This window comes from Streptomyces sp. NPDC002564, from assembly GCF_042889645.1.
Classification (GTDB): Bacteria; Actinomycetota; Actinomycetes; order Streptomycetales; family Streptomycetaceae; genus Streptomyces.
Window position 1 is genome coordinate 1 of record NZ_JBIARE010000006.1, and the last position, 110,131, is coordinate 110,131.

Below are 110,131 nucleotides of genomic sequence, written 5' to 3' on the forward strand. Positions count from 1 at the left end.
GGACCCTGTGGGAGAGTAGGACGCCGCCGAACTCCTTTTAGTCGGGAAACCCCCGCACCTTATGGTGCGGGGGTTTTCTGCGTTCCGGGGCATTTATCGGAACCCCGTCTCCGCGCAGGGCGCCGCGGTGCTACGACGGGCTCACCAATTTCGTGTCGTAGGCCAGGATCACCGCCTGCACCCGGTCCCGCGCCCCCGTCTTCGCGAGGATGCGGCCCACGTGCGTCTTCACCGTGGATTCCGCGAGGTGCAGCCGGTCCGCGATCTCCGCGTTCGTCCAGCCCTGGCCCATGACCGTCAGGATCTCGCGCTCCCGCTGGGTGAGCGGGGCGAGCCGCGGGTGGTCCGCCGGGTCGGCGGGCGCCGCACCGGGGGCCGGCAAGTGGTCGGCGTACGCGTCGAGGAGACGGCGGGTCAGGCTCGGGGCCACCACCGCGTCGCCCGAGGCGACCGCGCGGATGCCGGCGAGGAGTTCCTCGGGCAGGGCGTCCTTGATGAGGAACCCGGAGGCTCCCGCGCGCAGACCCGCGTACGCGTATGCGTCGAGGTCGAACGTCGTGAGGATCAGGACGCGGGTGCGGGCGCCCGACGCGACGATGCGGCGGGTGGCCTCGATGCCGTCGAGGCCGGGCATGCGGATGTCCATCAGGACGACATCCGGGCGGAGTTCGCCGGTGAGGCGGACCGCCTCGCTGCCGTTCCCGGCCTCGCCCGCCACCGTCATGTCGTCCTGGCTCTCCAGGAGCATGCGGAAGCCGAAGCGCTGCATGGGCTGGTCATCGACGATGAGTACGGTCGTCACGTGGTTCCGTCGTCCTCGGGAAGGTGGAGGTGCACCCGCCAGCCGCCCGGCGGGTGGGGGCGGGGCCCCGCGGCAAGTGTGCCCCCGTACAGGGAAGTTCGCTCGCGCATTCCGCTCAGCCCGCGTCCGCCGCCCGGGCCGGGACGGGTGCCGGGGTGCGTGCCGCCCGCTCCCGTGTCCGTGACCTCCACCGTCACGCCGTCGGCGGCGCAGTAGATGTCCACCGCGGCGGTGGCGTCCGGGCCGCCGTGCTTGAGGGTGTTGGTCAGGGCCTCCTGCACCACCCGGTAGACGGTGAGCTGGCGGCCGGCGGGGACCGCGTCGGCGCGGCCCCGCACGGTGTGGCGCACCGGCAGGCCCGCGGCCCGTACCCCGTCGATGAGCCGGTCCAGGTCGGTGAGGGCGGGCTGCGGGGCGAGGTCGGCCGGGGCGGGGGCGTCGTCGCGCAGGACGTCCAGGAGGCGGCGGAGTTCGCCGAGGGCCTGGCGGCTGGTGGTGCCGATCGCGGTGAGCGCCTGGGCGGCGCGTTCGGGGGACTTGGCGGCGGCGTACGAACCGCCGTCCGCGAGGCCGGTGATGACGGACAGGTTGTGGCCGATGATGTCGTGCATCTCGCGGGCGATGCGGGTGCGTTCGGCGGCGGCGGCGAGACGGGCCTGCTGGTCGCGTTCGACCTCCAGGCGGCGGGCGCGCTCGACGAGCGCCTCGGTGTAGTCCTGGCGCGAGCGCACCGCGATGCCGAAGAGGGCGACGAGCGAGTACGCCCACAGGTTGGGGACGATCTGCTGGTCCCAACTCCCTTTGGGATGGCGGATCGCGCCGACGGCGAGCGGCGCCGTCATCAGGAGACCGGCCAGGCCGAGCGTCCTGAGGGGCAGGCGCATCGCGATGCCGAAGAGGACGAGCATCTGGATCAGCGACGCTTGGAGCATGGCGCCGGTCCAGCTGCTGACCAGGCCGGTCGCGACCATGGCGGTGAGGGCCGGCATGGGGTGGCGGCGGCGCCACAGCACCGGGACCGAGAGCCCCACGCTCATCAGAACGACCAGCCAGACCGGCACTTCGGGGTCGGGGGCGACGTTGCGCCAGCCGCCCGCCGCGTCGACGAGGGCGGCCGCCACGCAGCACACGGTGACCAGCAGGTCCCAGACGAGCGGGCGGCGCCGGTCGAAGGCGCGCACCCGCTGCGTCACACGCTGGAGGAGCTGGGTGAGGGGGTGTGGCTCGGTCACGGCCTCATCCTCGTACAGGAGTTCGCGCAGTGGTGACGTTCGTGCTCATACGTCGCGGCGCTTGAGGAGGAGGGCCGCCCCGCCGATGACCGCGGCGGCCCACAGCGTCAGGGTGAGCAGGGCCGTGCCCGGGGCGAGGGCGTCCTCCACCCGGGCGATCGAGCCGAGGGAGCTCGCGGCTTGGGCGGGGAAGTGGTCGAGGACGGTGTCCACGGCGGCGAAGGGCAGCATGGACAGGACCTCGGGGAGGACCAGGACGGCCCCGACGAACGCGCCGATGGCGCCGGGTACCGAGCGGAACAGGGCGCCGAGGCCGAGCGCGATGAGGCTGAGCAGGGTGAGGGAGGCCGCGCTGCTCGCCAGGGCGCCGAGGACGCCCCGGTCGGTGAGGACGAGGGCCTTGTCGCTGTCCGCGAGCCAGATCTGGGCGAGCAGGAACGTGCCGACGTTCGTCGCGAGGGACACCGTGAAGGCGACCGCCGCGAAGATGCCCGCCTTGGACAGGAGCACGGGCAGCCGGGTGGGGACGGCCGCGAGGGAGGCCCGGATCATGCCCGTCGAGTACTCGCCCGCGGTGACGAGGATGCCGAGCACGGCGAGGCAGATCTGCGCGAGCTGGTTGCCGAGGAGGGTGAAGACGACGGTGTCCACCTCGGCGTCGTCGCCGTCGTAGGTGACGCCCATGGTGATGCCCACGGAGATGACCAGGGCGCACGCGGTGAACAGGGTGATCCAGGTGGAGCGGAGCGTCCACAGCTTGTGCCATTCGGAGCGGACGACGCCCGCGGTGCTCAGCCGGTACGCGGGGGCGGCTCCCGGTGCGGGCGCGGTGACGGGTGCGGGGGCGGTGGTGCTGGGGGCGGGGTGCGCGGTGCTCATGCCGCGGCTCCTTCGGGTCGGCGGGCGGCGGCGACGTCGGGGGAGGCGACGTACTCGACGGAGTCCCGGGTGAGGTCCATGAACGCCTGCTCCAGGGAGGCGGCGTTGGGGGTGAGTTCGTGGAGGGGGATGCCGTGGGCGGCGGCGGTGGTCCCGATGTGCCGGGCGTCCGTTCCGCGTACGTCCAGGACGCCGGGGGCCTCCGCGGTGATCCGGACGGCGGGGCCCGCGAGCAGCTCGGTGAGCAGGCCGGCCTCGGGGGTGACGACCTTGACGGAGCCGGTGCCCGACTCGCGCACGAAGCGTTCGACGGTGGTGTCGGCGAGCAGCTTGCCGCGGCCGATGATGATCAGGTGGTCGGCGGTCAGCGCCATCTCGCTCATGAGGTGGGAGGAGACGAGGACCGTACGGCCCTCCGCGGCAAGGGACTTGAGGAGGTTGCGGATCCACAGGACGCCCTCGGGGTCGAGGCCGTTGACCGGCTCGTCGAGGATGACCGTGGCCGGGTCGGCGAGCAGGGCGGCGGCGATGCCCAGGCGCTGGCCCATGCCGAGGGAGAAGCCCTTGACGCGCCTGCGGGCGACGTCGTGGAGGCCGGCCAGGTCGAGGACGGCGTCGACGCGGCTCTTCGGGACGGAGTGGGTGTGGGCGAGCGCCATGAGGTGGTGGTACGCGGAGCGGCCCGGGTGGACCGAGCGGGCCTCCAGGAGGGCGCCCACCTCGTGCAGGGGCGCCGGGTGGGCCGCGTAGGCGCGGCCCCCGACGGTGGCGTGGCCGCGGGTGGGGGCGTCGAGGCCGAGGAGCATCCGCAGGGTCGTCGACTTGCCCGCGCCGTTGGGGCCGAGGAAGCCGGTGACGGCGCCCGGGGCGACCTCGAAGCCGAGGTCGTCGACGACGGTCTTGTGGCCGTAGCGTTTGGTCAGTCCGTATGCGCTGATCATGTCTTCGATGCTGGCGTGCGGGGCGGCGCGGATCGTCCGACCGGGGGCGGGACGTGGGCGCCGGGAGTAGTACCCGGGTACGACCGCGACCCCGAGACGGGGGTGGGGTGCGGCGCCGGGCGGGGGCGGGGAAAGTCGGGGGCGGACCCCGGATCGTGGAATCTAGGATCGCGGCATGGACCACGAATACACGGTGCGTGCCGTCCGCGCCGACGAATGGGCGCAGGTCAAGGAGCTACGGCTGGCCGCGCTGCGGGATCCGGCGGCGCCGGTGGCCTTCCTGGAGACGTACGGGGCTGCCGTGGCGCGGCCCGACTCGTTCTGGCGGGAGCGGGCGGAGGGCGCGGCGCGGGGGCCGGTCGTGCGGCAGTTCGTCGCGGAGGATCCGCGGGGCGCGTGGGTCGGCTCGGTGACGGTGCTGGTGGAGGAGGCCGGGGCGGACGACGCCTTCGGCGGGGTGATCGAGCAGCGGCAGGCGCATCTGGTGGGGGTCTTCGTGCGGCCCGCGCACCGGGGGCGCGGGGCGACGGACGCGCTGTTCGGGGCGGCCGTCGCGTGGGCGTGGTCCCGCGACGGGCTCGACCGGGTGCGGCTGTACGTGCACGAGAACAATCCGCGGGCCCAGGCGTTCTACCGGCGGTTCGGGTTCGAGGGCAGCGGCGCGACCGTGCCGGTGCCGGGCGATCCCTCCGCGCGGGAGCTGGAGATGGTGCTGAAGCGGCCGTAGCGGGGCGGGGTCTCAGGGGACGAGGTCGGGCCGGGTGCGGGCGATCAGGTAGCCGAGCTGGGCGCGGGACCGCGACCCCAGGTCGGCGGAGAGCGCGGCCGCATGGGCGGCGACGGTGCGCCGGGACACCCCGAGGCGGCGGGCGACGGCGTCGTCCGTCAGGCCCGACACGAGCAGGCGTGCGACCTCGCGCCGGACCTCGTCGACGATCAGCGGCTCACGGGTGCGGGCGGCGGCCGGTCCGGCGACGGGTGCGGCCCGTTCCCACGCGTCGTCGAAGGCCGCGGCGAGGTGCGCGACGACGGCCGGGTGCCGGATCTCGACGGCGCCCCGGCCGACCAGGTACGCGGTGGTGCGGTCGCACACGAGCAGGTGGCCGGTGGGGCGGTGCAGGGTGCGGACGCGGCCGCCGGCCCGCTCGACGTCCTGGACGTCCCGCCACCGCGCCGCGTGGGTGCGGGCCGCGTGCGGGTACAGGGCCCGGTGCGTGACGCCCGGCGGGACGAGGGCCGGGTCCGTGCGGGGTCCGGGCCCGTCCGCGGGCCGCATCGTGAGCAGTTCGGTGCGGCAGCCGCGTACGGCCTGGTCCAGGAGTACGGGGACGGCGTCCGCGCCGTCGACGGCGGTCAGCCAGTCCTGGGACTCGCGCCGGGCGGCCCGGTAGATGGCGTGGACCGGTGAGAAGCCCGAGCTGATCGACCGCAGCCGGTCCTGCTGGGCGTCGAGCAACTCCCGTACCGGCTGCAGTAGTTCCGACTCGGCGCTCTGCGGTGACACGGGGACGAGGACGTCCGGGTCGTCCGGCGGCGGGGTGAGCAGGCCCAGGCGGACGAGGCAGTGGGGTGCCGTCGCGCGGGGCAGGCAGCCCTTGACGACGGCGGCGCGGTAGCGGGCGAGGCCGTCGGCGCAGGGCGTCCCGGCTCCGTCGGTGCAGTGGCAGCCGGTGGCGGGGGCCTGCGCGTTGCCCTGTGCGTCATCGTGCATCGCACGATTATGCACCGGGATTTCCAAGGTCAAGGGTGCTTGCAGCTGTGAGACTCGAACCCGAGAAGCTGAATCACTTGGGAATCGAAGGGGTGTGATCCTTGTGGATCTCTCCGGCAGCACCGTCGTCATCACCGGGGCGGGCGGCGGTATCGGGCTCGCCACCGCCGAGCTCGTCGCGCGGCGCGGCGCCCGCGTCGTCCTCACCGACCGCAGCGCGGACGTGGTGCGCCCGCACGCCGAGCGGATCCGCGAACGGACCGGCGCCGAGACCGCGTTCCGCGCGCTGGACGTCACCGACGGCGCCGCCGTCGAGGAGGTCATGGGGTCGGTCGGCACCATCGACCACCTCCTCACCTGCGCGTCCGGCAACGTGATCGCGCCGTTCGGCGAGCTCACCGAGGAGCGGGTGCGGCAGTTCTTCGAGATCAAGTGGTGGGGGCAGTACCGGTGCCTGCGCGCCGCGCTGCCGTACATGCCGAAGGACACCGGGTCGGTGACGCTCGTCTCCGGATACCTCTACCGCAAGGCCGACCCGGGCTACTTCGCCTTCGCCGCGGTCAACGGCGCCGTCGAGGCCGCCGTGACGTCCCTCGCCATGGAGCTCGCCCCGCTGCGGGTCAACGCGCTCGCGCCGGGCCCCACCGACACGCACGCGCATCTGATGAGCGCCGAGCGGCACCGCGCCTACCGCGAGGAGATCGCGGGGCGGCTGCCCGTGGGGCGTCCCGGCGCGGCGGCGGAGGTCGCGCACGCGGCGGCCTATCTGATGGAGAACACGTTCACGACGGGCACGACGCTGGACGTGGACGGCGGGAAGCGGTGAGTCCGGGCCGGTGAAGCGGCGGCGACGGGCCTCACTGCGCGGGGAGTTCGCTGTCCGGCCAGCGCGCCCTGCCCTGTTCGCGGGAGCGCAGCAGGGCCAGGGTCGGCATGCCCCGGTCCGCGCCGGTGGCGAGGAGGTCGGGCAGCTGGGGCAGCGGGGCCACCGCGGCGACGTCGTCCAGGACGAGCGTCATTGGTGGGTCGAGCCGACCGGAGGATGACCGTTCGGCCATGCGCCGGCCGTGCTCGACCACGCTGGAGGCGAGTGCCGTCAGCAGTGGCATGGCACCCGGGCCCTGGCGGGACTTGGGATCCTCGATCGCCTCACCCACCACAAAAAGCGTGCCCCCTTCGGCGACGAAGGAATCCAACGAGAGCGCATCAGTTCGGTTCGGCGTACAGGATTCGCGGACGTGCACCGTGAAGAGCGCGGACAGCGCGCGGGCCGTCAACTCCTGTGCCATGTCCCGGCGTTCGGGATACGCGGTGAGGGCGGCCTCCAGCTCGCCCGCGGCGCCGGACGACGCCTTGGGGTGCGTACGGAGGATGCGTACCGCCTCCTGGACCTGGGTGCCCTGCGACCAGCGGTGGACGAGCTTCATCGGCTTGTCCGCCACCGCGGCGGCGTGCAGGAAGCTGCGCAGCAGGATCCGGGCCGTGTCGGACACGGCGGTGTCCAGCTTCGCGGTGGGCCTTATCGGCGCGAGGAGGGCGGCGGCACGGTGGTCGGCCGTCGTCCGGTCCTGGCAGCCGGACGTGGGGGACCAGTGCAGGCGGGCCGGGGTGTCGCACAGGTGGGAGGGGTCGTAGAGCAGGACGGGGCCGAGCTTGGCGCGGGCGTCCTTCGTCTCGGCCCACAGGGTGGGGTCGGAGGTCAGGACCAGGGCGGCGGCCTCGGCGTCCTGGACGGCCTGCACGGCGAGCGGACGGCGGGTCGTGGGGCTGCCCAGGACCAGGGGGGTGCGGGGCGCCGGGAGCGGGGAGTGGGGCGGGGCGCCGAGGGGGATTACGGGGCCGGGGCCGGTGCCTGGGGCTGCGGGGATTCCGTGTCCTGTGTCCGGGCCCGTGGGGGTGCCGTGGCCGGCTGGGAATCCGGGGCCGGTACCTGGGCTGGCGGGGGTGCCGTGGTCGGCTGGGAATCCGTGTCCGGTGCCTGGGGCTGCGGGGGCGCCCGGGGCGGCTGGGAATCCGTGGCCGGCGCCTCGGCTCGCGGGGGCCGTGTGTTCGGGGTCCGGCCCGGACGGGTGCGGGTGCTCGGCGCCCGGGCCCGCGGAGGCCGCGTGGTCGGTGCCCCGGCCCGCGGGGGCCGTGTGTTCCACGCCCGTGCCGCCGGTCGCTCCGGGCGCCGGGACCGGTGCCGTGTGCTCCATGCCCGGAGCGCCGGGCCTGCTCCGGCCGTTCGGCGGCGCGGGCACGTGCTCCGTGGGCGGGGTGCCCGCACCCGGTGCCGGGCCCGACGCGACGGCGTTCTCGCCCGCGCCCCTCCGCCCCGCCCCGGCAGGTCCGCGCTTCTCCCGGCCGTACTCGTCCCAGCCGCTCTCCCACCGCTCCGCGCGCGCCCGTCTGCGCACCGCACGCCACCGCGCGACCGTCCCCGTCACGAAGACGGTCAGCACGGTCAGGATCAGCAACTGGCCGATGAACAGGCCCCAGAACAGCCCGTACCCCGACAGCTGGTCCGCCGGGGTCCGGGGCCACGCGCCCGCCACGTCCTGCGGGCTGCCCACCAGGTGGCGCACCGCAGGGGGCGTGTGGCCGAACGACACGTTCTCCGGCCACGCGCCGTGCGCGAAGCGGCCCGCGAGGTTCGTCGCCGACCAGACGAGGACCGTCGCGCCGATCAGGAAGGCCAGGAACCCCACCAACAGGCCGTCCGGCACACCGCGTTCGGGACGGCCGCCCCGGTCGGAGCCGCCCCGGCCGTGCGGGGGACGGCCCGCGTCGGACCGGCCCCGCTCCCACTCATCCCGCATGCTGCTCCATGTACGCCGCCCGCTCCTCGGCCTCCAGCTCGGCCGCCCGCAGCGCCTCGTCGGCCGGTCCGTCGTCCGGCAGGTCCGCCGACGACTCGGTCATGGCGCGGTCGGTGAAGACCAGCGGCCGTTCCGTCTCGGTGATCAAATGCTTGACCACCTGCACATTGCCGTTGACGTCCCAGACCGCGATGCCCGGCGTGAGCGTGGGGATGATCTCCACCGCCCACCGGGGCAGCCCGAGCACCCGGCCCGTCGCCCTCGCCTCGTCCGCCTTCTGGGCGTAGATGGTCCGCGTCGACGCCATCTTCAGGATCGCCGCGGCCTCCTTGGCCGCCGCGCCGTCCACGACGTCGCTCAGGTGGTGCACCACCGCCACGAAGGACAGACCGAGCCGTCGGCCGAACTTCAGCAGCCGCTGGAACAACTGCGCCACGAAGGGGGAGTTGATGATGTGCCACGCCTCCTCCACCAGGAAGATGCGCTTCTTGCGGTCGGGCCGGATCCACGTGTGCTCCAGCCACACGCCCACGATCGCCATCAGGATCGGCATCGCGATGGAGTTGCGGTCGATGTGCGAGAGGTCGAAGACGATGAGCGGGGCGTCGAGGTCGATGCCGACCGTCGTCGGGCCGTCGAACATGCCCCGCAGGTCGCCGTCGACCAGCCGGTCGAGGACCAGCGCCACGTCCAGACCCCACGCCCGGACGTCGTCTATGGCCACGTTCATCGCCTCGGCCGACTCCGGCTCGGGGTGGCGCAGCTGCTCGACGATGTCGGTCAGGACCGGCTGGCGCTCCACGATCGTCTCGTTCACGTACGCGTGCGCGACCTTCAGGGCGAAGCCCGAGCGCTCGTCGAGGCCGTGGCCCATCGCGACCTCGATGATCGTGCGGAGCAGCGCGAGCTGGCCCGTCGTCGTGATCGCGGGGTCGAGCGGGTTGAGCCGGATGCCCATGTCCAGGGCGGCCGTCGGGTCCAGGCGGATGGGAGTTATCCCCAGCTCCTGGGCGATGAGGTTCCACTCGCCGACGCCGTCCTCGCCCTGCGCGTCCAGGACGACCACCTGGCGGTCCTTGAAGCGCAGCTGCCGCAGGACGTACGTCTTCTCCAGGGCCGACTTGCCGTTGCCGGACTCGCCGAGCACCAGCCAGTGCGGAGCCGGCAGCTGCTGCCCGTACAGCTGGAAGGGGTCGTAGATGTAGCCCTTGCCGGAGTAGACCTCGCGGCCGATGATCACGCCCGAGTCGCCGAGGCCGGGCGCGGCCGTCGGGAGGTAGACCGCCTGGGCCTGCCCCGTCGACGTGCGCACCGGCAGCCTGGTCGTCTCGACCTTCCCGAACAGGAAGGCGGTGAAGGCGTCCGTGAGGACGGTCAGCGGATCCCGCATCGTGGCAGCCTGCCTCTACGTCTAGCGTCGGATGCCGGTCGCGAACGGCAGCGTGTTGACGAAGGCCCTGTGGTGCTCGCGGTCGCACCACTCCAGCTTCAGATACGACTTGCCGGCGGAGGCGCGGATGGTGCGCTTGTCGCGCGCGAGCGCCTCCGGGGAGCGGGAGGAGACCGTGATGTAGCCGACCAGGTTCACGCCCGCCGCGCCGCTCGCCAGGTCCTCGCCGCGCTGGTCGAGGCGGGAGTGCGAGGCGATGTCGCGGGGGTCGACCGTGCGGTTCATCTTGGCCTGGCGGCTGGCCTCCGCCTCGTCGTTCGTCTTCTCGGTCAGCATGCGCTCGATGGCGACCTCGGTGGGTTCGAGGTCCATCGTCACGGCCACCGTCCGGATCACGTCCGGGGTGTGCACGAGCAGCGGCGCGAGGAAGTTGACGCCCACGGGCGTCATCGGCCACTCCTTCACCCAGGCCGTCGCGTGGCACCACGGGGCGCGGGTGGAGGACTCGCGGGTCTTGGCCTGGAGGTAGGTGGCCTCCATGGCGTCGAGCTCGGCCGGCCAGGCGTTGCGCTTCGTCATCGCCTGGATGTGGTCGATCGGGTGGTCCGGGTCGTACATGGAGTGCACGAGCGAGGCGAGGCGGCCCTGGCCGAGCGGCTGGCGCACCCGGATGTCGGCCTCCTGCAGGCGCGAGCAGATGTCGGTGAGCTCGCGCGCCATGACGACGGCGAGACCGGCGTCCTTGTCGAGCTTCCGGCCGCCCTGCGGACGGGCCGCGCGGGCCATCGCCTGCGCCTCGGCGGCCAGGTCGCGGGAGTAGTGCATGCAGGCCACGAGGTAGGCGCGGTGCTGCTCGCTGCTGGTCGACACCATCGACTGCAGCTGGTCGTAGGACTGCTGGAGCCAGGGCAGGGCCCGGTCGTCGCCGCGCTGGGTGACGTCCTTGGCGTGCGCGTCCGGGTCGGCGGGCAGCGTACGGGCGAGCATCTGCAGGCGGGTCACGAAGCCGTCGCCGTTCGCCACGTGCTTGAGGAGCGTGCCGAACCGGTCGACGAGCGCCTCCTGGTCCTCCGAGTCGCGCAGCCCCACGCCGGGGCCCTCGATCTCGATGGCGGCGGTGACGGTGCGCCGGTCGGCGTGCAGCAGCACGGCGATCTCGTCCGGGCCGAAGGGCGCGGCGAGCCAGCTGATGCGGCCGATGCCGGGCGGCGGGCCGACCTCCACCTCACGGCCGTCCAGCCGCACGCCCGCCTCGGGCACGGCGGAGCGGTAGGCGGTGCCGCGCTTCAGGGAGCGCTTGTAACTCCGGTTGATCTCGAACCACTTGTAGAACGTCCGGCCCTTGTACGGGACGTACACCGCCGCGATGGCGATCATCGGCAGGCCGGTGAGCAGCACGATGCGCAGGGAGAGGACGGGGACGAGGAGCCCGCACATCATGCCGAGGAACGCCCCCGCGATGATCAGGGCGATCTCGCCCGTCTCGCGGTTCTTGCCGACGATCGCGTTCGGCCGCGCGCGGCCGATCAGATATGTGCGGCGGGGCGCGACCGGCTGGGACACGTGGGACTGGGTCGTCAACGCCCTTCACCTCCCGTGCTGTTGGTACTGCTGTTGCGGGACCCGCCGCGGTTGCCCGCGTGCGGTGTGCTCGTCGCGCTGCCGCGCGGCGGGGGTGCGGCGGAGGGGACAGATCCGCCGCCGTTCGACGAGCCGCCGCCCCCGGCGGGACGGCTGCTGTGTGCGGCGACACCGCCGCTGGCGGGGTTGGCGGGCCGCGGCTGGCTGCTGCCTCCGCCACCGCCTCCGCCGTTGCCCCGGGCGCTGTGGGTCTTGATGCCCTGGGAGACGAGGGAGGCGGGGGAGCTGATCACGGCGGCGGCCTTGTTCTCGGCGCCGCGCATGATCCGGTTGTTGCGGGAGCCGGCGATCTCGTCGCCGAAGCCGGGCACGAAGCGGTAGATCATGGCGCTCGCGAAGATGGCGAGCAGGATGATCGAGAGGCCGGAGACGACGGCCGAGAAGGAGTCGGGGCCGTCGTCGGCGGACAGCGCTCCGGCGAGGCCGAGCACGATGACGATGATCGGTTTCACCAGGACCACCGCGATCATGATCCCGGCCCAGCGGCGGACGTGGCCCCACAGGTTCTTGTCGACGAGGCCCGCGTAGACGACGGTGCCGAGGAGCGCTCCTACGTACAGGAGCGCCGCCCTGATGACGAGCTCCAGCCAGAGCACGCCGGCGGCGAGGATCGACACGAGCGAGACGACGATCAGCATGATCGGGCCGCCGCCGATGTCGTCGCCCTTCTTCAGGGCGCCGGAGAACGTCCCGAAGAACGTGTCCGTCTGACCGCCCGTCGCCTTCGCGATGACGTCGGTGACGCCGTCGGTCGCCGAGACGACGGTGTAGAGGATCAGCGGGGTGAAGGCGGAGGCGAGGACGGTGAGCCACAGGAACCCGATGGCCTCGGAGATCGCCGTGGTCAGCGGCACGCCGCGGACGGCCCGCTTGGCGACGGCCATCAGCCACAGGAGCAGCGTCAGGACGGTCGAGGCGGCGAAGACGACGGCGTACTGCTGGAGGAACTTGGGGTTCGTGAAGTCGACGTTCGCGGTGTCCTTCACGGCGTCCGAGAGCTTGTCGACGGTCCAGGACGCGGCGTCGGCGCAGCCCTTGGCCAGGGAGCTCAGGGGGTCGAGGGAGTCGGGGAGGGGGTTGTCGGTGGGGTATTTGCCGTCCCCGCCGGTGCGGCCGCCGCCTTCGCCTTTTTCGCAGTATTTTTTGGCGGGGCCGACAATGAGGTCGCAGTTTCCCTTGGGGTCCGGCGCGGCGTAGGCGCGCGAGGCCAGCAGGACCGCCGTCGCCTGCACGGCGGAGGCAGCGGCGACGAGCTTGAGTGCGCGACGGTTACCGGGCATACGTGAACCCTCCGTACTCCTGCACGGCCTTGGCGATCTCGTCGGCCGTGGAGACCTTGTTGTCGCCGTTCACGGGAGCGGGACCGTCCTTCGACTGGAAGCTCTCGACCTTCCAGTCCCCGTCGGCCCACCGAAGTTTGAGGGTCAGCGTGAACCAGTCGTTGCTGACCGGGTTCGTCGTGTCCTGGCCTGCTGTGCCGAAGGCACCCGTGCACCAGACCTCGACGCTGGCGCCGCCGTCCGAGTACGCCGTGGTCTTGGTGCCCACGGGTACGGTGCGCGAGACATAGGTCTGCCCGGGAGCGGCGTTCCCCTTCTCGTCCAGACCGATCTTCTCCAGGAAGTCCTTGGAGTACGTCTTGTCGAACTTGCCCTCCAGCTCGCTCACCTTGTCGGCGACGAAGAGCTGTCTGACGATCTCGGTCCTGCGGTCGGGCTTGAGGATGTCGGCAGAGACCAGCGACACCGCGTAATTGGACGCCGCGCTCTGCGCCCCCTGCGCATCATGGGCGAACCCCGAGGGGATCCCCCCGTTCTTGCCGCCCACCGGCTTCGTGCCGGACGCCGCCGTCGGGGACGTCGTCGTCTTCTTGTCGTCGCCGCCCCCGCCGGAGCCCTCGTCCCCGCCCCGGTTGGCGAAGGCGATCGCCGCGATCAGCAGGACCACGACGCCGACCACCGTCACCAGGCTGCGCGAGGAGGACCGGCCACCGCGGCCGGATCTGCGCGTGCCGCCGTAGACGTCGTCGCCGCCCTCCCCCTCGGGGAGCCGCGTCCGGGTCTCCCCCGAGCCGCCGAAGAGGCCGTCGTTCCGGTCGTCGTCGAGACTCATTACGCGTACGCCCCCTCAACCTCTCGCTGAACCGCCACGTACGACGGTAGCCCTGCTGGTTCCCGCGCGGGCGCGGTGTGGTGACTCGACATCAGGGAGACGCAACCTCAGCCGGTGGGCACGACGGACGGGTGGGGGAGGGAGGACAGGAGGAGGGGACGTGGGGGACGTGGGGACGAGAGGGACGCGGGGAGGGGACTCCCCGGTGTTCGCTGGAGCGCGGGGTGGGGCCCGCGCCGGCTAGACCGCCATGCCGTACACGATGGTGAACAGCGTGCCGAGCGAGCCGATGATGAAGACGCCGGTCAGCCCCGCGATGATCAGGCCCTTGCCCTGTTCCGCGCTGAAGGTGTCGCGCAGCGCCGTCGCGCCGATGCGTTGCTTCGCCGCGCCCCAGATCGCAATGCCGAGACAGAGGAGGATGGCGATCGCCATCACGACCTCGATCATCACGCGTGCCTCGTTGCCCAGGCTCCCGAAGGGACCCCAGTCGGGGGCGATCCCGCCGATGATGGTGGTGATGTCGCCCTTTTCGGCTGCCATAAGCATGTGTAACTCACCGCCCCTAGTGGGTTGTTCTGCCACCTCTGCCCACCTCGGTGCAGAGGACAGCTCATTCTCGCCGACAATCGGGCCCGCGGATGTCGCCTTGGCGCCATTCGTTGGCTGACTTCGTACGTTTCCTCGTACGACAGGTCCGGTGACTCTGTGTATCACGCGGTACGACGCCGGGCAATGACGGTCCGGCGTGCCTCTGACCAGGTGTTAAGTGAGGCCGAGCCCGGCGGTGCCGCGAGTCACGAAGGAGCAGTCGGTGTAGCGGTAGCTGGTGCTGAGCTTCGCACCGTCGGCTCGATTGCGCACGGTGGCCCGCTTGTAGAGGAAGTGGTACTCGCCCGCGGGCAGCCGCAGCGTGGTCCTCGGGTACGCCGTGACGCCCGCCTTGCAGGCCGCGTCGCCCTGCGCCTTGGTCGCGTAGATCCGGCACGACGCGCAGGCCCTGAGCTTGACGGTGCCGGTCCTGGGGCCGGTGTAGAGGACCTCCAGGTCGCCGGGGCCGAGGTTGGCGACGACGAAATCGACCGTCCCGCCGCCGGAGGAGCGGGCCGGGGGCAGGCGGCGGCCCGCGCCGGGGCGTTCCGCGGCGATCTCCGCGGCGACGGCGATGTCCCGGGCGCGGGCGCGTCTGCCGTTGTCCGGGTAGTCCCTGACGAAGCCCTTCAGGGTCGTGGCGGCCTTCGTGAAGTCGGCGTCCTCGAACTGGTCCACCCCGCAGGCGTAGACGCCGCGCTCCACGGCGCTGTCGGTGGCGCCGCGCAGCGCCTGCGCGTCGACCCGCTCGCCGGGCAGCGCGGCGGCGGTGCGCCCGAGGGCGCGCAGCTCCTCCACCCCGGCGCAGGGCTCGGCGCCGCCGAGCGCCGCCGAACGGGCGTCGACGGCGGCGCGCAGCGCGGGCCCGACCTTCGCCGCCTGGTCCGACTCGGGGAACGACTTCAGGAGTTCGCCGAGCGGGGCGTCGGCGCCGGACCGGCCGAGGGCGGCGGTCCCGCACTCGTACAGGGAGGTGGCGAGGCGGTCGTCGGGCCAGCGGGCGAGCCTGCCGAGGTGTTCCTCGCCCCGCGGGCCCAGGGTGCGGGGGACGGTCCGCAGGTGTTCGAGCGGGCCGACCGCGTCGCAGTACTTCTTGGCGGCGTAGGGCGCGGCGAGCGAGGTGTAGTACGCGTCGAGGCTGGTCGGCAGGCGGTCGGCGGCCCGGGAACCGGCGTGGTCCTCGGCGAGGCCGCGGTAGATGCCGAGGGCCTGCCGGTACTGACGCTCCGTCGTATTCCCGAACGGCTGCCCGTCGAGGCCCGCGACGATCCGGTCGGCCCGGTCGAGGCGGTCCAGGAGCATCTGCTCGACGGCCTCGTCGTGCGCGCCCTCGTACGCGTAGGAGCCACCGGCGGGCACCGCCAGCAGGACCACGCCGAGCGCCACGGCGAGGGGCGCCCGCAGCGGCCAGCGCCTGGGGTCGCGGCGCGCGCGGTACGCGCCGTGCGCGGCGGCCAGCAGCAGGACGGCGGCGTATCCGACGAGCAGGGCGGTCGGGGCGCGGTCGACGCCTGCGGGCAGGGCGACGGCGAGCAGCGTGGCGGTGGCGGCGCAGCAGAGGGCGGTGAGGAGCCAGTGCCGGATGAGGAGGTAGCCGAGCCCCAGCCCGCTGAGGTTGAGGAGGGCGACGGCGGTGGGGCGTAGGGGAGAGGTGGGGTTCGGGTCCGGGGCGTACGTGGGTGGGTGGCCGTCTGGGGGTGCGGCTGGTGGGGGTGAAGGGGGCAGAGGTGGTGGCGGGGGTGCTGGGGTGCCTGTGCCTGTGCCTGCGGCTGTGGCTGAGGCTGTGGTGGGGGGACTGGCTGACGGTGTGTCCGGTGTGTATGTGGGGCGGGTCGGGGGTGGTGTCCGGGGTGGGTGCTGGGGTTCCGGTGGTGGGCCGAACCCCTCCGGGCGGCGGTCCTCCGGTTCGCCCGCCTGGTGCGCGGCGCGGTCGTCCCTGGCATCCATCGGCGGCTCCCCCCAGCCGCGGCCGCGCGCCCGTGGCGGCACGCTGCGGTCGCAAGACGGCGAATCCACCCACCATCGGGGATCGCTGAGTGCGCGTCAATCTGCGGCGGGGAGCCGTGCGAACCCCTGTGACCAGGGGGTTTCACTGGTCACAGGGGTCACTCGGGTACCCCGCGGGCGGGGCGCTCGGTGGGGGCCGTCTGCGCTTCGGGTCTCGTCGTGGGGCGGGGCCGCGGGGGTATGTGCGTACTCGCTATCCCTGCGCCCCGCTGCACGAACAAAGGCGCCATTGTTTCCTCGGTGCTCCGTGCGCACATACCCCCACGTCCCCTCCGGCCGGTTCGGCGGGTGCGGGCCGGTGGGGCGTCGGTCGCGGGTGCGGGCCGGGGGAGTGGTCCGTGGCTCCTCCGGGCGGTCGGGCGGGTGGGGGGCCGTGGGGCGTCCTGCGATCGGCCATCGTTTCTCGGGGGAGGGACCCTGGTGCTGTCGGCTGCGGGCTCTACACTGAGCGCCGGTGGACTACCGGCGGGTGAGGGGTGGTTGACGGTGCGTAAGGCGTGGCTGGTCGCGTCCGTCGGGATCGGCGGGGCCCTCAGCTTCATCGCGCTGCTCGTCGTCGGGACGTACATGGTCGCGGGCAATCTCTCGAACGGGGTCGGCGGCGGGTCCGTCGGTCTGGCCAAGGGAGCCGTGCCGGCCACCTATCAGCCCCTCGTGCAGAAGTGGGGCAATCTCTGCAAGGCCATCAACCCCGCGCTGCTCGCCGCCCAGCTCTACCAGGAGAGCGGGTTCAACCCGCGCGCGAAGAGCCCGGCCAAGGCGTTGGGGATAGCGCAGTTCATCCCGGGCACCTGGGCCGCGCACGGCGTCGACGGCGACGGGGACGGCGACCGGGACATCTGGGACCCCGAGGACGCCATCCCGTCCGCCGCCTCGTACGACTGCAAGCTCGCCGGGTACGTGAAGGACGCGCCCGGCAACCCGACGAAGAACATGCTCGCCGCGTACAACGCGGGCGCGTACGCCGTCATCAAGTACGGCGGCGTCCCGCCGTACCGCGAGACGCAGAACTACGTGCAGACCATCACCAACCTCTCCAAGAGCTTCGCGCGGCCCGTCGGCCGGGTGGAGCCCTCGCGGCAGGCGGCCGGTGCCATCTACTACGCGCAGAAGAAGCTCGGCACCGAGTACCTGTGGGGCGGCAACGGCACCGCCGCGCAGAACGGCCGCTTCGACTGTTCCGGCCTCACCCTGGCCGCGTACCGCTCCGTCGGCATCACCCTGCCGCGCGTCGCCAACGACCAGTACAACGCGGGGCCGCACCCCAAGAGGGACGAGCTGCTCCCCGGCGACCTGGTCTTCTTCTCGGACGACCTGACCAACTCGCGGACCATCCGGCACGTCGGGATCTACGTCGGCGGGGGCTACATGATCGACGCGCCCCGGACCGGCGCCGTGATCCGCTTCGACCCCGTCGACACCCCGGATTATTTTGGCGCGACTCGTGTCACGGCGGACGGTGCCAAAGCCGCGCCGCCCAAGCCGTCAGCGGTCTGAGGGGTCGCGCGCGGTGGCGTGAAAGGGTGGACGCGAGGTGTGAGGTGGCTTGAACTCTCCGTTAAAACCCTCCCCCTGAGCTGCGGCGATGTATCTCTCTTCGATAACGTCTGAGTGATCTTTCGGTGGAGGGTGGAACGTATGACGGGGGACAGGGCGTTCCCTTGACTGGACCGACCACGGGGGTTGATGGACAGGGCGCACAGAAAGGTGCGCCCGTGAGCTAGGAGACAAGGGGCCGCTGCGCCATGGCTGGACTCGATGAATCCGGGTCGAACCCCGATGTCAGCCTGCTCTACGACATCAACGGACTGGCGAAGGACTCCCCGTCCTGGTTCGACGACGCCATGGCGTTCGTCGGGGAGTACGGCCTGCTGATCGCCCTCGTGCTCCTGGTCGTGTGGTGCTGGTGGGGCCAGCGCAGGCGCGGCACCCTCGACGACGCGGCCTCCTCGGTCGCCGCCGTCGTCTGGGCGCCCCTCGCGGCCGGCATCGCCGTCCTGGTCAACGTCCCCATCCGCGGCTTCGTCGAGCGGCCCCGCCCCTTCCGCGACCACCCGGGCGTCGAGCTCCTGGTCGACGGCAAGACCGACTACTCCTTCGTCAGCGACCACGCCACCCTCGCCATGGCCGTCGGCGCCGGACTCTTCGTGGCCAACCGGAAGTTCGGCCTCGTCGGCCTCGCGCTCGCCGCCGTCGAGGGCTTCTGCCGGGTCTTCATGGGCGTGCACTACCCGACGGACGTCGTCGGCGGGTTCGCGCTCGGCACCGCCGTCGTCCTGCTCCTGTCGCCGCTCGCGATGGCGCTGCTCACGCCGCTCACCAAGATGATCGGCCGGTCCGCCCGCGCCGGATGGCTGGTGTGGGACCGGAAAGTCGCCCCCGTCGCGGCGCCGCTGAGCGGTCCCGGCACGTCGTCGGGTGCCACCGCCGACCCGGACGAGCGGGATCTCGCCGCATAGGGCCACCGATTGGTTGTGCGGTGCCGGTCGCGGGGTGCGTGAGGTGTTGATCGTGCGGTGTGCCGGTCGAGTGGTGCCGGTCGTGCGGTGCTCGTCGTGGGGGCGGCAGTCGTAGTGCCTCAGTTGTGGTCCGTGCCCGTGTCCCTGGGCTTGCGGCGGCGCAGCAGCCAGACGCCCACGCCCGCCGCCGCGCCGGTCACCCCCGCGGAGGCGAACGTCAGCGGGCCCGCCTCGGGGTGTTCCGCCGCGGCGGCCGCGGTGCGGCCCTCCGGGGCGCTGCGGGTGTCCTGGGCCGTCGCGGGGGCCGCCAGGGCGAGCGCGAGGGCCGCGCCCGCCGTCGTGGTGGCGGCGGCTATTCGAGGGGTGCTGCGGCGTGCTGTCATGGCCTCAGGGCACTCCTGTCCAGCGGAGTGGGCCACCCGAGGGCATGTCGGCAGGGCCGAACGGGTGCGACTGTCCGCCGCTCGGCCCAGCGGTCCCGCGGCGGCTACAGCGCCTGCGGGAAGTCGAAGAAGCGGTTCGGGTCGTACTGCTTCTTGAGCTGCTTCAGACGCGGCGCGGCATCCCCGTAGTACGCGGTACGCCAGTTGGTCAGGGTGGCGTCGGTGTAGTTCTGGTACGCCGCACCCGACGCGTACCGCCCCATCGCCCCGTGCGCCTTTTTCAGCCACGCCTGGGCCGGTGTGCCGGAGGCGCCCGCGCGCCACGACGCGATGTACTGCGCCAGCATCCGCGAGCGGCGGTGCACGAACGCCGTCGCCGTCGGGTCGACGCGGTTGATCGCGCCGCCGAGCGCGGTGAGCGCGATGCTGCCCGCGCTCGCGCCCGTCACGTTCTCGATCTGCGACAGCAGCGCGCGGATGCCCGCCGCCGACAGCGAGCGGTCGAAGAAGTCCGAAGCGGCCGCGTACGTCTCGCGGTTGAGGGCGCCCTGCGGGGTGCGGCCCGGCGTCGCGCCCGGCAGGTGGCACTGGGCGTCCGCCGCGAAGGACGAGCAGCCCGCGTACACCTCCATCGCCGCCTCGTACGTACGCCGCTTGAGGGAGACGCTGCGGGCCGGGGCACCGATCCGGTCCGCCAGGCGGTCGACGGCGTTCTGCAGCTCGCCGTACGTGCCGAGCGAGAAGCAGGAGACGGAGACCGTGGGCGTGCCGCCCGGGGTGTTGGCCAGATGCGCGGACGACCAGATCTCGTCCGGCTGGTCGGGGCCCCACTCCTGCCACGCCTTGATGACCGCGGCCGCCTTCGACCAGGGCCAGGTCATGTACGCGGAGACGCCCTGCGGCGCGGCGTGCGTGCGGTAGCCGAGCTCGGTGACGACGCCGAAGTTGCCGTTGCCCGCGCCGCGCAGCGCCCAGAACAGGTCCTTGTGCTCGGACTTGGAGACGGTGAGCTGCTTGCCGTCCGCCGTGATCAGCGTCGCCGAGGTGAGGCTGTCGCAGGTCAGGCCGTACGCCCGGGAGACCACGCCGTGGCCGCCGCCGAGGGTGAGCCCGGAGATCCCGACGGTCGGACACGAGCCCGCGGGGAGCGTCACGCCCTTCGCGGCGAGCGAGCGGTAGACGTCGATGAGCTTGGCGCCGCCGCCTATGGTCGCGCTGTTCCCGCTCGTGCGTATCTTGTTCAGCTTCGACACGTCGATGATCAGCCGGCCGTTGCCGGATGACCAACCCGCGTACGAATGGCCGCCGTTGCGGATCGAGACCGGGGTGCGGTGGGAGCGGGCGTACGCGAGGGCCGTGCGGATGTCGTCCGGGTGCGCGACGTACGCGACGGCGGTGGGCTTCAGGTCGTCGAAGCGGGTGTTGTAGAGCTGGCGCGCCGCCGCCCACTTCGTCTCGCCGGGCCGCACGAGCGTGCCGTCCAGGTCGCGGGCCAGGGCCTTGAGCGTGGCCGGGGAGGAGGCGGCGGCACTCGCCGTCCGCAGGGGCGTTCCGCCGCTGCTCGCGGTGCCGGTGCCGGTACTGCGCGATGCGGTGCCGGCGCCGCTTCCCCGCGCGTCGCCGCCGCTGCAGCCCGCGACCGTGGCCGCGGCCAGCGTGGCCGCCGTCGTGCCGATGAACCTACGTCGTTCCATGACGCCTCCCGTTGCTTCCCGGAGAACGAGACGGTGTGCGGTGCGCGGGGGTTCCGTACGGGGCCCTTCGCGTGGCTCAGGGCGACGCCTCGTGCTCGGCCGCGTCCGTGCGGGCCTTGCTGCGGGCCCGGCGGGCGGGGCCGCGCCAGCCGCAGGTGCAGTGCGCGGCGATGAACCGGCCCTTCTCGACCGTCGTGGTGCGGTGGGGTGCGGGGTCTTGCTGATCGGCCACGCGGCCACGGTACCGACCCCGGGTGAACGGGCGTCGGCGGATCGGGGGCCGTGGCCCGTCCGCGTGACGGGTCAACGTACCGGTCGTTAGGGGAAACGACGGGGGAACCGGACAGGCGCGGAACGCTTGGGGGTAGACAGGCGATGGTGCAGCGGCACAGGCGCACGGGCGGATCGGTGGCCGCCGTGGTCGTGGCGGCGGGACTCCTGGCCGGCACCACCGGGTGTTCGTCCACCGGGGCCGCCGCGGACGGCAGTCACGTCGAGGACCCCGCCGATGTGGTGCGGCGCTCCGCGGACTCCCTGGTCGGGGCGGGCAGTTCGAAGGTGTCGACGTCCATGGAGATGGCCAGCGGCGGTACGCGCGTCACCATCCGCGGCAAGGGCGTGTACGACTTCCGGCGGCAGGCCGGGCGGTTCGACGTGATGCTGCCGCGGGACGCGGCGGGCGTCGACGGGCACCGGCCGATCACCGAGCTGATGGCCGCGGGCGCGCTCTACATGAAGAACCGCGGGGCCGGGGTGCCGTCCGACAAGTGGGTGCGGATCGAGACACGTTCGCTGTCCGACGGGAACCTCGTCACCGGCGGCGCCACGGATCCCCTCGCGGCGGCGGAACTGCTGCGCGGGGCGAGGAAGGTGGGGTTCGTGGGGGAGGAGCGGGTCGGTGGGGCGGAGGTCCGCCACTACCGCGGGGTCGCGGATCTGCGGGCCGCCGCGCGGGGCGCCTCCGCAGGTCAGCGCGGTGCGCTGGGGGTCGCGGCGGCGAAAGGGTTCAGCAGGGGCGCGGTGCCCTTCGACGTGTACCTCGACGAGCGGGGGCGGGTGCGGAAGGTGCGCCAGCAGTTCTCCGTGGCCGACGCGAACGTGGCGTCGACCACGTTGCTCTACGACTTCGGGACGCCGGCGAAGGTGCGGCTTCCGGCCGGAAAGGACATCTTCGCCGGGAAGATTGCCGAGCCGTAGTCGCGTACTACTGGTGGAAATGGTCCGTCCGTGCCATGCGCGGCGTGCGGCCCGCTCCCTACCCTGGGAAGTCGGTGTCGATCGGGCGCGTACGGGTTCGCGTACGCGGGTCAGTCAGGGAGAGGTGATGAACGTGGCTCCGATGCGTGGCGGTACGGCGGTTCAGGACCACGTCGCCCTCGCCGAGATCGAACTGTGCGGGGAGCTCATCATCGCGGCGAGCGCGGCGGCGGAGCGGTTGAGCTTCGACCGCATCGACGAGGTGCTCAAGGTCGCGGATGCGCGGGACGAGCGGGCGGAGTCCTAGCGGGGGCGGTGGCCCTGGGCCTGGGCGTCCTCGCGGCGCTTGGGGACCCGGGAGCACCAGAGAGGGCGGGTGGGTGGGGAAGAGCCCGCGGAGCGGGCACGCGGTGCGGGACGGCGCAGGAGGAGCCGCCGCTCCCCAGGCCCGTAGCGAGGCGGCCACCCGCGCCCCGCCACTTCCCGGCGAAGCCGAAGCGGCGCGTACGGGTCGCAGGCCCCCTGTCCCGGGGCGGAGGCGGAGCCGCGCGTACGGGTCGCAGGCCCCCGGGCGGGCGCGTGGTGGTTCCAGGGGACGGAGGCGCCGCTACGGCGCGGAGACGGGGCGGTGCGGGGCGCCGGGGGGTGCCGTGGAGCCGCGCGGCAGCGTCACGTACGCATCATCCGCGCGATCGCCTTCGTCGCCTCCTCGACCTTCGCGTCGATCTCCTCGCCGCCCTTGACCGCCGCGTCGGCCACGCAGTGGCGCAGGTGCTCCTCCAGGAGCTGGAGCGCGAAGGACTGCAGGGCCTTCGTGCTCGCCGAGACCTGCGTGAGTATGTCGATGCAGTAGACGTCCTCCTCGACCATGCGCTGCAGGCCGCGGATCTGGCCCTCGATGCGCCGCAGGCGCTTGAGGTGCTCGTCCTTCTGCTTGTGGTAGCCGTGCACCCCGTGGTCGTGGTCGGTGGGCGCCGCGGGCGCCTGAGGGGTCGGCACGGCCGCGTCGGCCGCCTCGGTGGTCGTCATCGCGTCCTCCTCCTGGACTTCCTGCGGGGCTCCCCGTCGGACGTACCCGCATTTCTGCAGATCCATATACCCCTGGCGGGTATATGGTAGCCGATATCTCGGGGGGTGTGCTGATCACTGTGCCTGATGGGCGACACTGGGGGGCGGCCGGTTAGCCGTGGCCGGATGATGCGCCTAGCATCAGCCTGACCGCATCCAAAGCACCCCGAGGACCCCACGTGCGCTTTCGTCTGACCCCCAGGGAGACGAGCTTCTACGACATGTTCGCCGCATCCGCGGACAACATCGTCACGGGCTCGAAGCTCCTGATGGAACTGCTCGGAGCGGACTCTTCCGCACGGGCCGAGATCGCAGAGCGTATGCGGGCCGCGGAACACGCGGGAGACGACGCCACGCATGCGATCTTCCACCAGCTGAACTCCTCCTTCATCACGCCGTTCGACCGCGAGGACATCTACAACCTCGCGTCGTCCCTCGACGACATCATGGACTTCATGGAGGAGGCCGTCGACCTGGTCGTCCTGTACCAGGTCGAGGAACTCCCCAAGGGCGTCGAGCAGCAGATCGAGGTCCTCGCGCGAGCCGCCGAGCTCACCGCGGAGGCCATGCCGAACCTGCGGACGATGGCCAACCTCACCGAGTACTGGATCGAGGTCAACCGTCTGGAGAACCAGGCCGACCAGATCCACCGCAAGCTCCTCGCGCAGCTGTTCAACGGCAAGTACGACGCCATCGAGGTGCTGAAGCTCAAGCAGATCGTGGATGTGCTGGAAGAGGCCGCCGACGCCTTCGAGCACGTGGCGAACACTGTGGAGACCATCGCGGTAAAGGAGTCCTGAGGCCTCGCCATGGACACCTTTGCTTTGATCGTGACGATCGGCGTCGCGCTCGGATTCACGTACACGAACGGCTTTCACGACTCCGCGAACGCCATCGCCACCTCCGTCTCCACCCGTGCGCTGACGCCCCGCGCGGCGCTCGCCATGGCCGCGGTGATGAACCTCGCCGGTGCCTTCATGGGCAGCGGGGTCGCCAAGACCGTGAGCGAGGGGATCATCGAGACCCCGCACGGCGACAAGGGGATGTGGATCCTCTTCGCCGCGCTCATCGGCGCGATCGTGTGGAACCTGATCACCTGGTACTTCGGCCTGCCGTCGTCGTCCTCGCACGCGCTGTTCGGCGGCATGGTCGGCGCCGCGCTCGCGGGCGGCATCGGGGTCATCTGGTCCGGGGTCGTCGACAAGATCGTCATCCCGATGTTCCTGTCCCCGGTGGTCGGCCTCGTCGCCGGTTACCTGGTGATGTGCGCGATCATGTGGATGTTCCGCAGGTCCAACCCGCACAAGGCCAAGCGCGGCTTCCGCATCGCGCAGACGGTGTCCGCGGCCGGCATGGCGCTCGGGCACGGCCTGCAGGACGCGCAGAAGACGATGGGCATCGTGGTGATGGCGCTCGTCATCTCCGACGTGCAGAGCGCGGACGCGCCCATCCCGATCTGGGTCAAGATCGCCTGTGCGCTGATGCTCTCCGCCGGTACGTACGCGGGCGGCTGGCGCATCATGCGGACCCTCGGCCGCAAGATCATCGAGCTGGACCCGCCGCAGGGCTTCGCCGCCGAGACGACCGGCGCGGGCATCATGTTCACCACGGCGTTCATGTTCCACGCGCCGATCTCGACGACGCACGTCATCACGTCCGCGATCATGGGTGTGGGTGCGACGAAGCGGGTGAACGCGGTGCGCTGGGGCGTCGCCAAGAACATCATCCTCGGCTGGTTCATCACGATGCCGGCGGCGGCACTGGTCGCCGCGGTGAGCTTCTGGATCGTGAATCTCGCGTTCCTGTAGCCGCATCCGCAGCCGCCGCCCGTAGCCGTCGGCGGCCCGTACGCAACAGGAAAGGCCCGCCCCCGGGAGCCCGGGGCGGGCCTTTCTTGTTGCCCCTGCGGTGGCACCGCCATGCAGCACCGCGGGGAGTCGTGCCGGGCGGCTCAGCCGAAGCGGCCCGAGATGTAGTCCTCGGTCGCCTGCACCGACGGGTTGGAGAAGATCCGCTCCGTGTCGTCGATCTCGACGAGCTTGCCGGGCTGGCCGACCGCGGCGAGGTTGAAGAAGGCGGTGCGGTCCGAGACGCGGGCCGCCTGCTGCATGTTGTGCGTCACGATGACGATCGTGAAGCGCTCCTTCAGCTCGCCGATCAGGTCCTCGATGGCGAGCGTCGAGATCGGGTCCAGGGCCGAGCAGGGCTCGTCCATGAGCAGGACCTGCGGCTCGACCGCGATCGCCCGCGCGATGCACAGACGCTGCTGCTGGCCGCCGGAGAGGCCCGAGCCGGGCTTGTTCAGCCGGTCCTTGACCTCGTTCCAGAGGTTCGCGCCCTTGAGGGACTTCTCGACGACGTCGTTGAGCTCGCTCTTCTTGTACGAGCCGTTGAGCTTCAGGCCCGCCGCCACGTTGTCGAAGATCGACATCGTGGGGAACGGGTTCGGGCGCTGGAAGACCATGCCGATCGTGCGGCGCACGGCCACCGGGTCCACGCCGTGCCCGTACAGGTCCTCGTCGTCCAGGAGGACCTTGCCCTCGACCCGGCCGCCGGGGGTGACCTCGTGCATGCGGTTCAGGGTGCGCAGGAACGTGGACTTGCCGCAGCCGGACGGGCCGATGAAGGCGGTCACGGAGCGCGGCTCCACGGTCATGGAGATGTCGTCGATCGCCTTGTGGGAGCCGTAGAAGGCGGTCAGGCCCGATACGTCGATTCGCTTGGCCATGGGGATCACTGCTTTCGGAAAGGGAAGTACAGAGGGGTCGCTGTGGCCGCGTCAGCGGCCCGTCTTGGGGGCCTTCCAGCGGGCTACGCCGCGGGCCGCCAGGTTGAGGATCATGATGAAGCCGATGAGGGTGAGGGCCGCCGCCCAGGCACGGTCGTACGAGGCGTCGTTGCCGGCCGCGTACTGCTGGTAGATGTACAGCGGCAGCGAGGCCTGCGAGCCCTCGAAGGGGTTCGTGTTGATCAGGGGGTTCACCCAGACCAGGAGCAGGACCGGCGCGGTCTCGCCGGCGATGCGGGCGACCGCGAGCATGACGCCCGTGGTGATGCCGCCGATCGCGGTGGGCAGCACGACCTTGAGGATGGTCCGCCACTTCGGCACGCCGAGGGCGAGGGAGGCCTCGCGCAGTTCGTTCGGGACGAGCTTGAGCATCTCCTCGGTGGAGCGCACGACGACCGGCATCATCAGGATGGCGAGCGCCATGGCGCCGGCCCAGCCGGAGAAGTCGAAGCCGAGGATCAGGATCCAGAAGCTGAGGACGAACAGGCCCGCGACGATCGAGGGGATGCCGGTCATGACGTCCACGAAGAACGTGACGACCTTGGAGAGCTTCCCGCGCCCGTACTCCACCAGGTAGACGGCGGTGAGCAGGCCGATCGGCACGGCGATGACGGAGGCCAGGAGCACCTGCTCCAGGGTGCCGATGAGCGCGTGGTAGACACCGCCGCCCACCTCGTCGTCGGCGATGACGCCCATCGAGTGGGTCAGGAAGTAGAGGTCGAAGACCTCGATGCCGCGCTGCACGGTCTCGTAGATCAGGGAGGCCAGCGGGACGACGGCCAGCAGGAACATGACCCACACCAGCGAGGTGGCGAGGCGGTCCTTGGCCTGGCGGGCGCCCTCGACGGCCACCGCGAGGGCGTACGAGCCGACGATGAACAGGAGCGCGGCCATCAGGCCCCACTGGATGCGGCTGTCCAGGCCGGCCCCGGCGCCGATGCCGATGGCGACGGCGGCCGAGCCGAGCGCGACGGCGGCGGGCGACCAGCGCGGCAGGGTGGCCGCCTTGAGGGTCGACGGCGGCTTGACGAGCGGGTCGGGCTGGATGGGTGTCGTGGTGCTCATGCGTTGGCCCCCGAGTACTCCTTGCGGCGCGCGATGATCAGCCGGGCTGCGCCGTTGACCAGCAGCGTGATGACGAACAGGACCAGGCCGGAGGCGATCAGCGCGTCCTGGCCGTACTCGGTGGCCTCGTTGAACTTGCTGGCGATGTTCTGGGCGAACGTGCCGCCGCCGTAGTCCAGGACGGAGGCGTTGATGAGGAAGTTCGGGGAGAGCACGGTGGCGACGGCGATCGTCTCGCCGAGCGCGCGGCCGAGGCCCAGCATCGAGGCGGAGATGATGCCGGAGCGGCCGAAGGGGAGCACCGACATGCGGATGACCTCCCAGCGCGTGGCGCCGAGGGCCAGCGCGGCCTCCTCGTGCATCTTCGGGACCTGGAGGAAGACCTCGCGGCTGACGTTCGTGATGATCGGCAGGATCATGATCGCGAGGAGGATGCCGACGGTCATCAGGGAGCGCGGGGCGCCGCCCTCGTACTCGAAGATGCCGGTCCAGCCGAAGTAGTCGTCGAGCCAGCTGTAGAGGCCGGTCAGGTTGGGCGCGACCACGAGGGCGCCCCACAGGCCGTAGACGATCGACGGCACGGCGGCCAGCAGGTCGATCACGTACGCGATGGGGGCGGCCAGCTTGCGCGGCGCGTAGTGCGAGATGAACAGCGCGATGCCGATGGCGACGGGGACCGCGATCACGAGGGCGATCAGCGAGCTCACCACGGTGCCGAAGACCAGGACCGCGATGCCGAAGTACGGCTTGCCGCCGGTGGAGGCACCGGCCGGGTCCCATTCGAAGGTGGTGAGGAAGTTGCCCGTGTTGTCGGAGAGGGCGAGCGCCGTGCGGTACGTGAGGAAGGCGGCGATGGCGCCCATGATCACGAGGAGCGCGATGCCGGATCCGCGGGAGAGGCCGAGGAAGATCCGGTCGCCGGGGCGGGTGGCGCCGCGGGCGGCGGCCTTGTCCACCGGGGCGGTCGGCCCGGCGTCGTCGAGGGGTGGAGGTGCGGTGGTGCTACTGGGTATGTCCATGGGGTTCTCCGGTCTGCGGAGCTGCCGTGCGCGTCGCGCGGGCGCTCCGTGGCGGCGGTGCACCGGACGGTGCGGCCGGCCCGGTGCTGCGGGGCCGGCCGCACTCGGTTCAGCTAGCTCAGGCTCGCGACGGTGGAGCGGACCTTGGTGATGATCTCGGCCGGGATCGGCGCGTAGTCGTTGTCCTTGAGGACGTTCTGGCCGTCCTCGCTGGCGATGTAGCCGAGGAAGGACTTGGTGGCGGCGAGGGTGTCGGCCTTGTTGCCCTTCTCGCAGACGACCTCGTAGGTCACCAGGGTGATCGGGTAGGCGCCCTCGGCGGTGGGCTTGTAGTTCAGCTCCAGCGCGAGGTCCTTGCCCTTGCCGACGACCTTGGCCTCGGAGATGGCCTTGGAGGCGTTGTCGACGGTGGCCTTCACCGGCTCCTTGGCCTCGGTCTTCAGGTTGACGGTGTTGATGCCCTCACCGGCGTAGGAGAGCTCGAAGTACGAGATGGCGCCCGCGGTCTGCTTGACCTGGCCCGCGACACCGGCGGAGCCGTTCGCGGACTGGCCGCCCTTGGGCTCCCACGACTTGCCCGGCTCGTAGGGCCAGGCGTCGGGGGCGGCGCCCTTCAGGTACTTGGTGAAGTTGTCCGTGGTGCCGGACTCGTCGGAGCGGTGGAAGGCCTGGATCTTGGTGCTGGGGAGCTTGGCGTCGGGGTTGAGCTTCTCGATCGCCTTGTCGTTCCAGCTCTTGATCTTGTTGTTGAAGATGTCGGCGAGGGTCTTGGCGTCCAGCGTCAGGTCGTCGACGCCCGGGACGTTGTAGCCGAGCGCGATCGGGCCGCCCACCATGGGCAGGTCGATGGCCTGGCTGTCCTTGCAGACCTTCTTGGACTTCTCGATCTCCTCGGGCTTCAGCGCCGAGTCGGAACCGGCGAACGCGGTCTGGCCCTGGAGGAACGCGGTGATGCCGGCGCCGGAACCCGTCGGGTTGTAGTTCAGCTGCACGTCCTTGCAGTTGGTCGTGTAGACCTTCCGCCAGGCGTCGATCGCGTTCTTCTGCGCGGACGAGCCGGAGGCCGCGAGCTGGCCCTTGGCGTCGTCGCACTTGATGTTGGCGTTGGCGTTGGTCTCCTTGCCGCCGCTGCCCGAGCTGCTCGTGTCGTCGGAGCCGCACGCCGTGAGGGCCAGGGCGCCGGAGACGGCGATGGCGCCGAGGGAGAGGGCGCGGAGCCGGTTCTTGCGCTGAAGCTTCACTTTTCGGGTTTTCCTTCCGGGAGCCGCCGGCCCTTTGCTGGCGGCGTGCGATGACTTGCGTCGTGTTGTAGGGCCGAAATTAGGCAGGGCAGGTGAAGCGACCGATGGGCACGAGTGAACGGCGGGTGAACCTCGGCGGTCGGCCCGGTTAGGCGATGCGCTACAAAAAGTAGCGGGTCGGCTACCCCTGGTGAGCGATGCTGCGTGCGGCGCCGTGCGGCCGGTTCTCGCGGGCCCCGCGGCCCGTCCCGCCGCCCGCCCCGGACGCCCGGCCGACCGCACGGGCTACGCTCGGCGCATGGTCATCCCTTTTGTCGTCGGCGTATCCGTCCTGGTCGCGGTCGCGTCCGCAGGGCTCTGGGTGGGCCTGGAGTTCCGCAAGGAGTGCCGGGCGCGGGCGCGCGGCCGCCTGCGCACGCCGGCCCACGACTGAGGGCCGCACCAGACGGTTTCGGCCGGGTGCGGCCCTCGGTCGTGGGCCGGTGCGCGGTGCGGCGCTACTGATCGCCCTCCGCCGGGTGCAGTACGGCGAGGAGTTCGTCGAGCAGGTCCACGTCTCTGGGGTGGGTCAGGCGGTGGCGGGCCGCCTGCGGGGTGAGCCAGTCGAGGTGGGAGACCTCGGAGTTGGGGGCGAAGGCGCCGGAGACCGCCTCGGCGGCCCAGTACCTGACCTCCTTGGGGTGGCCGTGGGCGTCCCGGTAGTACGCGGTGGACAGCGGGGGCCCGAGCACGCACCGCATGCCGGTCTCCTCCAGGACTTCCCGCCGGGCCGCGTCGGCGGCGGACTCGGCCCGCTTGAGCTTGCCCTTGGGGTGGGACCAGTCCGACCACTTGGGCCGGTGGACCAGCGCGAGCTCGATGCCGCCCCGGCCCGCGGGGGCCGGGCGCCACAGGACGCAGCCCGCCGCCCGGACGGTCGTCTTCCCGTCGTGGTCGTGCTCCCGGCAGGTCACCGTGTCCTCGCCTCCTCCTGCAGCCAGGCCCGGTGGAACGCGAACCGGGCGGCCTCGACCTCGTGGCGCTGGTCGGCGTGCAGCACGCCGAGCGCGTACGCGGTGGCCGGGGCGATCCGCGGGGTCCTCGCCGCCTGCGCCGCCGCGGCCGCCGCGGCGGCGGCCTCCCGGTGGACGTTCAGGGCGTGGCTCGCGTCCGCGATGCGCGGCTCCGGGTGCGCGGGGCCGAGCAGGACCTCCTGGGCGTACCGGTGCAGGCGCAGCAGGGAGCGGACCTGCAGCCAGGGGGCGTCCTGGAGGTCGGGGGCGGTCTCCGCGGCCAGGCCGTGGACGAGGGCGCCCGCGTTGTAGGGGTGGCCCGCCTGGCCCAGGGGGAGCGTGGTGATGGCCTCGGCGAGGGCCGCATCCGCCTGCTCCGCGCAGGGTTTGAGGTCGTCGGCGGTGCCGCTCAGGGGGACGTCGCTGGCCAGCACGGCGACCTGGTCGGCCACGGCGTGGAAGCGGGAGGAGCCGAAGGCCTGGAGGGCGGCGGAGTGCGCCCGCGTGCGGGCGAGGGTCAGCTGGCGCTCCAGGAGCGCGGCGGCCTTGGCGGCCCCGACCGTCAGGCCGCGCGGGGCGCCGTCGGCACCCGGCGCCGGGGCGGCCGCCCGCACCTGCCGCCCCGCGGCGGCGCCGACCGGCTCGGGTGCGGGGCCGGGCACCGGCACGGAGCCCGAGAGCCGGTGCAGGGCCTCCAGGAGGCGGTGCAGCCGGCTCGCGTACGCGTGCTCCTGGGCCAGCGTGCCCGAGAGCCAGGCCAGTTCGGGGCGCAGCGACGCGGCCCAGTCGGCGTCCAGGAGCGGACGGAACGTGTGCAGGGTGCCGCCGATGCGGCGGGCCGCGCGCCGCAGCGAACCGGCCGCCGCCACCGACTCCTGCGCGCCCTGCGCGTCCGTCGTGGACTCGCGGTGCAGACGCAGCGAGCGGAGGAACTCCGTGGCCTGGTCCTGCAGATAGGCGGTGAGGGCCTCGCCCGCGCCACCCGTGCCCGTACCCGTCATCTCATGGTGTTGCTGTGCCACGCCGGCGCCTCCGGGCGTCTATGAGCATCTCCTGCACGTTGCGCAGGGGCTGGCCTTCCGGGTCCACCGAGTGGCGGGTCCAGTTGCCGTCCGCGCCCAGGTGCCAGGAGGCGGTGGTGTCCGACATGCCGGTCTCCAGGAGCCGGCTCAGGGCCGCCCGGTGCGCCGGGTCCTGGACCCTGACCAGCGCCTCGATACGGCGGTCGAGATTGCGGTGCATCATGTCGGCGCTGCCGATCCACACCTCCGGCTCGCCGCCGTTGCCGAAGGCGAAGACGCGGGAGTGCTCCAGGAAGCGGCCGAGGACCGAGCGCACGCGGATGTTCTCCGAGAGCCCGGCGACGCCGGGGCGCACCGCGCAGATGCCGCGCACCCACACGTCCACCTCGACGCCCGCCTGCGAGGCGCGGTACAGCGCGTCGACGACCGCCTCGTCCACCATCGAGTTGACCTTGATGCGGACGTGGGCGGGGCGGCCCGCGCGGTGGTGCTGCATCTCCTTGTTGATGCGCGAGACGAGGCCGTCGCGCAGCGACTTGGGCGCCACCAGGAGGCGGCGGTAGGTCTCCCTGCGGGAGTAGCCGGAGAGCCGGTTGAAGAGGTCGGAGAGGTCCGCGCCGACCTCCGCGTTCGAGGTGAGCAGGCCCAGGTCCTCGTAGAGGCGGGCGGTCTTGGGGTGGTAGTTGCCGGTGCCCACGTGCGAGTAGCGGACCAGGGAATCGCCCTCCTGGCGGACGACCAGGGAGAGCTTGCAGTGGGTCTTGAGGCCGACCAGGCCGTAGACCACGTGACAGCCGGACTCCTCCAGCTTGCGGGCCCACTTGATGTTGGCCTGCTCGTCGAAGCGCGCCTTGATCTCCACCAGGACGAGTACCTGCTTGCCGGACTCGGCGGCGTCGATCAGGGCGTCGACTATGGGGGAGTCGCCCGAGGTGCGGTACAGGGTCTGCTTGATGGCGAGCACGTCCGGGTCGGCCGCGGCCTGCTCCAGGAAGGCCTGCACGGACGTGGAGAACGAGTCGTAGGGGTGGTGCAGGAGCACGTCGCGCTCGCGCAGGGCGGCGAAGATGTCGGGCGCGGACGCCGACTCGACCTCGGCGAGGTCGCGGTGGGTGCCCGCGACGAACTTGGGGTACTTCAGCTCGGGCCGGTCCAGCTTGGCGATGCTGAAGAGCCCGGTCAGGTCGAGCGGACCCGGCAGCGGGTACACCTCGGCCTCGCTGATCTTCAGCTCGCGCACCAGCAGGCTCAGCACGTTCGGCGCGATGGACTCCTCGACCTCCAGGCGCACCGGCGGGCCGAAGCGGCGCCGCATGAGCTCCTTCTCCAGGGCCTGGAGCAGGTTCTCCGCGTCGTCCTCCTCGACCTCCAGGTCCTCGTTCCTGGTGAGCCGGAACATGTGGTGCTCCTGGATCTCCATGCCGGGGAAGAGCTCCTGGAGGTGCGCGGGCGCGGCGATGACGTCCTCGATGGGGACGTAGCGCTGCGGGGAGGCCTCCAGGAAGCGGGAGAGCAGCGGCGGGACCTTCACGCGGGCGAAGTGCTGGTGCCCGGAGACCGGGTTGCGCACGACCACGGCGAGGTTCAGGGAGAGCCCCGAGATGTACGGGAAGGGGTGCGCGGGGTCCACGGCCAGCGGGGTCAGGACGGGGAAGATCTGCTGCCGGAAGAGCGTGAAGAGCCGGGACTGCTCCTTCTCGGTCAGCTCGTGCCAGCGCACCAGGTGGATGCCCTCGTCGGCGAGGCCGGGCGCGACGTCGTCCTGGTAGCAGGCGGCGTGCCGGGCCATGAGCTCGCGGGAGCGGTTCCAGATCAGCTCCAGGACCTCGCGGGGCTGCAGGCCCGAGGCCGAACGGGTGGCGACGCCGGTCGCGATGCGCCGCTTGAGGCCGGCCACCCGGACCATGAAGAACTCGTCCAGGTTCGAGGCGAAGATCGCCAGGAAGTTCGCCCGTTCGAGCAGCGGGGTGTGGGGGTCCTCGGCCAGCTCGAGGACCCGTTCGTTGAAGGCGAGCCAGCTGCGCTCCCGGTCCAGGAACCGGCCCTGCGGCAGCTCGGCCCCGTCGTGCCCGACCTGGGCGTCCTCGTCGTACGCGTCGAGGTCGGCGTCGATGTCCGGGTCGAGGTCGGAGACCGTGGCGGCGATGGTGTGGGGCCGGTGTGCGGCGATCGAGCCGACGGAGGGCTGCGCGTGCCGCACGTTTCCTTGCGTGTTCTGCTGGCTCATGGACCCATTCTTCCGCGCGGGTACGACGATGGGCGCGTCGGAGAGCGCGGGAGCGAGGTGGAGCTTCCCGTCGGCCGGGGAAGCGCTGCCGTTCTCCGGGGACGGGTCGGGCGCGGCGGGCTGCATTCAGCGAGCGTCGCAAGGCTGTCTGAATCAGCGGTTACGGCGACATGACGTGCGGGACATCGGCCGAAGGCCCCCGGGCGTCCACGCGGCGGGGGCCTTGGGCCGGTCGTACGGTTTCGGCCGTGGTGGGGGCGGGTTCAGGCCGCGCGGCGGCGCAGCAGGCGGAAGGCGAGCCACACGGCGACGGCCGCGAGGGCCAGGACGAGTGCCGTCTCGACGAGCTGGAGGGGCCAGAAGTGCGACGGGGGGTGGAACTCGCCGTAGCGGCCCGTGACGTGGTGGTCGGCGAAGCACTGCTCGGTGTCCTCCACCCAGCACCGCGACTCCGGGATCCGCCGGCCGTCGGAGGTGAGCAGGCCCCATTCCACCTCCTGGGCGTGGCGGGGAGCCGTGATCGGCCCGTTCACGGCCCAGCGGCCCGTCTCGGTCGGCCACAGGTGGGGCCTGAGCTGCGGCATCGTGACGACCGCGGTCGCGGTGAGGGCCACCGCCGCGCCGATCGCGGGCAGGGTGCGGCGCAGGAGGATCCCGGCGAGCGCGCCGACGGCGAGGCCGAGCAGGGCGTATGCCGGGGCGACCGGGCCCACCGAGCCGTACATCGCCCGCTCGTACCAGGGGGCCCTGGTGTCCGCGTGCTCCGGCCCGGTCGTCCAGGCCCAGCGCTGGAGGGCGACGACCAGGGTCGTCCCGACGGTCACGAGCGCGGTGCACACCAGGAGGCGGTCGGCGAGCCAGCGGGCCGGGGAGACGGACTGGGTCCAGCCCAGTTTGTACGTGCCGGTCTCCAGCTCCCGCCCGATGAGCGGCCCCGCGACGAACGCCCCGATCAGGCAGGGCAGCGCGAGCAGGCCCATGCCCAGGTAGTCGAGGTTCCGGTCGAACTGCTGCTCGGCGTCGAGATAGCCGCGGACCGAGGCGCCGCACTCCCGTGCGGTGTGCCGGATCGAGCAGTCGGACGCGGCGAAGACGTCGGCCGCGTGGGAGACCCACAGCCGGTCGGCGATCAGGGCCGCGGCGGCGAGCGCGAACAGCGCGACCGTGATCCACAGGGCCGTGCGGTGCTGGCGCAGGACGGCACGGCAGGGGCCGGGCAGGGAGAGGGCGGTGCGGCGGCCCGGCGTCTCGGCGGGCGTGGGCGCGGGTGCGCTCGTCACGGTGGTCACGCGGTCACCGCCGGGGCGGCCGGGGCGGTGCCCGGGGTCAGCAGCGGCGCGGTGTCCGGAGTGCGCAGATGGGCGAGCAACAGCTCCTCCAGGGAAGGTTCTTGGACGTCCCAGCCGTCGCCGACCGGGCCCTCGGGGCGGATCAGGGCCGACAGGCCGCGCCCGGTGGGCCGGGACTCGACGACCGTGTGCGGGTGCAGGCGGTCGGCGGGGCCGGGCCCGGTGACCAGGCGGTGGGCGCCGATCAGGTCGTCGATGCCGCCGCCGAGGCGGACCCGCCCCTCGGTGAGCAGCAGCAAGTGGTCGCAGGCGTCGGCGAGTTCGCCCACGATGTGCGACGACATCACCACGGTCGTGCCGTGCTCGGCGGCCTCGGCCATGAGCGTGCCCATCAGCTGGTGGCGGGCGAGCGGGTCGAGGTCGGCCATCGGCTCGTCCAGGAGCAGCAGGTCGGCGCGCTTGCCGAGCGCGAGGGCGAGGGCCACGCGGGTGTGCTGGCCGCCGGAGAGCGTACGGACGCGGGACTTCGGGTCGAGCCCGTCGCCGGTCGCGACGCGCTCGGCGACGGTCATGTCCCAGCGGCCCGGGTTGAGTTCGGCGCCGAGCCGCAGCGTGTCCGCGATGGTCAGGTGCGGGTGGAGCGGCTTGTCCTGGGACACGTGGGCGACCCGGGCGCGGGCCAGGGCGGGGGTGGTGCCGAGGACGGCGAGGGTGCCCGCGGTGGGGCGGTCGAGGCCCGCGGCCAGCGCGAGCAGGGTCGACTTGCCCGCGCCGTTGGGGCCCACGACCGCGCAGACGCGGCCGGCGGGCAGCCGGAACGAGCAGTCCTCCAGGGCGAGTCCCCGCCGTCCGTAGCGTTTGGTCAGTGCGGTCGCCTCGATGGCGGTTTCGGTCATACGGAGTCCCCCTCGGTCCCCTGTGCGTGGCTGCGCCCGGTGTGCCCGGCGCCGAACTGCTCTTCCAGTACGGCGTGGAACAGTGCCGCGACGTCGTCCTTCTCCAGGCCCGTCCGCCGGGCGCGTGCGGCCCAGTCGGCGAGCTCCCCCCGCAGCGGCGATTCGGCCGCCGCGCTGCCCAGCGTCCTGCGGACGAACGTGCCGAGGCCGCGGCGGGCCTCGACCAGGCCTTCGCGTTCCAGCTCGCGGTAGGCCTTCAGGACGGTGTTGGGGTTGATGGCCGTGGCCTCGACCACCTCACGCGCCGTGGGCAGCTTGTCGCCGGGCTCCAGCAGGCCGAGGCGCAGGGCCTGCCGGGTCTGCTGGACGATCTGGAGATAGGTGGAGACGCCGCTGCGCCGGTCGATGCGGTACTCGACCACTGCCTTCCACCACCCTTTCACTAATTGAGTAGTGAAAGGGTGGTGCAAGGGTGGGTGCGCAGTCAAGGGGGATGTGCGAGGGGGTCGCGGTGTACGGCGAAGGGCGTGACGTTCCCGCGGGAACGTCACGCCCTTCGTCGTGCCGTGTCGTGCAGTGCCGTGCAGTGCCGTGCCCTGCCGTGGAGGGGGCGGCGGTGGTGCTCAGGACTCCGTGCGGTACATCAGGTCCGTCTCGTGCGTGACGAAGCCGAGGCGTTCGTAGACGCTCACGGCCGCCTTGTTGTCCGCGTCCACGTACAGCATCGCGGTCGGCAGGCCCGCCGCCGCGAGGTGGCGCAGGCCGGTCGTGGTCAGGGCCTTGCCGAGGCCGCCGCCCTGGGAGCCGGGGCGTACGCCCACCACGTACACCTCGCCGAGCCCCTCCTCCGCGTGCACCTTCGTCCAGTGGAAGCCGACGAGCGCGCCGTCCTGCTCCGCGAGGAAGAAGCCCGCCGGGTCGAACCACGGCTCCGCCTTGCGGTCGTCCAGGTCGCGCTGGGTGAGTGAGCCCTGCTCGGGGTGGTGCGCGAAGGCCTCGGCGTTCACCGCGAGCCAGGCCGCGTCGTCCTGGCCCGGCACGAAGGTGCGCAGGGTGACGCCCTCCGGCAGGACCGGGTCGGGCAGGTCCAGGTCGGCCAGCGGGCGCCGCATCTGGCGCAGTTCGCGGAAGAGGGCGAGGCCGAGCACCTGCGCGAGGTGCCGGGCCGCCGAGTGGCCGCCGTGCGCCCAGATGCGCAGGCGGCGGCCCGACTCGGCGAGCAGTGCGGTGCCGAGCGCCCTGCCGTGTCCGTGGCCGCGGCGGGACGGGTGGACGACCAGCTCGGCGGCGGGCGCCTCCACGGGGTCGGTGTCCTCCAGCTGCGCGTACCCGACGAGCTCGTCGCCGACGGAGAGCAGCAGGTGCCGGACGCCGTCGCGGGCGCCGCCGCGCAGCTGCAGCCGGCCCTGCTCGGACACCGCCTGCTGGCCGTCCGTGCGGGCGGCGTCGGCGAGCAGCGCGAGGACGGCGTCGGCCTGCGCGGGGGTGAGCGCGGCGAGGGTCTCGATGGTCCGGAGGGGGGTGGCGGGGGCGGAGGGTGCCTCGGCAGGCCGGTCGTCTGTCATGCCCCCGAGCGTAGTCTGGCGGGGTGCCTTGAGGGGTGGGGGGATTGGGGGGTTTGGGGGGTTCGTCGGGTGCGGGTCGTGGGGGGTTGTCGCGCTGCGCGCTCGTCCTCAAGCGCCGGACGGGCTGGATCGGTGCCGTGGTGGTTGGTCGGGTGCGGGTTGTGGTGGGTTGTCGCGCTGTGCGCTCGTCCTCAAGCGTCGGACGGGCTGGATGGGTGTTGTGGTCGTTCGTCGGGTGCGGGTTGTGGGGGGTGTCGCGCTGTGCGCTTGTCCTCAGGCGCCGGACGGGCTGGGAGTCGTGGGGCTCTCAATGGCAACCAGGATGTAACCGGCAACCCACTGTTGCGCTACGCGCGTTGACTCTAGGCTGCGGGCGGCGGTTTGCCGAAGAAGTCTTCTCACACCATCCCCAGGGGGACACGTGTCAGCCACACCCCAGCCACGCCGGACCGGACGCCGTGCCCAGCGCGTGCTCGTCGCGGTCGCCTCGCTCGCCACCGTCGGCGCGCTGGCCGCCGCGCTTCCCGCCGACGCGGGGCAGGACCACGCGGGCGGGGGCAAGGGCGGCAAGAAGCGCACGGTGGACGTGCAGTTGCTGTCGTTCAACGACTTCCACGGCAATCTGCAGCCGCCCGCGGGCTCCTCGGGGCAGGTCACGGAGAAGCAGGCCGACGGGACCGAGAAGAAGATCGACGCGGGCGGGGCGGAGTACCTGGCCACGTCGCTGCGTACCGCACGCAAGGGGCACCCGTACAGCGTCACCGCCGCCGCGGGCGACCTGATCGGCGCCAGCCCGCTGCTGTCCGGGCTCTTCCACGACGAGCCCACCGTCGAGGCGATGAACAAGCTCGGCCTGGACGTGACCAGCGTCGGCAACCACGAGTTCGACGAGGGCGCCACGGAACTGGCCCGCATGCAGAACGGCGGCTGTCACCCCAAGGACGGCTGCTTCGAGAAGGACGCGCGCGGCAAGGGCAAGAAGTTCGCGGGCGCGGACTACCCCTACCTCACGGCGAACGTGACGAGCGAGAAGACCGGCAAGCCGCTGCTGCGGCCCTACTGGGTGTGGAAGCACAAGGGCGTCAAGGTCGGCTTCATCGGCGTGACGCTCGAAGGCACCCCCGACATCGTCTCCGCGGACGGCGTGAAGGGCCTGAAGTTCCACGACGAGATAGAGACCGTCAACAAGTACGCGAAGATCCTCGACAAGCAGGGCGTGAAGTCCATCGTCACGCTCATCCACGAGGGCGGCGTGCCCGCGAGCCAGACGTACAACTACGACTGCGACTCCCCGGGCGCGGGCGACGGCATCTCCGGCCCCATCACCACCATCGCCAAGGGCATCACGCCCAAGGTCGACGCCCTGGTCACCGGGCACACGCACAACGCGTACGTCTGCACGATCCCCGACCCGGCGGGCAAGCCCCGCATGGTCACCTCGGCGTCCTCCTTCGGGAAGCTCTACACGGACACCACGCTCACGTACGACCGCAGGACCAAGGACATCGTGCGCACGAGCGTGCGGTCCGCGAACCACGTGGTCAGCCGCGAGCAGGCCAAGGCGCCGGACATGACCTCGCTCATCTCGCGCTGGGACAAGCTGGCCGCGCCGGTCGCCAACAGGCCCGTCGGCTACATCTCGGCGGACGTCCCCGGCCGCGGCGCCACCACGCCCGAGTCCCCGCTCGGCGACCTCATCGCCGACGCGCAGCTCGCGCACGCCAAGTCCCTGGACCCCGAGGCCGATCTGGCGCTGATGAACCCGGGCGGCATCCGCTCCGACCTCGTCCACAAGGCGAGCGGCAGCGAGGGCGACGGGGTCGTCACGTACGGCGAGGCGTTCACCGTGCAGCCGTTCAGCAACACCGTCAATCTGGTCGACCTGACCGGGGCGCAGCTCGTCACCGGTCTGCAGCAGCAGGTCAGCGGTTCGAACCAGGCCTCGCCGAAGATCTTGCAGGTCTCCGCCGGGCTCACGTACACGCTGGACATGACCAGGACCGGCGCGGACCGCGTCGTCGCCGACTCGATCCGGCTGAACGGCACGGCGATCGACCCGGCGGCCACCTACCGCGTCGCGATGAACTCCTTCCTCGCGGGCGGCGGCGACGGCTTCGCCGAGCTCGGCAAGGGGACGAAGCCGCTGGTCGGCGCGGACGACCTGAAGGCGTTCGGCGACTACCTGACCGCCAACTCCTCGGCGGACGAGCCGATCGCGCCGCCGAAGGCCGACCGGATCACCGTCGTGAAGTAGCGGGCCACCGCCCGGCCCCCGGGTGACGCCCGGTGGACGCCGATCACGCGCGCAGGGAAACGGGAAGTGAAGCCCGAAGTGAAAACAGCGCGTTAAAGAACCGGCCGAAACCGGGTGTTACCGGGTGTAAGGCTTGGGGTGGGGTGTGAACGTATGGTGGGATCACCTGATGCGTTCCCCCCACCGCATAGCCACGCATCCTCCGGATGCCCCACGCGACGCCCACGACGACCACCAGAACGACACCGCTCGACTGCCCGTCACCTCGTACACCAACCCGTACGACGAACTGGGCGCGCTCGCGCCGAACCCGCTGGAGGAGTTCCTCCACGAGGAGAAGGACGAGCCGGCCGCCGAGGCCCCCTGGACGCCGCCCAACCACCGCCGCGGCAGCCGCCGCCGCAGCAACCGCTTCGCGGGCCTGCCGCTCGCCGTGAAGGCCCTGGTCGCCGTCCTCGTCGCCGCCGCCTTCCTCGCCCTGGGCGACCGCTGGGCGCTGCTCTACGCCGAGCACGAGGCCGCGGACAAGCTCAAGGACCAGCTGAACCTGAGCGCGGCCCCCGAGGTCGACATCGAAGGCTTCCCGTTCCTCACCCAGGTCCTGGACAAGCGCGTCGACAAGGTCAAGGTGACGGTCCCCGACGTCGCCGCCGACCGCGTCTCGCTCGCCAAGGTCTCCGCGACCGCCACGGACGTCACGATCAACGGCGACGGGCCCACCTCGATCAAGGGCGCCGACATCGGCGCGATGAACGGCGAGGTGCTGCTCTCCTTCGACGACCTCAACCGCGAGCTGGGCGCCTCCCAGGTCACCTTCACCGGCCGCGGCCGCGACCAGGTCCTCGCGCGCGGCACGCTGCCCGTCGCGGGCCACGACCTGAAGGTGCGCGCCGACGCCCGCATCCAGCGCAACGGCGACCGCGGCATCTCCACGGACATCGGCGGCATGCGCCTCCAGCTCGGCGACCTGGCGACCTACCGCCCGGGTACGCGCGAGAAGGAGGGCCTGCACCTGTCGAAGAGCTCCGCCGACCGCGTCGCCGAGGAGACCGCGAAGGCGAAGGCGCTGCTGTCCGTCCCGGCGATCACGCAGCGGCTCGGCGTGCCCGACCACGTGGTGCGCGACGCCCTCCGCAGTGACACCAAGCTGAACGAACTCACCGGCTCCGCGCGGTTCGTGAACGACGTGATGGGCCTCAACCTCATCGACGTCGCCATGGGCCACCCCGAGCTCCTCAAGAAGCTGGGCCTGGACCCGGCCCTGCTGAACGGCCTCTCCCAGCTCACCCGGCCCGTCCTCGCCGACCGCCTCACCCTCGCCTTCCAGCTGCCGAAGCTGCCCGGCGAGGGGACGATGTCGCTCAAGGACGTGTCGGTGGAGAAGGAGGGGATCCGGGTACGGATCGTCGGCTCCGGGATCGGGATCGGCCACTAGGAGCCGCAGGCCCGGGGCCGTCCCGCAAGGCGGTTCCTCCCGCTCAGGGTGCGGGTGTGTCCGGCGGCGGGGTGGGCGCGCCCGGCAGCCGTACCGATGCCTCCGTGCCGCCGCCCTCCGCGGCCCGCAGCGCGACCTCGCCGCCGCACTGCTGGACCGTGCGCGCCACGATGGACAGGCCGAGGCCCGACCCCGGCAGGGAACGCGCGGTCGGCGAGCGCCAGAACCGGTCGAAGACGTGCGGGAGTTCGTCCGCGGGGATGCCCGGACCGTGGTCGCGCACCGTCAGGTGCCCCCGGTCGAGCCGGACCTCGACCGTGCCGTGCGGCGGGCTGAACTTCACCGCGTTGTCCAGGATGTTGACGACGGCCCGCTCCAGCGCGGGCGGCTCGGCCCGCACGTACCAGGGCGCGAGGTCCGCGGTGATCGTCAGCTCGGGGCCGCGCAGCCGGGCCCGCTCGATGGCGATCCTCGTCAGATCGTGCAGGGCCAGCACCTGGACCTTGTCGCCCGCCGTGCCGGAGTCGGGGCGGGAGAGCTCCTGCAGGTCGCCGATGAGCGCGGCCAGTTCGCTCATCTGCGCGGTGACCGAGGCGAGCAGCGCCTTGCGGTCGTCGGGCGGGATGGCCCGGCCCGTCTCCTCGCTGCGGGCGAGCAGCTCGATGTTGGTGCGCAGCGAGGTCAGCGGGGTGCGCAGCTCGTGGCCCGCGTCGGCGATCAGTTGCTGCTGGAGGTCGCGGGAGGACGCCAGCGAGGCGGTCATCGAGTTGAAGGACTCCGACAGGCGGGCGATCTCGTCGTCGCCCTCGACCGGGATGCGCAGGCTCAGGTCCTCGGTGCGGGCGACGTGCTCGACGGCGCCGGTCAGGCGGTCCACGGGGCGCAGTCCGGTACGGGCGACCCACAGACCGGCGGCACCGGCCCCGAGGACGCCGATGCCGGCGACCGCCGTGAGCAGCAGCGCGAGCTTGTTCAGCGGGTCGTCGATCTCCGAGAGCGGGCGGGCCAGGGAGACCGTGTACCCGCTCTCCGCGTCGACCTGGGTCAGGACGCGCACCGACGCGCCGGTGTCCGTCTTGGCGTCGTGCAGACTCTGCGCCCGCAACTGCTGGGCCACGCCCACGTCGGACCGCTCCACGACGACGGGGGTGGAGCCGCGGCCCACGCACCGGGTGCCGTCGGGCCGGACGATCTGCACGAACAGCGTGGTGGTGCCGGGCGGCGTCTCCCCGTCGGGGCTGGGGCTGGTGTTGCTGCAGGCGGTCGCCGTCAGCTCCAGATAGCCCTGGCCCACCTTCAGGCTGCGCAGCGAGTCGTCCATCTGGTCCCGCAACTGGGCGCGGGTGAGGATCCAGCACGACACCGCGACCGCCGCCACGGCAAGCGCCACCGCCACCGTCACGAGCAGCGCGAGGCGGGAGCGCAGGGGCAGGCCCCGGTAGCGCCGGACGAGCCTGTTCACTCGCCGCCCCGCAGCACGTACCCGACGCCCCGCACCGTGTGCACGAGGCGCGGCTCGCCGCCCGCCTCCGTCTTGCGGCGCAGGTACATGACGTACACGTCCAGGGAGTTGGACGACGGTTCGAAGTCGAAGCCCCAGACCGCCTTGAGGATCTGCTCGCGGGTGAGGACCTGGCGCGGGTGCGCGAGGAACATCTCCAGGAGGGTGAACTCGGTGCGGGTCAGCTCCACGGTCCGCGGGCCCCGCGTGACCTCGCGGGTCGCCAGGTCCATCCGCAGGTCGGCGAAGGCGAGGGTGTCGCCCTCGGCGGCCTGCCCGGCCTCCGGCGCGTACGAACTGCGGCGCAGCAGCGCGCGGATGCGGGCGAAGAGCTCGTCCAGCTCGAACGGCTTGACCAGGTAGTCGTCGGCGCCGGCGTCCAGTCCCGTGACGCGATCGCCGACGGTGTCGCGCGCGGTCAGCATCAGGATCGGGGTGGTCGACCCGGTGGCGCGGAGCCTGCGCGCGGCCGTGAGGCCGTCCATGCGGGGCATCTGGATGTCGAGGACGACGAGGTCGGGCGGGCAGGCCGCGGCCTTCTCCAGCGCATCGGCGCCGTCGACGGCGACCTCCGTGCCGTATCCCTCGAAGGCGAGACTGCGCCGCAGCGCCTCCCGCACGGCGGGTTCGTCGTCCACGATCAGGATGCGCTGCTGCTCGCGGTCACCGGTGCGGTCGCCTTCGGCGGGGCTCATGGGCTTCGGACTTCCTCGGGTACGGGTCGGACGGGGCCGGTATCAGCCTCGCACGCGGGCGCGGGCGGTGCGGCGCGCGGCGGGGCGCGCGCCGGACGGCGGGGCGACCTCGGGGGCGCGGACCGCCTGGCCGCCGTGCAGGTCCCGCGCCACGGACAGCGGGAGGCCGAGCCCGGCGGGATCGGTGTCGGGCCTGCCCCAGCCGATGGTGACGGCCAGCGCGTGCCGGGCGCGGTTGACGGTGACGCCGGTGAAGGTGCTGCCGGACATGACGGCCTCCTGGGGTCGTGCGGGGGTGTGCGGTGCGCGCATCCGGTGCGCGGGATCAGCTCTTGGAGCCGGCCCGCAGCTTGCCGAGGTCGTCCTTGACGGTGTCGACGGGGATGGCGAAGCCGAGGCCGACGCTGCCCGATGAGGCGGACTGGCCGGTGCCCTGGCCGGACGAACTGGGCGAGTACATCGCGGAGTTGATGCCGATGATGTTGCCGTTCATGTCGATGAGGGCGCCGCCGGAGTTGCCGGGGTTGAGCGAGGCGTCGGTCTGCAGGGCCTTGTACGTGGTCTTCGAGGAGCCGGTGTCGCCGTTGAACTGCCGTCCGTCGAACTCGAACGGCCAGCCGCCCTGCGGGTCCTGCTGCTGTTCCTGTCCCTCGCCGGTGGCGACGGTCACGTCGCGGTCGAGGGCGGAGACGATGCCGCTGGTGACGGTGCCGGTCAGGCCCTCGGGGGAGCCGATGGCGACGACCTCGTCGCCGACCTTGACGTTGTCGGAGTTGCCGAGGGTCGCGGGCTTGAGGCCGGAGGCGTCCTTCAGCTGGATCAGCGCGAGGTCCTTCTTGCTGTCGGTGCCGACGACCTCGGCGTCGTACGTCTTGCCGTCGTTCGTCCGCACCTTGATGGCGGAGGCGCCCGCGACGACGTGGTTGTTGGTGATGATCTCGCCGTCGCTCTTGGTGATCACGCCGGAGCCGGTGGACTTGCCCTGCCCGGTGGTGGCGCTGATCTCCACGATGCTGGGGCTGACGGCCTCGGCGACGCCCGCGACGGTGCCCCGCTTGCTGGTCGGCACGACGTCGGTGCTGGTGGCGGAGGAACCGCCGTCCCGGTCGGTGAGCGTCTGCACGGCGAACGCGGTGCCGCCGCCGACCGCGGCCGCCGCGATGGCGACGGCGGCGAGCAGGGCCACCGGCCCCTTGGCCCGGCGCCGGCGCGGGCCGGGCGCCTGCGGGACTTCCGGCGCGTGAGCGGGCGGGGGAGGGTACGCACCGTGGGCGTACCCGCCCTGCGTACCGCCGTGGTGCACAGGCGCTGACGACTGCTGCTGGGGGTACTCGCCGCTGTGGCGGAAGGTCTCGGTCATGGGTACGAGACTGTCGCCCGTACATGAGAGAGGGCTGAGTACGTCCTGAGAAGCCCGGCAGAAGTGCGTATGCCCCTTATAAAGGCCGCTGCTATAGCCGCTGCTGTAAAGGCCGCCGCGGTCCGACGGGCGGCGGCTGTGGCCCGTGGCCTACTGGCAGCCGCAGGACTGGCGGACCACCAGGCGGGAGGGGAACAGCTTCAGGCGCTCGCGGCGCGACCCCGCGACCCGCAGGCCGTCGTCGAGGACGAGGTCCACCGCGGCGCGGGCCATCGCCGGACGGTCCGAGGCGACCGTCGTCAGCGGCGGGTCCGTCAGACCCGCCTCCTTCACGTCGTCGAAGCCGGCGACCGCGAGCCCCTCGGGCACGTCGATGCGCAGCTCACGGGCGGCCCGCAGGATGCCGATCGCCTGGTCGTCGGTGGAGCAGAAGATCGCGGTGGGCCGGTCGGGCCCGGCGAGCAGCTCCAGGCCGACCTGATAGGCGTCGTAGCGGTTGTACGGGGCCTCGAAGAGGCGGCCCTCGACCGAGCGCCCGGCCTCCTGCATCGCGCGCCGCCAGCCCTCGACGTGGTCGGAGACGGGGTCGCCGACGGTCGGGGTGTCGGCGGTGCCGCCGAGGCACGCCACGTACGCGTGGCCGTGCTCCAGGAGGTGCCGGGTGGCGAGCTGCGCGCCGCCGAGGTCGTCCGTGACGACGGCGACGTCGTCGATGGCCTCGGGCCGCTCGTGCAGGAGCACCACCCGGGCGTCCCACGCGTCGATCTCCGCGGCCGCCTGGTCGGTCAGGCCGTGGCTGACGAGGATCAGGCCGGAGACCCGCATGCCGAGGAAGGCGCGCAGATAGTGGGTCTCGCGCTCCTCCACGTAGTCGGAGTTGCCGACGAGGACCATCTTTCCGCGCTCGGACGCCGCCTGTTCGACGGCATGCGTCATCTCCGCGAAGAAGGGCTGGCGCGCGTCCGGCACGATCATGCCTATGAGGTCCGTGCGCCGCGAGGCCATGGCCTGGGCAACCCGGTCCGGCCGGTAGCCCAGCTCCTTGATCGCTGCGAGTACCCGCTCGCGCGTGGCCGGGGCGACCGGCCTGGGTCCGTTGTTGATGACGTAACTGACGACCGCGGTCGAAGTACCCGCAAGTCGTGCCACGTCATCCCGAGTCACCTTGGCCACGCGCGGAGTCTACGCGGATGGAACTACCGCTGGGCAGGCCGTACGGCAGCTTCCTTCGGAGCGGACTCCACGGTCCGCGGAGCGGGCGACGTCGCACGGCCGCCGTTCCCCTCGGCCCGGGGCGCCGCCGCCTTCGCCTTCTCCTCGTCGGCGCCGCGGTCCACCTTCTCCGGCACGACGAAGCGGTAGCCCACGTTGCGCACGGTGCCGATCAGCGACTCGTGCTCGACGCCGAGCTTCGCGCGCAGCCGGCGCACGTGCACGTCGACGGTGCGGGTGCCGCCGAAGTAGTCGTAGCCCCACACCTCCTGCAGCAGCTGGGCGCGGGTGAAGACCCGGCCCGGGTGCTGCGCCAGGTACTTGATCAGCTCGAACTCCTTGAAGGTCAGGTCCAGGACCCGGCCCTTGAGCTTCGCGCTGTACGTCGCCTCGTCCACCGAGAGATCGCCGTTGCGGATCTCCATGGGGGAGTCGTCGACGGTGATCTGCTGGCGGCCCATCGCGAGCCGCAGCCGCGCCTCGACCTCGGCGGGGCCCGCCGTGTCGAGGAGCACGTCGTCGATGCCCCAGTCGGCGGTGACGGCCGCGAGGCCGCCCTCCGTCACGACGAGCACCAGCGGACAGCCGGGGCCCGTGGAGCGCAGCAGCTGACAGAGGCTGCGCACCTGCGGGAGGTCACGGCGCCCGTCGATCAGGATGACGTCGGCACCGGGGGTGTCGACGAGAGCGGGCCCCTCCGCGGGGGCGACGCGCACGTTGTGAAGGAGCAGGCCGAGGGCGGGGAGCACCTCCGTCGACGGCTGGAGGGCATTGGTCAGGAGCAGCAGAGAGCTCATCGCGCCCCACCTGCCCGGGTCGTCTCACTGTCGTGCACGGTTCGCTCGCCCATTACGTCGGTTCCTCCTCGGTCCCTGCGAGGACGTATGCGGCACTGCTTCGTACGGTGCTTTTTGGGGCCCGCGCCCGGGGCCCGCGCTGGTCGTATACAGCGCTCCTGAAAGCACGAAAGGACCCGGGGGCTTCGCTGCCCGGATCCTCTGCCCAGCAGAATAGCCCACATGAGTTCCGGTCCGGCAGGTCACGCGGCGCGATCTTGTGTGCCGCCGCTCACTCGCGGTCAGGGTCGCGTTCACCGGCGCGCCATGCTGCGCACCCGGGACGGGGTGGCCGTCGAGGCCGCCCACGACCCCGGGCCCGACCCCGCGGGAGACCTCGCGATCGTGGTCGCGCACGGCTTCACGGGCGACCTGACGCGGCCCCACGTGCGGCGCGTCGCGGGCGTCCTCGCCCAGCGTGCGGGCGTGATCACGTTCTCCTTCCGGGGGCACGGCAGGTCCGGCGGGCGCTCCACGGTCGGCGACCGCGAGGTCCTCGACCTGGCGGCCGCGGTGGAGTGGGCCCGCTCGCTCGGGTACGCCCGGGTGGTGACCGTCGGCTTCTCCATGGGCGGGTCCGTCGTCCTGCGGCACGCCGCGTTGCACAGGGGGCGCACGGAAGCGCGGACCGACGCCGTGGTCGCGGTGAGCGCCCCGGCCCGCTGGTTCTACCGGGGAACGGCGCCGATGCGGCGGCTGCACTGGGTCGTCACCCGGCCCGCGGGCCGCGTCGTCGGCCGGCTCGGGCTGCGGACCCGAATCCACCCGCACGAGTGGGACCCCGTGCCCCTCTCGCCGGTCGAATCCGTCCCCCTCATCGCACCGACGCCGCTGCTCGTCGTGCACGGCGACCGGGACCCGTACTTCCCCGTGGACCACCCGCGGATGCTCGCGGCCGCGAGCGGCGGGGGAGCGGAGATGTGGCTGGAGGAAGGCATGGGGCACGCGGAGAACGCGGCCACCGACGACCTGGTCGCGCGGATCGGCGCGTGGGCCACGGCATCATGGACGTCGGCAACCGCCGACCGAAAGGGGAGTCGCATGGTGAACGGCACCATTCGTTACTGGGCCGCTGCCAAGGCGGCCGCGGGCATCGCCGAGGAGCCCTACGCGGCGCGGACGCTCGCCGACGCGCTGGACGCCGCCCGTGAGCGGCATCCCGGAGAACTGGTCCGGGTCCTGCAGCGCTGCTCCTTCCTCGTCGACGGCGACCCCGTCGGGACCCGCGCGCATGAGACCGTACGGCTGGCCGAGGGCGGCACGGTCGAGGTGCTCCCGCCGTTCGCAGGAGGATGAGCGCCATGTCCAATCAGCCCTACGAGGGGTACGACGGGTACGAGGGGCACGACGGGTACGACGGGTATCCGCGGCAGTACCCCGGGCAGCAGCACCCGGGACAGCCGTACCCGGACCCGCAGCAGCCCCACCCGGACCAGCAGGCGTACGCGGACCAGCAGCAGGCCTACCGGGACCAGCAGGCGTACCAGCAGCAACAGCAGGCGTACCAACAGCAGCAACAGCAACAGCAGCAGCAGTACTACGCGGATCCCCAGCAGCAGTACGGGCAGCCGCCCCAGCAGCAGCCGTACGGACAGCAGCCGCACCAGCAGCCCCAGCCGTACTACGCCGAGCCGCAGCAGTACGCCCAGGACCCCTACGCCCAGCAGTGGGAGGGGCAGACCTGGGAGACCCAGGTGCAGCCGCCGGCCGCCGCGGTGGACGTGACCGAGACGGCGTACCTGCCCGCCCAGGGCGCGAACGCCGCGTACGGGCAGCCGCTGCCCCCCGAGGACGGCGACCCGGCGGCCGTCCCCGCGCCCGCCCCCGGCGACGGCGCGGGCCGGGCCGCCCCGGCCCCGGCCGAGGGCCCGGACGCCGCCTCCTACGGGCCCGCCACCACCACCGGCAACCCCCGCGTCACCGACGCCCAGCGGGCCCGCGCCGAAGGGCGGTCGCCGATCATAGAGCCGGGCATGCAGCCCGCCGCGCTGACCGCGCTCCTCGGACTGCTGCTCGCGGCGGGCGCCGCCGTCGGGCAGTACGCGCTGCTCGTGCCCCTGGTGCTGCTGCAGGCCGTGACGGCCGCGGGCTGGTTCCGGCTCAACGGCATGTGGCCCGCCCGGCAGGGCATCGCCCTCGCCTTCCTCGGCGGTGTCGTCGCCGACGCCGTGCTCCTCGGCGTCGGCAAGGAGCACGGCCCCGCCGCGATCCTCGGCACCCTCGGCGTGTGGGTGCTGTTCGTGCTGGTGCTGCAGCTGCGCAGCCACGCGGGCGCCGACGAGCGGATGTACGGCCTGATGGCCACGGTCACCTCCGCCGCGCTCGCGATCGTCGCGGCCGGGCACCTGGCGGCCGCCGCCGACGCCGTGACGGTGGGCGGCATCGCCGTCGCCGTGGCGATCCTCGCCCGCGCGCTGCCGCTGCCCACGCCCGCCTCCGTGGTCGTGGCGCTGCTCGCGGCCGCCGGTGCCGGGGTCGCGGTGGGCGGGACGACGGACTACGGCACCAAGGGGGCGCTGCTCGCGCTCGGCGCCGGTGCCTGCGCGCTGATCGGCCACCGGGTCGCCAGTTACGACTATCCGTCGCGGTTCGTGCACATGACGGCGGGCGTCGCCCTGCCGCTGGCCGCCGCGGCCCCGGTCGTCTACGTCCTCGGCCGGGCCATGGGCTGAGCCCCGCGCCCCGGCTGCCGACGGATCGTCACAGCTGATCGACAGGTCCCCGGCCGCACCCTGCGGCCGGGGACCTGTCCTTTAGGCTCGCGGCAAGGAACGTTGAGACGGGGGACAAGGTGGGGGAACTCCGGACATGAGCAAGCGAGCCGTACGCATACTTCTGATCGTCGTCGTGATCCTCGGCGGCCTGTTCGTGGCGGCCGACCGGCTCGCCGTGAACTTCGCCGAGGGCGAGGCGGCGGACAAGATGCGCACCAGCGAGGGGCTGAGCGAGACGCCCGACGTCTCCATCAAGGGCTTCCCGTTCCTCACCCAGGTCGCGGGCGGCGAGCTCGACGACGTGGAGGTCGGCATCAAGGACTACGACGCCAGGTCGGGGTCCGACTTCATCCGCATCGCCGATCTGCGGGCCCACATGAAGGGCGTGAAGTTCTCCGGCGACTACAGCTCGGCGACCGCGGCGACCGCCACGGGCACCGCGCGGGTCACGTACGACGAGCTCCTGAAGGCCGGCAAGTCCGAGCCCGTCGAGCTGCCGCTCGGCGCCACCGGCAAGGTCGTCGGCCTCTCCGACGGCGGCAACGGCAAGATCAAGGTCGAGGTCGAGGTGAGCAAGGGCGGCGCGAAGCTCCCCAAGCCCGTCCACGTGCTCAGCTCGGTCCGCGTCGAGGGCGACACGATCAAGGTGCACGCCGACGAGATCCCCAAGAGCCTCGACGTCCTCGGCGTTTCCATCCCGCTCCCCGAGGGCATGGCCCGCGACGTCACCGACTTCCAGCAGAAGATCGACGAGCTGCCGGCCGGCATCAAGCTGGAGAAGGTCCAGGCGGCCCCCGACGGCGTCGACATGACGGTCACCGGCTCCCAGGTGCGCCTGGCGGGCTGAAACACCCCCTTCCGGGGCCTTCCGGGGCGCTGCGTCCGCAGTACGAGACGAAGGCGTCCGGCGGGCGGATGTGACGGGGGCGACAGCAGGCCCGGGGCCCCGCCGGGGCGGTCCCGGGCTTCAACGATTCCCGCATCGTGGACGATCGTGTCTCACCATGCGGAGCGCCGGTGACACGGCAGCCCCTCCGTCCTTACGATCGGACGCATGCAACGACAGGCGGACCTCACGAAGCGGCGGGCAGTGGACCTGTGCCGCGTCGCCGCCATGCTCTGTCGCACCTTCTGACGAGGGCCTCACCCCTCGTTCCCCGGCCGTCGACGCCCATCCGACGGCCACCCCGCGCCGTACGTACGCCACCCGTGCCTCCCCGCACCGAAACGGCCCGTACCCGGCGCGCCCCTCGTGCACCGCAGCACAGCCGCACCGCCGCAACTGCCCCGGAGGAGAAAAGCATGAGCCGCAGCGACGTCCTGGTAGACGCCGACTGGGTCGAGGCCCACATCGAGGACCCGAAGGTCGTCATCGTCGAGGTCGACGAGGACACCTCCGCGTACGACAAGAACCACATCAAGAACGCGATCCGGATCGACTGGACCAAGGACCTCCAGGACCCGGTCCGCCGTGACTTCATCGACCAGGAGGGCTTCGAGAAGCTCCTCTCGGCCAAGGGCATCGCCAACGACTCCACCGTCGTCCTCTACGGCGGCAACAACAACTGGTTCGCCTCGTACGCGTTCTGGTACTTCAAGCTCTACGGCCACCAGGACGTGAAGCTCCTCGACGGCGGCCGCAAGAAGTGGGAGCTCGACTCCCGCGACCTGGTCGACGGCGCCGCGGTCCCCGCCCGCCCCGCCACCGACTACAAGGCCAAGGCCCAGGACACCTCGATCCGCGCCTTCCGCGACGACGTGGTCTCCGCGATCGGCACGCAGAACCTGGTCGACGTGCGCTCGCCCGACGAGTTCAGCGGCAAGCTGCTCGCCCCGGCGCACCTCCCGCAGGAGCAGTCGCAGCGCCCCGGCCACGTGCCGAGCGCCCGCAACATCCCCTGGTCGAAGAACGCCAACGACGACGGCACCTTCAAGTCCGACGACGAGCTCAAGGCGCTCTACGAGGACGAGCAGGTCGACCTCGCCAAGGACACCATCGCCTACTGCCGCATCGGTGAGCGTTCGGCCCTGACCTGGTTCGTCCTGCACGAGCTGCTCGGCCAGACCAACGTCAAGAACTACGACGGCTCCTGGACCGAGTACGGCTCGCTGGTCGGCGTGCCGATCGAGCTCGGCGCCAACAAGTAGCACCGCCCGACCTTTCTTTCCCCGAGGAGTACGTATGTGTGGAGCAAAGGCCGGCGGCCCCGAGGCTTCGACGATCAAGCCCGGTGAGACCACGATCCAGGGCCAGGTGACCCGCGACGGCGAGCCCGTCACCGGTTACGTGCGCCTGCTCGACTCGACCGGCGAGTTCACCGCGGAGGTCCCGACCTCGGCGACCGGACAGTTCCGCTTCTACGCCGCAGAGGGCACGTGGACCGTGCGCGCGCTGATCCCCGGCGGAACGGCCGACCGCACGGTCGTCGCCCGGACCGGCGGGCTCGCGGAGGTCGCGATCGCGGTCTGAGCACCGCCGCGCGACGCACGGCCGGAGGGCCGCACCCCAGGGGGTTGGACGCCACTGGAACGGGGTGCGGCCCTCCGGTCCGTTCCGTCCTACGCTGGACGTATGTACGCACGAAGGCGCCACTGGTACTTCGCCATGATGGGCACGTGCATCGCACTGTTCGTCCTGGCGTGGGGCGTCGTGCGGCTCTGGTCGATCCCCGTCGCCGTCGGCATGTGCGTCGTGGCGATGGTGATCCCGCCGCTCGCCGCGATCGTCGCCAACCGGCGCGGCCCCGAGGACCGCTGGTGGGACGACCCCAGCGGGGACGCGAAGTCCGACGAGTGGTGGGACGAGCTGGACGGCAAGCGGCGCCGGCGCCCCGGCGGTCAGTAGACGAGCGCCTGGACGCCGTCCGTCATGGCCTCCTGCACGAAGACCTGCGCCCCGGCGATCCGCACGCCCTCGATGACGTCCTTCTCCGTGATGTCACGGCGGGCCGCGCACTGCGTGCACAGGGTGAGCCGGCCGCCCGCCACGATCGAGTCGATCAGGTCGGGCAGCGGAGCCGCGTGCGGCAGATCGAACTCCGCGGCCCGGCCCGGCAGCGCGAACCACGCCGATTCACCCGTCAGCCACAGGGACACCTCCACCCCGCTGGCCACGGCCACCGCCGCCACCGTGAAGGCCTGCGAGCAGCGCTCGGGGGCGTCGGCCCCGGCGGTCACCTTGATCACGAGCTTCTTCGCCATGGCCGCATCGTAGGCCCGCGCCCGCCCGGCCCGTGCCCCGAGGGGCCGACCTCACAGAGAGGGACGGGCGCGGCCCGACTACAGTGGGACCGGCTCTGATACCTGCCCCACCGCTCACCGAGGAGCACCCCGTGCTTGAGGCCTTCTTCTCCGCCCTGCTGGTTCTCGTCTGCGTCGGCGTTCTCGCCTTCGCCGGGCTGACCGTGAAGAAGCTGTACCAGGGCCAGCGCTGACGAGACCCCCCACCGCCACCTCCACAGATCGCCTGAGCTTCCCATGATCGAGATTCCGTCCGACCTGAACCCCGACCTCGTCCCCCTCGCCTTCCTCCTCGGCAACTGGGCGGGCGCGGGCGTCACCGACTTCCCCGGCGCCGAGAAGGCGAATTTCGGCCAGGAGGTCTCCTTCACGCACGACGGGCGGGACTTCATCGAGTACCGCTCGTACACCTGGGTGCTCGACGCCGAGGGCAACAAGGTCAAGCCCCTGGAGTCCGAGTCCGGTTTCTGGCGCATCGACAAGGACCGCAAGGTCGAGGTCGTGATGGTCCGCGACGACGGTGTCGTCGAGGTCTGGTACGGCGAGCTGGCCGACCAGAAGCCGCAGATCGACCTGGTCACGGACGCCGTGGCGCGCACCGCCGCCTCCGGCCCCTACACCGGCGGCAAGCGCCTGTACGGCTACGTGAAGGGCGACCTGATGTGGGTCGGCGAGAAGCAGACCCCCGAGGTGCCGCTGCGCCCCTACATGTCGGCCCAGCTGAAGAAGGTCGTCTCCCCCGAGGACGTCGCCGCCATGGCGCGCAACCTCGGTGACCTGCCCGACGACGGCATCGCCTTCTTCAAGTAGGCCCGTTCCCCCGAAGTCGTCCTAGACTTCTGCTGTGGCGAGCACCGAGTCCGACTCCGACTGGAAGAGCGACCTGCGTCAGCGCGGTTACCGGCTGACGCCCCAGCGTCAGCTCGTCCTCGAAGCCGTCGACACCCTGGAACACGCGACCCCCGACGACATCCTCTGCGAAGTGCGCAAGACGGCGTCGGGGGTCAACATCTCCACGGTCTACCGCACCCTGGAGCTGCTGGAGGAGCTGAAGCTCGTCTCGCACGCCCACCTCGGGCACGGCGCGCCGACGTACCACCTGGCGGACCGGCACCACCACATCCACCTGGTGTGCCGGGACTGCACGGACGTCATCGAGGCCGACACGGAGGTCGCGGCGGAGTTCACCGGCAAGCTGCGCGAGACCTTCGGCTTCGACACCGACCTGAAGCACTTCGCGATCTTCGGGCAGTGCCGGAAGTGCCGCCGGAACGCCGCCCAGAAATAAAAGCGGCGCCCCGCTGGTCGTAGTCTTTGTGAACATGAAGAGCCCCCTGTTGTCCCTGCCCGGCGCCGTCCCCGCCGAGGGCGTGGACGAAGGCGTCGCCGCCCACTACGGCGAACTGTTCCGTGAGCAGCGCGCCCTCGCCGACGGCACCGGATTCGTCGACCTCTCGCACCGCGGCGTGCTCACCGTCACCGGCCCGGACCGGCTGAGCTGGCTGCACCTGCTCATCACCCAGCACGTCAGCGAGCTGCCCACCGGCCGGGCCACCGAGGCCCTCGTCCTCTCCGCCAACGGCCACATCGAGCACGCGCTGTACCTCGTCGACGACGGCGAGACGGTCTGGGTGCACGTCGAGCCCGGCTCCCAGGGCGCGCTCATCGCGTACCTGGAGAGCATGAAGTTCTTCTACCGGGTCGAGGTCGCCGACCGCACCGACGAGATCGCCGTCGTCCACCTGCCGGCCGGTTCCATCGCGCCGGTCCCGGACGGCGTCGTCGTCCGCGAGACGGCGCACGGCCGCGACCTGTTCCTGCCGCGCACCGACCTGGAGACGTACGCCGTCGAGAACGCCCCGGCGGCCGGACTCCTCGCGTACGAGGCGCTGCGCGTGGAGGCCCACCGGCCGCGCCTCGGCTTCGAGACCGACCACCGCACCATCCCGCACGAGCTGGGCTGGATCGGCACGGCCGTGCACCTGCAGAAGGGCTGCTACCGCGGCCAGGAGACCGTCGCCCGGGTCCAGAACCTCGGCAAGCCCCCGCGCCGCCTGGTCTTCCTGCACCTGGACGGCAGCGAGGTGCACCTGCCGGTGCCGGGCACGCCGCTGCACCTGGCGAGCGAGGGCGCCGAGGGCCGCAAGCTGGGCTTCGTCACCACGGCCGTACGCCACCACGAGCTCGGGCCGATCGCGCTCGGGCTCATCAAGCGGAACGTACCGCTGGACGCGGAGCTGGTGGCGGGGGACACCGCGGCGGCGCAGGAAGTGGTGGTCGAGCCCTAGGGGCCGGACCGGGTCGGGCCGGATCTGGCCGGGTCGTTCCGGATCTGGCCGGGTCGTTCCGGATCTGGCCGCCCGGCCCGTGCGGCTCACATGTCGAGCAGCACGGTGAACGGGCCGTCGTTCGTCAGGCCGACCCGCATCTGGGCGCCGAAGCGGCCCGTCGCCACCGTCGCGCCGAGGGCGCGCAGCCGCGCCACCACCTCGTCGACCAGGGGTTCGGCCACGTCCCCTGGGGCCGCCGCGTTCCACGTGGGGCGGCGGCCCTTGCGGGCGTCGCCGTAGAGCGTGAACTGGCTGATGACCAGGAGCGGCGCGTCGATGTCGCTGCACGACCGCTCGTCGGCCAGCATCCGCAACGACCAGAGCTTGCGGGCCAGTTGGGCCGCCTTCTCCTTGGTGTCGTCGTGCGTGACGCCCACCAGGACGCACAGGCCCTCGCCGTCGATCGCGCCGACCGTCTCGCCGTCCACGACGACGCTCGCGCCGTCGACCCTCTGCACCACAGCTCGCATGCGGCCATCATGCCGTGCCGCGCACGGCGCCCGGGAACCGGTCCCGATCCCCCCATCCGGGGCCGATTCCGGGCACTCGTTCACATAGCGGCCACTCGGGGTGGCACGATGCTCACACGCGGTGCACCGCGTCGGCCGGTCGAGGGGACGGGTAGAGGCAGATGAGCACACCTAGTACGGGGCAGTCGCCCGGGCGTATCTCGCTGCGGCGCACGCCGGTTCCACGCCCGCCGGCCCAGCGCACCGGCGGACGCCTGCTGCCCGACGTGCCCGAGCACGACCTGGCCGCGCTGCGGCTGCCCGAGCTCCGTGAGCTGCGCAGGTCCGCCCAGCAGGACGAGGCCGACCTCAGCTATGTGCGGCGTCTGCTGCAGGGGCGCATCGACATCCTGCGCGCCGAGATCGCGCGGCGCACGGAGCCGCACCCGACGGCGCCCGAGCCGCAGGCGACCGTGGTGGCCCGGCTCTCCGAGATCCTCACGGACGCCCCCGCCCGCCACCGCTCCTCGGCCCGGCACGTCACGCTCGGCACCCCGCACGGCGAGGAGTACCGCCTGCTGGCCACCGAGATGCTCGCCGAGGTGGAGCTCTCCGACCTGGCGGCGCGCACCGACGACGAGCTGCACACGGCCATGGGCCGCCTGGTGCGCTACGAACAGCAGGTGTCGCGGCGCCGCCAGCTGCTGCAGCGGACGGCGGACGACTGCAGCGCGGAGATCGCGCGACGCTACCGGGTGGGGGAGGCGCAGGTCGACGACCTGCTGACGTGAGGTGGCGTGCCCGTGCGGGGCGCCGCGGTGGGCGCAGGCGAGCCCCGGCCCCCCGTAGCCGGGGCCGGGGCTCGCTTCTGCAACGGCTGGCCGGACTCCCGGCTCCCCTCCGGATGGGAGCCCGGCCGGCCGGGCAGGGCGGGTCGGGGCGTCAGCCCGACTGAGCGAGGAGCAGGACGAGCAGTCCGGCTCCGACGCCGCTGAGTTTCACGTTCTTGGCCTTGATGCCGACCGTCAGCAGGACGAAGGCGACGATGCCGAGCGGGCCGTACTTCCACTGGACGAGCTGCTCGAAGCCGATGGCGAGGGCGGCGACGACGATGGCGATGAGCGGCATGACGGTCCCTCCTTCGGGATCGGGGCGGCGGACCCCGTTCGGTCGATGACCAACCGGCTGCCGGGAAGCGGTGCTTCGCGGCGGGGCCGACGGCTGGTGGCCAACCCCGGGAGGGTCTGACCATGTCGCCGAAGTTGGCCACCAACTTCAACTGAGTTATCTCCGCCTGGAGACGACTCATAACCACCTTTCCTGCAACTCCCGTAAGATGGCGCGAAGTTGTACTGTTTGGTTGTGACCACCGAACACGCCGCAGTCGACGGGCGCAAGCGAACGCAGCGGTCCCACCGCGACGTTGCCGACGTGCTGCGCGACCGGATCAGCTCCGGCTCGCTGCGGCCGGGACAGCGCATGCCGACCCAGGCCGAGCTGGCCGACGAGTTCGGTGTGGAGCGCGGTGCCGTGCGGGAAGCGCTGCGCATCCTGCACCGGGAGCATCTGCTGTCCAATGTGTCCAAGGGCAGTCCGGCCACGGTCGCGGAGCCCTCGGAGCGCACGCCCGCGGGTCCGGGCGCGGCGCGCCCGCAGCCCACGATGGTCGGTCTGGCCCCACGCATCGCGGCAGCCTTCGACGTCCCGCACGTAGAGATAGACGCCCTGTGCCTGACGTCCATCTCCCTCACCATGGCCATCGGCGAACCGCTGCGGCAGATCCACGCGGGGCGGCGGAAACCGGCCAAGGTCGACGTGCGGGTGCTGCTGCCGAGCCGGGACATCGACCTGGCCTTCCCCGCGGCGGTCGACGGCGGGGACGACGAGGGCGGCCGGGTGCACCGGCGCTGGCTGGAGCAGCGCAACGCGCAGGGGCAGGTGCTGCGGCACAACCTCCTCGCGCTGCGGGCCTCGCACGGCATCGACGTGTCCGTGCAGTTCCGCGCGCTGCCGTTCACGCCGCCGGTGAAGCTCTACCTGATCAACGGCGCGGAGGCGCTCTTCGCCTACTACACGCTCACCAAGCGGGACGAGGAGATCGGCAAGGAGTCCCTGGAGATGTACGACGCGCAGGGCACGCAGTCGATGCTCTTTCCGTTCCAGCAGGGGGACGGGCTGCGGGACACGACGTTCGTGGAGCAGTCGCACCTGTGGTTCAACGCGCTCTGGAACACGATCAGTCAGGATCTGGAGCTGGCGGCGGGCTAGGGAGCCGGGTGGCCCCCGGGCCGGCCGCCGCCCGGGCCGTTCACCGGCGCGCCGTCAGGACGCCGGACCCGTCAGGACGCCGGACCCGTCACCATCAGGGCGAGGACGACGGCGCCGATGGAGCTGCACGTGGGGTTGCGCGCCTTGACACCCACGGTCAGCAGAAGGAGTCCGACGATGCCCATCGGTCCGTACTTCCACTGCACGAGCTGCTCGACGCTGACGGCGACCACGGCTGCGAGGAGGGCTATGGCGGGCATGGTGGTTCCTCCTTCTGCCATCTTGAGTCAGTTGGCAACCAACTCTGCTTAGGTTGTCCCCACTTGGTCGGCCCGGATAAACAACTTCCCCGCAACTGCCGTGAGATGGCGCTGAGTTGTATCGTCTGGTCGTGACCCAGGAGAACGTGGCAGTGAACGGCAGTGGAAAACTCTCACCCCAGGACATCGCCGACACGCTCCGCGACCGGATCAGGGCGGGCGAGCTCAAAGCGGGAGAACGCCTGCCGACCCAGGCCGAGCTGGCCGAGGAGTTCGGCGTCGAGCGCGGGACCGTACGCCAGGCGATGAAGAAGCTCCAGAGCGAGGGCCTCCTGTCCAACGTCAGCAAGGGCAGCCCGCCCCGGGTCGCCGCCGCGGCGGCAGCGCCACCGGCGGCGGCGAGCCCGGTCCCCCAGCCCTCGATGGTGGCCCTGGCCCCCCGCCTGTCCGAGGCCTTCGCGCAGCCGCACGTGACGATCGACGTCGTGTCCTACACCGCGGAGACCCTGATGGTCGCGCTGGGCGAGCCGGTCCGCCTCATCCACGAGGGGCGGCTGCGGCCGGAGTCCATCACGGTGCGGATCCTGCTGCCGAGCAGCGAGATCGATCTGGCGTTTCCGGTGCCGGTGGAACCGGGCGCGGTCAGCAGGGACCGGATCCACCACCGCTGGCTCGCCCAGCGCAACGCCCAGGGCCAGGTGATGCGCCACAATCTCCTGGCGCTGCGTTCCTCGCACGGGATCGACGTCCGGGTCACCTTCCGCGCCCTGCCCTTCACCACGCCGGTCAAGCTGTACCTGTTCAACGGCCTGGAGGCGCTGCTCGCCTACTACACGCTCGCGGCGGGCCCGGTGCAGATGGACGCCCCGGGAGAGCCCGAGAACGAGATGGTGGACCTCTACGACGTCGGGGGGACGCAGGCGCTGCTGTTCTCGTTCGTGAAGGGAACGCCGGCCTCCCGCGACACCGTGTTCGTGGAGGAGTCGCAGAAGTGGTTCGACGCACTCTGGGCAACCATCACCTCGGACCTGACACTCTCTTAAATGACCCCAGATTCGACGCAGTCTGACGCAACACGTGGCGAGCAGGAGCAAGATGCGATCGCTTCCCTACGTGAAGTGATCGCACCTGTTCGTTTCGTCCTCTTCGACTTCGACGGTCCCATCTGCCGGCTCTTCGCGAGGCTCAAGGCGGAACAGGTGGCGCAGAACCAGGTCCGGTGGCTCGCTGAGCGTGGGCTGCACGGCCTCCTCACCTCTGGGGAACGCGAGGCCCAGGACCCCTACGTCGTGCTGCAGGCCGTCAACCGGCGCCACCCGGACAGTGACCTCGTCGGTGAGCTGGAAGAGCGCTTCACGCAGGACGAGCTGGAGGCGGCCCGTACGGCGTGGCCCACGCCGTACGCCGACCCGCTCATCCGCACCTGGCAGGCCGTGGGCGCCCGGCTGGCGATCACGTCGAACAACTCGGCCCGCGCGGTGTCCCGTTACCTCGACTCGCGCGGTCTCCTGGGCTGCTTCGCCCCTCACCTCTACGGCCGCACCCGGGATCTCCAACTGCTGAAGCCGGACCCGTACTGCATCAACCGGGCGCTGCGCGCCATGGGAGCCGACCCGCAGGTCACCCTGATGGTCGGCGACGCGCCGTCGGACTGCGAGGCGGCCAGGCGGGCGGGTGTCCAGTTCCTGGGGTACGCGCGCAACGACTCCAAGGAGAGCAGGCTGCGCGGGGCGGGGGCCGAGTACGTCGTCAGCTCCTTGGGTGCGGTGCTGGAGATCCTCCGTGACGGGCGGCAGCGGGCGTGATCGGTATCCGCGCAGAAACCAAGCATTTTCGTAAGATCTGTCCAAGTAGCCGAATACGTGCCGCAACAGAGGGATAGGCGACTAGCCTGCGCCCTCATGTCATCCCCCCTGCCGCGCAAAGCCCCTGCGATTCTGGCCCGCCGTCTGAGGTCCGTGCTCCGTCACGGCCCCGGCGGTGAACGGGCTGCCGGGCACCACAACAGCAACTACGTCGTACGCCTCGGCCGGCCGCTGGCGCTGCTCCTGGGCAACCCGCGGTTCGGCGCGCACGCCAAGTTCCGCACGCCGCTGCCGGGGGCGCAGGTCTGCCCGCGGGCCTGGCCCCGCGAGTCCGACATCCTCGGCGCGGTCGCGCGCCACCTGCCGGAAGTCCCCCGCTGCCTGGTGGACTTCGGCACCTCGGCCCTGCACGAGTACCGGCCCGGCCGGACCCTCGCGGCGGTGGCCCCCTACGGGCCCGTGGGGTACGAACTCCTTCAGGAGTTCGCGGACTTCTTCGCGAGGGTGGCCGGTATCCCCGCCGACGACCTGCCTCCGCTGCCCGGCGGCTGGCCCGCGTCCGGCGACAGCACCGGCTTCCTGCGCCGGCTCGCGGACTGGACGGAGCACCGGGTGCGGCGCCCGCACCGGGAGCGGTTCGGGGCGCTTCTCGATGCGCTCGGGGTTCCGGAGGACGCCATGGAGCGCGTGAAGCTGCGGCACGGCGCGCTCGTGCCGCGCCCGTTCTGCCTGCTCCACACCGACGTCCACCGCGGGAACGTGATCCTGGGGGATCAGGACATCGCGGTGATCGACTGGGAGCTGGCGCTGTACGGCGATCCGCTGCACGATCTGGCCACTCACCTCGTCCGCATGGAGTACGACGACGCCGACCGGGACCAGATGGTGAAGCTCTGGGCCGAGGCGATGCACGCCGCGGGCCGGGGGGAGCTGACGGAGGGGCTCGTGGACGACCTGCCCGCCTACCTGGACCTCGAGTACGCGCAGTCGGTCTTCGCCGACGTCATGCGGGCCGCCCTCGGCCTGCCGGGGACGCCGGGCGACACCGAGCTCTCGGCTGCCGCCTGGCGCGTGTGCAGGGCCGTGGGGCTCGCCGCGGGACCGCTGGGCCTCGACGCGGTCCCGGACGTGGAACAGGCGATGGACGCGCTGCGGGACTGGCAGGCGTCAGGTCGCTGAGCCGGTTCCGCGGGGCGCCTGCCAGACGGGGTCGGTGATCACGGGCACGGTGGGCTTCACCGTCTCCAGGACGTCCCACAGGTTCTGGAACCAGGCCATGTGGTAATTCGCCACCTGACGGGTCGACTTGGTGCGCGAGCGGACGTTCCAGCCGATGTAGCGGGCGTCCCCGTGCTTGATGCCGAACCCGGCGGCGTCCAGGATCTCGTGCTCGGCGCCGCCCCGGGAGAAGGTGCTCCGCATGATCCCGTACGTTCCGTAGATGGCCCGTTCCTCGTTGAGGATGTAGAGCTTCGACTGGGGGCCGTGCGGCGACTCGCGCACCTCGCACTCGATGTCGACGCGGGGATTGCGGCGGCGGATGTCGTCGAGCAGGGAACGCAGGCTCTCCCAGTACTTGAGGGTGAAGTCCTCCCGCATGCGCTCGCGGTTCACCGGGGAGTCCGTGAAGGTGACGTCCCCGCTCCCGCCGGGCACCGCGGCCAGGGCGCCCGGCAGGTTCATCGGCGAGTTCAGGTGCGCCACGATGATGTGCAGGGTGAGCCGTTTGGGGCGCAGTGAGCCGTCGGCGACCTCGATGAGACGGTCCCGGATGACGTCGTGCAGCGTCTGCATGGTGAACCCGGAGAAGTAGATCCGGACGTGCCGGGCCTCGAAGGCCTCCTCGGCGGGTGCGCCGAGCTCGCCCAGGGTGCCGTACACGTCGACACCGGACACCTCCCGGTCGGAGGAGTCGCTGATCGCGCCGAAGAGGATGAGGGCGACGACCGCGGCGAACGAGCCGCCGAGGAACTGCTGCCCCTTGAGGGCGTCACCGACGGGTTCGACGAGCTCCGCCGCCACGCCGAGCGCGGCCGTGGCGCCCAGGACCCCTTTGACGATGCCGGACTTCATGTCCGACAGCCGTTGCTTCAGCTGGGCCAGCGCCGACTGTTGACCGTGGCCTCGCGGACCGCGTGTGGGCAACCCGAGCCTCCCCCAGGTAGATCCGCACCATCATGGCTCGGACAACTCCTGGGCACCAGAGGTCAGTTGGGGTCACTCGCCGCGCTCGCGGCGCGCGCGACCGGTTCGAGCGAGGTGCCCGCCCAGTCGGCACCCCGGCGCCGCATGGCCTCGGCGACGGCGTCGGTGCGCGCGTACCCGAGGAAGGGCATGCCGACGGCCCGGGCCGCCGTGAGGTCGGTGAGCTGGTCGCCGACCAGCAGGCAGTCCCGCGCGGGCAGTGCGAGATGCCGCAGGGCCCGCCGCACGCAGTCGGGGTCGGGCTTCATGTGGCGCAGTTCGCGCGGGTCGCGGCCGAAGACGCCCTCGAACAGTTGCGCGAGGCTCGTGCGTTCCAGGTACGCCGTCACGGGCCCGGCGGCGTTGTTGCTCACGATGACGAGGCGCCTGCCCCGTCCGTCGAGGCCCGACAGGAGCGAGGCGATGTGCTCCTCCGGGAGGGCGCGGGCGGCCGCCCGGTACTCGTGGTCGGTCACGATGCCCTCGGCCAGTTCGAGCACCTTCTGGTCGCCGGGCGCCGGCTTCGCGGCGGAGAAGACCTCGGTCCGCAGGAGCTGGAGCAGGCCGTGCGAGTCGGTGGAGTCCCGGACGGCGGGCGGCAGGGTCACGCCGTGCTCCACGAGCAGACTCTTGATCTCCTCGGCCACGGGGGCCGTCGGATAGCCCCGGAAGAGCCGGGTGACCGGTCCGTCGAAGTCGAACAGGACGGCGCGGGCGTCCCTGAGGAGACCGGCCAGGACGTCCCGGCCGGTGGAGCCGTCTGAGGTCCTGTGGGAAGTCATCTCAGCAAGTGTGGACCACGGTTGGTCGTTCGGCCACTTTCGGAGGCCGCCCGCCGCGCGGGGATTTACTCGCACGGGCGAGCGCAGATTCGCTCATGCGTGGCGCGGTTCCTGTCACTTGAGTGAGAACGTGCTTGAGGCTCGAGGGCGCACCCGTATTCTTTCTCCCCTCCTCCATCATCGGATCAGTCCCAGGGTGAAAGACGGACAATGACATCCGAATCGACTTTGTCTGCCCGGGAACGTGCCGCTCTGGTGAGTGGCGGAGAGCGGGCCCTGTACGGCCCGCTCAAGGGTTACCACCACGAGACGTACGTCTTTCCGCTGCCCGGCGAGCCGGGGGCCCCCGGGCGGACCCGCTGGAAGTGCCGGGAGCCCCGGCGCAACCTCTTCTGGTTCGACCGGCGTTGCTTCCGCTCGGAGGAGGACCTGGTGCGCGCCCTGTCCGGGCACATCACCCGGATTCCGGATGTCATCGACGTCGGCGAATTCGGGCTGCAGAAGTTCATCGAGGGCCGCACGCTCGGCTCGCGCTTCTCATTCAGCGACGTCATTCCCGATCGGCTGATCGACCAGATCGTCGAGCTGTTCGAGGAATTGTCCGCGATCGACCCCGAAAAGCTTTCCGTGGAACGCAGCTGTGTTCCGGAGGACCGGCCCTCCGACGGCGACACCGCGGGTTTCCTCGAGCGGCTGATCTGCTTCACCGAGAAGCAGGTCTACGAGCGCAACGCGCACCGGTTCGGCGGGCTCTTCCAGGCGCTCGGTGTCGGGGAAGGTGCCTTCTCGCACTTGAGAAGAAACGTCCCGGGCATGGCGGCGAGACCCTTCGGGCTGCTCCACGGCGATCTGCACCGGGAGAACTTCATCGTCGACCCCCAGGACCGGCTCTGGACCATCGACTGGGAGCTGGCCATGGTCGGGGATCCGCTGTACGACCTGGCCACTCACCTCTATCTGATGCGGTACCGGCCGGACCAGGCGGACGAGGTGACGCGACGCTGGTGCCAGGCGGTCGAACAGGTGCGACCCGGCAGCTCCCGGGGGTGGGAGGAGGATCTGCCCCGCCTCCTGGCGTACAAGAAGGCGCAGTCGGTGTTCACCGACGTCATCCGCGCAGCCCTGGCCGTCGACGCCCGGTCGGCGGCGCTGTCCTGGTGGCCCCTGATCCACGCGGGGCGAAAGGTCCAGGCCGTGCTGGCCCGGGCCCGTGAGGCCCTGGAGCTGGAGCACGTGCCGACCCACTGGCAGGTCATGGAGGCCCTGAGGAAGTGGGCCCGCAAGGATGCGGCCCGCGAACGTCGCGAGGCGGATCCCTCACGCCCCTGACGCGTACCGCCCCACCCCCGACCGCAACTGCGCGAACGCGTCCTGCGCCGCTCGCACCGCGTCCGCGTGGACCTCCGTGAGGGGGGTGCCGGCCGCGACGCGGCGCCAGTTCTCCTCGGCGAGGATGCGCTGGACGGCGATGATCTGGCCCGCGGCCAGGCGGGCCTGGAGCGGGGGGCCGCCGTGGGCGGTCGTCAGGGCCGCGGCCAGGGCCTGTTCGGAGCGGTCCTGGTAGCCGTAGAGGCGGGCCACCAGGGACGGGGTGCCGTAGAGGAGGCGGTGGAAGGCCAGGACGCCGGGGGCGTCGTTGAGGCCGGTGACCGGGTCGCATCGCTCCAGCCCCGCCAGGAAGTGCGCGTGCAGCGCGTCCAGCGCGGTGGTGTCCGCCGGGCGGGCCGCGACCACCCGGGCCGCCTCGTCCTCGTGGTCGGCGAAGCGGTGCAGGACCAGGTCCTCCTTCGAGGCGAAGTAGCGGAACAGGGTCGGCTTGGAGACCTCCGCCGCCTCCGCGACCTGCGCGACGGACACCTTCTCGAAGCCGTGCGCCAGGAACAGCGCGATCGCCGTCTCGGAGATCTCCGCGTACCTGCGCTGCTTCTTGCGTTCGCGCAGGCCCCCGGCGGGTGCGTCGGGTGCATCGGGTGCGTCGGGTGCATCAGGCGGGGTGGGTGCGGTGGGTTTCATGACGGCAGTCTAACCCTTGCTCGATACTCGGTAACAAATTTAACTCGGTTACATTATGGTGGTGCGCATGACGACCCCCGCACCCGATGCCCTCGCCCAGGAACGCAGCTATCACGACGCCTGCCGCGCCGCCCTCGCCGCCATGGTCGAGGGCGCCGAGGAGCGCGTCGTCGGCGGCGCGGACGTCTCCGCGTCCGGCGCGGACGCCGAAGTGCTCGGCTACCGGTTCCGCAGCCACGCCAAGGCCCTGCGCGAACTGCCCCGGGCCCCGCTGTTCTTCGGCCGGCTGGACTTCGTCGCCGACGGCGCCGCGGCCGGCGACCACCGCGGGCAGCGCTACCACGTGGGACGGCTGCGCGTCACCGAGGACCCCGCCGCCCCGCCCCTGGTCGTCGACTGGCGCGCCCCCGTCTCCCGCGCCTTCTACCAGGCGGGCGCCCGCGACCCGCAGGGCGTCGCCGTCCGCCGCCGGTTCGGCTGGGCGCCGGGCAGCACGGGCGACTCCGCCGACCTCACCGGCATGGAGGACGAACACCTGGCGGAGGGCGGCGACCCCGGCGCCGGGCCGCGGGCGAGCCGCATCGTGGCGGGGGAGATCGAGCGGCCCCGCGTCGGCCCGATGCGCGACATCGCCGCCACCATCCAGCCCGAGCAGGACGACCTGGTCCGCGGTGAACTCACCGCCTCCCTCTGCGTGCAGGGCGCCCCCGGCACCGGCAAGACCGCCGTCGGCCTGCACCGCGCCGCGTACCTCCTCTACACCCACCCCCGGCGCGTCCAGCGCTCCGGACTCCTCATCCTCGGGCCCAACCGCACCTTCCTGCGCTACATCGCCGAGGTGCTGCCCTCCCTCGGCGAGACCGGCGTACGCCAGTCCACCGTCCAGGACGAGATCGGCCGGCACCCCGTGCGGGCCCAGGACGGCACGGCCGCCGCCGCCGTCAAGCACGACGCCCGGATGGCCGAGGTGCTGCGCCGCGCCCTGTACGCGCACGTCGTACCGCCCGCCGACGACCTCGCCGTGCCGGACGGCTCGTACCGCTGGCGGGTGCCGCTCGGCGAGCTCGCGGGGATCATCGCGGACGTGCGGCGCGAGGAACCGCCGTACGCCGTCGGGCGCGAGCGGGTGCGCAGCCGGGCCGTGCGCGCCGTCCAGGAGCGGGCCGAGCGGCGGGCCGGGCCGCGGAGCAGCGCCTGGCTGCAGAGGATCTCCCGGTCCCGGTCCGTCGCCGCCTTCGTCGACGCGGCCTGGCCCCGGGTCCGCGCCGAGGAACTCCTCGCCGCCCTGTTCACCGACGCCGACGCCCTCGCCGCGGCGGCCGACGGCATCCTCGACGCCGGCGAACAGCGCGCCCTGCGCTGGGACAGGCCCCCGCGCTCGTACAAGTCCGCGCGGTGGACCGCCGCCGACCTCGTCCTCATCGACGAGATCGAGGGGCTGACGGAGCGGCCCGCCGGGTACGGGCACATCGTCGTCGACGAGGCGCAGGACCTCTCGCCCATGGAGTGCCGGGCCATCGCGCGCCGCGCCGGTTTCGGCTCGCTGACCGTGCTCGGCGACCTCGCACAGGCCACCACTCCCTGGGCCGCCCGCAGTTGGCCCGAACTCCTGGCCCACCTGGGCAAGCCGGACGCCGCGGTGACGCCCCTGACCACCGGCTTCCGTGTGCCGCGCGCGATCGTCGGGCTCACCAACCGGCTCCTCGCCCTCCTCGACGTCGACGTGCCGCCCGCCCGTTCGCTGCGCGCCGACGGGGAGTTGACCGTCCGGCGGACGTCCGACGCGGTGTCCGCCGCCGTGGCCGCGGTCCGGGACGGGCTCGGCCGGGAGGGCTCGATCGGCGTGATCGCGGCCGACGCCGACGTGGCACGGCTGCGCGCGGCCCTGGACGGTGCGGGCATCGCGGCCGCGGGGCCCGACGAACCCGGCGCGCGCGTCACCGTGCTGCCCGCCTCCGTCGCCAAGGGCCTGGAGTACGACCACGTGATCGCCGTCGAACCTGCGGCCGTCGTGGAGGCCGAGGAGCGCGGCCTGCACCGTCTGTACGTGGTGCTCACCCGGGCCGTCTCCCGCCTCGACGTGCTGCACAGCAGGCCGCTGCCCTGGGAGTAGCCCTCCCGGGCGAGGCCTCAGCGCTCCGGGCCTCAGCGCTCCGGGCCTCAGCGCTCCAGGACCGCCTCCATGACCGCCTTCGCGATCGGCGCGCCGAGCTTGCCGCCCGCGATCTCCGAACGCGGGATGTTCATGTTCGACGGGTCGACGAAGACCGCCACCGCGACCGGCGCGTCACCGTCCTCGTTCTTGGCGTAGGAGACGAACCAGGCGTACGGGCGCTCGTCGTTGACGTCCGCGCCGTGCTGGGCGGTGCCGGTCTTGCCGCCGACCGTGACGCCGTCGATCCGGGCCTTGTTCGCGGTGCCCTTCTCGACGGTGTTCTCCATCATCTCCTGCACCGTCCTCGCGGTCTTCTCCGAGACCGCCTGGTCGAGCTCGTGCGGCTCGCCCTTCTCGATCGTCGACAGGTCGGGTCCGCGCAACTCCTCGACCAGGTACGGCTTCATGACCTTGCCGTCGTTGGCGAGCCCCGCCGTGACCATCGCCATCTGCAGCGGCGTGCTGGTCAGGCTGCCCTGGCCCATGCCGGTCAGCGCGGTCTGCGGCTTGTCGAGCTTCTCGGGATAACTGCTGGCGACGGCCCGCACGGGGATGAACTGCTCCTCGTTGAATCCGAACTTCTCCGCCGTCTCGCGCATCCTGTCCTTGCCGACCTTCAGCGCGATGTCCAGGAAGACGTTGTTGCAGGACCACTGCATGCCGGTCTTCACCGACACCTTGTCGCAGTTGGCGTCGGGCACGTCGTTGCCGATGCGGGTGGAGCTGAGCGGGAGCTTGTACGGGGTCTCGGCGTCCGTGCGCTCGTCGATGTCCGTCACCACGCCGTGCTCCAGCGCGGCCGCCGCGGTGAGGATCTTGAAGGTCGAGCCCGGCGGATAGCTCTCGCGCAGCGCGCGGTTGTTCAGCGGCTTGTCCTTGCGCTCGCCGAGCGCCTTGAACTTCCTGCTCTCGGCGAGCGAGATGCCCGCGAAGACCGAGGGGTCGTACGAGGGCGTGCTGGCCAGCGCGAGCACCTTGCCGGAGCGCGGGTCGAGGGCGACGACCGCGCCCTTCGCGTCCAGGTTCACCAGCCCCTCGTAGGCGGCCTTCTGCGCCTTGGGGTCGATGGTCGTGACGACGTCGCCGCCCTGGCGCTTCTCGCCGGTCAGCATGTCCAGGGTGCGCTTGATGAACAGGCGGTCGTCGTTGCCGCTGAGGATGCCGTTGTGGACGCCCTCCAGGAAGGTGCTGCCCTGGGCCTGCGAGAAGTAGCCCGTGATCGGCGCGTACATCGGACCCTGCTTGAAGGTCCGCTTGTACTTGAAGTCCGTGCCGGAGGTCTCCTTCGAGCCGGTGATGGACTTGCCCCCGACGATGATGTCCCCGCGCGGGTGGGAGAAGGCCTCGATCTGCACGCGGCGGTTCTTCTTGTGGTTCGACAGCTCGTCGTTCTCCGCGAACTGCACCCAGTTCGCGCGCAACAGCAGCGCGAGCGTGAGCAGTCCGCAGAAGAGGGCTATGTGCCGCAGCGGTCGGTTCATCGGGTGGCTCCCCCCGGGGCCGGCGAAACGTTGGGCCCCATCTTCGCCGAGGCCGCACCGGAACGGGGGGAGAACACGGTGATCTACCGCACGGCGGCCGTGCCCCGCAGCACCTCGATGACGCTCGCGTAGCTGTCGGACCCGTGGCCCGCGGCGGCGGCGCTCTCCATGGCCGATCTCAGCAGCTCGGGCAGGGAGGTGTCGATGCCGCGCGCGTGCGCCGCGTGGATGAGGTGCCCGATCGCCGTGATCTGTACGTCGACGGTGGCGTCGTCGCCCGGATAGCGTCCGGCGTCCACCTGCGGCGCGTACGTGGTGAGGAAGCCGGAGACCGCGCCGGTCAGCCAGCGCAGCGCGACCCGGGTGAAGTCGGCGGCCGACGTACCGCCGGAGGTCACCAGGGCGGTGCCGTGCAGCCAGCCGGTGAACGTCGCCCACATCAGGCCGAGCAGCGCCGAGTCGTACAGCGAGGCGAGGCCCGGCGCCGCGCCCAGGTGGATCGGGTCGCCGAGCGCGGCGAGGGCGGCGCGGTGCGCCCCGAAGACCGGCTCCGGGCCGCTGTACAGGAACATCATCGCGGGGCTGCCGACGCCGGGCGGGGTCGTCATGATGCCGCCGTCGAGGTAGTCGGCGCCGTGCGCGGCGGCCCACGCCGCCATCGCGTCGGCCTGCTCCGGACTGCCCGAGGTGAGATTGACGAGGGTCTTCCCGGCGAGGCCGCCCGCCTCGGCGAGCGGGTCGAGGACGGTGTGCAGTGCGTCGTAGTCGAGGACGCAGGCGATGACGAGTCCGCTCGCGGCGAGGGCCTCCGCAGGCGTCGCGGCCACCTGCGCGCCGAGACCGGCGAGCGGTCCTGCCTTCGCCGGGGAGCGGTTCCAGACGGTGGTGGGGTGCCCGTGGTCCAGGAAGGCGGTGGCGAGGGCGGAACCCATGAGGCCGAGGCCGATGACGGTGACGGGGGCGGGGGTTGGGGCGGGGTCGGTTGTTCTCTTGCGGGTGGTCGTCTCCGGGCGGGTGGCCGTCTCCGGGCGGGGAGTGCTGTGCTGTGCGGGCTCTGCGCGCTGTGCGGACTCTGCGTGCTGTGCGTGCTGTGCGGGCTCTGCGTTCATGAGGAGCACGCTCGCAGGGCGCCGCCGCGCCCGACAGTGGCACCGGTGACGGTGATCACCAAATTCCTGCCAGCCCGTCGCGGGGCGCCCCCGCCTCGTACGCTCTCGATCATGAGCGCTGGTTCCGTGGCGGTGATCGTCGCCGACGAGATGGGGATCCCCTCCTGGGATCTGTACGAACTGAGCATCCCCTGCACGGTGTTCGGGGTGCCGCAGCCCGACCTGTCCGATCACTGGTACGACCTCCGCGTCTGCTCGGCGGGCGACGGGGACGCGCCCGGGGGCCCCTTCGGGATCACGCTGCGCACCCCCTACGGCCTCGAAGGGCTGGCCGGTGCCGACACCGTCGTCGTGACCTCGGTGCCGGACGCGTGCCTGGAGGAGGGCAGGCCGCTCGCGCCCGGCCTCACCGACGCGCTGCGCCGGGCCCACGACGCGGGCGCCCGGATGGTCTCGCTCTGCACCGGGGCCTTCGCGCTCGCCGAGGCGGGCCTCCTCGACGGCCGCAGGGCCACCGCCCACTGGCAGCACACCGCCCAACTGGCCGCCCGCCACCCGGAGGTGACCGTCGACGACTCCGTCCTCTACGTGGACGACGGCGACATCCTGACCAGTGCCGGGCTGACCGCGGGCCTCGACCTGTGCCTGCATCTGGTCCGCCGCGACCTCGGCGCGCACGTCGCCAACCAGCTGGCCCGCCGCATGGTGGTGCCCGCCCACCGGCCGGGCGGGCAGGCCCAGTTCATCGACCTGTCCGTACCGGAGAGCGACGACGCGGGCCTCGCTCCCGTCCTGGACTGGGCCCGCGCGCACCTGGACCGGCCGCTGACCGTCGAGGAGCTGGCGCGCCGCGCGGCGATGAGCCCGCGCACCTTCTACCGCAGGCTCCGGGCGGCCACCGGTACGACACCGCTGCGGTGGCTGCTCAACCAGCGGCTCGCCCGCGCCCAGAGCCTCCTGGAGACCACCGACCTGTCCGTCGAGAAGGTGGGCGAGCTCAGCGGTCTGGGCACGGCGAACAACCTGCGCCACCACTTCCTGCGGCAGATCGGGGTGTCGCCCGGCGACTACCGGCGGTCGTTCTTCGCCTGCCGGGCGGCCTGAGCGCGCCCCGGTCCCGTGCCCCTCTCACCGCCGCCCGAGCAGCTCCACGATCCGCGTCGGCCCGTCCGCCCCGTGGCCCTCCTCGATGACGCGCCGCACCAGGCCCTCCGCGGCGCGCATCACGCCCGCGTCGATGCCGTGCGCCTCCGAGGCGTGCACGATGTGGGCCATCGTCGAGGCCGCCGAGGTGATCGGGTTGTCCGCGCCCGAGTAGGTGCCGTCGTCGGTCTCCGCCGCGGACGACTCGAAGATCGCCGGCAGGATCGCGCCGATGCCCTGCGCGAACGGCGCCAGCTCGCGGGCCGTGATGCCCTCCGCCGCGGCCAGCGCCAGGGCGTGCAGATAGCCGGTCATCGCGGTCCAGAAGATGTCGAGCAGCGCGATGTCGTAGCCCGCCGCCCGACCGGCGTCCTCGCCGAGGTGGGTGTGGGTGCCGCCCAGTGCCTCCAGGACGGGGCGGTGCTCCTCGTGCAGCGCGGCGTCCCCGCTGAAGAGGAAGACGCCGTGCGGGGTGCCGATGGTCGTGGTCGGCGTCATGATCGCGCCGTCCAGGTAGCGGATGCCGTGCTCGACCGCCCAGCGCGCCGTCGACCGGGCCCGGTCGGGGGTGTCGGCGCTGAGGTTCGCGACCGTACGCCCCTTGAGCGCGGCGGTGACGGGGGCGCGGTGCAGGACGGCGTCCGACGCGTCGTAGTTGACGACGCAGACGACGGTCAACGGGCTTGCGGAGACCGCCTCTTCGGGGGTGGCCGCGCTGATCGCGCCCTGCCGGACCAGCTCGCCGTCCCGGCCGGGCGTGCGGTTCCACACGGTGGTGCGCACCCCGGCGGCGAGGAAGGCGGCGGCCAGGGCACGGCCCATCGGGCCCAGTCCGAGGACGGTGACGGAAGACTGGTCGGTGTGCGGGTCGGTGTGCGGGGACATGCGTGAACTCCCGTATGCGTGTGGATGTATGGGTACGTAGGGATGTCCCGGGCGCGTGCGGGCATGGCGGCGCGCGAGGGGACGACATGAGTGAGTGGTGGAGGGGACGACGATGACGCGCAGTCGCGCGCAGGACCCGGACGTGTGCGGTGTGACCGCCGCGGTCGCGGTGATCGACGGCAAGTGGAAGACGGCGATGCTGTGGGTTCTCGAAGGCGGGCCCCACCGCCCCGGTGAGATCCGCCGGCTGCTGCCGGGCCTGACCGAGAAGGTGCTGACGCAGGCGCTGCGCGAGATGGAGGCGGACGGCCTCGTGCACCGGGAGGTGCACGACGTACGGCCGTTGAAGACCGTCTACTCCCTCACGGCGTTCGGCCTCGACCTCTGCACGGCGCTCGCCCCGCTGTCGGACTGGGGCCACCGTCGCCTGGACCGGCTGACGGCCGGACGCGCGGCCGCCACCCTCGATCAGCAGGCTTCCTGAGGCACCGGCACCCTGCTCCTCCCCGTCTCCGGCCCGGCCCCGCGAAGCGCTGCCCCCTCAGCTTCTCCGGCGCCGGGCCCCCCGCCAAGTACCCACTTAAAAGTGGCCATCGGACGCCAGGACATCGGCGACGACGCAGCTGACGTTGTCGGGCCCGCCCAGGCCGTTGGCCAGCGCGACGAGTTCCCGCACGGCCCGCTCGGGGTCGTCGACCGTGGTCAGCACGCGAAGGATCTCGGCGGGCGGGACCACCGCGGAGAGGCCGTCGGAGCAGAGCAGGTACCGGTCGCCCGGCAGCGCGTCGTGCAGGCGCAGGTCGGCGGTGGCGCCTGCGCCCGGCGCGAGGGCACGCATCAGCAGCGAGCGCTGCGGGTGGGAGACGGCCTCCGCCGGGGTGATGCGGCCCTCGTCGAGCAGCGACTGCACCACCGTGTGGTCGTGGGTGATCCGGAAGAACTCCCCGTCGCGCAGGAGGCACGCGCGCGAGTCGCCGATGTGCACGAGGGCGAGCCGGGAGCCGGTCCACACCAGCGCGGTCAGGGTCGTCCCCGCGTCCTCGGGCCCCGTGCCCGCACGGCCCACCGCGTGCCCGGCCTGTTCGACGGCGTCCTCCAGGACGTCGAGGAGGCTGCCCGCCGGGACGGTACCGGCCTCCAGTCGCCTGAGCGTGTCGACGGCGGCGGCGCTCGCGGGCGCCCCGCCCCTGCCGAAGCCGTCGGCGACGGCGAGCAGCCGGTCACCGGCGTACGCGGTGTCCTGGTTGCTCTCACGGACGAGGCCGGTGTCGGACAGCGCGGCGTACCGCAGGCGCAGCGGCATGGAGGTGGCGGACATGGCGGGGTCCTTCCAGGTCAGGTGGTCGACGAGGAAGGCGGCCAGGTCCCGTCGCGCGGCGGTCTCGGCCTCGGCCCGCGCCCAGTACGCCCGCACTTCGCGGGCCGCCGCGGGCGCGTCCAGCGTGCCGATGTGCCGGATGCCGGCGAGCGGCATGCCCAGGCGGCGCAGCCAGGCGACCAGGCGGGCCCGCTCCAGCTGCTCCGGCGCGTACAGGCGGTAGCCGGTCACGGGGTCGACGCGGGCCGGGGTGAGCAGCGCGAGCTCGTCGTAGAGGCGCAGGGCCTTCGGCGACAGCCGGGACGCCTTCGCGAACGCCCCGATCGTCAGCAGCCCCGCACGCGCACCCGGTTCCGCGCCCGCCGTACCCGTCATGTCCGCCCCCTCGTCGGCCGGGCGCCTCGCCCGGCCCCACCGATGCTGCGGCTTCCCCCAAGGTGAAGGTCAACCGCAGCCGCACCCGCAACCTCAGCCGCTACTTCTGCGGGCGTGGTTCGGCGAAGCGGACCATGTTGCCCGCCGGGTCGCGGAAGGCGCAGTCGCGGACGCCGTAGGGCTGGTCCGTGGGCTCCTGGAGGATCTCCGCGCCCGCCGCGCGGATGTGGTCGAACGTCGCGTCGCAGTCCTCGGTGCGGAAGTTGACGGCGCGGAGCATGCCCTTGGACATCAGCCCGGTGACGGCGGCCCGGTCGGCCTCGGCCGCGCTCGGGTCCGCGAGGGGCGACTCCAGGACGATCTCGACGCCGGGCTGCGTGGGTGCCCCGATGGTCACCCAGCGCAGGCCCGCGTAGCCGACGTCGTTGTGCACCTCGAAACCGAGCACGTCACGGTAGAAGGCGATGGCCTCGTCGTGGTCGTCGACGGTGATGAAGCACTGCGCGAGTTCAATGGTCATGCAGACCACGCTAGGTACTCGCGCCCGACTCCGCGCGCCGGACGCTCAGCGGCCGACGTACTCCGCGAGGTGCTCGCCCGTGAGGGTGGAGCGGGCCGCGACGAGGTCGGCGGGTGTGCCCTCGAAGACGACCTTGCCGCCGTCGTGGCCCGCGCCCGGGCCGAGGTCGATGATCCAGTCCGCGTGCGCCATCACCGCCTGGTGGTGCTCGATGACGATCACCGACTTGCCGGAGTCCACGAGCCGGTCGAGCAGGCCGAGCAACTGTTCGACGTCGGCCAGGTGCAGGCCGGTGGTCGGCTCGTCGAGGACGTAGACGCCGCCCTTCTCCGCCATGTGCGTGGCCAGCTTCAGGCGCTGCCGCTCGCCGCCGGACAGCGTGGTGAGCGGCTGGCCCAGGCTCACGTAGCCGAGACCGACGTCCGCCAGGCGCCGCAGGATCCGGTGCGCGGCGGGCGTGTGCGCCTCGCCCGCGCCGAAGAACTCCCCGGCCTCGGCCACCGACATCGCGAGGACCTCGCTGATGTCCCGGCCGCCGAGCCGGTACTCCAGGACCGACGCCTGGAAACGCCTGCCCTCGCAGTCCTCGCAGGGGCTGGCGACGCCCGCCATGATGCCGAGGTCGGTGTAGATGACCCCGGCGCCGTTGCAGGTGGGGCAGGCACCCTCGGAGTTGGCGCTGAACAGCGCCGGCTTCACGCCGTTGGCCTTGGCGAACGCCTTGCGGACCGGGTCGAGCAGTCCGGTGTACGTGGCGGGGTTGCTGCGCCGCGAGCCGCGGATCGGCGTCTGGTCGACGGCCACCACGCCCTGCCCGGCGGGGATCGACTTGTGCACCAGCGAGCTCTTGCCGGACCCGGCGACGCCGGTGACGACGGCGAGCACGCCGAGGGGGATGTCGACGTCGACGCCGCGCAGGTTGTGGGCGTCGGCGCCGCGGATCTCCAGGGCGCCGGTGGGCTCGCGGACGGTCTTCTTCAGGGCCGAGCGGTCGTCGAAGTGGCGGCCGGTGACGGTGCCGGAGCTCCGCAGCCCCTCGACGGTGCCCTCGAAGCAGACGGTCCCGCCGCCCGTACCGGCGCCGGGGCCCAGGTCGACGACGTGGTCGGCGATCGCGATCGTCTCCGGCTTGTGCTCGACGACGAGCACGGTGTTGCCCTTGTCGCGCAGCCGCAGCAGCAGGTCGTTCATCCGCCGGATGTCGTGCGGATGCAGGCCGATGGTGGGCTCGTCGAAGACGTACGTGACGTCGGTGAGCGAGGAGCCGAGGTGGCGGATCATCTTGACCCGCTGCGCCTCGCCGCCGGACAGGGTGGCCGCGGGGCGGTCGAGCGCGAGGTAGCCGAGCCCGATCTCCACGAACGAGTCGAGGGTCTGCTGCAGCGCGTCGAGCAGCGGCGCCACGGACTCGTACGACGCGCCGCCCGCGTCCGCGCCCGCGTCCGCGCCCTTGCTCGTACCCGCGCCCTTGCCCTTGCCCGAGGTCGGCGTCGGCGTCGGCTTCGCGCTCAGGCCGCGCACCCACTCGGCGAGGTCCCTGATCTCCATCGCGCAGACGTCGGCGATGCTCTTCCGCCTGATCTTCGAGGAGCGGGCGCCCTCGCTGAGCCGGGTGCCGTCGCACTCGGGACAGGTGGTGAAGGTGACCGCGCGCTCCACGAAGGCCCGGATGTGCGGCTGCAGCGACTCCTTGTCCTTGGCCAGGAACGACTTCTGGACCTTGGGGATCAGGCCCTCGTAGGTGAGGTTGACGCCGTTGACCTTCACCTTGACCGGCTCGCCGTACAGGAAGGACTGCAGCTCCTTCTTCGTGTACCTGCGGATCGGCTTGTCCGGGTCGACGAAGCCGGACTGGGCGTAGACCTGGACGGTCCACTGGCTGTCCGACTTCCAGCCGGGGATGGTGAACGCGCCCTCGGCGAGCGACTTGGAGTCGTCGTAGAGCTGCGTCAGATCGATGTCGGAGACGGTGCCGCGGCCCTCGCAGTGCGTGCACATCCCGCCGGTGCGCTGGAAGGTGGCCTTCTCCGCCTTGGTCTTGTTGCCGCGCTCGACGGTGATCGAGCCGCTGGCCCTCACCGACGCGGTGTTGAAGGAGTACGCGCCGGGCGGGCCGATGTGCGGGGTGGCCAGGCGGCTGAAGAGGATCCGGAGCATCGCGTTGGCGTCGGTGGCGGTGCCGACGGTGGAGCGGGGGTCGCCGCCCATCCGCTGCTGGCCGACGGTGATCGCGGTGGTCAGGCCGTCGAGGACGTCGACCTCGGGTCGTGCCTGCGCGGGCATGAACCCCTGCACGAAGGCGCTGTAGGTCTCGTTGATCAGCCGCTGCGACTCGGCGGCGATCGTGTCGAAGACCAGTGAGCTCTTGCCCGAACCGGAGACGCCGGTGAACACCGTCAGGCGGCGCTTGGGGATCTCGATGCTGACGTCCTTGAGATTGTTCTCCCGGGCGCCGTGCACGCGGATCAGGTCGTGGCTGTCGGCGGCGTGCGGCGGGCCCGCCGATGCGTCCGTCTTCCTGGCCTTGCTCATCGTGATCTCCATCCGTCCGGCCCCGGACCGACCCGCGGGAGGGCGCCGTCCGGTGTCTGTCCCGCCACGCTAGCGGCGGCACGGGACGGCTGCTTCCCGATTCCGCGGGGGAGCCGCGGGGGAGGCCAGCGCGAGGCGCGGCAGCGCGGGCGACGCACAGGGCGGCGGCGGGGGCCGGGATCGGGGGCCGGGGACGGGGCCGGGCCCGGGGGCCGGAGATGGTGTCGGGGACGTGGCGTGGCGCACTTTTGCAAGCGGGCGCTTGCAATAGTTAGCGGGTGTGCTGCACCATCGGGGCATGGCATCGCTCAACGTCGGCAATCTCGGCGAGTACCTCCGCGAGCAGCGGCGCACCGCGCAGCTGTCGTTGCGGCAGCTCGCCGACGCCGCCGGGGTGTCCAATCCGTATCTGAGCCAGATCGAGCGCGGGCTGCGCAAGCCGAGCGCCGAGGTGCTGCAGCAGGTCGCCAAGGCCCTGCGGATCTCGGCCGAGACGCTGTACGTGCGGGCCGGGATCCTCGACGAGAAGGAGCGGGACGAGCTGGAGACGCGCGCCGTCCTCCTCGCCGACCCCTCCATCAACGAGCGCCAGAAGCAGGTGCTCCTGCAGATCTACGAGTCGTTCCGCAAGGAGAACGGCTTCGAGACCTCGTCGTACGAGGGCGAGGCCTCCGTGGACGACAGCGCCGACAGCGCCGACGGCGCCGGGAGCACCACGCATGAGGACACCGCTGTTGACGGCCCCCGCACGGCCGACCGCAGTGATGCCGACCCGAAGCAACCACCCTCGGGCTGACCGCGCCCGCCCGCCGGGCCGGACCAGCCGATCACGTAGACGCGAATCCGGGAGGACCATCGTCATGGCCATCACCGATGACCTGCGCAAGACCCTCAGCAACCCCACCCCCGCGTACTTCTTCGCCGGGTCCGCGGACCTCGCCCTGCAGCAGGCGAAGAAGGTGCCCGGCCTGGTCGAGCAGCTGATCGCCGAGGCGCCGTCCCGCATCGACGCCGTGCGCAACACCGACCCCAAGGCCGTCCAGGACAAGGCCACCGCCCGCGCCAAGGAGGCGCAGGAGACGATCCAGGCCAAGGTCACCGAGGTGTTCGGCGCGCTCGACACCGACCTGAAGAAGCTCGGTGAGACCGCGCAGGACTTCGCGCTGCGCGGGGTCGGCGTGGCCGCCGAGTTCGCCGTCAAGGCCCGTGAGAAGTACGACGAGGTCGCCGAGCACGGCGAGCAGGCCGTGAAGTCCTGGCGCGGCGAGGCCGCCGAGGAGATCTTCGAGATCGCCGAGACGGTCGAGCCGGACCCCGAGCCGAGGACCGGCGAGGCCCAGGGCGCCAAGGACGCGCAGAGCACCCCGGTCGCCCAGCCGCCGGCCGCGGCCGCCGCCCCGGTGAAGAAGCCCGCCGCGAAGAAGGCCCCGGCCAAGAAGGCGACGGCGAAGAAGACCACGCCGCCCGCCAAGTGACACCGGGCCCCGGTGCGCCGGGGCCGCGACACGCATCCGTCGCGTGGACGGGGCGGGCACTTCCGGCGTGCCCGTCCCGTTGACGGGGTAGCGGCCATGGGGGCACCGGGTACCGTGGCCGCGACATTGATGAGCCGAGACTGGTGGTGGACGTTGTGCTGATGCAAGGGTTCGCGAACTTCATGTGGCTGCTGTCGCTGGCCCTGATCGCCTTCAGCGGATTCGCCCTCGTCGACGCCGCCGTCCGGCGCGAGGACGCCTACCGCGCGGCGGACAAGAAGACCAAGCCGTTCTGGCTGATCATCCTCGGCATCGCCTTCGTGGTGAACCTGCTGTTCCCGATCCTGTCGTTCCTGCCGATCATCGGCCTCGTCGCCACGATCGTGTACATGGTCGACGTGCGGCCCGCGATCCGGCAGATCACCGGCGGCGGCCGCGGTCGCCGCGGCGGCTCCTCCAGCGACGGCCCGTACGGCCCGTACAACGGCGGCCGGTAGCCCGGACCACGCGCCCCGGACCCGTTACCCGTTCGGCGCGCTCTCTGGTCCCGTCACCCGCAGCACCGCGCTCTCTGGACCCGGCGCCCGTAGTACCGCGCTCTCTGGACCCGTCACCCGCAGCACCGCGCCCCCCGGACCCGGCACCCGTTCGGCGTTCAGCGCGCCCCGGGCGTCCGGTCCAGGAGCAGTACCGCCACGTCGTCCGTCAGATCCCCGCCGTTGAGGTCGCGCACCTCGTTCACGGCCGCTTCGAGCAGCTCGTCGCCCTGCAGCCCCGCGGCGATCTGGCGGCGGACCATGTCCACCATGCCGTCCTGCCCGAGCCGCTGGTTGCCCCGGCCGACGCGGCCCTCGATCAGGCCGTCCGTGTAGAGCATCAGGCTCCACGTGCCGCCCAGCTCCACCTGGCGCCGCGGCCAGCGGGCGCGCGGCAGGATGCCGAGCGCGGGGCCCCCGTCCTCGTACGGAAGCAGCTCGGCGAGCCGCCCTTCGCGGGAGATCAGCGGCGAGGGGTGCCCGGCCAGGCACAGGCCGGCCCGGCGGCCGTCCGGGGCGATGTCGACCGTGCAGAGCGTCGCGAAGATCTCGTCGTCGGGGCGCTCGTGCTCCAGGACCTTCTGCAGCGTGGAGAGCAGCTCGTCGCCGCACAGCCCCGCGAAGGTCAGCGCCCGCCAGGCGATCCGCAGCTCCACGCCGAGCGCCGCCTCGTCGGGCCCGTGCCCGCAGACGTCGCCGATCATGACGTGCACGGAGCCGTCGGGGGTGCGCACGGTGTCGTAGAAGTCGCCGCCGAGCAGCGCGCGGGAGCGCCCCGGGCGGTAGCGGGCGGCGAAGCGCAGCGGTGAGCCCTCCAGGAGCGGCGTGGGCAGCAGGCCGCGCTCCAGGCGGGCGTTCTCCTGGGCGCGCAGCACGCTCTCGGTGAGCTGGCGCTGGGCGGCGTCGGCGCGCTTGCGCTCCACGGCGTACCGGATGGCGCGGCTCAGCAGCCGGCCGTCCAGCTCGTCCCGGAAGAGGTAGTCCTGCGCGCCGACCCGCACGGCCTCGGCGCCGCGCTCGGAGTCGTCGTTCGCGGTGAGGGCGAGGACGGCGTGCCGGGGCGCGAGGCGCAGCACGTGCCGCAGCGCGGCGAGCTCGTCGGGTCCCGGGCCGCCGGCGCCCTCGGCCGGGTCGGCCGAGCCGGGCACGGTCAGGGCCAGGTCGAGCAGGATGCAGTGCACGTCGTCGGTGAGCAGCCGCTCGGCCTCGGTGAGGTTGCGGGCGGTGCGGATGCGGATGGGCTTGCCCGCGGAGTCGAGGAGCTCGGGGACGGTCAGCGAGCCCGAGGGGTCGTCCTCGATCACCAGCAGGGTGAGCCCGGCGCCGTTGCCGGAGCCGTTGCCGGAGCCGTTCGTGCCGCCGGTGGTGCCGCTGTCGCCGCGGGTGGCGCCTGTTCCTTCGGTGGTTCCGGTCGTGGGGCGGGCGGGAGCGCCCGTGTCGTGGGCGGGCGCCGCCGTGTCGTACGGGGGCGCCGCATGAGCCTGACCGCCTTCCGCGGCCGGGATCGCTCTCTGCCGCGGTATGGGTACGGGCATCGCTTGGTTCCTTCCCTCCCCCCGAGGGCATGGCGCAGCGCAGGTCGACGCAGCACCGACGGGGACCTTAGCGGTAGCCGTGCCTCCATTGGAATGCCATGCGGCAAACGGCCACCGTCATATGCCGCATCCAGGAACGCAATTGGGCACGGCACGGCCCCGCCAGGGATGACGAACATCACGCCGCGGGGGTTGAGCGGGCCGCCGCGGCGTGCGCTGGGTCACAGGATCTACTTGTCGGGGCGGACGACCCCGAGGATCTGCATGGATCCGGCGCCCGCGACGGTCACGTCCCGCCCGGGGCGCGGGGCGTGCACGATGGCGCCGTCGCCCAGGTACAGGCCGACGTGGCTCGCGTCCGAGTGGTAGATGATCAGGTCGCCCGGCCGCATGTTCTTCACGTCGACGCGGGGCAGCTGCTTCCACTGCTCCTGCGAGGTGCGCGGGATGCCCTTGCCGGCCGCCGCCCACGCCTTGGAGGTGAGCCCCGAGCAGTCGTAGGAACCGGGACCCTCGGCTCCCCACACGTACGGCTTGCCGATCTGCGCGGTGGCGAACGCGATGGCCTTCTTGCCCTGCGGGGACGCCTTGCCGCCGATGTCCTTCAGGACGCCCGAACTCACCCACGCGGACTGCTTCTTGCGGGCGGCCTCCTCCTCCAGCTCGCGCAGCCGCTCGCGCTCCTTCTTCTCCAGCGTCGACTCGAGCTTCTCGGCGTCCGCGATCTTCTTCTTTATCTTCTTCTTGGCCGCGGCCTTGGCCTTGCGGTTGGCTTCCAGCTTCTTCCAGCGGGCGGTGGCGTCCTTCGCGTAGATCCGCAGGTCGTCCTGCGTGCGCTCCAGCTCCGTCAGCATGCCCTTGGTGGCCTTCTGGCCCTGCCGCATGCGCCCGGCGCCGTCCAGGAACTGGCCCGGGTCGTCGCTGAGCATCAGCTGGGCCTCGGTGGGCATGCCGCCGCCGCGGTACTGCGCGCGGGCCGCGGCGCCCGCGCGGGCCTGCAGCTTCTTCAACCTGGCCTGGCCCTCGGCGATGTCCTTGGCCAGCTTCACGATCTGCTCGGACTGGCGGTCGGCCTTCTCCTCGGCGGCGTTGTACTTGTCGGTGGCCACGCCCGCGTCGTGATAGAGCTCGTCGATCTCCTTGCGGACCTCTTCGAGGGACTTGGCCGTCCGGGGCGTCGGGTCGGCGGGAGCGCTCGCCGGGCTCGCGAAGGCCGTCCCCGGTGCGGCCAGCACCGTCGCCGCGCAGATCAGCGCCACGGCCGTCGCCGTCGAGTATCTCTTGCCAGTCACGCTCCGCCACCCCCAAAGCTGATTTACCGTCAGTAACTTTCGGTCGCCATCGGGATGGTGCCATGCCGGCGCCCGATAGGACAGAGCCCGTCCGTCACTTCGATCCCCCCACTCGCCTCATGTGACGAACGACACGCGGAGATCGTTCCCCGCAGGTCAACCGGCCCCGGCCGCGCCGGGTTCAGTTCCCCCGCGGGGCCAACGCCTCCCAGCGCACCGTCACTTCGCCCTGCCGCCACCGCGAAGTCCCGTCCAGCACGGGCCAGTCCGCGGTCAGGTCCCGCACCGCCCTGATCCACCGCTGGCGGGCGCCGTACGAGGCGTACGGCGCCGCGGCCGCCCAGGCCCGGTCGAAGTCGCGCAGGAACGCGTGCACGGGCTCGCCCGGCACGTTCCGGTGGATCAGCGCCTTCGGCAGCCGCTCGGCGAGGTCGGAGGGCTGTGCCAGGGAGCCGAGCCGGGCCGCGAAGGTCACCGTGCGCGGGCCCTCGGGGCCCAGCGCCACCCACACGTGCCGCCGCCCGATCTCGTCGCAGGTGCCCTCGACCAGCAGCCCGCCCGGGGCGAGCCGGGCGCACAGCCGCGCCCAGACCGCGGCGACCTGCTCCTCGTCGTACTGCCGCAGGACGTTCGCCGCCCGGATCAGGACCGGGTCGGCGCCCGCCAGCGGCACCTCGAAGCCGCCGTGCCGGAAGGAGAGCCCCGGGCGCTCGTAGGGCGCGGCGCCCGCGACCCGCGCCGGATCGATCTCGATGCCGACCACGCGCGCGTGGGGCGCGACGGTGCGCAGCCGCAGCAGCAGCTCGACGGCGGTCCAGGGGGCACCCCCGTACCCGAGGTCGACGGCGACGGGGTCCGCGGCGCGGCGCAGCGCGGCGCCGTGGAACGCGGCGATCCAGCGGTCCATGCGGCGCAGCCGGTTCGGGTTCGTGGTCCCGCGCGTCACCGTTCCCACGGGGCGGGAAGGGGTGCGTGGGGCCATGGGAGAAGGGTATGCGGGTACGACGGCGGGAGAGCGCCACGTAATGCTTTGGCAAAAAGAGCGCGAGGGGCGGCCAGGCGGAAATGGAGCAGCCGCTTCCGGTGTTCCTCCTGCGGAGGACCGTACGCCCTCCCCGTAGTCATGCCCGTACGCAAGGAGGACCGCCACGTGAGCCAGTACGTGTCCAGGCTCGGGCGTCGCTCCCCGGCGGCCCCTTCCCGGCTCCGTATTCCCGGCACCATCCGACGGCCCCGCCGCGTGGCCATGCTCAGCGTGCACACCTCGCCGCTGCACCAGCCCGGCACGGGCGACGCGGGCGGCATGAACGTCTACATCGTCGAGCTCGCCAAGCGCCTCGCCGCGATCAACATCGAGGTCGAGATCTTCACGCGCGCCACCACCGGCGGCCTCCCGCCCGCCGTGGAACTGGCGCCCGGCGTCCTCGTGCGGCACGTCGACGCGGGCCCCTACGAGGGACTCGCCAAGGAGGAGCTGCCGGCCCAGCTCTGCGCCTTCACGCACGGCGTCATGCAGGCCTGGGCGGGCCACCGGCCCGGCTACTACGACCTGGTCCACTCCCACTACTGGCTCTCCGGCCACGTCGGCTGGCTCGCCGCCGAACGCTGGGGCGCGCCCCTCGTGCACGCCATGCACACCATGGCCAAGGTCAAGAACGCGGCGCTCGCCGACGGCGACACCCCCGAGCCCGCCGCCCGCGTCATCGGCGAGACGCAGATCGTCCGGGCCGCCGACCGGCTCATCGCCAACACCGCCGAAGAGGCCGACGAGCTCGTACGCCACTACGAGGCCGAGCCCGGCAAGGTCGCCGTCGTCCACCCCGGCGTGAACCTGGAACGCTTCCGCCCCGCCGACGGCCGCGCCGCCGCCCGGCACCGCCTCGGCCTGCCCCAGGATGCCCTCGTGCCGCTCTTCGCGGGCCGCATCCAGCCGCTCAAGGCGCCGGACCTGCTGCTGCGCGCCGTCGCCGTCCTCCTGGACGAGCGTCCGGCGCTGCGCTCGAACATCGTCGTGCCCATCGTGGGCGGGCCGAGCGGCAGCGGCCTCGCCAAGCCGGAGGGCCTGCAGAAGCTGGCGGCGCGGCTGGGGATCGCGGACGTGGTCCGCTTCCAGCCGCCGGTCGGCCAGGAGCAGTTGGCGGACTGGTTCCGGGCCGCGTCCGTCCTGGTGATGCCCTCCTACAGCGAGTCCTTCGGGCTCGTCGCCATCGAGGCGCAGGCGGCGGGCACGCCGGTGCTCGCGGCGGCGGTGGGCGGGCTGCCCGTCGCGGTGCGCGACGAGGTGACCGGCTTCCTGGTCTCCGGCCACGAACCGGCCCACTACGCGCGCGTGCTGCGCGACTTCGCCGACCATCCGCACCTGGTGGAGCGGATGGGGGCGGCGGCGGAACAGCACGCGCAGTCGTTCGGCTGGGACACGGCGGCGTCCGCCACGGCGGACGTCTACACCGCGGCCATGCACGACTTCCGCGCGTCCCAGCGTCACGTACGCTCGCACCATGGCTGAGCAGGCGGACACCGCGGCGATCATCGAGCGGACCCTGGACGACGCCGAGCTCGAGTGGGAGGCCACCGAGCCCGGCTCCTACGTGGTGAAGCTGCCGGGCACCCGGAAGCTCTCCACGACCCTGTCGCTCCGGGTCGGCAAGCACTCGCTCTCCCTGAACGCGTTCGTGATCCGGCACCCCGACGAGAACCACGCGGCGGTGCACCGCTGGCTCCTGGAGCGCAACCTGCGCCTGTACGGGGTGAGTTACGCGATCGACTCGCTCGGCGACATCTACCTGGCCGGCAAGCTGCCGCTGTCCGCGGTCACGCCCGAGGAGCTGGACCGGCTCCTCGGCTCGGTGCTCTCGGCGTCGGACGACTCCTTCAACACGCTCCTGGAGCTCGGGTTCGCGTCGGCGATCCGCAAGGAGTACGAGTGGCGCGTGGCGCGCGGGGAGTCGACGCGGAATCTTGAGGCGTTCACGCACCTGACGGGTGGCTCCGCCGGTTGAACGGTTGGGGGGCGCCGGCACCGGCACCGGGGCGCTCGGCGCTGGCCCTGACCGCCCCCCTTCCGCGTCGCAGGCACCTCCCACCCACCCGCCCGTTCACCCGGCACCGCCGCCTCCCGAAGGGCCCCACCGGCCCCAGGGCCGCCCGGCACCCGCCTTGCCCCCCTCCTCCGCGTCGCGGGTGACTCCCCCCCGCAAGGCTGCCCCCGAAGGACCTCGCGAGCATCGGCGCCGGGGCCGCCGAGCGCCTGCCCTGACCGCCCCCCTTCCGCGTCGCAGGCATCTCCCACCCACCCGCCCGTTCACCCGGCACCGCCATCTCCCGAAGGACCCCGCCGGCCCCGGGGCCGCCCGGCACCCGCCCCGATTGCCGTTCCGCCGCGTCGTGGGTGACTCCGCCCCGTAAGCGGTGCGGAAGGACCCCGCCGGCCCCGGGGCCGCCCGGCACCCGCCCCGATTGCCGTTCCGCCGCGTCGTGGGTGACTCCGCCCCGTAAGCGGTGCGGAAGGGCCCCGCCGGCACCGGGGTGGCCCGGCACTCGTCCTGACCGTCCTCCCGCCGCGTCGCGGGTCTCTCCCACCCGCCCACCCGTTTGCCCGGCACCGCCTTCTTCCCGAAGGGCCCACCGGCGCCGGGGTGACCCGGCACTCGTCCTGACCGTTCTCCCGCCGCGTCGCGGGTCTCTCCCACCCGCCCACCCGTTTGCCCGGCACCGCCTTCCTCCCGAAGGGCCCACCGGCGCCGGGGTGGCCCGGCACTCGTCCTGACCGTTCTCCCGCCGCGTCGCGGGTCTCTCCCACCCGCCCACCCGTTTGCCCGGCACCGCCTTCCTCCCGAAGGGCTCCACCGGCGCCGGGGCCGCCTGGCGCCCTCCCGTCCTTCCGCCGCGTCGCCCCCAAGGGTGAAGTGCCCCTCCCCGAAACGGCGTTGACCGGAGTGCCCCGCGCCGCTCCCATCGCCTCGCGGAGGCTCCCCGCCCCTACCCGCACGGCTCGGTGCGGGGTGAACGGGTGGGTGGGTGGGGGACATCCGCCGCGAAGCGGCGGGCTCGGATCTGCGCGGACATCGGCCGGCGGAAAGACACCAGTCCCGCGCCCACCCGGCGACCCGCGCGCGTGACCTCCGCATGAGGTCCCGCCCACCTGTGAAGCGGCGGGTCGGGCCCACGCGGCCACACCGCCCCCGGCGACCCGGCGCGCACACCCGCGCGCGTGACCTCCGCGTGCGGCCCCGCACCCGTCAAGAAGCCGCGGCCGGTTCACCCCCTTCCGCCCAGCGCAGCGCCATGGCATGCTCCCTCCCCGTCGAGCTGTCGCAAGTATGAACTCCGTTCAGATGTATAGACGTTGGCGCGCGATGACCGCGATGACGACGGAAGGCGGCCCCCCCCATGACCCAGCCCCCCAACCCCACCAGACGACACCTGCTCCGCGGCGCGACAGCCGTCGCCGCCACCGCGACCGGCATCGCCACGAGCATCAGCTCCGCCACCGCGACCGGCATCGGCACGAGCATCGCCCCAGGCCCAGGCCCAGGCTCAGCCCTCGCCCCCGCCCCCGCCCCACGCGACCGGGGCCGAACCCCCACCCTCTGGCGCGAGTTCACCAAGGCCCCCTACACCCACCCCCAGATCCCCTACATAGGCCGCGCCGGCGCCCGCGCGGGGCGCCGGGGTCGCCCCGAGACGCCCCGCATCCCCGGCCCCCGCCCCGACCCCGCCACCGACTCCGCCCCCGCGATCAACCGCGCCCTCGCGGAGGCCGGCCGCAGGGGCGGCGGCACCGTGGTGCTGCACCCCGGCACCTACCGCATCGACGACGTCATCCGCATCGCCCACGACAACGTCACCCTCCGCGGCGCGGGCAGCGCCCGCACCACCCTCCTCGCCACGAAGAGCCTGACCGAACTGATCGGCCCCTACGGCTCCCGCTACGGCGGCGACAAGTCCAGCTGGTCCTGGGCCGGCGGCCTCATCTGGCTGGCGCCGCAGGCCCGTTGGGCGTCCCTGACCGACGCCATCAGGGCGAGGGACTGGCCCTTCGAGGGCTGGACCGGCAACAGGCGCGACGCGTGGGAGACGCTGACCACCGTCCGCCCCGCCCACCGCGGCTCCTGGTCGGTGACCGTCCCCGACGCCTCCCGCCTGCGCAAGGGCGACCTCGTCCTGCTCCGACTCGCCGACGACGCGGAGCACACGCTCCTGGAGCACATGGCGGGCGATGGGCCGGGCGCCCGCGCGTACACCTGGGACGACAAGACGAAGCTGACCTCGTACGTCCCCTACGAGTGGCCCGTACGGATCGCCGCCGTGGACCGCGTCCGGCGCCGGGTCACCTTCGAGCGGCCGCTCCCCCTGGACGTACGACCGGAGTGGGATCCGCGGCTGACCACCCACGTCACGGCGCTGACCGGCGCGGGCGTGGCGGGCCTGACGCTGGAGGCCGTCGAGACGCCGCAGGCCCGCACCTCCTGGACCAGGGATACAACGGCGTGACGTTCCAGTGCGCGTACGACTGCTGGGCCGAGGACGTCGTCGTACGCCATGTCGACAACGGCTTCGGGCTCGTCGCCGCCTCCGCCTGCACCCTGCGCCGCACCCGCGTGACCGGCCGGGGCTCGCACCACCCGTACTTCTGCCGCGAGGGTTCCCACGACAACCTCGTCGAGGACTTCCGGATCGACGCCCGCACGACCCCGGCCCCCGCCGGAACCCAACTGCACGGCATCAACGTCGAGGGCCTCTCCTCGCACAACGTCTGGTCGCGCGGGCGCATGGAGATGGGCACGTTCGACTCGCACCGCGGGATGCCGTTCGCGAACGTCCGTACGGACATCACCGTCGAGAACGACGGCCGGCACGGCGGGGACGCGAGCGCGGGCCCCCTGTTCGGGGCCCGCTTCACGCACTGGAACATCCGCGTCACCAACGAACGCGCCGGCCTGATGAAGATCGACGGCCTCGCGCCGCACAGCGCGACGGTCGGCCTGAACACGGTCCGGGAGTTCGACCAGATCGACGTCCCCGACTTCACCGGCGACCTGAACGCGCGCCTGGAGCTGTACGGGACTACGGACGCGGTGCGCCCACGGAATCTGTACGAGGCGCAGCGGGACCTGCGGACCTGACGGCGTCGGCGGCGACGGCCGCGACCGGCGCGGCGATGTCGGCGTCCGGGGCCGTCGCGACGATCCCGCCGATCCCGCCCGCCTCGGCGACCGGCCCGCCGACCGCCGTTGCGCCCACCTCCGCGCCGCCCACCTCCGCGCCGACCACCTTGGCGCCGACCACCTCCGCGCCGACCGCCTCCGTTCCGACCGGCTCGGCGGGGGAGTCCTCCGGGAGCCCCCGCATGAGACCCCAGTAGCCGAGCGCCGCCACCGTTCCCAGGACCGCGCACACCGCCCACAGCCACGACGCCCCGAACCGGTCGATCATGAAGCCGGACATCAGCGGGGCGACCAGTGCGGCCACCGACCAGGACATCGTGTACATGCCCTGGTAGCGCCCGCGCCCGTGGGTGGGGGAGAGGCGGACGACCAGGCCGGTCTGGGTCGGCGCGTTGACGATCTCGGCGAGCGTCCACACGCACACGGTCAGCGCGAAGATCCCGAGCGACCCGGCGAACGCGGTGAGCCCGAAGCCGTACCCGGCGACGACCGAGGAGATCACCAGGAGCCGGCGCGGGTCGCGGTGCTCGATGAAGCGGGTGACGGGGATCTGCAGGACGACGATCAGCACGCCGTTCACGGCGATCGCGAGGCCGTAGTCGGAGGGGGTGAAGCCCGCCTCGCCCATGGCGACCGGCAGTCCCACGGACCCCTGCTGGAAGATCAGCGCGACGAGGAAGGACAGGCCGACCACGCCCATGAACCGCCCGTCGCGCAGCACGGTCCCGAGCCCGACGTCGGGCTCGGCCGCCTTCTCCACGGCGCTCCGCACGGGACGGGACTCCGGCAGCTTCGCGAAGACGACGATCGCGCAGGCCATCGTCATGGCGGCCTCGATGAGGAAGCCGGCGCGGTAGCTGTACGAGGCGATGAAGCCGGCACCCGCCGAGGAGACGGCGAAGCCGAGGTTGATGGCCCAGTAGTTGAGGGAGAAGGCCCGCACGCGGTCCTCGGGCCGCACGATGTCCGCCATCATCGCCTGGACGGCGGGGCGGGAGGCGTTGCTGGCCATGCCCACAAGGAAGGCGACGCCCGCGATGGCGACGGGGTGCTCCATGAAGCCGAGGACCGCCACCGAGACGGCCGTGGAGGCCTGCGCGATCAGCAGCGTGGGCCGCCGCCCGAGCCGGTCGGTCATCACGCCCGCGCCCAGCGAGGAGACGACTCCGCCGAGGCCGTGCAGGGCGGCGACGAGTCCCGCGTAGGAGGCGGAGTAGCCCCGCTCCAGGGTCAGGTACAAGGCCATGAAAGTGGCGACGAAAGCCCCGAGCCGGTTGACCAATGTGCTCGTCCACAGCCACCAGAAGGCGCGGGGCATGCCCGAGACGCTCTCGCTGACGGCGCGTCTCACGGCGGTGAACAGCATGCGGATCCCCCGAAAGGTGTAAGTGTCTCAAGCGGCGAGCACACGTTACGAGTCGAAGGTCCCGGCCCGCCACTCAATTGACGGGAGCCGTCAACTGTCACCCCCGCGCCCGCGCGCGCGAGGTCCCCCGGGGTTCGATTACGCTCAGAGGCATGGCCGACGCACCGTACAAGCTGATCCTCCTCCGCCACGGCGAGAGCGAATGGAACGCGAAGAACCTGTTCACCGGCTGGGTGGACGTCAATCTCAACGAGAAGGGCGAGAAGGAGGCGGTCCGCGGCGGTGAGCTGCTGAAGGACGCCGGCCTGCTGCCCGACGTGGTCCACACGTCGCTCCAGAAGCGCGCGATCCGCACCGCCCAGCTCGCGCTGGAGTCCGCGGACCGCCACTGGATCCCCGTCCACCGCAGCTGGCGCCTGAACGAGCGCCACTACGGCGCCCTGCAGGGCAAGGACAAGGCGCAGACGCTCGCCGAGTTCGGCGAGGAGCAGTTCATGCTGTGGCGCCGCTCGTACGACACCCCGCCGCCGGCGCTGGACCGCGACGCGGAGTACTCCCAGTTCTCCGACCCCCGCTACGCCACGCTCCCGCCCGAGCTGCGCCCCCGGACGGAGTGCCTGAAGGACGTCGTCGTCCGCATGCTCCCGTACTGGTTCGACGGCATCGTCCCCGACCTCCTGACCGGCAGGACGGTCCTGGTCGCGGCCCACGGCAACTCGCTGCGCGCCCTGGTCAAGCACCTGGACGGCATCTCCGACGCCGACATCGCGGGCCTGAACATCCCCACGGGCATCCCGCTCTCCTACGAGCTGGACGCCGAGTTCAAGCCCCTGAACCCGGGCGGCACGTACCTCGACCCGGAGGCGGCGAAGGCAGCCATCGAGGCGGTCAAGAACCAGGGCAAGAAGAAGTAGCCCCAGCTCCACCGACCCCGCCCCCGGGGCGCGCCCATGGCGCGGCCCGGGGGCGTTTTCGTGTGACGTCTACGGGGCCGCGCCCGTCGGCGGGGGCCGGCGTGGGGTGTTCTTGAGGTTTTTTTGGGCGTGCAGGATCAGGGCTTCGCGGGCCGTGCGGTGGGTGGTGATGAGGGCGGACACCTGGGCGGGGTCCAGGTGCGTGCCGTCGTGGAGTTCCTCGCACAGCGGGAGCAGGGACTGGCGCATGCGGCGGGCCGAGGCGCGCAGGGGGTCCGTGCGGTCGCCGGTCAGGAGGGTGATCAGCTGGGACTGTTCGTGCAGGGACTCGTAGGACTCCAGGGCCGCCGCCGCGATCGCGTCGAGGCCGTCCGCACCCGCGTCCCGCGCCCGGCGCCAGCGCAGCAGGGCCCGCAGCGTGCGGTCCGCCGTCGCCAGGTACTCCGCGAGACCCGTGAGCAGCGTCTCGTCCCAGCGGACGGCCAACTCCCGCCGGTGCACCGCGTGTTCGCGCCATGCCTGGAGCAGGGCGCCGACCACGGCCCCCACCACCGTCGAGACGGTACCCACCCACAGGACGTCCACCCGCCGAGGCTACCGGCGAAGGCCCCCGTCCACGGAGTGCGGGGACGAGGGCCTTCGGGGAGAGCGCGGAGGATGTGCGGCCTAGCGCGTGAAGTTCAGGTACTTCCACGCCCCGTACGTCGTCGAGTTGACGTTGTCGCCCGACGACGCGTTCACGTACGCCGAGCGGATGCGCGCGCGGATGCCCGACTGGCCCGGCGCCTTCAGGCGGACCGTGGAGGCGCCGTCGGGGGAGAGCGCGAAGTACTCGGAGCCGGACGCGTGCCACTTGCGGTCGACGCCGTAGACCTGGAGCTCGAAGCGCTGCTTGCGGCCCTTGTAGTAGGTCATCTTCGTCGCCAGGTACGGGTCGGTGCTCTTGTGGAAGTAGTGGTACGTCGTCGAGCCGATCTTGCCCGTCCTGTAGTGCTTGGAGACGGTGCTGGAGATCTTGACCCGCGCGTACGCCGTCGACGTGGCCGACGCGGAGGCCGAGCGCGCGTCCCCGGAGAAGACGGCGGTGACCTTCGTGTCCCGCTTCATGTCGACCGTCGCCGACAGGTTGCCGCGCGAGTTGACCGTGCCCTTCTTGACCAGCTTCTTGGGCTTGTCGCCGCCGTAGGGGTCGGCCCAGATCTCGACGGTGCGGTTCTTGTACGTGCTGCCGAGGTGCGCCGTGAAGGAGACGTCCGCCCCGTACGCGTAGGCCTTGCCGTTCTTGTCCAGGGTCAGCGTCGTCTTGGTGCGCGAGACGGTCACCGAGTCCGACGCGCTCGCCGCGGCGTGCGTGGCGTCACCGGCGTAGGCGACCTTGTAGGTCACCTTCCCGCCCGCGGGCGGGCTGTCGGTGAAGGAGAAGGAGCCGTCGGCCTTCGTCTTCACGGACGGCAGCGCCTTGCCGGGCGCGGGCGACTCGACGTCCGTGCGCGTGACCTTCAGGACCGTGCCCGCGGGCAGCGGCACCGTGTCGGTGAGCTTGCCGGTGACGGTCAGCGGCTTGGCGCGGGGCGCCTTCTCCGGGGCGTTCACCGTCAGGGTCGGCAGCGACTTGCCCGGCTCGGCCATGGTGCGCAGCGAGAACGTGCCGAACGAGTTCACCGACACCGCGAAGAGGTGGCCGTCGTCCGGCGCCCAGGCCAGCGCCCCGGGCACCAGCTCGTCGGCGCCGCTGGTGTTGCCGGTGTTCGGGAAGTCGTACTCCCGCACCGGCACCTTCACGCCCGGCTGGTAGATGTGCACGTCGGGGTCGTAGATGGAGTCGCTGCCGCCCGCGATCGTGCCGTCGGAGGCGATGGCCACGGCGTTGGGGTAGGCATCGGTGGGGTAGGCCGTCTCCTGGGAGAGGTCCTTGGTGGAGTACGCGGGGAAGGAGTAGCCGAACCCGTCCCCCCAGGTCGTCAGCACCTGCTCCCCGTCGGGCGTCAGGTCGAGCTGCTTGAAGTTGCCGGTGAGGTTCTTCGTGGTGCGCAGCACGGGCTCCGCGCCGGCGACGTCGTAGACCGCGACGTCGGCCCAGGTGTTGCCGCGCTCGCCGGCCACCAGGACGCCCGGCGCCTTGGGGTCCGAGCCGAGCAGCGGCACGCCGTCCCACTCGACGCCCGGCTTGTCGACGAGCTCGACGACCGGCTCGGCGCCGGAGGTGTCGAGCGAGCCGAGGCCGCCGTCGTAGCCGAACCAGACCTTGCCGTCGACCGTCTCCAGGGTGGCGGGGCCCTTGGCGCCCGTCACGTCGTAGCTCGCCGTCAGGGTGTACGTGTCGGTCTCCACGGAGACGATGCGGTTCTTGTCGGAGACCGCGGCGTACACCTGCCGGGAGTCGGCGGACAGCGTCAGCCCTGATACGCCGGGCAGTCCGGTGAGGGTGCCCTTGACCTTGCCCGCGTAGTCGGTGACGACGATCTTGCCGACCAGCGGGTCGGAGACGTAGACCCGGCGGTGGACGCCGTCCACGGCGATGTCGCCGACCGAGGAGACCGGCAGGACCTCGGCGGAGTCGGCGGCGGCGGAGCCCGCCGCGCCGACCGTCAGCGCCACCGAGCTGAAGAGGACCGCGAGCGCCGTCGCGGTCGAGATGCTGCGCGTACGCACAGTGATGTGACCCCCCACATGAATGGGCCCGGGCCGCGCGCCCGGACCTGATCCCCCGTCACAGCGCAGGTTATGGCATGCCTGTGACAATTGTGGAGAGAGTTTCACAAGTGCCGTGCGGGGTGCCGCGCGGGGCGCCTCATCGCGTCCCGCGGCCGCCGCCCGCCTCATCTCGTCCCGCGGCCGCCGCCCGCCTCCGAGTCGGAGAGGCCCTGCGCCACGTCCGTGACGACGTTCTGTATCCCCTGGCCGAAGTCCGTCGGCGCCACCAGGACGCCGAAGACCAGCACCACGGTCATCGTCAGGAACGTGTCCGTACGAGAGCGGGCCTGCACCCGCCTGCGGAGCAGGACGACGATGACGACCGCCAGGAGAACCGCGAGGTCGATCGAGAGCACCACTTGGCCACCCCTCCCGTCAGGAGCGAACGCCCGGACATTCCTGTGTAGCCCGGCGGCGGGCCGACGGGCCGAAGCTCGCCCGTAGTTGGCAGCAAAGCGCTCATGAGGGGCCGAATCGGCTCGCGGGGGCCGTGCCCGGGCGCGCGCGCCTCGCGCCCCGCCCGGGGCGCACCCACGGCCACGCGCGCGTGCGCCGTTGATGCGCCCGCTCCCGTGGGCATGCAATGGGCATCAGGCAGTACGTCCGTACGCCTTCGAGGAGGAGACCATGGCCGAGTCCCCTACGCGCGCTTCCGTTCCCGAGCAGCCGGTCGACACACCGGGCCTGCCCGCACTCGTGCTCCTGGCCGCCTGCGGCTGCGGCGCGGGCTGCGGCTGCGGCTGCCAGTCCGGCGGGTCGTGCCAGTGCGGCGGCGGCTGCGGCTGACCCGCCCGGCCCCGGACACGACGGTGCCCCGCACGATCCGATCGTGCGGGGCACCGGCACGTGCGCACGCGCCCGGCCCCGGCGTCCGGGAACCGCGGCACGAAGAACGCGGGCGGCGCGGGTGCCGGGCGGTGCGGGTACCGGGCGGTGCCGGGCGGGGAAGGCCTAGGCCCCCTCCACCGGCGCCCCCGTCGCCTGGATCTCGTCCGCGTGCTCACCCGTCACCAGGTACACGACCCGCTTGGCCACCGACACCGCGTGGTCCGCGAACCGCTCGTAGTAGCGGCCGAGCAGCGTCACGTCGACGGCCGTCTCGATGCCGTGCTTCCAGCGGTCGTCCATCAGGTGCTGGAACAGCGTGCGGTGCAGCTGGTCCATCTCGTCGTCGTCCTGCTCCAGCTGGAGCGCCAGGTCGACGTCCTTGGTGATGATGACCTCCGCCGCCTTCGCCATCAGGCGCTGCGCGAGCTGGCCCATCTCCAGGATCGTGGCGTGCAGGTCCTGCGGCACCGCCGAGTCGGGGAAGCGCAGCCTGGCCAGCTTCGCGACGTGCTGGGCCAGGTCGCCCGAGCGCTCCAGGTCGGCGCTCATCCGCAGCGAGGTGACGACGATGCGCAGGTCCGTGGCGACCGGCTGCTGCCTGGCGAGCAGGGCTATCGCCCGCGCCTCCAGGTCGTGCTGCAGATCGTCCACCTTCTGGTCGGCGGCGATCACGCTCTCGGCCATCTTCAGGTCCGCGTCGAGCATGGCCGTCGTGGCGCGCCCGATCGCGGACCCGACGAGCCGGGCCATCTCGACCAGGCTCTCGCCGATCGAGTCAAGTTCCTCGTGGTACGCGTCCCGCATGTGGCTGTCCCTCTCTCGTACGTCTCAGGGGGCTGGCCCCTACGCTCCCACGGTGCGGGCCGCACGCGTCCGTTTCCGGCACCCCACATGAATCGCCCCCGTCATCAAGGTGAACTGTGGGCGACGGACCACCGCCCCCGCGGCCACACCCGCCCCTGGCCGCTCAGCAGAAATGAACCGGTGCCGTCTCCACGGTGAACTCTGGGCGACGAGTGTTCGAGCCCGCACCCGTATGGCTGTGACCGGTGCTTATCCGGCGCATAACCTGGGTGCATGGACGTGAACGCGGCGGTCGCCGCAGCGGCAGCGATCGCCGGGGTGTGCACCGGTGTCATCGCCATGCTGGCGTTCCGATGGAGCGAGCGCGACCAGAAACGCCCCACCCGGACCTCCCTGCACACCGACCCCGTACTGCCACCGGGCGTGGACACGGTGCTCTCCGTGCTGCGCTCTTCCGCGGTCGTCCTCGACGAGGCCGACAGCGTGGTCAAGGCCAGCTCCGCGGCGTACGCGCTCGGACTCGTCCGCGGCGGCAAGCTCGCCGTCGACCCGATGCTGCAGATGGCGCGGGACACCCGGCGGGACGGGGAGATACGCCAGGTCGAGCTGGACCTGCCCCGGCGCGGCACCGGCCGCGGCGAGGCGCTCGCGGTCTCCGCCCGGGTGGCCCCGCTCGGCTCCCGCCTCGTCCTGCTCCTCGTGGAGGACCTCACCGAGGCCCGCCGCATCGAGGCCGTACGACGCGACTTCGTGGCGAACGTGAGCCACGAGCTGAAGACCCCCGTCGGGGCGCTCTCCCTGCTCTCCGAGGCCGTCATGGACGCCTCGGACGACCCGGAGGCCGTCGAGCGCTTCGCCGGGCGCATGCAGATCGAGGCGACCCGCCTGACCAACCTCGTGCAGGAGCTCATCGACCTCTCCCGGGTGCAGAACGACGACCCCCTGGAGGACGCCGAACCCGTCCGTGTCGACGAACTGGTGGCGGAGGCGATCGACCGCAGCCGCCACCAGGCCTCCCACAAGCAGATCACGATGGCCTCCGGCGGCACCGCCGAGCTCCAGATATGGGGCAACCGCGGCCAGCTCGCCGCGGCCCTCGGCAACCTGGTGGAGAACGCCGTGAACTACTCGCCGGCCCGCACCCGCGTGGGCATCGCCGCCCGCCGGGTCGCCGCGCCGGGCGGTGCGGGCACCTCCCAGGCCTTCGGCACCGGAGGACTGATCGAGGTCGCCGTCACCGACCAGGGGATCGGCATCTCCGACAAGGACAAGGAGCGCATCTTCGAGCGCTTCTACCGCGTCGACCCGGCCCGCTCGCGGGCCACCGGCGGCACCGGCCTCGGCCTCGCCATCGTCAAGCACGTGGCCGCCTCGCACGGCGGCGAGGTCACCGTGTGGAGCTCGGAGGGACAGGGCTCCACCTTCACCCTGCGGCTGCCCGAGGCGGCCGCCCACCGCGACCGCGGATCAGGGCAAGGCGGCGGACTCGACGACGAGACCGCGCCGCCCGACGAGACCACTACGTACGAACCCATTCCTGCCCCGGAGGTCCTTCCGTGACCCGAGTGCTCGTCGTCGAGGACGAGGAATCCTTCAGCGACGCCCTGTCCTACATGCTCCGCAAGGAGGGCTTCGAAGTCGCCATCGCGGCGACCGGCCCGGACGGACTCGACGAATTCGAGCGCAACGGCGCCGACCTCGTCCTGCTCGACCTCATGCTGCCCGGCCTGCCCGGCACCGAGGTCTGCCGCCAGCTGCGCAGCCGCTCCAACGTCCCGGTGATCATGGTCACCGCCAAGGACAGCGAGATCGACAAGGTGGTCGGCCTGGAGATAGGAGCCGACGACTACGTCACCAAGCCGTTCTCCTCGCGCGAGCTGGTCGCCCGCATCCGGGCCGTCCTGCGCCGCCGGGGCGAGCCCGAGGAGGTCACCCCGCAGGCCCTGGAGGCGGGACCGGTCCGGATGGACGTCGACCGCCACGTCGTCACGGTCTCCGGCTCCAAGGTCGACCTGCCCCTGAAGGAGTTCGACCTCCTGGAGATGCTGCTGCGCAACGCGGGCCGCGTCCTGACCCGCATGCAGCTCATCGACCGCGTCTGGGGCGCCGACTACGTGGGCGACACCAAGACGCTCGACGTCCACGTCAAGCGCCTGCGCGCCAAGATCGAGCCGGACCCGGGGGCGCCGCGCTACCTGGTGACGGTGCGCGGCCTGGGCTACAAGTTCGAGCCGTAGACCGCACAGCGGTGAGCCGCGGCCGCACGAAGAAGGGCGGGACCCCACCGGGGTCCCGCCCTTCTCGTCGTCTTCGCCGGTACGGCGTCGGTCAGTGCTCGGCGCCGGTGCCGGCCTCCGCGCCCTGCGAGGCCTCGCCCGAGGGGGTGCCCGCGGCGCCCGACGGGTCGGTGCTCGCGCCCTCGGAGGGCTTGCCCGACGGCTTGCCGGACGGGTCGGTGGAGGCACCCGTGGACGGCTTGCCGGAGGCGCCCTTGGACGGCTTGCCGTCGGGGGACTGCGGCAGCTCGCTCGGGCCCCACTTGCTGAAGTAGGACTCGGCCGGGACGACGAAGGCTTCCATCTTCACGTCGCCGGTGGAGCTGAAGGAGAAGGTGATCGGCTGCGCGTTGCCGTCCTTGACGGCCTCGCGGCTCGCGGACAGGACGGCGGAGGCGTTGTCCTTGCCGCCGATGACGAGGGAGCCGCCGGCCGGGATGGTCAGCTGACCGTCCTGCTTGGCGCCCTTGTCGTCCTTGCCCGGGGTGAGCTTGGCCTTCTTGTCCGTGCCGTCGACCGAGACGGCCTGCAGCTTCTGCGGCTTGTCGCCCGCGTTGAAGATCGTCGCGGCGACCACGGCGGGACCCGTCGACTCCAGGTCGGGCTGGGTGATGACCATGGCGTTCTGGATCTTGATGTCGCCGACGGAGGTCGCGGCGTTGTCCGGCTTGACCTCCATCGTCTGTGCGTTGTTGCCTGCCGCACACGCGGTGAGCGAGGCGAGCGAGAACGCGAGGGCGGTGGCGGCGAGGGCGCCGCGTCGAAGGCTGCGGCTCACGGCGGCGGCAACTCCTTGAACGTGGGCGGTACAGGACGGTCGGGCGGCCGTAAAGCCGTCCTAAGGGTGTGTCAGCGCGCTTACACTACCGAGCCGTTCCGGTGCCGCCGCACCCGACCCGCCCCTTAGGCCGCGGCCGTCGCGCGCGTGACCCCCGCCCGCCGTGATGTCGGGCCCCGACGCCCCGCCCGTCCCATTGGCCCCGCGGCCACCTTTCCGATTAGCGCCGTCAAGGGCGCACGGGCCCCGCCCCGCGGATTTCCGGTAAGGAATGCGCGGGGAGCCCGGAAATTGATCACCCCGCGGCTTGATCAATTCGGGAATCGCGTCCGGGGTCACATCGCACACATCTGTGATCACCGAACGGAGTATCGAAAGTTCGCCGCTTGGAACCGCGCAAACCGGGACGTTCGGCCGCTCGGAGCGCTCCTGAGGGGGACGTAACGGGTGTGTTTCTCCCTCCCCGGAGAGCGGCTCCGACCTGCGAATACCCCGTTCCGGCGGGCCCGCGCAGCACGTTCCTGTTGCTGTTGTCAAGCCCCGAGATATGCCCTGACCTGCGAAAACGCCATTCAGAAGAGGCAGTTCTCGTGTTAGGATGGATAGCCACGGAAGGGGTACCTGTCACATGACGTTCAAGGTTGGCGACACCGTGGTCTATCCCCATCACGGGGCCGCGCTGATCGAGGCCATCGAAACTCGCCAGATCAAAGGCGTGGACAAGACCTACTTGGTGCTGAAGGTCGCCCAGGGCGACCTCACGGTGCGTGTGCCTGCGGACAATGCGGAGTTCGTGGGTGTGCGTGATGTGGTCGGGCAGGACGGCCTCGACCGGGTCTTCGAAGTACTGCGCGCGCCGTACGCCGAAGAGCCCACGAACTGGTCGCGTCGCTACAAGGCGAATCTCGAGAAGCTCGCGTCCGGCGATGTCATCAAGGTCGCGGAAGTTGTCCGTGACCTGTGGCGCCGGGAGCGCGAGCGTGGACTGTCGGCCGGTGAGAAGCGCATGCTCGCCAAGGCCCGCCAGATCCTGGTGAGCGAGCTGGCCCTCGCGGAGAACACCAACGAGGACAAGGCCGAGGCCCTGCTGGACGAGGTCCTCGCGTCCTGACGCGAACGGCCCGGGGCGCATGCCTCGGCCCTCTCGCGCCGAAGAAGAACTGGCGCAGCAATGCCGCGGTGCCCGCTGACCCTTTGAGGAGTCGCCGGGCGCTGCGGCATGTTCGTACCCGGATCGATCTTTCTGATCTTCCGGGATCTTCTCTGAATCTTCTCTGATCTTCGTCATCCAGGCGGATGTGGTGCAGCGACCCCGCGGGAGCCGTGTCGGGCATGCCGGGCTGCCGGCTCGACCGGATGTCACGGAAGGGGTCCGGTCAAGGCGCGCGCCCGGCGCGTCCCCCCGCTCTCGACTTCGCTCGAGCAAGGGGCTCGCCCAGGCCATACCCACGTCGGCCGCGGACACAAACCTGAACGGAACCGATGTCTAGCGAATCCCGTACCGCGGTGGTCATTCCCGCGGCTGGGCGGGGCGTACGCCTCGGCCCTGGCGCCCCCAAAGCGCTTCGCGCGCTGAACGGCACCCCGATGCTCATCCACGCCGTGCGCGCCATGGCGGAGTCCCGGGCGGTCTCCCTCGTCGTCGTCGTGGCCCCGCCCGACGGCGCCCCCGAGGTGAAGACCCTCCTGGACGACCACGCGCTGCCGGAGCGGACCGACTTCCTCGTGGTGCCCGGCGGCGAGAGCCGCCAGGAGTCCGTGCGGGCCGGTCTGGACGCGCTGCCGCCCGGCTTCGACGTGGTCCTCGTGCACGACGCGGCCCGCCCGCTGGTGCCGGTCGACACCGTCGACGGCGTCATCGAGGCCGTCCGCGACGGCGCGCCCGCCGTCGTGCCCGCGCTGCCGCTGGCCGACACCGTCAAGCAGGTCGAGCCCGCGGAGCGGGCCGGCGGACCCGAGGCCGTCGTGGCGACGCCCGAGCGGGCCAGGCTGCGCGCCGTGCAGACCCCGCAGGGCTTCGACCGCGCCACCCTCGTACGGGCCCACGAGAGCGTCACCGACAACGTGACGGACGACGCCAGCATGGTCGAGCAGCTCGGCCTGCCCGTGGTCGTCGTGCCCGGTCACGAGGAGGCCTTCAAGGTGACGCGGCCCCTGGACCTGGTCCTCGCCGAGGCCGTGCTCGCCCGCAGGAGGGCCAACGATGGCTTCTGAGACGCCCCCGGTGCCGCTCCCGCAGGTCGGCATCGGCACCGACATCCACGCCTTCGAAGAGGGCCGCGAGCTGTGGTGCGCGGGCCTGAAGTGGGACGACGCGGGCCCGGGGCTCGCCGGGCACTCCGACGCCGACGTCGTCGCGCACGCCGCGTGCAACGCGCTGTTCTCCGCGGCCGGCCTCGGCGACCTCGGCGCGCACTTCGGCACCGGCCGCCCCGAGTGGTCCGGCGCCTCCGGCCTGACCCTGCTCACCGAGGCCGCCCGCATCGTCCGGGACGCCGGCTTCACCATCGGCAACGTGGCCGTGCAGGTCATCGGCCCCCGGCCGAAGATCGGCAAGCGCAGGGACGAGGCGCAGAAGGTCCTCTCCGACGCCGCCGGCGCCCCCGTCTCGGTCTCCGGCGCCACCACCGACGGCCTGGGATTCCCGGGCCGCGGCGACGGGCTCGCCGCGATCGCCACCGCGTTGGTCGTACGCACGTCGTCGTGAGCCGCGCGACGGGGTAGTCGTATGCCTCGTACCGGCGAATGCCCCGTACGTACGGTCCACGAAGGAGTGAGGTCCATGTCCGCCGCACTGTCCGACGATCTCAAGGCACTGCTCGACACCCCCGTCTTCATCACGGTCGCGACGATTCAGCCCGACGGGAGTCCGCAGGTTTCGCCCGTGTGGGTGAAGCGGGAGGGGGACGAGGTGATCTTCTCCACGACGGTCGGGCGCCGTAAGGAGAAGAACCTGCGGCGGGATCCGCGGGTGACGGTGGTGGTGCAGCCGTTCGACGCGCCGTATTCGTACGCGGAGATCCGGGGTTCCGTGGAGATGACGACACAGGGCGGTCAGGAGCTGATCGACGAGTTGTCGCTGAAGTACACGGGCAAGAAGTACGCGGAGTTCAACCCGTCCTCGAAGGACGACAGCGAGCGCGTGGTGGTCCGGGTGTCGGCGCGCAAGGTCGTCGGGAGCATCTGAGACGCCGCAACGTCACAGTTCCGTGCCCTGTGGCCCAAGGGGTCGCGGGGCACTGCCCCGCGCCCACTACCCTGGAGTGGTGACGATTCGCCTGTACGACACCAGCGCCCGGCAGATCCGTGACTTCAGCCCGCTCCACAGCGGCTGTGTCTCGATCTACCTGTGTGGTGCCACCGTGCAGGCGGCCCCGCACATCGGGCACATCAGGTCCGGCCTGAACTTCGACATCATGCGCCGCTGGTTCGCCTACCGCGGCTACGACGTGACGTTCATCAGGAACGTGACCGACATCGACGACAAGATCATCAAGAAGTCGGCCGAGCAGGGCCGCCCCTGGTGGTCGATCGGCTACGCGAACGAGCGCGCGTTCAACAGCGGATACGACGCGCTCGGCTGCCTGCCGCCCACCTACGAACCGCGCGCCACCGGCCACATCACCGAGATGGTCGAGATGATGCGCGGCCTGATCGAGCGCGGCCACGCCTACGAGGCCGACGGGAACGTCTACTTCGACGTGCGTTCCTTCCCCGGCTACCTGGAGCTCTCCAACCAGGAGCTCGACAACCTCCTCCAGCCCGCGGCCGAGGGCGAGACCGGCAAGCGCGACCCCCGCGACTTCGCGATGTGGAAGGCCGCCAAGGAGGGGGAGCCCAGCTGGGAGACCCCCTGGGGCCGCGGCCGCCCCGGCTGGCACCTGGAGTGCTCGGCGATGGCCCACAAGTACCTGGGCACCGAGTTCGACATCCACGGCGGCGGCATCGACCTGATCTTCCCGCACCACGAGAACGAGATCGCGCAGGCCAAGGCCTTCGGTGACACCTTCGCGCGCTACTGGGTGCACAACGGCTGGGTCACCATGAGCGGCGAGAAGATGTCCAAGTCCCTCGGGAACTCGGTCCTCGTCAGCGAGATGGTCAAGCAGTGGCGCCCCATCGTCCTGCGCTACTACCTGGGCACCCCGCACTACCGCTCGATGATCGAGTACAGCGAGGAGGCCCTGCGCGAGGCCGAGTCCGCGTTCGCCCGCATCGAGGGCTTCGTGCAGCGCGTGGTGGAGAAGGCCGGCGGCGTCGTCGACCCCGCCGACCAGGTGCCGCCCGCGTTCGCCGACGCGATGGACGACGACATGGGCGTCCCGCAGGCGCTCGCCATCGTCCACACCACGGTCCGCCAGGGCAACAGCGCGCTGGCCGCCGACGACAAGGAAGCCGCCGTGGCGCGCCTGGCCGAGGTGCGGGCCATGCTCGGCGTCCTCGGCCTCGACCCGCTCGACCCGCACTGGGCCGGCGGCGACGGCGACCGCGGCGAGGACCTGCACGGCGTCGTCGACACCCTCGTCCGCCTGGTCCTCGACCAGCGCGAGGCCGCCCGCGGCCGCAAGGACTGGGGCACCGCCGACGCCATCCGCGACTCGCTCAACCAGTCGGGCCTGGTCATCGAGGACAGCCCCGGCGGCCCCCGCTGGACGCTCGGCCCGCGCTAGCCGCCCGCTGATGTGCCGCCCGGGCCTCCGGGCGGCACACTTCATAGACGTACACCCGTGCGCGTACGCACGTACCCGCACACGCATCACGACAGACAGGTAGGTCATGGCCGCTAACAACCGCCGCATGTCCGGCAAGAAGGGCGCGCAGGTCGGCAGCGGCGGCAATCGGCGCCGCGGCCTCGAGGGCAAGGGCCCGACGCCGCCCGCCGAGGCGCGCAAGGGGCATGTGAAGAACCGCATCGCCAACGCCAAGGCCAAGAAGGCCGTCGGCCGCCGCCCCGCGCCCAAGGGCCGCGGCGGCAAGTCGTCCTCCGAGATGGTCGTCGGCCGCAACCCGGTCTTCGAGGCGCTGCGCGACGGCGTGCCCGCCTCCACGCTCTACGTCCAGCAGTTCATCGACAACGACGAGCGGGTCCGCGAGGCGCTGCAGCTCGCCGCCGAGCGCGGGGGCATCCACCTCATGGAGGCCCCCCGCCCCGAGCTGGACCGCATGACGAACGGCCTCAACCACCAGGGCCTGGTCCTGCAGGTCCCGCCGTACGAGTACGCGCACCCCGAGGAGCTGGCCGCCGCCGCGTACGACGCCGGTGAGGACCCGCTGATCGTCGCCCTCGACGGCATCACCGACCCGCGCAACCTCGGCGCCGTCGTCCGTTCCGTCTCCGCCTTCGGCGGGCACGGCGTCGTCGTCCCCGAGCGGCGCGCGGCCGGCATGACCGCCGGTGCCTGGAAGACGTCCGCGGGCACCGCCGCCCGCACCCCCGTCGCCCGCGCCACGAACCTGACGCGCGCCCTGGAGGCGTACAAGAAGGCGGGCGTCGCCGTGGTCGGTCTGGCCGCCGACGGCGAGCACGAGGTCGGCGACCTGGAGGCCCTCGGCGGTCCGGTCGTCATCGTGGTCGGCAGCGAGGGCAAGGGCCTGTCCCGGCTCGTCGGCGAGACCTGCGACTTCCGGGTGCGCATCCCGATGCCGGGCGGCGCGGAGTCGCTGAACGCCGGTGTCGCCGCGGGTGTCGTGCTCTACGAGGCGGCGCGCCGCCGCGCCTGAGCCTTCCCGATGTCCGGGCCGCGGTGATCTCTTGACGCGGCCCGGACATTTCCACATGGTCAAGGCAGTGTCCTAAACACACATCACTCGGTTAGATGAGTGTGGACACCAGAACACCCCGCACTCCCACTGGGGGAAGCTCGTCAGGTTTCGACGATGCTCCCGCGCTGAGCATGGTGAAGGTGCCGAGCGACCCGGCGCAGGTCATCGTCAATCACGCGAGTTTCCGCGTGCAGCTTCCCGCCGCTGGGCGCACTCAATCCCCGCGTATCTCACGGCACTTGGGCACACCCGACCAGACGGTGCGCATCCCCGTCGTCGGTACGGCACCCAAGCGCCGCGCACCCGTCGTCTGGAGCGGGAAGTCCGAACCGGGCGATCCCGGCGCGACCGGACTGCTGCAGGCCGTGCGCGGCAGCGGCGTGCGCCGTTCGGCCGAGCAGGCAGGGCCCTACGACGACGGCGGAGCCACCCAGGTCATCCCGCGCGTCGACCTCGACGACGGCCCCGAGACCGCCGAGACGCCCGCCGTCATCGGACCGCGCAACCCCGCGTCCGACACCCGGCTGCTGCCGCCCATGCGGCTGCCCGGCAGCGACTACGACGAGCGCTACGCCGAGGCCCAGGACCACTTCGACGGCTACGACGGCTACGACGACGAGGACGGCACCGAGGACCGGGTCCGCCGCCACGGCTCGGACCCCGTGCGGCACGCCTACTACCCGGGCCGCCGGATGAACCTCGGCGTCGTGCTGCTCCCGCTGCGCGTCTTCCTCGGGTTCATCTCCATCTACGCCGGCATGGGCAAGCTCTGCGACCCCGTCTACTTCGACGGCGGCGAGCGCGGCTCCATGGTCAAGTGGCTGACCTCGCTGCACCCCTGGGCGCTCGCCGAACCGCTGCGCGACTTCGCCCTGCAGCACCCCGTCGGCGCCGGGCTCTCCATCGCCTTCCTCCAGGTCGTCGTCGGCGTCCTGACGGTCCTCGGGCTCTGGCAGCGCGTCGCCGCGTCGATCGGCGTGCTGCTGTCGGCGGCGCTCATCGTCACGGTGAGCTGGAAGACCGTCCCCGCCTACGACGCGCCGGACATCATCTACCTCGCCGCCTGGTCGCCGCTGATCATCGCGGGCGCGCCCGTCTACTCCGTGGACGGCCGCCTGGCGGGCGAGGCCTGGCGCACCCTCGGGCCGCGCGCCGACATCTGGGACCTGCGGCGGCGCGTGCTGCGCCGCGGCGGCCTCATCGGCGCCGTCGTGGTCGGCCTGACGCTGCTGATCGGCTCCATGCTGGGCGGCGCGGTGCGCGACGCGGACCGGGTCACCGTGCCCGGCCCCGGCGAGGCCCCGCGCAACGAACTGCCGGGCTCCCCGCTGCCGGGCGACCCCGCGCAGAAGCGGCAGGGCCGGCAGTCGCAGAGCCCCACCGCCTCCTCGGGCGAGCCGACGCGGGGCGCGACGTCCGCGCGGCCCACGCAGGGCGCCACGGCGCCGGGCGCGACCCGTGACGCGGGCACGACCGGTGCCACCCAGCCGAGCCAGACCCAGGGCAGCAGCACGGCGGGCCAGGCCCCGCCGCAGCAGTCGGCGCCGCAGCAGCAGCAACCCGCGGCCACCAGCGCGGGCCCCGCGGCCACCGGCTCCGGCGGGTCGGGCGGCGGCGCGGCCGGCACCGCCACCGGCGGCTCGGGCGGCGGTTCGGGCGGCGAGCGGCCCGGCGGCCTGCTGGGCGGCGTGCTCGGCCGCTGAGCCGGTCCCGCTCCCTCCGGTACGCCGACGGGGCCCCGCACACAAGGTGTGCGGGGCCCCGTCGGCGTACGTACGGCGGGCCGGGCTCTCAACGCCCCTGGGCGGCGAGCTCCTTGGCGGCCTCGGTGAGGTCCTTCGCGGTGTCGATCGCCCGCCAGTAGGCGCCCTGCGGCAGCGGGAAGCCCGCGAGGCGCTTCTGCCGGGCCAGCCGCGGGAACGTGGTGCGCTCGTGGTCGCCGAGGTCCGGCAGGAGCGCGGTGAAGGCGTCCGAGAAGACGTACACGCCCGCGTTGATGAGGTACGGGGACGGCGGCGCCTCGATGAAGTCCGTGATGTGGCCGAACGCGTCCGTCTCGACGGCGCCCCACGGGATGCGGGGGCGGGCCAGGGCGAGGGTCGCGGTGGCGTCGCGCTCGGCGTGGAAGGCCGCCATGTCGCGCAGCGAGAAGCGGGTCCAGATGTCGCCGTTCGTCGCGTACCAGGGCTGGTCCGCGTGCGGCAGGTGCCGGGCGGCGTACTTGAGTCCGCCGCCGCGGCCGAGCGGTTCCTTCTCGACGACCGTGGTGACGTTCAGCGGGAGGTCGGCGGCGTCCAGCCACTCCTGGAGGACCTCGGCGAGGTGCCCGCAGGAGACGACGGCGTCGGTCACGCCCTCCTCGGCGAGCCAGGCAAGCTGATGGCCGATGATCGGGGTCCCCGTGCCGGGGATCTCGACCATCGGCTTGGGCCGGTCGTCGGTGTACGGGCGGAGCCGGGAACCCTGGCCTCCGGCCAGGACGACAGCCTGCGTGGGCTTCAGCGTGGTCATGCCGGAAACCCTACGCGGAGCTGCGCGGCGGCCCGCTCAGCCGTTTCGATGGGCGGCTGCCACGCCCGTCGCGAAGGACGTGTCGCAGACCGGGCGGGCGTACGACTGGGCGCGGCTGGGGCCGTACACGCGCACGGCGGCCCGGCCGAGGGCGCGGGCGATCGAGACACAGTGCCGGGCGAGCGACGGATGGCGGTTCACCTCCTGCTGGAGGTGGGTCAGCGCGACGCCCGGGTTCTTCTCCTGGAGCTCCAGGAGAAGCCGGTCGCGCAGGAGGTCCTGCGGCGCGCGCGACGTGGCGGGGACGGAGAGGTTGTCGGCGGATGCGGTCAGCATCGAGTCCGAGGAATTCCCCGACCAGTTGACGCTGGTGACCGCGAGGGTCCCGGAAAGCACCAGCATCACGGGCAGGACGAGGGCGAGCGTGCGGCCGATGCGGCGGGCGGGGCCCCGATGGGCTCGGCGCGGCCTCTGGGTGTAGTTGGCGGAGTGCGTCACGCGAGTGAGCGTAGCGCTAGGTGATGATTTGGCGACATTTAGTCACTCGGTCGAGGGACGGAGAAGGAGGTTTCTCCGACGCGGTGTTGACGCCACCTGGCCGAAATGACCGTTGTGCCGGGGTATTTGTCGACAACGCGCGGGCGTCCGCGACGGACCGGGCGGGTACGCGCGCAGGGCCCCGCATCCGAGGATACGGGGCCCTGCGGGGACTTGGCGGGACGTCAGTCGCTCAGCCGCTCGCCCGTCGAGGTGGAGAACACGTGGGTCTCACCCGGACGCGGTACGACGTGCAACTGGGCGCCCTTCTCCGGCACCTGGCGGCCGTTGACGCGGACGACGAGGTCCTTCTGCTCGCCGCCGACCTCGGCGGTGCCGTAGACGTAGCCGTCGGCGCCGAGCTCCTCGACGACGTTCACCGAGACGGCGAGGCCGGCCGGGGCGTCGGCGCTCTCCTTGGAGAGGGTCTTCGCGACGGCGCCGTTCTGCTCGACGATGTCGAAGTGCTCCGGGCGGACGCCCACGGTGACCGTGCGGTCGCCGCGGTCGGCGGCGGCGGACAGCGCCTCGCGGTTCACCGGGACCACGGAGTTGCCGAACTTCACGCCGCCGTCGGTGATCGGGACCTCGACGAGGTTCATCGCGGGCGAGCCGATGAAGCCGGCCACGAAGAGGTTCGCCGGGCGGTCGTACATGTTGCGCGGCGAGTCGACCTGCTGGAGCAGACCGTCCTTGAGCACGGCCACCCGGTCGCCCATCGTCATGGCCTCGACCTGGTCGTGGGTGACGTACACGGTGGTGATGCCGAGGCGGCGCTGGAGGCTCGCGATCTGCGTACGGGTGGAGACGCGGAGCTTGGCGTCGAGGTTCGACAGCGGCTCGTCCATGAGGAACACCTGCGGCTCGCGCACGATGGCGCGGCCCATGGCGACGCGCTGGCGCTGACCGCCGGAGAGCGCCTTGGGCTTGCGGCCCAGGTACTCGGTGAGGTCGAGGATCTTCGCCGCGTCCTCGACCTTCTGGCGGATCTCGGCCTTGTTGACGCCGGCGATCTTCAGGGCGAAGCCCATGTTGTCGGCGACGGTCATGTGCGGGTAGAGCGCGTAGTTCTGGAACACCATGGCGATGTCCCGGTCCTTCGGCGGCAGGTGCGTGACGTCGCGGTCGCCGATGCGGATGGCGCCGGCGTTCACGTCCTCGAGTCCCGCGAGCATCCGGAGCGAGGTGGACTTGCCGCAGCCGGACGGACCGACCAGGACGAGGAACTCGCCGTCCTCGATCTCGATGTCCAGGCCGTCGACGGCGGGCTTGTCGCCACCCGGGTAGATGCGGGTCGCCTTGTCGAACGTAACAGTGGCCATGGTGAGGGCCCCTTCCACCGGCAGGAACGTGCCGGACGATCCGTTGTAGAGAGGGAGTGGTGTAGTCCACCTGAGTGAACTGCTCGTGACCGTACCCCGGGGGCCGGGCATCTGTCAGCAGTCGGGAGACGCCCGGCTTCGAGGAAATTTTCGACGGGCCCGCGGGCGGTGTTGGTTACACTGCACGGGCACGTCCAGTGCGCGCCTCCTTAGCTCAGCTGGTCAGAGCGCCGCTCTTGTAAAGCGAAGGTCGTCGGTTCGAATCCGACAGGGGGCTCCGGACGGCGTAGGGCCCGGCCCACCGAAGAGGTGGGCCGGGCCCTACGCCGTGTCCGGAAGCCTTAGTGCCGCCCCGCCACCCTGTCCGCCCACTGGGCCAGGCGGGAGGAGGTGGGGGTGTGGGTGGTCTGTTCTCGGTGGTCTGCTGCGTTGTACGTGGCGTACATGCCGTGGACGCCCAGCCAGCGGAAGGGTTCCGGTTCCCACTTGCGGACCTTGTGGTCGACCCAGGGGAGCGTGGTCAGGTCGGTGGAGCCCGCCTGGCCGGAGTCCTGCTGGACCAGGTCGCGCAGGGTGCGGGCGGCGAGGTTGGCGGTGGCGACGCCCGAGCCGACGTAGCCGCCCGCCCAGCCGAGGCCGGTGGCGCGGTCCAGGGTGACCGTGGCGCACCAGTCGCGGGGGACGCCGAGGACGCCGGACCAGGCGTGGGCGATGCCGACGCCGGTGAGCTGGGGGAAGAAGCGGACGAGGATCTCCCGCAGCGCCTCGACCGTCGCGGCCTGGGTGCGGCCGTCGTTGTCGGTGCGCGAGCCGTAGCGGTAGGGGACGCCCCGGCCGCCGAGGGCGATGCGGTCGTCGGCGGTGCGCTGGGCGTACATGTAGGCGTGCGCCATGTCGCCCAGCGTCTCGCGGCCCGCCCAGCCGATCGACTCCCACTGGGCGGGGGTGAGCGGTTCGGTGGCGATCATCGAGGAGTTCATGGGGAGCCAGGTGCGGCGCTGGCCCTTGAGGGAGGCGGTGAAGCCCTCCGTGCAGCGCAGCACGTAGGGGGCGCGGACCGTGCCGTAGGGGGTGAGGGCGTGCTTCGGCTTGATCTCGGTGACCGGGGTCGACTCGTGGATCGTGACGCCGAGCGCCTCGACGGCCGCGGCCAGGCCCTGGACGAGCTTGACGGGGTGCAGGCGGGCGCCGTGCGGGGTCCAGGTCGAACCGACGGCTCCGGCGACCCGGATGCGTTCGGCGGTCTCGCGGGCGCCGTGCAGGGTGCGGTCCTTCTCGCCGTACGAGAGCTCCGTGTCGTGGAAGGCCTTCAGGCGGGCCAACTGCGCGGGGGTGTGCGCCACTTCGAGGACGCCGCCGTGGTGGATGTCCGCGTCGATGGACTCCTCGGCGGCGGCGCGGATCACCTCGTCGACGGTGTCGTTCATGGCGCGCTGGAGGCGGACGGCCGCCTCGTGGCCGTGCAGCTTGGCGTAGCGGTCGCGGCCCGCGATGCCGTTGTAGAGCCAGCCGCCGTTGCGGCCGGAGGCGCCGTAGCCGCAGAACTTCTGCTCCAGGACGGTGACGCGCAGGAAGGGGGCCGCCTTCTTCAGGTAGTACGCGGTCCACAGGCCGGTGTAGCCGCCGCCGACGATGCAGACGTCGGCCGTGGCGTCGGAGGTCAGGGGTTCGCGGGCGGCGGGCAGGCCCTGGTCGGCGTACCAGAACGATATGCCGCCGTTGACGGTGCCGGTCCCGGGGCGGGAGTTGTTCGCGCTGCTCATGGGCGGACGTTACTGCGCAGGTGGGGGCCTTGGGCAGGGGGTGGGGCGTTGGTCCCGCGAGGTGGGCCGTTCGGCGGCCGGGACGGATGCGGAGGTCCGTTAGTTTTGAGCGGTACGTACCGATTTTCTGGAGGGTCCCCTCATGGCGGTATCCAAGGCCGGGCGCACGGCCGCACGCAGGGCCGCCGCGGTGGCGGCGACGGCGCTGATCGCGGTGTCCGCGTCCGCCTGCGGCTCCGGTGACGGCGGCGGCACGGCCGGCGGGCCCGGGAAGTCCGGCGCGAGCGCCCCGGCGGCCCAGGCGCCGCCGGCCGGCGGCGCCCGGCTCGCCGGGGTGCCCGCCGCGGTGCGGGGCGGCGTGATCACCGTCGGCGACCCGAAGGCCCCGCACACGGTCAAGGTGTACGAGGACGCGCGCTGCCCGTTCTGCGCGAAGTTCGAGGAGAGCGGGGCGCGGGCGCTGGTGGGTCCGGTGGCCGACGGCAAGGTGAAGGTCGAGTACACGATCGCCTCGTTCCTCGACAAGAACCTCGGCGGCAGCGGATCGGCGCACGCGGCCAACGCGCTGCGCGCGTCCGTGGAGGCGGGCAAGTTCCCGCAGTTCCACGCGGCCGTCTTCGCCAACCAGCCGCAGGACGAGTCGGACGACGTCTACACCCCGGCGTTCCTCCTGAGGATCGCGGACAAGGTGGACGGGCTGCGGGGCGCGGCGTTCGACAAGGCGGTCAAGGGCGGCACGTACGAGAAGTGGCTCGGCGAGGCGATGAAGTCCTTCGGCGCCGACGGCGTCCAGGGCACCCCGACCGTCCTCGTGGACGGCGAGAAGCCCGGGAACAACTCCCTCTTCGACCAGGCGGAGTTCGCCGCGGAGCTCAAGTCCGCCGGGATCTCCTGACCCGGCCGGGGCGCGGGCGCGTCAGCGGGTGGCAGGCCAGGCCGATCAGGACCGCCGTGAAGTGGCCCAGGTCGGTGAAGGTCCTGCCGGTGATCAGCGGGGTGCCGTACACCGCGAGGACGGCGAGCAGGTACCCGTACCGCCAGGGCGCGGGGATCCGGTAGGTGAGCACGGCGACCACGCCCGCCAGTGCGTAACTCACGCCCACATCGAGGGTGTTGACCGCCGAGCGCGGGGCGGCCCCGTGGTGGATCGCGAGCGCGAGGACGCCCTCGCTGATGAGCGTGGCGAGCACGTGGGCGAGCGCCGCCACGGCCAGCCAGCGCCCGGTGCGGAGCCACCGCTCGGCGCTCGCGTGGAAGACGCTGTAGAGCAGGGCGTACGACAGCCAGGTGCCGCCGTCGATCCACAGCGCGCTGGAGATCAGCACCCGTACCGGGTTGTGCGACAGCTCGTGGATGTTCGTGGAGCGCTGGCGCAGGAACTCGTCCTCGAACTCCGGCGACATGTGGTGCATCGCGACGGCCGTCACGAACAGCGCCGCCAGCCAGAGGTACGTCCCCGGGGCGCTGCGGACGTACGAGACGGCGGCGGACCCCGCGGCCGATCCGGCGGCGCGGACCGCGCCCGCCGCGCCCGCCACGGCCCCCGTCACGCCCCGGAAAATCCTCATGCGGCGATTCACGCACGCCGGTAGGGTCGCGGGCGTGATCGACATTCGCATTCCGGACGGGCTGGTCGCATCCCAGTACACGTACGCGGGCGAGCCGGGGCGGGCCTTCATCGCCGCGCTGCCCGGGCGGGTGAACG

At 72.1% G+C, this 110,131-nt stretch carries 108 protein-coding genes, 1 tRNA gene and 2 pseudogenes (1 of these 111 cut by a window edge); 51 read left to right on the top strand and 60 right to left on the bottom strand.

Annotated features, from left to right (window positions below):
- Positions 1-130 precede the first annotated feature (130 nt).
- The 4 genes from ACFYXE_RS21605 to ACFYXE_RS21620 are packed head-to-tail and all read right to left on the bottom strand — an operon-like array spanning position 131 to position 3,854.
- Entirely contained in the window at positions 131-802 is a 672-nt protein-coding gene (locus ACFYXE_RS21605) for a response regulator (RefSeq protein WP_389314695.1), read from the bottom strand.
- Positions 799-2,034 carry a sensor histidine kinase gene (locus ACFYXE_RS21610; protein WP_389314697.1) on the bottom strand — a complete coding sequence of 412 codons (1,236 nt, stop codon included), beginning with the start codon at positions 2,032-2,034 and terminating at the stop codon, positions 799-801. Before ACFYXE_RS21610 ends, ACFYXE_RS21605 begins: the two co-directional genes overlap by 4 nt.
- Before the next feature lie 45 nt (positions 2,035-2,079).
- Entirely contained in the window at positions 2,080-2,913 is an 834-nt protein-coding gene (locus ACFYXE_RS21615; RefSeq protein ID WP_389314699.1) for an ABC transporter permease, read from the bottom strand.
- Positions 2,910-3,854, bottom strand: a complete 945-nt coding sequence (locus tag ACFYXE_RS21620; protein ID WP_389314701.1) for an ATP-binding cassette domain-containing protein — start codon at positions 3,852-3,854, stop codon at positions 2,910-2,912. The genes ACFYXE_RS21615 and ACFYXE_RS21620 overlap by 4 nt, the downstream gene beginning before the upstream one ends.
- A gap of 175 nt (positions 3,855-4,029) precedes the next feature.
- Here ACFYXE_RS21620 and ACFYXE_RS21625 point away from each other — a divergent pair, with 175 nt between their 5' ends.
- Positions 4,030-4,581 (top strand): GNAT family N-acetyltransferase, encoded by a 552-nt coding sequence (locus ACFYXE_RS21625; protein ID WP_361177445.1) that lies wholly within the window; start codon positions 4,030-4,032, stop codon positions 4,579-4,581.
- 12 nt (positions 4,582-4,593) lie between these two features.
- Here the strand turns inward: ACFYXE_RS21625 and ACFYXE_RS21630 are convergent, their stop codons facing one another.
- Positions 4,594-5,565, bottom strand: a complete 972-nt coding sequence (locus ACFYXE_RS21630) for a LuxR C-terminal-related transcriptional regulator (protein ID WP_389314704.1) — start codon at positions 5,563-5,565, stop codon at positions 4,594-4,596.
- Between the two features lie 94 nt (positions 5,566-5,659).
- Between ACFYXE_RS21630 and ACFYXE_RS21635 the strand changes: the two genes are divergently transcribed.
- Complete coding sequence (locus tag ACFYXE_RS21635; protein ID WP_389314706.1) at positions 5,660-6,391, top strand: SDR family NAD(P)-dependent oxidoreductase; 732 nt, start codon at positions 5,660-5,662, stop codon at positions 6,389-6,391.
- 31 nt (positions 6,392-6,422) lie between these two features.
- Here the strand turns inward: ACFYXE_RS21635 and ACFYXE_RS21640 are convergent, their stop codons facing one another.
- From ACFYXE_RS21640 to ACFYXE_RS21670, 7 genes are all read right to left on the bottom strand, one after another.
- Positions 6,423-8,363, bottom strand: a complete 1,941-nt coding sequence (locus ACFYXE_RS21640; protein WP_389314708.1) for a TraM recognition domain-containing protein — start codon at positions 8,361-8,363, stop codon at positions 6,423-6,425.
- Entirely contained in the window at positions 8,353-9,753 is a 1,401-nt protein-coding gene (locus ACFYXE_RS21645) for an ATP-binding protein (RefSeq protein WP_361177449.1), read from the bottom strand. Before ACFYXE_RS21645 ends, ACFYXE_RS21640 begins: the two co-directional genes overlap by 11 nt.
- 21 nt (positions 9,754-9,774) lie before the next feature.
- A complete protein-coding gene (locus ACFYXE_RS21650) occupies positions 9,775-11,334 on the bottom strand; it encodes an SCO6880 family protein (protein ID WP_361177451.1) in 1,560 nt (519 codons plus the stop codon).
- Entirely contained in the window at positions 11,331-12,674 is a 1,344-nt protein-coding gene (locus ACFYXE_RS21655) for a hypothetical protein (RefSeq protein ID WP_389314711.1), read from the bottom strand. Before ACFYXE_RS21655 ends, ACFYXE_RS21650 begins: the two co-directional genes overlap by 4 nt.
- Entirely contained in the window at positions 12,664-13,506 is an 843-nt protein-coding gene (locus ACFYXE_RS21660) for a hypothetical protein (RefSeq protein ID WP_389314713.1), read from the bottom strand. Before ACFYXE_RS21660 ends, ACFYXE_RS21655 begins: the two co-directional genes overlap by 11 nt.
- A 240-nt stretch (positions 13,507-13,746) precedes the next feature.
- The gene (locus tag ACFYXE_RS21665) at positions 13,747-14,055 is read right to left on the bottom strand and encodes a hypothetical protein (protein ID WP_055570172.1); all 309 of its coding nucleotides are present in this window, start codon (positions 14,053-14,055) and stop codon (positions 13,747-13,749) included.
- 216 nt (positions 14,056-14,271) lie between these two features.
- Positions 14,272-16,044: a hypothetical protein gene (locus ACFYXE_RS21670; RefSeq protein WP_389314715.1), complete on the bottom strand. Its 1,773-nt coding sequence runs from the start codon at positions 16,042-16,044 to the stop codon at positions 14,272-14,274.
- A 546-nt stretch (positions 16,045-16,590) separates the two neighbouring features.
- Between ACFYXE_RS21670 and ACFYXE_RS21675 the strand changes: the two genes are divergently transcribed.
- Together ACFYXE_RS21675 and ACFYXE_RS21680 are read left to right on the top strand one after the other, a co-directional pair.
- On the top strand, positions 16,591-17,601 hold the full coding sequence (locus ACFYXE_RS21675) for a bifunctional lytic transglycosylase/C40 family peptidase (RefSeq protein ID WP_361177467.1): 1,011 nt from the start codon (positions 16,591-16,593) through the stop codon (positions 17,599-17,601).
- A 248-nt stretch (positions 17,602-17,849) separates the two neighbouring features.
- Positions 17,850-18,563: a phosphatase PAP2 family protein gene (locus ACFYXE_RS21680; protein ID WP_389314718.1), complete on the top strand. Its 714-nt coding sequence runs from the start codon at positions 17,850-17,852 to the stop codon at positions 18,561-18,563.
- 119 nt (positions 18,564-18,682) lie between these two features.
- Here ACFYXE_RS21680 and ACFYXE_RS21685 read toward each other — a convergent pair whose 3' ends face one another.
- The 3 genes from ACFYXE_RS21685 to ACFYXE_RS21695 form a co-directional block, all read right to left on the bottom strand.
- Positions 18,683-18,946 (bottom strand): hypothetical protein, encoded by a 264-nt coding sequence (locus ACFYXE_RS21685; RefSeq protein ID WP_389314720.1) that lies wholly within the window; start codon positions 18,944-18,946, stop codon positions 18,683-18,685.
- Between the two features lie 104 nt (positions 18,947-19,050).
- Complete coding sequence (locus tag ACFYXE_RS21690) at positions 19,051-20,640, bottom strand: FAD-binding oxidoreductase (RefSeq protein ID WP_389314722.1); 1,590 nt, start codon at positions 20,638-20,640, stop codon at positions 19,051-19,053.
- A gap of 76 nt (positions 20,641-20,716) precedes the next feature.
- Positions 20,717-20,872 (bottom strand): hypothetical protein, encoded by a 156-nt coding sequence (locus ACFYXE_RS21695; RefSeq protein ID WP_361177475.1) that lies wholly within the window; start codon positions 20,870-20,872, stop codon positions 20,717-20,719.
- 143 nt (positions 20,873-21,015) lie between these two features.
- Here ACFYXE_RS21695 and ACFYXE_RS21700 point away from each other — a divergent pair, with 143 nt between their 5' ends.
- Both ACFYXE_RS21700 and ACFYXE_RS21705 read left to right on the top strand, forming a co-directional pair.
- Positions 21,016-21,837, top strand: a complete 822-nt coding sequence (locus ACFYXE_RS21700) for a hypothetical protein (RefSeq protein ID WP_389314724.1) — start codon at positions 21,016-21,018, stop codon at positions 21,835-21,837.
- Positions 21,838-21,964: 127 nt separating this feature from the next.
- The gene (locus ACFYXE_RS21705; protein ID WP_361177479.1) at positions 21,965-22,144 is read left to right on the top strand and encodes a hypothetical protein; all 180 of its coding nucleotides are present in this window, start codon (positions 21,965-21,967) and stop codon (positions 22,142-22,144) included.
- Positions 22,145-22,506: 362 nt separating this feature from the next.
- On the opposite strand, the gene ACFYXE_RS21710 is transcribed toward ACFYXE_RS21705, so the two are convergent.
- Positions 22,507-22,866: a metal-sensitive transcriptional regulator gene (locus tag ACFYXE_RS21710; RefSeq protein ID WP_361181097.1), complete on the bottom strand. Its 360-nt coding sequence runs from the start codon at positions 22,864-22,866 to the stop codon at positions 22,507-22,509.
- A gap of 218 nt (positions 22,867-23,084) precedes the next feature.
- Between ACFYXE_RS21710 and ACFYXE_RS21715 the strand changes: the two genes are divergently transcribed.
- Together ACFYXE_RS21715 and ACFYXE_RS21720 are read left to right on the top strand one after the other, a co-directional pair.
- The gene (locus ACFYXE_RS21715; RefSeq protein ID WP_055567145.1) at positions 23,085-23,705 is read left to right on the top strand and encodes a DUF47 domain-containing protein; all 621 of its coding nucleotides are present in this window, start codon (positions 23,085-23,087) and stop codon (positions 23,703-23,705) included.
- A gap of 9 nt (positions 23,706-23,714) precedes the next feature.
- Positions 23,715-24,713, top strand: a complete 999-nt coding sequence (locus ACFYXE_RS21720) for an anion permease (RefSeq protein WP_389314728.1) — start codon at positions 23,715-23,717, stop codon at positions 24,711-24,713.
- A gap of 143 nt (positions 24,714-24,856) precedes the next feature.
- Here the strand turns inward: ACFYXE_RS21720 and pstB are convergent, their stop codons facing one another.
- From pstB to pstS, 4 genes are all read right to left on the bottom strand, one after another.
- Entirely contained in the window at positions 24,857-25,633 is a 777-nt protein-coding gene (gene pstB / locus ACFYXE_RS21725; RefSeq protein WP_361181095.1) for a phosphate ABC transporter ATP-binding protein PstB, read from the bottom strand.
- A 51-nt stretch (positions 25,634-25,684) separates the two neighbouring features.
- Complete coding sequence (gene pstA, locus ACFYXE_RS21730) at positions 25,685-26,758, bottom strand: phosphate ABC transporter permease PstA (RefSeq protein ID WP_361181094.1); 1,074 nt, start codon at positions 26,756-26,758, stop codon at positions 25,685-25,687.
- Entirely contained in the window at positions 26,755-27,777 is a 1,023-nt protein-coding gene (gene pstC, locus ACFYXE_RS21735; RefSeq protein WP_389314731.1) for a phosphate ABC transporter permease subunit PstC, read from the bottom strand. Before pstC ends, pstA begins: the two co-directional genes overlap by 4 nt.
- 113 nt (positions 27,778-27,890) lie before the next feature.
- Positions 27,891-29,018 (bottom strand): phosphate ABC transporter substrate-binding protein PstS, encoded by a 1,128-nt coding sequence (pstS, locus tag ACFYXE_RS21740; RefSeq protein WP_389314733.1) that lies wholly within the window; start codon positions 29,016-29,018, stop codon positions 27,891-27,893.
- A 298-nt stretch (positions 29,019-29,316) separates the two neighbouring features.
- Between pstS and ACFYXE_RS21745 the strand changes: the two genes are divergently transcribed.
- Complete coding sequence (locus tag ACFYXE_RS21745) at positions 29,317-29,451, top strand: hypothetical protein (protein ID WP_389314735.1); 135 nt, start codon at positions 29,317-29,319, stop codon at positions 29,449-29,451.
- Positions 29,452-29,515: 64 nt separating this feature from the next.
- On the opposite strand, the gene ACFYXE_RS21750 is transcribed toward ACFYXE_RS21745, so the two are convergent.
- The 7 genes from ACFYXE_RS21750 to mshD all read right to left on the bottom strand — a co-directional run bounded on the left by ACFYXE_RS21750 (position 29,516) and on the right by mshD (position 37,009).
- Positions 29,516-29,971 (bottom strand): NUDIX hydrolase, encoded by a 456-nt coding sequence (locus ACFYXE_RS21750; protein ID WP_389314737.1) that lies wholly within the window; start codon positions 29,969-29,971, stop codon positions 29,516-29,518.
- The gene (locus tag ACFYXE_RS21755) at positions 29,968-31,032 is read right to left on the bottom strand and encodes a CHAD domain-containing protein (RefSeq protein WP_389314739.1); all 1,065 of its coding nucleotides are present in this window, start codon (positions 31,030-31,032) and stop codon (positions 29,968-29,970) included. The genes ACFYXE_RS21750 and ACFYXE_RS21755 overlap by 4 nt, the downstream gene beginning before the upstream one ends.
- A complete protein-coding gene (locus ACFYXE_RS21760) occupies positions 31,013-33,385 on the bottom strand; it encodes an RNA degradosome polyphosphate kinase (RefSeq protein WP_389314741.1) in 2,373 nt (790 codons plus the stop codon). The genes ACFYXE_RS21755 and ACFYXE_RS21760 overlap by 20 nt, the downstream gene beginning before the upstream one ends.
- A 137-nt stretch (positions 33,386-33,522) precedes the next feature.
- Positions 33,523-34,548 (bottom strand): hypothetical protein, encoded by a 1,026-nt coding sequence (locus tag ACFYXE_RS21765; RefSeq protein ID WP_389314743.1) that lies wholly within the window; start codon positions 34,546-34,548, stop codon positions 33,523-33,525.
- The gene (locus ACFYXE_RS21770) at positions 34,545-35,444 is read right to left on the bottom strand and encodes an ABC transporter ATP-binding protein (protein ID WP_389314745.1); all 900 of its coding nucleotides are present in this window, start codon (positions 35,442-35,444) and stop codon (positions 34,545-34,547) included. Before ACFYXE_RS21770 ends, ACFYXE_RS21765 begins: the two co-directional genes overlap by 4 nt.
- Positions 35,441-35,866 (bottom strand): GntR family transcriptional regulator, encoded by a 426-nt coding sequence (locus ACFYXE_RS21775; protein ID WP_389314748.1) that lies wholly within the window; start codon positions 35,864-35,866, stop codon positions 35,441-35,443. Before ACFYXE_RS21775 ends, ACFYXE_RS21770 begins: the two co-directional genes overlap by 4 nt.
- Before the next feature lie 201 nt (positions 35,867-36,067).
- A complete protein-coding gene (mshD, locus tag ACFYXE_RS21780) occupies positions 36,068-37,009 on the bottom strand; it encodes a mycothiol synthase (protein WP_361171225.1) in 942 nt (313 codons plus the stop codon).
- Between the two features lie 421 nt (positions 37,010-37,430).
- On the opposite strand from mshD, the gene ACFYXE_RS21785 reads away from it, so the two are divergent.
- Both ACFYXE_RS21785 and ACFYXE_RS21790 read left to right on the top strand, forming a co-directional pair.
- Entirely contained in the window at positions 37,431-39,263 is a 1,833-nt protein-coding gene (locus ACFYXE_RS21785; RefSeq protein ID WP_389314750.1) for a bifunctional metallophosphatase/5'-nucleotidase, read from the top strand.
- Between the two features lie 169 nt (positions 39,264-39,432).
- Complete coding sequence (locus ACFYXE_RS21790; RefSeq protein WP_389314752.1) at positions 39,433-40,698, top strand: DUF2993 domain-containing protein; 1,266 nt, start codon at positions 39,433-39,435, stop codon at positions 40,696-40,698.
- Between the two features lie 43 nt (positions 40,699-40,741).
- Here ACFYXE_RS21790 and ACFYXE_RS21795 read toward each other — a convergent pair whose 3' ends face one another.
- The 6 genes from ACFYXE_RS21795 to ACFYXE_RS21820 form a co-directional block, all read right to left on the bottom strand.
- Positions 40,742-42,160 (bottom strand): sensor histidine kinase, encoded by a 1,419-nt coding sequence (locus ACFYXE_RS21795; RefSeq protein ID WP_389314754.1) that lies wholly within the window; start codon positions 42,158-42,160, stop codon positions 40,742-40,744.
- A complete protein-coding gene (locus ACFYXE_RS21800) occupies positions 42,157-42,894 on the bottom strand; it encodes a response regulator transcription factor (RefSeq protein ID WP_389314756.1) in 738 nt (245 codons plus the stop codon). The genes ACFYXE_RS21795 and ACFYXE_RS21800 overlap by 4 nt, the downstream gene beginning before the upstream one ends.
- Before the next feature lie 42 nt (positions 42,895-42,936).
- Positions 42,937-43,164: a hypothetical protein gene (locus tag ACFYXE_RS21805; protein WP_389314758.1), complete on the bottom strand. Its 228-nt coding sequence runs from the start codon at positions 43,162-43,164 to the stop codon at positions 42,937-42,939.
- 55 nt (positions 43,165-43,219) lie between these two features.
- Positions 43,220-44,254 carry a S1C family serine protease gene (locus tag ACFYXE_RS21810; RefSeq protein WP_389314760.1) on the bottom strand — a complete coding sequence of 345 codons (1,035 nt, stop codon included), beginning with the start codon at positions 44,252-44,254 and terminating at the stop codon, positions 43,220-43,222.
- 150 nt (positions 44,255-44,404) lie between these two features.
- Positions 44,405-45,427: a LacI family DNA-binding transcriptional regulator gene (locus ACFYXE_RS21815; protein WP_361171246.1), complete on the bottom strand. Its 1,023-nt coding sequence runs from the start codon at positions 45,425-45,427 to the stop codon at positions 44,405-44,407.
- A gap of 23 nt (positions 45,428-45,450) precedes the next feature.
- A complete protein-coding gene (locus tag ACFYXE_RS21820; RefSeq protein ID WP_361171249.1) occupies positions 45,451-46,263 on the bottom strand; it encodes a response regulator transcription factor in 813 nt (270 codons plus the stop codon).
- A gap of 222 nt (positions 46,264-46,485) precedes the next feature.
- On the opposite strand from ACFYXE_RS21820, the pseudogene ACFYXE_RS21825 reads away from it, so the two are divergent.
- The 8 genes and pseudogenes from ACFYXE_RS21825 to ACFYXE_RS21860 all read left to right on the top strand — a co-directional run.
- A pseudogene (locus tag ACFYXE_RS21825) lies at positions 46,486-47,304 on the top strand (alpha/beta hydrolase); the annotation flags it as partial.
- Between the two features lie 39 nt (positions 47,305-47,343).
- A complete protein-coding gene (locus ACFYXE_RS21830) occupies positions 47,344-47,598 on the top strand; it encodes a MoaD/ThiS family protein (protein WP_361171346.1) in 255 nt (84 codons plus the stop codon).
- Positions 47,599-47,603: 5 nt separating this feature from the next.
- Positions 47,604-48,974: a hypothetical protein gene (locus tag ACFYXE_RS21835; protein WP_389314763.1), complete on the top strand. Its 1,371-nt coding sequence runs from the start codon at positions 47,604-47,606 to the stop codon at positions 48,972-48,974.
- Between the two features lie 136 nt (positions 48,975-49,110).
- Positions 49,111-49,863 (top strand): DUF2993 domain-containing protein, encoded by a 753-nt coding sequence (locus ACFYXE_RS21840; protein ID WP_389314765.1) that lies wholly within the window; start codon positions 49,111-49,113, stop codon positions 49,861-49,863.
- Positions 49,864-50,070: 207 nt separating this feature from the next.
- Complete coding sequence (locus tag ACFYXE_RS21845; protein WP_351007875.1) at positions 50,071-50,151, top strand: putative leader peptide; 81 nt, start codon at positions 50,071-50,073, stop codon at positions 50,149-50,151.
- A 167-nt stretch (positions 50,152-50,318) separates the two neighbouring features.
- A complete protein-coding gene (locus tag ACFYXE_RS21850) occupies positions 50,319-51,164 on the top strand; it encodes a sulfurtransferase (protein WP_389314767.1) in 846 nt (281 codons plus the stop codon).
- Between the two features lie 34 nt (positions 51,165-51,198).
- Positions 51,199-51,486, top strand: a complete 288-nt coding sequence (locus ACFYXE_RS21855; protein ID WP_389314769.1) for a DUF1416 domain-containing protein — start codon at positions 51,199-51,201, stop codon at positions 51,484-51,486.
- Positions 51,487-51,588: 102 nt separating this feature from the next.
- Positions 51,589-51,861 carry a DUF3099 domain-containing protein gene (locus ACFYXE_RS21860; RefSeq protein WP_361171261.1) on the top strand — a complete coding sequence of 91 codons (273 nt, stop codon included), beginning with the start codon at positions 51,589-51,591 and terminating at the stop codon, positions 51,859-51,861.
- Here the strand turns inward: ACFYXE_RS21860 and ACFYXE_RS21865 are convergent.
- On the bottom strand, positions 51,855-52,217 hold the full coding sequence (locus ACFYXE_RS21865) for a DsrE family protein (RefSeq protein WP_389314772.1): 363 nt from the start codon (positions 52,215-52,217) through the stop codon (positions 51,855-51,857). The two genes, ACFYXE_RS21860 and ACFYXE_RS21865, sit on opposite strands and share 7 nt — an antisense overlap.
- Positions 52,218-52,493: 276 nt before the next feature.
- Between ACFYXE_RS21865 and ACFYXE_RS21870 the strand changes: the two genes are divergently transcribed.
- From ACFYXE_RS21870 to ACFYXE_RS21880, 3 genes are read left to right on the top strand one after another with little or no spacing between them, the layout of a single operon-like run.
- Entirely contained in the window at positions 52,494-53,066 is a 573-nt protein-coding gene (locus ACFYXE_RS21870) for an FABP family protein (protein WP_361171267.1), read from the top strand.
- Between the two features lie 34 nt (positions 53,067-53,100).
- Positions 53,101-53,544 (top strand): transcriptional repressor, encoded by a 444-nt coding sequence (locus ACFYXE_RS21875; protein ID WP_361171270.1) that lies wholly within the window; start codon positions 53,101-53,103, stop codon positions 53,542-53,544.
- Between the two features lie 34 nt (positions 53,545-53,578).
- A complete protein-coding gene (locus ACFYXE_RS21880) occupies positions 53,579-54,544 on the top strand; it encodes a folate-binding protein (RefSeq protein WP_361171273.1) in 966 nt (321 codons plus the stop codon).
- An 86-nt stretch (positions 54,545-54,630) separates the two neighbouring features.
- Here ACFYXE_RS21880 and dtd read toward each other — a convergent pair whose 3' ends face one another.
- Positions 54,631-55,056 carry a D-aminoacyl-tRNA deacylase gene (dtd, locus tag ACFYXE_RS21885; protein WP_389314775.1) on the bottom strand — a complete coding sequence of 142 codons (426 nt, stop codon included), beginning with the start codon at positions 55,054-55,056 and terminating at the stop codon, positions 54,631-54,633.
- A gap of 161 nt (positions 55,057-55,217) precedes the next feature.
- Between dtd and ACFYXE_RS21890 the strand changes: the two genes are divergently transcribed.
- Positions 55,218-55,826, top strand: a complete 609-nt coding sequence (locus tag ACFYXE_RS21890) for an ABC transporter substrate-binding protein (protein WP_389314777.1) — start codon at positions 55,218-55,220, stop codon at positions 55,824-55,826.
- Positions 55,827-55,977: 151 nt separating this feature from the next.
- On the opposite strand, the gene ACFYXE_RS21895 is transcribed toward ACFYXE_RS21890, so the two are convergent.
- Positions 55,978-56,163 carry a hypothetical protein gene (locus tag ACFYXE_RS21895; protein ID WP_055567178.1) on the bottom strand — a complete coding sequence of 62 codons (186 nt, stop codon included), beginning with the start codon at positions 56,161-56,163 and terminating at the stop codon, positions 55,978-55,980.
- Between the two features lie 228 nt (positions 56,164-56,391).
- Between ACFYXE_RS21895 and ACFYXE_RS21900 the strand changes: the two genes are divergently transcribed.
- The gene (locus ACFYXE_RS21900; protein WP_389314779.1) at positions 56,392-57,303 is read left to right on the top strand and encodes a FadR/GntR family transcriptional regulator; all 912 of its coding nucleotides are present in this window, start codon (positions 56,392-56,394) and stop codon (positions 57,301-57,303) included.
- Between the two features lie 71 nt (positions 57,304-57,374).
- On the opposite strand, the gene ACFYXE_RS21905 is transcribed toward ACFYXE_RS21900, so the two are convergent.
- Positions 57,375-57,563: a hypothetical protein gene (locus ACFYXE_RS21905; RefSeq protein WP_361171285.1), complete on the bottom strand. Its 189-nt coding sequence runs from the start codon at positions 57,561-57,563 to the stop codon at positions 57,375-57,377.
- Between the two features lie 125 nt (positions 57,564-57,688).
- Between ACFYXE_RS21905 and ACFYXE_RS21910 the strand changes: the two genes are divergently transcribed.
- The 3 genes from ACFYXE_RS21910 (at position 57,689) to ACFYXE_RS21920 (ending at position 60,547) form a co-directional block, all read left to right on the top strand.
- Positions 57,689-58,606: a winged helix-turn-helix domain-containing protein gene (locus ACFYXE_RS21910; protein ID WP_389315517.1), complete on the top strand. Its 918-nt coding sequence runs from the start codon at positions 57,689-57,691 to the stop codon at positions 58,604-58,606.
- Entirely contained in the window at positions 58,607-59,368 is a 762-nt protein-coding gene (locus ACFYXE_RS21915) for an HAD family hydrolase (protein WP_389314781.1), read from the top strand.
- 96 nt (positions 59,369-59,464) lie between these two features.
- Positions 59,465-60,547: a phosphotransferase family protein gene (locus tag ACFYXE_RS21920; protein ID WP_389314783.1), complete on the top strand. Its 1,083-nt coding sequence runs from the start codon at positions 59,465-59,467 to the stop codon at positions 60,545-60,547.
- Here ACFYXE_RS21920 and ACFYXE_RS21925 read toward each other — a convergent pair.
- Both ACFYXE_RS21925 and ACFYXE_RS21930 read right to left on the bottom strand, forming a co-directional pair.
- On the bottom strand, positions 60,536-61,513 hold the full coding sequence (locus tag ACFYXE_RS21925) for a hypothetical protein (RefSeq protein WP_389314785.1): 978 nt from the start codon (positions 61,511-61,513) through the stop codon (positions 60,536-60,538). The genes ACFYXE_RS21920 and ACFYXE_RS21925 overlap by 12 nt on opposite strands.
- 62 nt (positions 61,514-61,575) lie before the next feature.
- Positions 61,576-62,334, bottom strand: a complete 759-nt coding sequence (locus ACFYXE_RS21930) for an HAD family hydrolase (protein ID WP_389314787.1) — start codon at positions 62,332-62,334, stop codon at positions 61,576-61,578.
- 255 nt (positions 62,335-62,589) lie between these two features.
- Here ACFYXE_RS21930 and ACFYXE_RS21935 point away from each other — a divergent pair, with 255 nt between their 5' ends.
- Positions 62,590-63,663: a phosphotransferase gene (locus ACFYXE_RS21935; protein ID WP_389314789.1), complete on the top strand. Its 1,074-nt coding sequence runs from the start codon at positions 62,590-62,592 to the stop codon at positions 63,661-63,663.
- Here the strand turns inward: ACFYXE_RS21935 and ACFYXE_RS21940 are convergent.
- On the bottom strand, positions 63,652-64,347 hold the full coding sequence (locus ACFYXE_RS21940; RefSeq protein ID WP_389314791.1) for a TetR/AcrR family transcriptional regulator: 696 nt from the start codon (positions 64,345-64,347) through the stop codon (positions 63,652-63,654). The two genes, ACFYXE_RS21935 and ACFYXE_RS21940, sit on opposite strands and share 12 nt — an antisense overlap.
- Before the next feature lie 67 nt (positions 64,348-64,414).
- Between ACFYXE_RS21940 and ACFYXE_RS21945 the strand changes: the two genes are divergently transcribed.
- Positions 64,415-66,460, top strand: a complete 2,046-nt coding sequence (locus ACFYXE_RS21945) for a HelD family protein (protein ID WP_389314793.1) — start codon at positions 64,415-64,417, stop codon at positions 66,458-66,460.
- A gap of 47 nt (positions 66,461-66,507) precedes the next feature.
- Here ACFYXE_RS21945 and ACFYXE_RS21950 read toward each other — a convergent pair whose 3' ends face one another.
- Both ACFYXE_RS21950 and ACFYXE_RS21955 read right to left on the bottom strand, forming a co-directional pair.
- Positions 66,508-67,983 (bottom strand): peptidoglycan D,D-transpeptidase FtsI family protein, encoded by a 1,476-nt coding sequence (locus ACFYXE_RS21950; RefSeq protein WP_389314795.1) that lies wholly within the window; start codon positions 67,981-67,983, stop codon positions 66,508-66,510.
- An 83-nt stretch (positions 67,984-68,066) separates the two neighbouring features.
- Entirely contained in the window at positions 68,067-69,092 is a 1,026-nt protein-coding gene (locus ACFYXE_RS21955) for an NAD(P)-dependent oxidoreductase (protein ID WP_389314798.1), read from the bottom strand.
- A 111-nt stretch (positions 69,093-69,203) separates the two neighbouring features.
- Between ACFYXE_RS21955 and ACFYXE_RS21960 the strand changes: the two genes are divergently transcribed.
- A complete protein-coding gene (locus ACFYXE_RS21960; protein ID WP_389314800.1) occupies positions 69,204-70,196 on the top strand; it encodes a helix-turn-helix domain-containing protein in 993 nt (330 codons plus the stop codon).
- Between the two features lie 24 nt (positions 70,197-70,220).
- On the opposite strand, the gene ACFYXE_RS21965 is transcribed toward ACFYXE_RS21960, so the two are convergent.
- Positions 70,221-71,120, bottom strand: coding sequence for an NAD(P)-dependent oxidoreductase (locus ACFYXE_RS21965; RefSeq protein ID WP_389314802.1), 900 nt, complete (start codon positions 71,118-71,120; stop codon positions 70,221-70,223).
- A gap of 112 nt (positions 71,121-71,232) precedes the next feature.
- On the opposite strand from ACFYXE_RS21965, the gene ACFYXE_RS21970 reads away from it, so the two are divergent.
- Complete coding sequence (locus ACFYXE_RS21970) at positions 71,233-71,604, top strand: winged helix-turn-helix transcriptional regulator (protein WP_389314804.1); 372 nt, start codon at positions 71,233-71,235, stop codon at positions 71,602-71,604.
- Between the two features lie 96 nt (positions 71,605-71,700).
- Here ACFYXE_RS21970 and ACFYXE_RS21975 read toward each other — a convergent pair whose 3' ends face one another.
- The 3 genes from ACFYXE_RS21975 to ACFYXE_RS21985 all read right to left on the bottom strand — a co-directional run bounded on the left by ACFYXE_RS21975 (position 71,701) and on the right by ACFYXE_RS21985 (position 75,865).
- Positions 71,701-72,813: a MerR family transcriptional regulator gene (locus ACFYXE_RS21975; protein ID WP_389314806.1), complete on the bottom strand. Its 1,113-nt coding sequence runs from the start codon at positions 72,811-72,813 to the stop codon at positions 71,701-71,703.
- 100 nt (positions 72,814-72,913) lie between these two features.
- Entirely contained in the window at positions 72,914-73,333 is a 420-nt protein-coding gene (locus tag ACFYXE_RS21980) for a VOC family protein (RefSeq protein ID WP_361171313.1), read from the bottom strand.
- 45 nt (positions 73,334-73,378) lie between these two features.
- On the bottom strand, positions 73,379-75,865 hold the full coding sequence (locus tag ACFYXE_RS21985) for an ATP-binding cassette domain-containing protein (RefSeq protein WP_389314808.1): 2,487 nt from the start codon (positions 75,863-75,865) through the stop codon (positions 73,379-73,381).
- A gap of 298 nt (positions 75,866-76,163) precedes the next feature.
- Here ACFYXE_RS21985 and ACFYXE_RS21990 point away from each other — a divergent pair, with 298 nt between their 5' ends.
- From ACFYXE_RS21990 to ACFYXE_RS22000, 3 genes are all read left to right on the top strand, one after another.
- Complete coding sequence (locus ACFYXE_RS21990; RefSeq protein ID WP_389314810.1) at positions 76,164-76,661, top strand: helix-turn-helix domain-containing protein; 498 nt, start codon at positions 76,164-76,166, stop codon at positions 76,659-76,661.
- 64 nt (positions 76,662-76,725) lie between these two features.
- Positions 76,726-77,340, top strand: a complete 615-nt coding sequence (locus ACFYXE_RS21995; RefSeq protein ID WP_389314812.1) for a hypothetical protein — start codon at positions 76,726-76,728, stop codon at positions 77,338-77,340.
- Between the two features lie 161 nt (positions 77,341-77,501).
- Positions 77,502-77,837: a DUF2516 family protein gene (locus ACFYXE_RS22000; protein WP_361171325.1), complete on the top strand. Its 336-nt coding sequence runs from the start codon at positions 77,502-77,504 to the stop codon at positions 77,835-77,837.
- A 158-nt stretch (positions 77,838-77,995) separates the two neighbouring features.
- Here the strand turns inward: ACFYXE_RS22000 and ACFYXE_RS22005 are convergent, their stop codons facing one another.
- The 3 genes from ACFYXE_RS22005 to ACFYXE_RS22015 all read right to left on the bottom strand — a co-directional run bounded on the left by ACFYXE_RS22005 (position 77,996) and on the right by ACFYXE_RS22015 (position 81,685).
- A complete protein-coding gene (locus ACFYXE_RS22005; RefSeq protein WP_389314814.1) occupies positions 77,996-79,411 on the bottom strand; it encodes a PP2C family protein-serine/threonine phosphatase in 1,416 nt (471 codons plus the stop codon).
- A 230-nt stretch (positions 79,412-79,641) separates the two neighbouring features.
- On the bottom strand, positions 79,642-80,703 hold the full coding sequence (locus ACFYXE_RS22010) for an NlpC/P60 family protein (RefSeq protein WP_389314816.1): 1,062 nt from the start codon (positions 80,701-80,703) through the stop codon (positions 79,642-79,644).
- A 181-nt stretch (positions 80,704-80,884) separates the two neighbouring features.
- The gene (locus tag ACFYXE_RS22015) at positions 80,885-81,685 is read right to left on the bottom strand and encodes a class I SAM-dependent methyltransferase (protein ID WP_389314818.1); all 801 of its coding nucleotides are present in this window, start codon (positions 81,683-81,685) and stop codon (positions 80,885-80,887) included.
- Positions 81,686-81,853: 168 nt separating this feature from the next.
- Here ACFYXE_RS22015 and mshA point away from each other — a divergent pair, with 168 nt between their 5' ends.
- The 3 genes and pseudogenes from mshA (at position 81,854) to ACFYXE_RS22030 (ending at position 86,828) form a co-directional block, all read left to right on the top strand.
- Entirely contained in the window at positions 81,854-83,209 is a 1,356-nt protein-coding gene (mshA, locus tag ACFYXE_RS22020; protein WP_361171337.1) for a D-inositol-3-phosphate glycosyltransferase, read from the top strand.
- Positions 83,202-83,702 (top strand): YbjN domain-containing protein, encoded by a 501-nt coding sequence (locus tag ACFYXE_RS22025; protein WP_389314821.1) that lies wholly within the window; start codon positions 83,202-83,204, stop codon positions 83,700-83,702. Before mshA ends, ACFYXE_RS22025 begins: the two co-directional genes overlap by 8 nt.
- 1,390 nt (positions 83,703-85,092) lie before the next feature.
- Positions 85,093-86,828: pseudogene (locus ACFYXE_RS22030) on the top strand (glycosyl hydrolase family 28-related protein).
- Here ACFYXE_RS22030 and ACFYXE_RS22035 read toward each other — a convergent pair.
- Positions 86,770-88,236 (bottom strand): MDR family MFS transporter, encoded by a 1,467-nt coding sequence (locus ACFYXE_RS22035; RefSeq protein ID WP_389314823.1) that lies wholly within the window; start codon positions 88,234-88,236, stop codon positions 86,770-86,772. The pseudogene ACFYXE_RS22030 and the gene ACFYXE_RS22035 sit on opposite strands and share 59 nt — an antisense overlap.
- Positions 88,237-88,388: 152 nt before the next feature.
- Here ACFYXE_RS22035 and ACFYXE_RS22040 point away from each other — a divergent pair, with 152 nt between their 5' ends.
- Positions 88,389-89,150 carry a phosphoglyceromutase gene (locus ACFYXE_RS22040; protein ID WP_389314825.1) on the top strand — a complete coding sequence of 254 codons (762 nt, stop codon included), beginning with the start codon at positions 88,389-88,391 and terminating at the stop codon, positions 89,148-89,150.
- Positions 89,151-89,219: 69 nt separating this feature from the next.
- On the opposite strand, the gene ACFYXE_RS22045 is transcribed toward ACFYXE_RS22040, so the two are convergent.
- The 3 genes from ACFYXE_RS22045 to ACFYXE_RS22055 form a co-directional block, all read right to left on the bottom strand.
- On the bottom strand, positions 89,220-89,735 hold the full coding sequence (locus ACFYXE_RS22045) for a hypothetical protein (RefSeq protein ID WP_389314827.1): 516 nt from the start codon (positions 89,733-89,735) through the stop codon (positions 89,220-89,222).
- 81 nt (positions 89,736-89,816) lie between these two features.
- A complete protein-coding gene (locus ACFYXE_RS22050) occupies positions 89,817-91,802 on the bottom strand; it encodes a YncE family protein (protein ID WP_389314829.1) in 1,986 nt (661 codons plus the stop codon).
- Positions 91,803-91,969: 167 nt separating this feature from the next.
- Positions 91,970-92,203, bottom strand: a complete 234-nt coding sequence (locus tag ACFYXE_RS22055) for a hypothetical protein (RefSeq protein ID WP_361178893.1) — start codon at positions 92,201-92,203, stop codon at positions 91,970-91,972.
- Between the two features lie 268 nt (positions 92,204-92,471).
- Here ACFYXE_RS22055 and ACFYXE_RS22060 point away from each other — a divergent pair, with 268 nt between their 5' ends.
- The gene (locus ACFYXE_RS22060) at positions 92,472-92,630 is read left to right on the top strand and encodes a hypothetical protein (RefSeq protein ID WP_361178890.1); all 159 of its coding nucleotides are present in this window, start codon (positions 92,472-92,474) and stop codon (positions 92,628-92,630) included.
- Between the two features lie 165 nt (positions 92,631-92,795).
- Here ACFYXE_RS22060 and phoU read toward each other — a convergent pair whose 3' ends face one another.
- The gene (phoU, locus tag ACFYXE_RS22065) at positions 92,796-93,476 is read right to left on the bottom strand and encodes a phosphate signaling complex protein PhoU (protein WP_389314832.1); all 681 of its coding nucleotides are present in this window, start codon (positions 93,474-93,476) and stop codon (positions 92,796-92,798) included.
- A 273-nt stretch (positions 93,477-93,749) separates the two neighbouring features.
- On the opposite strand from phoU, the gene ACFYXE_RS22070 reads away from it, so the two are divergent.
- Both ACFYXE_RS22070 and ACFYXE_RS22075 read left to right on the top strand, forming a co-directional pair.
- The gene (locus tag ACFYXE_RS22070; protein ID WP_361178886.1) at positions 93,750-95,036 is read left to right on the top strand and encodes an ATP-binding protein; all 1,287 of its coding nucleotides are present in this window, start codon (positions 93,750-93,752) and stop codon (positions 95,034-95,036) included.
- Positions 95,033-95,713, top strand: a complete 681-nt coding sequence (locus tag ACFYXE_RS22075) for a response regulator transcription factor (protein WP_030682312.1) — start codon at positions 95,033-95,035, stop codon at positions 95,711-95,713. Before ACFYXE_RS22070 ends, ACFYXE_RS22075 begins: the two co-directional genes overlap by 4 nt.
- Before the next feature lie 91 nt (positions 95,714-95,804).
- On the opposite strand, the gene ACFYXE_RS22080 is transcribed toward ACFYXE_RS22075, so the two are convergent.
- On the bottom strand, positions 95,805-96,530 hold the full coding sequence (locus ACFYXE_RS22080) for a copper chaperone PCu(A)C (RefSeq protein ID WP_361178883.1): 726 nt from the start codon (positions 96,528-96,530) through the stop codon (positions 95,805-95,807).
- Positions 96,531-97,158: 628 nt separating this feature from the next.
- On the opposite strand from ACFYXE_RS22080, the gene ACFYXE_RS22085 reads away from it, so the two are divergent.
- From ACFYXE_RS22085 to ACFYXE_RS22115, 7 genes are all read left to right on the top strand, one after another.
- Positions 97,159-97,641, top strand: coding sequence for a CarD family transcriptional regulator (locus tag ACFYXE_RS22085; protein WP_003953493.1), 483 nt, complete (start codon positions 97,159-97,161; stop codon positions 97,639-97,641).
- Between the two features lie 371 nt (positions 97,642-98,012).
- The gene (gene ispD, locus ACFYXE_RS22090) at positions 98,013-98,744 is read left to right on the top strand and encodes a 2-C-methyl-D-erythritol 4-phosphate cytidylyltransferase (RefSeq protein ID WP_389314835.1); all 732 of its coding nucleotides are present in this window, start codon (positions 98,013-98,015) and stop codon (positions 98,742-98,744) included.
- Entirely contained in the window at positions 98,734-99,237 is a 504-nt protein-coding gene (ispF, locus tag ACFYXE_RS22095; protein WP_361178879.1) for a 2-C-methyl-D-erythritol 2,4-cyclodiphosphate synthase, read from the top strand. The genes ispD and ispF overlap by 11 nt, the downstream gene beginning before the upstream one ends.
- Before the next feature lie 75 nt (positions 99,238-99,312).
- Positions 99,313-99,717 (top strand): PPOX class F420-dependent oxidoreductase, encoded by a 405-nt coding sequence (locus ACFYXE_RS22100; protein WP_389314837.1) that lies wholly within the window; start codon positions 99,313-99,315, stop codon positions 99,715-99,717.
- Positions 99,718-99,796: 79 nt separating this feature from the next.
- Positions 99,797-101,200, top strand: coding sequence for a cysteine--tRNA ligase (gene cysS, locus ACFYXE_RS22105; RefSeq protein WP_389314839.1), 1,404 nt, complete (start codon positions 99,797-99,799; stop codon positions 101,198-101,200).
- A gap of 106 nt (positions 101,201-101,306) precedes the next feature.
- Positions 101,307-102,251: a 23S rRNA (guanosine(2251)-2'-O)-methyltransferase RlmB gene (gene rlmB, locus ACFYXE_RS22110; RefSeq protein WP_361178873.1), complete on the top strand. Its 945-nt coding sequence runs from the start codon at positions 101,307-101,309 to the stop codon at positions 102,249-102,251.
- Between the two features lie 101 nt (positions 102,252-102,352).
- Positions 102,353-103,996, top strand: coding sequence for a DoxX family membrane protein (locus ACFYXE_RS22115; RefSeq protein ID WP_389315518.1), 1,644 nt, complete (start codon positions 102,353-102,355; stop codon positions 103,994-103,996).
- A gap of 88 nt (positions 103,997-104,084) precedes the next feature.
- On the opposite strand, the gene ACFYXE_RS22120 is transcribed toward ACFYXE_RS22115, so the two are convergent.
- The 3 genes from ACFYXE_RS22120 to ACFYXE_RS22130 all read right to left on the bottom strand — a co-directional run bounded on the left by ACFYXE_RS22120 (position 104,085) and on the right by ACFYXE_RS22130 (position 106,663).
- Complete coding sequence (locus tag ACFYXE_RS22120) at positions 104,085-104,804, bottom strand: nucleotidyltransferase family protein (RefSeq protein WP_361181600.1); 720 nt, start codon at positions 104,802-104,804, stop codon at positions 104,085-104,087.
- A 36-nt stretch (positions 104,805-104,840) separates the two neighbouring features.
- Positions 104,841-105,302, bottom strand: coding sequence for a hypothetical protein (locus ACFYXE_RS22125; protein WP_389314842.1), 462 nt, complete (start codon positions 105,300-105,302; stop codon positions 104,841-104,843).
- A 224-nt stretch (positions 105,303-105,526) separates the two neighbouring features.
- Entirely contained in the window at positions 105,527-106,663 is a 1,137-nt protein-coding gene (locus ACFYXE_RS22130) for a sn-glycerol-3-phosphate ABC transporter ATP-binding protein UgpC (protein ID WP_361181596.1), read from the bottom strand.
- Positions 106,664-106,866: 203 nt separating this feature from the next.
- Here ACFYXE_RS22130 and ACFYXE_RS22135 point away from each other — a divergent pair.
- Positions 106,867-106,940, top strand: a tRNA-Thr gene (locus ACFYXE_RS22135).
- A gap of 64 nt (positions 106,941-107,004) precedes the next feature.
- Here the strand turns inward: ACFYXE_RS22135 and ACFYXE_RS22140 are convergent.
- On the bottom strand, positions 107,005-108,426 hold the full coding sequence (locus ACFYXE_RS22140; protein ID WP_389314845.1) for an NAD(P)/FAD-dependent oxidoreductase: 1,422 nt from the start codon (positions 108,424-108,426) through the stop codon (positions 107,005-107,007).
- A 142-nt stretch (positions 108,427-108,568) separates the two neighbouring features.
- Here ACFYXE_RS22140 and ACFYXE_RS22145 point away from each other — a divergent pair, with 142 nt between their 5' ends.
- Positions 108,569-109,321, top strand: coding sequence for a DsbA family protein (locus ACFYXE_RS22145; RefSeq protein ID WP_389314847.1), 753 nt, complete (start codon positions 108,569-108,571; stop codon positions 109,319-109,321).
- Here ACFYXE_RS22145 and ACFYXE_RS22150 read toward each other — a convergent pair.
- Positions 109,299-109,994 carry a rhomboid-like protein gene (locus tag ACFYXE_RS22150; protein WP_389314849.1) on the bottom strand — a complete coding sequence of 232 codons (696 nt, stop codon included), beginning with the start codon at positions 109,992-109,994 and terminating at the stop codon, positions 109,299-109,301. The genes ACFYXE_RS22145 and ACFYXE_RS22150 overlap by 23 nt on opposite strands.
- On the opposite strand from ACFYXE_RS22150, the gene ACFYXE_RS22155 reads away from it, so the two are divergent.
- On the top strand, positions 109,993-110,131 hold the 5' end (the start) of the coding sequence (locus ACFYXE_RS22155; protein ID WP_389314850.1) for an aminoglycoside phosphotransferase family protein. Its footprint extends 785 nt past the window's final position; 139 of the gene's 924 nt are visible here — the first part of the coding sequence; its start codon is at positions 109,993-109,995; its stop codon lies off the right edge, out of view. The genes ACFYXE_RS22150 and ACFYXE_RS22155 overlap by 2 nt on opposite strands.

What these genes read in the sequence shown, in the direction of transcription:
- ACFYXE_RS21615 (WP_389314699.1), bottom strand. Translation starts at nt 2,913, where the DNA reads ATGAGCACCGCGCACCCCGCCCCCAGCACCACCGCCCCCGCACCCGTC.
- ACFYXE_RS21620 (WP_389314701.1), bottom strand. Translation starts at nt 3,854, where the DNA reads ATGATCAGCGCATACGGACTGACCAAACGCTACGGCCACAAGACCGTC.
- ACFYXE_RS21625 (WP_361177445.1), top strand. Translation starts at nt 4,030, where the DNA reads ATGGACCACGAATACACGGTGCGTGCCGTCCGCGCCGACGAATGGGCG.
- ACFYXE_RS21630 (WP_389314704.1), bottom strand. Translation starts at nt 5,565, where the DNA reads ATGCACGATGACGCACAGGGCAACGCGCAGGCCCCCGCCACCGGCTGC.
- ACFYXE_RS21640 (WP_389314708.1), bottom strand. Translation starts at nt 8,363, where the DNA reads ATGCGGGATGAGTGGGAGCGGGGCCGGTCCGACGCGGGCCGTCCCCCG.
- ACFYXE_RS21645 (WP_361177449.1), bottom strand. Translation starts at nt 9,753, where the DNA reads ATGCGGGATCCGCTGACCGTCCTCACGGACGCCTTCACCGCCTTCCTG.
- ACFYXE_RS21655 (WP_389314711.1), bottom strand. Translation starts at nt 12,674, where the DNA reads ATGCCCGGTAACCGTCGCGCACTCAAGCTCGTCGCCGCTGCCTCCGCC.
- ACFYXE_RS21660 (WP_389314713.1), bottom strand. Translation starts at nt 13,506, where the DNA reads ATGAGTCTCGACGACGACCGGAACGACGGCCTCTTCGGCGGCTCGGGG.
- ACFYXE_RS21665 (WP_055570172.1), bottom strand. Translation starts at nt 14,055, where the DNA reads ATGCTTATGGCAGCCGAAAAGGGCGACATCACCACCATCATCGGCGGG.
- ACFYXE_RS21670 (WP_389314715.1), bottom strand. Translation starts at nt 16,044, where the DNA reads ATGGATGCCAGGGACGACCGCGCCGCGCACCAGGCGGGCGAACCGGAG.
- ACFYXE_RS21680 (WP_389314718.1), top strand. Translation starts at nt 17,850, where the DNA reads ATGGCTGGACTCGATGAATCCGGGTCGAACCCCGATGTCAGCCTGCTC.
- ACFYXE_RS21685 (WP_389314720.1), bottom strand. Translation starts at nt 18,946, where the DNA reads ATGACAGCACGCCGCAGCACCCCTCGAATAGCCGCCGCCACCACGACG.
- ACFYXE_RS21690 (WP_389314722.1), bottom strand. Translation starts at nt 20,640, where the DNA reads ATGGAACGACGTAGGTTCATCGGCACGACGGCGGCCACGCTGGCCGCG.
- ACFYXE_RS21700 (WP_389314724.1), top strand. Translation starts at nt 21,016, where the DNA reads ATGGTGCAGCGGCACAGGCGCACGGGCGGATCGGTGGCCGCCGTGGTC.
- ACFYXE_RS21705 (WP_361177479.1), top strand. Translation starts at nt 21,965, where the DNA reads ATGAACGTGGCTCCGATGCGTGGCGGTACGGCGGTTCAGGACCACGTC.
- ACFYXE_RS21710 (WP_361181097.1), bottom strand. Translation starts at nt 22,866, where the DNA reads ATGACGACCACCGAGGCGGCCGACGCGGCCGTGCCGACCCCTCAGGCG.
- ACFYXE_RS21720 (WP_389314728.1), top strand. Translation starts at nt 23,715, where the DNA reads ATGGACACCTTTGCTTTGATCGTGACGATCGGCGTCGCGCTCGGATTC.
- pstB (WP_361181095.1), bottom strand. Translation starts at nt 25,633, where the DNA reads ATGGCCAAGCGAATCGACGTATCGGGCCTGACCGCCTTCTACGGCTCC.
- pstA (WP_361181094.1), bottom strand. Translation starts at nt 26,758, where the DNA reads ATGAGCACCACGACACCCATCCAGCCCGACCCGCTCGTCAAGCCGCCG.
- pstC (WP_389314731.1), bottom strand. Translation starts at nt 27,777, where the DNA reads ATGGACATACCCAGTAGCACCACCGCACCTCCACCCCTCGACGACGCC.
- ACFYXE_RS21745 (WP_389314735.1), top strand. Translation starts at nt 29,317, where the DNA reads ATGGTCATCCCTTTTGTCGTCGGCGTATCCGTCCTGGTCGCGGTCGCG.
- ACFYXE_RS21760 (WP_389314741.1), bottom strand. Translation starts at nt 33,385, where the DNA reads ATGCAGCCCGCCGCGCCCGACCCGTCCCCGGAGAACGGCAGCGCTTCC.
- ACFYXE_RS21770 (WP_389314745.1), bottom strand. Translation starts at nt 35,444, where the DNA reads ATGACCGAAACCGCCATCGAGGCGACCGCACTGACCAAACGCTACGGA.
- mshD (WP_361171225.1), bottom strand. Translation starts at nt 37,009, where the DNA reads ATGACAGACGACCGGCCTGCCGAGGCACCCTCCGCCCCCGCCACCCCC.
- ACFYXE_RS21790 (WP_389314752.1), top strand. Translation starts at nt 39,433, where the DNA reads ATGCGTTCCCCCCACCGCATAGCCACGCATCCTCCGGATGCCCCACGC.
- ACFYXE_RS21800 (WP_389314756.1), bottom strand. Translation starts at nt 42,894, where the DNA reads ATGAGCCCCGCCGAAGGCGACCGCACCGGTGACCGCGAGCAGCAGCGC.
- ACFYXE_RS21805 (WP_389314758.1), bottom strand. Translation starts at nt 43,164, where the DNA reads ATGTCCGGCAGCACCTTCACCGGCGTCACCGTCAACCGCGCCCGGCAC.
- ACFYXE_RS21810 (WP_389314760.1), bottom strand. Translation starts at nt 44,254, where the DNA reads ATGACCGAGACCTTCCGCCACAGCGGCGAGTACCCCCAGCAGCAGTCG.
- ACFYXE_RS21820 (WP_361171249.1), bottom strand. Translation starts at nt 46,263, where the DNA reads ATGAGCTCTCTGCTGCTCCTGACCAATGCCCTCCAGCCGTCGACGGAG.
- ACFYXE_RS21830 (WP_361171346.1), top strand. Translation starts at nt 47,344, where the DNA reads ATGGTGAACGGCACCATTCGTTACTGGGCCGCTGCCAAGGCGGCCGCG.
- ACFYXE_RS21835 (WP_389314763.1), top strand. Translation starts at nt 47,604, where the DNA reads ATGTCCAATCAGCCCTACGAGGGGTACGACGGGTACGAGGGGCACGAC.
- ACFYXE_RS21840 (WP_389314765.1), top strand. Translation starts at nt 49,111, where the DNA reads ATGAGCAAGCGAGCCGTACGCATACTTCTGATCGTCGTCGTGATCCTC.
- ACFYXE_RS21845 (WP_351007875.1), top strand. Translation starts at nt 50,071, where the DNA reads ATGCAACGACAGGCGGACCTCACGAAGCGGCGGGCAGTGGACCTGTGC.
- ACFYXE_RS21850 (WP_389314767.1), top strand. Translation starts at nt 50,319, where the DNA reads ATGAGCCGCAGCGACGTCCTGGTAGACGCCGACTGGGTCGAGGCCCAC.
- ACFYXE_RS21855 (WP_389314769.1), top strand. Translation starts at nt 51,199, where the DNA reads ATGTGTGGAGCAAAGGCCGGCGGCCCCGAGGCTTCGACGATCAAGCCC.
- ACFYXE_RS21860 (WP_361171261.1), top strand. Translation starts at nt 51,589, where the DNA reads ATGTACGCACGAAGGCGCCACTGGTACTTCGCCATGATGGGCACGTGC.
- ACFYXE_RS21865 (WP_389314772.1), bottom strand. Translation starts at nt 52,217, where the DNA reads ATGGCGAAGAAGCTCGTGATCAAGGTGACCGCCGGGGCCGACGCCCCC.
- ACFYXE_RS21870 (WP_361171267.1), top strand. Translation starts at nt 52,494, where the DNA reads ATGATCGAGATTCCGTCCGACCTGAACCCCGACCTCGTCCCCCTCGCC.
- ACFYXE_RS21880 (WP_361171273.1), top strand. Translation starts at nt 53,579, where the DNA reads ATGAAGAGCCCCCTGTTGTCCCTGCCCGGCGCCGTCCCCGCCGAGGGC.
- dtd (WP_389314775.1), bottom strand. Translation starts at nt 55,056, where the DNA reads ATGCGAGCTGTGGTGCAGAGGGTCGACGGCGCGAGCGTCGTCGTGGAC.
- ACFYXE_RS21890 (WP_389314777.1), top strand. Translation starts at nt 55,218, where the DNA reads ATGAGCACACCTAGTACGGGGCAGTCGCCCGGGCGTATCTCGCTGCGG.
- ACFYXE_RS21895 (WP_055567178.1), bottom strand. Translation starts at nt 56,163, where the DNA reads ATGCCGCTCATCGCCATCGTCGTCGCCGCCCTCGCCATCGGCTTCGAG.
- ACFYXE_RS21905 (WP_361171285.1), bottom strand. Translation starts at nt 57,563, where the DNA reads ATGCCCGCCATAGCCCTCCTCGCAGCCGTGGTCGCCGTCAGCGTCGAG.
- ACFYXE_RS21915 (WP_389314781.1), top strand. Translation starts at nt 58,607, where the DNA reads ATGACCCCAGATTCGACGCAGTCTGACGCAACACGTGGCGAGCAGGAG.
- ACFYXE_RS21920 (WP_389314783.1), top strand. Translation starts at nt 59,465, where the DNA reads ATGTCATCCCCCCTGCCGCGCAAAGCCCCTGCGATTCTGGCCCGCCGT.
- ACFYXE_RS21930 (WP_389314787.1), bottom strand. Translation starts at nt 62,334, where the DNA reads ATGACTTCCCACAGGACCTCAGACGGCTCCACCGGCCGGGACGTCCTG.
- ACFYXE_RS21940 (WP_389314791.1), bottom strand. Translation starts at nt 64,347, where the DNA reads ATGAAACCCACCGCACCCACCCCGCCTGATGCACCCGACGCACCCGAT.
- ACFYXE_RS21945 (WP_389314793.1), top strand. Translation starts at nt 64,415, where the DNA reads ATGACGACCCCCGCACCCGATGCCCTCGCCCAGGAACGCAGCTATCAC.
- ACFYXE_RS21950 (WP_389314795.1), bottom strand. Translation starts at nt 67,983, where the DNA reads ATGAACCGACCGCTGCGGCACATAGCCCTCTTCTGCGGACTGCTCACG.
- ACFYXE_RS21955 (WP_389314798.1), bottom strand. Translation starts at nt 69,092, where the DNA reads ATGAACGCAGAGCCCGCACAGCACGCACAGCACGCAGAGTCCGCACAG.
- ACFYXE_RS21960 (WP_389314800.1), top strand. Translation starts at nt 69,204, where the DNA reads ATGAGCGCTGGTTCCGTGGCGGTGATCGTCGCCGACGAGATGGGGATC.
- ACFYXE_RS21965 (WP_389314802.1), bottom strand. Translation starts at nt 71,120, where the DNA reads ATGTCCCCGCACACCGACCCGCACACCGACCAGTCTTCCGTCACCGTC.
- ACFYXE_RS21970 (WP_389314804.1), top strand. Translation starts at nt 71,233, where the DNA reads ATGACGCGCAGTCGCGCGCAGGACCCGGACGTGTGCGGTGTGACCGCC.
- ACFYXE_RS21975 (WP_389314806.1), bottom strand. Translation starts at nt 72,813, where the DNA reads ATGACGGGTACGGCGGGCGCGGAACCGGGTGCGCGTGCGGGGCTGCTG.
- ACFYXE_RS21980 (WP_361171313.1), bottom strand. Translation starts at nt 73,333, where the DNA reads ATGACCATTGAACTCGCGCAGTGCTTCATCACCGTCGACGACCACGAC.
- ACFYXE_RS21985 (WP_389314808.1), bottom strand. Translation starts at nt 75,865, where the DNA reads ATGAGCAAGGCCAGGAAGACGGACGCATCGGCGGGCCCGCCGCACGCC.
- ACFYXE_RS21990 (WP_389314810.1), top strand. Translation starts at nt 76,164, where the DNA reads ATGGCATCGCTCAACGTCGGCAATCTCGGCGAGTACCTCCGCGAGCAG.
- ACFYXE_RS21995 (WP_389314812.1), top strand. Translation starts at nt 76,726, where the DNA reads ATGGCCATCACCGATGACCTGCGCAAGACCCTCAGCAACCCCACCCCC.
- ACFYXE_RS22000 (WP_361171325.1), top strand. Translation starts at nt 77,502, where the DNA reads ATGCAAGGGTTCGCGAACTTCATGTGGCTGCTGTCGCTGGCCCTGATC.
- ACFYXE_RS22005 (WP_389314814.1), bottom strand. Translation starts at nt 79,411, where the DNA reads ATGCCCGTACCCATACCGCGGCAGAGAGCGATCCCGGCCGCGGAAGGC.
- ACFYXE_RS22015 (WP_389314818.1), bottom strand. Translation starts at nt 81,685, where the DNA reads ATGGCCCCACGCACCCCTTCCCGCCCCGTGGGAACGGTGACGCGCGGG.
- ACFYXE_RS22025 (WP_389314821.1), top strand. Translation starts at nt 83,202, where the DNA reads ATGGCTGAGCAGGCGGACACCGCGGCGATCATCGAGCGGACCCTGGAC.
- ACFYXE_RS22035 (WP_389314823.1), bottom strand. Translation starts at nt 88,236, where the DNA reads ATGCTGTTCACCGCCGTGAGACGCGCCGTCAGCGAGAGCGTCTCGGGC.
- ACFYXE_RS22040 (WP_389314825.1), top strand. Translation starts at nt 88,389, where the DNA reads ATGGCCGACGCACCGTACAAGCTGATCCTCCTCCGCCACGGCGAGAGC.
- ACFYXE_RS22060 (WP_361178890.1), top strand. Translation starts at nt 92,472, where the DNA reads ATGGCCGAGTCCCCTACGCGCGCTTCCGTTCCCGAGCAGCCGGTCGAC.
- phoU (WP_389314832.1), bottom strand. Translation starts at nt 93,476, where the DNA reads ATGCGGGACGCGTACCACGAGGAACTTGACTCGATCGGCGAGAGCCTG.
- ACFYXE_RS22070 (WP_361178886.1), top strand. Translation starts at nt 93,750, where the DNA reads ATGGACGTGAACGCGGCGGTCGCCGCAGCGGCAGCGATCGCCGGGGTG.
- ACFYXE_RS22085 (WP_003953493.1), top strand. Translation starts at nt 97,159, where the DNA reads ATGACGTTCAAGGTTGGCGACACCGTGGTCTATCCCCATCACGGGGCC.
- ispD (WP_389314835.1), top strand. Translation starts at nt 98,013, where the DNA reads ATGTCTAGCGAATCCCGTACCGCGGTGGTCATTCCCGCGGCTGGGCGG.
- ispF (WP_361178879.1), top strand. Translation starts at nt 98,734, where the DNA reads ATGGCTTCTGAGACGCCCCCGGTGCCGCTCCCGCAGGTCGGCATCGGC.
- ACFYXE_RS22100 (WP_389314837.1), top strand. Translation starts at nt 99,313, where the DNA reads ATGTCCGCCGCACTGTCCGACGATCTCAAGGCACTGCTCGACACCCCC.
- rlmB (WP_361178873.1), top strand. Translation starts at nt 101,307, where the DNA reads ATGGCCGCTAACAACCGCCGCATGTCCGGCAAGAAGGGCGCGCAGGTC.
- ACFYXE_RS22120 (WP_361181600.1), bottom strand. Translation starts at nt 104,804, where the DNA reads ATGACCACGCTGAAGCCCACGCAGGCTGTCGTCCTGGCCGGAGGCCAG.
- ACFYXE_RS22130 (WP_361181596.1), bottom strand. Translation starts at nt 106,663, where the DNA reads ATGGCCACTGTTACGTTCGACAAGGCGACCCGCATCTACCCGGGTGGC.
- ACFYXE_RS22140 (WP_389314845.1), bottom strand. Translation starts at nt 108,426, where the DNA reads ATGAGCAGCGCGAACAACTCCCGCCCCGGGACCGGCACCGTCAACGGC.
- ACFYXE_RS22145 (WP_389314847.1), top strand. Translation starts at nt 108,569, where the DNA reads ATGGCGGTATCCAAGGCCGGGCGCACGGCCGCACGCAGGGCCGCCGCG.
- ACFYXE_RS22150 (WP_389314849.1), bottom strand. Translation starts at nt 109,994, where the DNA reads ATGAGGATTTTCCGGGGCGTGACGGGGGCCGTGGCGGGCGCGGCGGGC.